At 39.4% G+C, this 115,343-nt stretch carries 104 protein-coding genes and 1 riboswitch (2 of these 105 cut by a window edge); of the genes, 21 read left to right on the top strand and 83 right to left on the bottom strand.

Annotated elements, in window-relative coordinates:
- The 4 genes from CBM15_RS02710 to CBM15_RS02725 all read right to left on the bottom strand — a co-directional run.
- Positions 1 to 103 carry the 5' portion of an S-layer homology domain-containing protein gene (locus tag CBM15_RS02710; protein ID WP_087615639.1) on the bottom strand. The gene continues 2,669 nt to the left of window position 1, outside the view, so only the first 103 of its 2,772 coding nucleotides appear in the window; the start codon lies at positions 101 to 103; the stop codon falls past the left edge of the window.
- Positions 104 to 135: 32 nt separating this feature from the next.
- Positions 136 to 384, bottom strand: coding sequence for a hypothetical protein (locus CBM15_RS02715; protein ID WP_087615640.1), 249 nt, complete (start codon positions 382 to 384; stop codon positions 136 to 138).
- A gap of 451 nt (positions 385 to 835) precedes the next feature.
- Positions 836 to 3,607, bottom strand: a complete 2,772-nt coding sequence (locus CBM15_RS02720; protein ID WP_087615641.1) for an S-layer homology domain-containing protein — start codon at positions 3,605 to 3,607, stop codon at positions 836 to 838.
- A 449-nt stretch (positions 3,608 to 4,056) separates the two neighbouring features.
- Positions 4,057 to 5,241: a chromate transporter gene (locus CBM15_RS02725; RefSeq protein WP_087615642.1), complete on the bottom strand. Its 1,185-nt coding sequence runs from the start codon at positions 5,239 to 5,241 to the stop codon at positions 4,057 to 4,059.
- A gap of 245 nt (positions 5,242 to 5,486) precedes the next feature.
- Here CBM15_RS02725 and CBM15_RS02730 point away from each other — a divergent pair, with 245 nt between their 5' ends.
- The 3 genes from CBM15_RS02730 to CBM15_RS02740 all read left to right on the top strand — a co-directional run bounded on the left by CBM15_RS02730 (position 5,487) and on the right by CBM15_RS02740 (position 9,212).
- The gene (locus CBM15_RS02730; protein ID WP_087615643.1) at positions 5,487 to 6,167 is read left to right on the top strand and encodes an amino acid transporter; all 681 of its coding nucleotides are present in this window, start codon (positions 5,487 to 5,489) and stop codon (positions 6,165 to 6,167) included.
- Entirely contained in the window at positions 6,167 to 7,597 is a 1,431-nt protein-coding gene (locus CBM15_RS02735) for an HlyD family secretion protein (RefSeq protein ID WP_087615644.1), read from the top strand. The genes CBM15_RS02730 and CBM15_RS02735 overlap by 1 nt, the downstream gene beginning before the upstream one ends.
- A 139-nt stretch (positions 7,598 to 7,736) precedes the next feature.
- Positions 7,737 to 9,212 (top strand): S-layer homology domain-containing protein, encoded by a 1,476-nt coding sequence (locus CBM15_RS02740; RefSeq protein ID WP_087615645.1) that lies wholly within the window; start codon positions 7,737 to 7,739, stop codon positions 9,210 to 9,212.
- Between the two features lie 49 nt (positions 9,213 to 9,261).
- Here CBM15_RS02740 and CBM15_RS02745 read toward each other — a convergent pair whose 3' ends face one another.
- From CBM15_RS02745 to CBM15_RS02770, 6 genes are all read right to left on the bottom strand, one after another.
- Entirely contained in the window at positions 9,262 to 10,827 is a 1,566-nt protein-coding gene (locus tag CBM15_RS02745; RefSeq protein WP_087615646.1) for a sensor domain-containing diguanylate cyclase, read from the bottom strand.
- 194 nt (positions 10,828 to 11,021) lie between these two features.
- A complete protein-coding gene (locus CBM15_RS02750; protein WP_087615647.1) occupies positions 11,022 to 14,558 on the bottom strand; it encodes a chitobiase/beta-hexosaminidase C-terminal domain-containing protein in 3,537 nt (1,178 codons plus the stop codon).
- A 761-nt stretch (positions 14,559 to 15,319) separates the two neighbouring features.
- Positions 15,320 to 18,991, bottom strand: a complete 3,672-nt coding sequence (locus tag CBM15_RS02755) for an S-layer homology domain-containing protein (protein WP_087615648.1) — start codon at positions 18,989 to 18,991, stop codon at positions 15,320 to 15,322.
- A gap of 693 nt (positions 18,992 to 19,684) precedes the next feature.
- A complete protein-coding gene (locus CBM15_RS02760) occupies positions 19,685 to 20,407 on the bottom strand; it encodes a WecB/TagA/CpsF family glycosyltransferase (protein ID WP_087615649.1) in 723 nt (240 codons plus the stop codon).
- A gap of 211 nt (positions 20,408 to 20,618) precedes the next feature.
- Positions 20,619 to 21,887 (bottom strand): nucleotide sugar dehydrogenase, encoded by a 1,269-nt coding sequence (locus CBM15_RS02765; RefSeq protein ID WP_087615650.1) that lies wholly within the window; start codon positions 21,885 to 21,887, stop codon positions 20,619 to 20,621.
- A gap of 384 nt (positions 21,888 to 22,271) precedes the next feature.
- Positions 22,272 to 22,751 (bottom strand): IDEAL domain-containing protein, encoded by a 480-nt coding sequence (locus CBM15_RS02770; protein ID WP_008404409.1) that lies wholly within the window; start codon positions 22,749 to 22,751, stop codon positions 22,272 to 22,274.
- 317 nt (positions 22,752 to 23,068) lie between these two features.
- On the opposite strand from CBM15_RS02770, the gene CBM15_RS02775 reads away from it, so the two are divergent.
- On the top strand, positions 23,069 to 24,643 hold the full coding sequence (locus CBM15_RS02775) for an SWIM zinc finger family protein (protein ID WP_087615651.1): 1,575 nt from the start codon (positions 23,069 to 23,071) through the stop codon (positions 24,641 to 24,643).
- Between the two features lie 29 nt (positions 24,644 to 24,672).
- Positions 24,673 to 27,450: a DEAD/DEAH box helicase gene (locus CBM15_RS02780; protein WP_087615652.1), complete on the top strand. Its 2,778-nt coding sequence runs from the start codon at positions 24,673 to 24,675 to the stop codon at positions 27,448 to 27,450.
- 172 nt (positions 27,451 to 27,622) lie between these two features.
- On the opposite strand, the gene CBM15_RS02785 is transcribed toward CBM15_RS02780, so the two are convergent.
- Complete coding sequence (locus CBM15_RS02785) at positions 27,623 to 28,033, bottom strand: single-stranded DNA-binding protein (protein WP_087615653.1); 411 nt, start codon at positions 28,031 to 28,033, stop codon at positions 27,623 to 27,625.
- A gap of 256 nt (positions 28,034 to 28,289) precedes the next feature.
- Between CBM15_RS02785 and CBM15_RS02790 the strand changes: the two genes are divergently transcribed.
- On the top strand, positions 28,290 to 28,721 hold the full coding sequence (locus tag CBM15_RS02790; RefSeq protein WP_087615654.1) for a YwpF family protein: 432 nt from the start codon (positions 28,290 to 28,292) through the stop codon (positions 28,719 to 28,721).
- Positions 28,722 to 28,857: 136 nt separating this feature from the next.
- Positions 28,858 to 29,811, top strand: a complete 954-nt coding sequence (locus tag CBM15_RS02795; protein WP_087615655.1) for a nuclease-related domain-containing protein — start codon at positions 28,858 to 28,860, stop codon at positions 29,809 to 29,811.
- A 273-nt stretch (positions 29,812 to 30,084) separates the two neighbouring features.
- Here the strand turns inward: CBM15_RS02795 and CBM15_RS02800 are convergent, their stop codons facing one another.
- The 42 genes from CBM15_RS02800 to CBM15_RS03010 all read right to left on the bottom strand — a co-directional run bounded on the left by CBM15_RS02800 (position 30,085) and on the right by CBM15_RS03010 (position 66,998).
- Positions 30,085 to 30,477 (bottom strand): hypothetical protein, encoded by a 393-nt coding sequence (locus CBM15_RS02800; RefSeq protein WP_087615656.1) that lies wholly within the window; start codon positions 30,475 to 30,477, stop codon positions 30,085 to 30,087.
- Positions 30,478 to 30,581: 104 nt separating this feature from the next.
- Entirely contained in the window at positions 30,582 to 30,965 is a 384-nt protein-coding gene (locus CBM15_RS02805; RefSeq protein WP_087615657.1) for a hypothetical protein, read from the bottom strand.
- 193 nt (positions 30,966 to 31,158) lie between these two features.
- Positions 31,159 to 31,596, bottom strand: coding sequence for a 3-hydroxyacyl-ACP dehydratase FabZ (gene fabZ / locus CBM15_RS02810; RefSeq protein WP_008404426.1), 438 nt, complete (start codon positions 31,594 to 31,596; stop codon positions 31,159 to 31,161).
- A 198-nt stretch (positions 31,597 to 31,794) separates the two neighbouring features.
- Positions 31,795 to 32,085 carry a DNA-directed RNA polymerase subunit beta gene (locus CBM15_RS02815; RefSeq protein WP_065216606.1) on the bottom strand — a complete coding sequence of 97 codons (291 nt, stop codon included), beginning with the start codon at positions 32,083 to 32,085 and terminating at the stop codon, positions 31,795 to 31,797.
- Between the two features lie 29 nt (positions 32,086 to 32,114).
- Positions 32,115 to 32,954, bottom strand: a complete 840-nt coding sequence (locus tag CBM15_RS02820) for a flagellar hook-basal body protein (RefSeq protein WP_087615658.1) — start codon at positions 32,952 to 32,954, stop codon at positions 32,115 to 32,117.
- Positions 32,955 to 33,111: 157 nt separating this feature from the next.
- The gene (locus tag CBM15_RS02825) at positions 33,112 to 33,954 is read right to left on the bottom strand and encodes a flagellar hook-basal body protein (protein ID WP_087615659.1); all 843 of its coding nucleotides are present in this window, start codon (positions 33,952 to 33,954) and stop codon (positions 33,112 to 33,114) included.
- A 70-nt stretch (positions 33,955 to 34,024) separates the two neighbouring features.
- A complete protein-coding gene (mreB, locus tag CBM15_RS02830; protein WP_008404433.1) occupies positions 34,025 to 35,017 on the bottom strand; it encodes a rod shape-determining protein in 993 nt (330 codons plus the stop codon).
- Between the two features lie 191 nt (positions 35,018 to 35,208).
- Positions 35,209 to 35,475, bottom strand: a complete 267-nt coding sequence (locus tag CBM15_RS02835) for a sporulation transcriptional regulator SpoIIID (RefSeq protein WP_008404436.1) — start codon at positions 35,473 to 35,475, stop codon at positions 35,209 to 35,211.
- Between the two features lie 159 nt (positions 35,476 to 35,634).
- Positions 35,635 to 36,288, bottom strand: coding sequence for a M23 family metallopeptidase (locus CBM15_RS02840; protein ID WP_087615660.1), 654 nt, complete (start codon positions 36,286 to 36,288; stop codon positions 35,635 to 35,637).
- A 49-nt stretch (positions 36,289 to 36,337) separates the two neighbouring features.
- A complete protein-coding gene (gene spoIID, locus CBM15_RS02845; protein WP_158100188.1) occupies positions 36,338 to 37,240 on the bottom strand; it encodes a stage II sporulation protein D in 903 nt (300 codons plus the stop codon).
- Between the two features lie 576 nt (positions 37,241 to 37,816).
- Entirely contained in the window at positions 37,817 to 39,118 is a 1,302-nt protein-coding gene (gene murA / locus CBM15_RS02850; RefSeq protein WP_008404441.1) for a UDP-N-acetylglucosamine 1-carboxyvinyltransferase, read from the bottom strand.
- A gap of 369 nt (positions 39,119 to 39,487) precedes the next feature.
- Complete coding sequence (locus CBM15_RS02855) at positions 39,488 to 39,730, bottom strand: DUF1146 family protein (RefSeq protein ID WP_087615662.1); 243 nt, start codon at positions 39,728 to 39,730, stop codon at positions 39,488 to 39,490.
- Positions 39,731 to 39,851: 121 nt separating this feature from the next.
- Positions 39,852 to 40,259: a F0F1 ATP synthase subunit epsilon gene (locus tag CBM15_RS02860; protein WP_008404445.1), complete on the bottom strand. Its 408-nt coding sequence runs from the start codon at positions 40,257 to 40,259 to the stop codon at positions 39,852 to 39,854.
- Positions 40,260 to 40,282: 23 nt separating this feature from the next.
- Positions 40,283 to 41,698, bottom strand: a complete 1,416-nt coding sequence (atpD, locus tag CBM15_RS02865; protein ID WP_008404446.1) for a F0F1 ATP synthase subunit beta — start codon at positions 41,696 to 41,698, stop codon at positions 40,283 to 40,285.
- A 49-nt stretch (positions 41,699 to 41,747) separates the two neighbouring features.
- Positions 41,748 to 42,605, bottom strand: a complete 858-nt coding sequence (gene atpG, locus CBM15_RS02870; protein WP_008404447.1) for an ATP synthase F1 subunit gamma — start codon at positions 42,603 to 42,605, stop codon at positions 41,748 to 41,750.
- 99 nt (positions 42,606 to 42,704) lie between these two features.
- Positions 42,705 to 44,213: a F0F1 ATP synthase subunit alpha gene (gene atpA / locus CBM15_RS02875; protein ID WP_008404448.1), complete on the bottom strand. Its 1,509-nt coding sequence runs from the start codon at positions 44,211 to 44,213 to the stop codon at positions 42,705 to 42,707.
- A gap of 29 nt (positions 44,214 to 44,242) precedes the next feature.
- Positions 44,243 to 44,779: a F0F1 ATP synthase subunit delta gene (locus CBM15_RS02880; RefSeq protein ID WP_008404449.1), complete on the bottom strand. Its 537-nt coding sequence runs from the start codon at positions 44,777 to 44,779 to the stop codon at positions 44,243 to 44,245.
- A complete protein-coding gene (atpF, locus tag CBM15_RS02885; RefSeq protein ID WP_008404450.1) occupies positions 44,776 to 45,297 on the bottom strand; it encodes a F0F1 ATP synthase subunit B in 522 nt (173 codons plus the stop codon). The genes CBM15_RS02880 and atpF overlap by 4 nt, the downstream gene beginning before the upstream one ends.
- A gap of 169 nt (positions 45,298 to 45,466) precedes the next feature.
- Positions 45,467 to 45,691, bottom strand: a complete 225-nt coding sequence (gene atpE, locus CBM15_RS02890; protein ID WP_008404451.1) for a F0F1 ATP synthase subunit C — start codon at positions 45,689 to 45,691, stop codon at positions 45,467 to 45,469.
- Between the two features lie 77 nt (positions 45,692 to 45,768).
- A complete protein-coding gene (gene atpB, locus CBM15_RS02895) occupies positions 45,769 to 46,494 on the bottom strand; it encodes a F0F1 ATP synthase subunit A (RefSeq protein WP_087615663.1) in 726 nt (241 codons plus the stop codon).
- Between the two features lie 30 nt (positions 46,495 to 46,524).
- A complete protein-coding gene (locus CBM15_RS02900) occupies positions 46,525 to 46,896 on the bottom strand; it encodes an ATP synthase subunit I (protein ID WP_008404453.1) in 372 nt (123 codons plus the stop codon).
- 613 nt (positions 46,897 to 47,509) lie between these two features.
- Positions 47,510 to 48,670 (bottom strand): non-hydrolyzing UDP-N-acetylglucosamine 2-epimerase, encoded by a 1,161-nt coding sequence (gene wecB / locus CBM15_RS02910; protein ID WP_087615664.1) that lies wholly within the window; start codon positions 48,668 to 48,670, stop codon positions 47,510 to 47,512.
- Between the two features lie 93 nt (positions 48,671 to 48,763).
- Positions 48,764 to 49,393, bottom strand: a complete 630-nt coding sequence (gene upp, locus CBM15_RS02915; RefSeq protein ID WP_087615665.1) for a uracil phosphoribosyltransferase — start codon at positions 49,391 to 49,393, stop codon at positions 48,764 to 48,766.
- 224 nt (positions 49,394 to 49,617) lie between these two features.
- Positions 49,618 to 50,862, bottom strand: coding sequence for a serine hydroxymethyltransferase (gene glyA, locus CBM15_RS02920; protein ID WP_008404457.1), 1,245 nt, complete (start codon positions 50,860 to 50,862; stop codon positions 49,618 to 49,620).
- 67 nt (positions 50,863 to 50,929) lie between these two features.
- On the bottom strand, positions 50,930 to 51,484 hold the full coding sequence (locus tag CBM15_RS02925; protein WP_008404459.1) for a TIGR01440 family protein: 555 nt from the start codon (positions 51,482 to 51,484) through the stop codon (positions 50,930 to 50,932).
- A 14-nt stretch (positions 51,485 to 51,498) separates the two neighbouring features.
- A complete protein-coding gene (gene rpiB / locus CBM15_RS02930) occupies positions 51,499 to 51,939 on the bottom strand; it encodes a ribose 5-phosphate isomerase B (RefSeq protein WP_087615666.1) in 441 nt (146 codons plus the stop codon).
- Positions 51,940 to 52,232: 293 nt separating this feature from the next.
- Complete coding sequence (locus CBM15_RS02935) at positions 52,233 to 52,592, bottom strand: c-type cytochrome (RefSeq protein ID WP_239534748.1); 360 nt, start codon at positions 52,590 to 52,592, stop codon at positions 52,233 to 52,235.
- A gap of 362 nt (positions 52,593 to 52,954) precedes the next feature.
- Positions 52,955 to 54,247, bottom strand: a complete 1,293-nt coding sequence (locus tag CBM15_RS02940; RefSeq protein ID WP_087615668.1) for a methyl-accepting chemotaxis protein — start codon at positions 54,245 to 54,247, stop codon at positions 52,955 to 52,957.
- Position 54,248: 1 nt separating this feature from the next.
- Positions 54,249 to 54,707 carry a low molecular weight protein arginine phosphatase gene (locus CBM15_RS02945; protein ID WP_420820138.1) on the bottom strand — a complete coding sequence of 153 codons (459 nt, stop codon included), beginning with the start codon at positions 54,705 to 54,707 and terminating at the stop codon, positions 54,249 to 54,251.
- 10 nt (positions 54,708 to 54,717) lie between these two features.
- On the bottom strand, positions 54,718 to 55,215 hold the full coding sequence (locus tag CBM15_RS02950; protein WP_008404468.1) for a manganese efflux pump: 498 nt from the start codon (positions 55,213 to 55,215) through the stop codon (positions 54,718 to 54,720).
- Positions 55,216 to 55,328: 113 nt separating this feature from the next.
- Positions 55,329 to 56,360 carry an L-threonylcarbamoyladenylate synthase gene (locus tag CBM15_RS02955; RefSeq protein ID WP_087615669.1) on the bottom strand — a complete coding sequence of 344 codons (1,032 nt, stop codon included), beginning with the start codon at positions 56,358 to 56,360 and terminating at the stop codon, positions 55,329 to 55,331.
- 31 nt (positions 56,361 to 56,391) lie between these two features.
- On the bottom strand, positions 56,392 to 57,006 hold the full coding sequence (locus CBM15_RS02960) for a stage II sporulation protein R (protein ID WP_008404472.1): 615 nt from the start codon (positions 57,004 to 57,006) through the stop codon (positions 56,392 to 56,394).
- 43 nt (positions 57,007 to 57,049) lie between these two features.
- Positions 57,050 to 57,913, bottom strand: coding sequence for a peptide chain release factor N(5)-glutamine methyltransferase (gene prmC / locus CBM15_RS02965; protein ID WP_087615670.1), 864 nt, complete (start codon positions 57,911 to 57,913; stop codon positions 57,050 to 57,052).
- Positions 57,900 to 58,976 carry a peptide chain release factor 1 gene (gene prfA / locus CBM15_RS02970; protein ID WP_087615671.1) on the bottom strand — a complete coding sequence of 359 codons (1,077 nt, stop codon included), beginning with the start codon at positions 58,974 to 58,976 and terminating at the stop codon, positions 57,900 to 57,902. Before prfA ends, prmC begins: the two co-directional genes overlap by 14 nt.
- Before the next feature lie 207 nt (positions 58,977 to 59,183).
- A complete protein-coding gene (locus CBM15_RS02975) occupies positions 59,184 to 59,756 on the bottom strand; it encodes a thymidine kinase (protein WP_008404479.1) in 573 nt (190 codons plus the stop codon).
- Between the two features lie 407 nt (positions 59,757 to 60,163).
- A complete protein-coding gene (rpmE, locus tag CBM15_RS02980) occupies positions 60,164 to 60,364 on the bottom strand; it encodes a 50S ribosomal protein L31 (RefSeq protein WP_008404481.1) in 201 nt (66 codons plus the stop codon).
- Positions 60,365 to 60,616: 252 nt separating this feature from the next.
- Positions 60,617 to 61,900 carry a transcription termination factor Rho gene (gene rho, locus CBM15_RS02985; protein WP_087615672.1) on the bottom strand — a complete coding sequence of 428 codons (1,284 nt, stop codon included), beginning with the start codon at positions 61,898 to 61,900 and terminating at the stop codon, positions 60,617 to 60,619.
- A 191-nt stretch (positions 61,901 to 62,091) separates the two neighbouring features.
- Positions 62,092 to 63,057, bottom strand: a complete 966-nt coding sequence (gene glpX, locus CBM15_RS02990; protein WP_008404484.1) for a class II fructose-bisphosphatase — start codon at positions 63,055 to 63,057, stop codon at positions 62,092 to 62,094.
- 156 nt (positions 63,058 to 63,213) lie between these two features.
- A complete protein-coding gene (locus tag CBM15_RS02995) occupies positions 63,214 to 64,491 on the bottom strand; it encodes a UDP-N-acetylglucosamine 1-carboxyvinyltransferase (protein ID WP_008404487.1) in 1,278 nt (425 codons plus the stop codon).
- A 258-nt stretch (positions 64,492 to 64,749) separates the two neighbouring features.
- Entirely contained in the window at positions 64,750 to 65,400 is a 651-nt protein-coding gene (gene fsa, locus CBM15_RS03000; RefSeq protein ID WP_087615673.1) for a fructose-6-phosphate aldolase, read from the bottom strand.
- Between the two features lie 185 nt (positions 65,401 to 65,585).
- The gene (locus CBM15_RS03005) at positions 65,586 to 66,440 is read right to left on the bottom strand and encodes a class II fructose-bisphosphate aldolase (RefSeq protein ID WP_087615674.1); all 855 of its coding nucleotides are present in this window, start codon (positions 66,438 to 66,440) and stop codon (positions 65,586 to 65,588) included.
- Positions 66,441 to 66,626: 186 nt separating this feature from the next.
- The gene (locus CBM15_RS03010) at positions 66,627 to 66,998 is read right to left on the bottom strand and encodes a response regulator (RefSeq protein WP_087615675.1); all 372 of its coding nucleotides are present in this window, start codon (positions 66,996 to 66,998) and stop codon (positions 66,627 to 66,629) included.
- Between the two features lie 282 nt (positions 66,999 to 67,280).
- Here CBM15_RS03010 and CBM15_RS03015 point away from each other — a divergent pair, with 282 nt between their 5' ends.
- Entirely contained in the window at positions 67,281 to 67,853 is a 573-nt protein-coding gene (locus CBM15_RS03015) for a DUF2529 domain-containing protein (protein ID WP_087615676.1), read from the top strand.
- A 161-nt stretch (positions 67,854 to 68,014) separates the two neighbouring features.
- On the opposite strand, the gene CBM15_RS03020 is transcribed toward CBM15_RS03015, so the two are convergent.
- The 16 genes from CBM15_RS03020 to CBM15_RS03095 all read right to left on the bottom strand — a co-directional run bounded on the left by CBM15_RS03020 (position 68,015) and on the right by CBM15_RS03095 (position 90,286).
- A complete protein-coding gene (locus CBM15_RS03020; RefSeq protein WP_087615677.1) occupies positions 68,015 to 69,619 on the bottom strand; it encodes a CTP synthase in 1,605 nt (534 codons plus the stop codon).
- A gap of 355 nt (positions 69,620 to 69,974) precedes the next feature.
- On the bottom strand, positions 69,975 to 70,559 hold the full coding sequence (gene rpoE, locus CBM15_RS03025) for a DNA-directed RNA polymerase subunit delta (RefSeq protein WP_008404501.1): 585 nt from the start codon (positions 70,557 to 70,559) through the stop codon (positions 69,975 to 69,977).
- Positions 70,560 to 71,070: 511 nt separating this feature from the next.
- The gene (icmF, locus tag CBM15_RS03030) at positions 71,071 to 74,313 is read right to left on the bottom strand and encodes a fused isobutyryl-CoA mutase/GTPase IcmF (protein WP_087615678.1); all 3,243 of its coding nucleotides are present in this window, start codon (positions 74,311 to 74,313) and stop codon (positions 71,071 to 71,073) included.
- 92 nt (positions 74,314 to 74,405) lie between these two features.
- On the bottom strand, positions 74,406 to 75,041 hold the full coding sequence (locus CBM15_RS03035; protein WP_087615679.1) for a TetR/AcrR family transcriptional regulator: 636 nt from the start codon (positions 75,039 to 75,041) through the stop codon (positions 74,406 to 74,408).
- A gap of 3 nt (positions 75,042 to 75,044) precedes the next feature.
- Positions 75,045 to 76,181 (bottom strand): acyl-CoA dehydrogenase, encoded by a 1,137-nt coding sequence (locus CBM15_RS03040; RefSeq protein ID WP_087615680.1) that lies wholly within the window; start codon positions 76,179 to 76,181, stop codon positions 75,045 to 75,047.
- Between the two features lie 41 nt (positions 76,182 to 76,222).
- Complete coding sequence (locus CBM15_RS03045) at positions 76,223 to 77,359, bottom strand: acyl-CoA dehydrogenase (protein ID WP_087615681.1); 1,137 nt, start codon at positions 77,357 to 77,359, stop codon at positions 76,223 to 76,225.
- 9 nt (positions 77,360 to 77,368) lie between these two features.
- Positions 77,369 to 78,223 (bottom strand): 3-hydroxybutyryl-CoA dehydrogenase, encoded by an 855-nt coding sequence (locus tag CBM15_RS03050; RefSeq protein WP_087615682.1) that lies wholly within the window; start codon positions 78,221 to 78,223, stop codon positions 77,369 to 77,371.
- A 13-nt stretch (positions 78,224 to 78,236) separates the two neighbouring features.
- Entirely contained in the window at positions 78,237 to 79,427 is a 1,191-nt protein-coding gene (locus CBM15_RS03055; RefSeq protein WP_087615683.1) for an acetyl-CoA C-acetyltransferase, read from the bottom strand.
- A 298-nt stretch (positions 79,428 to 79,725) separates the two neighbouring features.
- The gene (locus CBM15_RS03060; RefSeq protein WP_087615684.1) at positions 79,726 to 82,014 is read right to left on the bottom strand and encodes a (Fe-S)-binding protein; all 2,289 of its coding nucleotides are present in this window, start codon (positions 82,012 to 82,014) and stop codon (positions 79,726 to 79,728) included.
- A gap of 206 nt (positions 82,015 to 82,220) precedes the next feature.
- A complete protein-coding gene (locus CBM15_RS03065) occupies positions 82,221 to 82,781 on the bottom strand; it encodes a cob(I)yrinic acid a,c-diamide adenosyltransferase (protein ID WP_087615685.1) in 561 nt (186 codons plus the stop codon).
- 102 nt (positions 82,782 to 82,883) lie between these two features.
- Entirely contained in the window at positions 82,884 to 84,350 is a 1,467-nt protein-coding gene (locus tag CBM15_RS03070) for an adenosylcobinamide amidohydrolase (RefSeq protein ID WP_087615686.1), read from the bottom strand.
- A complete protein-coding gene (locus CBM15_RS03075) occupies positions 84,350 to 85,348 on the bottom strand; it encodes a FecCD family ABC transporter permease (protein ID WP_087615687.1) in 999 nt (332 codons plus the stop codon). Before CBM15_RS03075 ends, CBM15_RS03070 begins: the two co-directional genes overlap by 1 nt.
- Positions 85,341 to 86,288 (bottom strand): ABC transporter substrate-binding protein, encoded by a 948-nt coding sequence (locus tag CBM15_RS03080; protein WP_087615688.1) that lies wholly within the window; start codon positions 86,286 to 86,288, stop codon positions 85,341 to 85,343. The genes CBM15_RS03075 and CBM15_RS03080 overlap by 8 nt, the downstream gene beginning before the upstream one ends.
- A gap of 143 nt (positions 86,289 to 86,431) precedes the next feature.
- A riboswitch (cobalamin riboswitch) is annotated at positions 86,432 to 86,620 on the bottom strand.
- 103 nt (positions 86,621 to 86,723) lie between these two features.
- Complete coding sequence (locus CBM15_RS03085; RefSeq protein WP_087615689.1) at positions 86,724 to 87,893, bottom strand: acyl-CoA dehydrogenase family protein; 1,170 nt, start codon at positions 87,891 to 87,893, stop codon at positions 86,724 to 86,726.
- A gap of 285 nt (positions 87,894 to 88,178) precedes the next feature.
- Entirely contained in the window at positions 88,179 to 89,846 is a 1,668-nt protein-coding gene (gene argS / locus CBM15_RS03090; protein ID WP_087615690.1) for an arginine--tRNA ligase, read from the bottom strand.
- Between the two features lie 2 nt (positions 89,847 to 89,848).
- Entirely contained in the window at positions 89,849 to 90,286 is a 438-nt protein-coding gene (locus CBM15_RS03095) for a YwiB family protein (RefSeq protein WP_087615691.1), read from the bottom strand.
- A gap of 194 nt (positions 90,287 to 90,480) precedes the next feature.
- Here CBM15_RS03095 and CBM15_RS03100 point away from each other — a divergent pair, with 194 nt between their 5' ends.
- The 3 genes from CBM15_RS03100 to CBM15_RS03110 all read left to right on the top strand — a co-directional run bounded on the left by CBM15_RS03100 (position 90,481) and on the right by CBM15_RS03110 (position 93,966).
- On the top strand, positions 90,481 to 91,560 hold the full coding sequence (locus CBM15_RS03100; RefSeq protein WP_087615692.1) for a GGDEF domain-containing protein: 1,080 nt from the start codon (positions 90,481 to 90,483) through the stop codon (positions 91,558 to 91,560).
- A gap of 32 nt (positions 91,561 to 91,592) precedes the next feature.
- Positions 91,593 to 92,672 carry a GGDEF domain-containing protein gene (locus tag CBM15_RS03105; protein WP_087615693.1) on the top strand — a complete coding sequence of 360 codons (1,080 nt, stop codon included), beginning with the start codon at positions 91,593 to 91,595 and terminating at the stop codon, positions 92,670 to 92,672.
- 238 nt (positions 92,673 to 92,910) lie between these two features.
- Positions 92,911 to 93,966, top strand: a complete 1,056-nt coding sequence (locus CBM15_RS03110; RefSeq protein WP_087615694.1) for an acyltransferase family protein — start codon at positions 92,911 to 92,913, stop codon at positions 93,964 to 93,966.
- A gap of 47 nt (positions 93,967 to 94,013) precedes the next feature.
- On the opposite strand, the gene CBM15_RS03115 is transcribed toward CBM15_RS03110, so the two are convergent.
- Entirely contained in the window at positions 94,014 to 94,724 is a 711-nt protein-coding gene (locus CBM15_RS03115; RefSeq protein WP_087615695.1) for a GDSL-type esterase/lipase family protein, read from the bottom strand.
- A gap of 585 nt (positions 94,725 to 95,309) precedes the next feature.
- Positions 95,310 to 96,182: an agmatinase gene (gene speB, locus CBM15_RS03125; RefSeq protein ID WP_087615696.1), complete on the bottom strand. Its 873-nt coding sequence runs from the start codon at positions 96,180 to 96,182 to the stop codon at positions 95,310 to 95,312.
- Between the two features lie 327 nt (positions 96,183 to 96,509).
- Between speB and CBM15_RS03130 the strand changes: the two genes are divergently transcribed.
- A complete protein-coding gene (locus tag CBM15_RS03130) occupies positions 96,510 to 98,567 on the top strand; it encodes a transglycosylase domain-containing protein (RefSeq protein WP_087615697.1) in 2,058 nt (685 codons plus the stop codon).
- Positions 98,568 to 98,876: 309 nt separating this feature from the next.
- On the opposite strand, the gene CBM15_RS03135 is transcribed toward CBM15_RS03130, so the two are convergent.
- A complete protein-coding gene (locus tag CBM15_RS03135) occupies positions 98,877 to 99,389 on the bottom strand; it encodes a YwhD family protein (protein ID WP_008404546.1) in 513 nt (170 codons plus the stop codon).
- Positions 99,390 to 99,454: 65 nt separating this feature from the next.
- Here CBM15_RS03135 and CBM15_RS03140 point away from each other — a divergent pair, with 65 nt between their 5' ends.
- Entirely contained in the window at positions 99,455 to 99,640 is a 186-nt protein-coding gene (locus CBM15_RS03140; RefSeq protein ID WP_008404547.1) for a 2-hydroxymuconate tautomerase, read from the top strand.
- Between the two features lie 154 nt (positions 99,641 to 99,794).
- Here CBM15_RS03140 and CBM15_RS03145 read toward each other — a convergent pair whose 3' ends face one another.
- Together CBM15_RS03145 and CBM15_RS03150 are read right to left on the bottom strand one after the other, a co-directional pair.
- Positions 99,795 to 101,096 (bottom strand): HD domain-containing protein, encoded by a 1,302-nt coding sequence (locus tag CBM15_RS03145; protein WP_087615698.1) that lies wholly within the window; start codon positions 101,094 to 101,096, stop codon positions 99,795 to 99,797.
- A 128-nt stretch (positions 101,097 to 101,224) separates the two neighbouring features.
- The gene (locus CBM15_RS03150; protein ID WP_008404549.1) at positions 101,225 to 101,449 is read right to left on the bottom strand and encodes a YuzB family protein; all 225 of its coding nucleotides are present in this window, start codon (positions 101,447 to 101,449) and stop codon (positions 101,225 to 101,227) included.
- 231 nt (positions 101,450 to 101,680) lie between these two features.
- On the opposite strand from CBM15_RS03150, the gene CBM15_RS03155 reads away from it, so the two are divergent.
- Positions 101,681 to 102,322 carry an RsfA family transcriptional regulator gene (locus CBM15_RS03155; protein ID WP_014824752.1) on the top strand — a complete coding sequence of 214 codons (642 nt, stop codon included), beginning with the start codon at positions 101,681 to 101,683 and terminating at the stop codon, positions 102,320 to 102,322.
- Positions 102,323 to 102,344: 22 nt separating this feature from the next.
- On the opposite strand, the gene lipL is transcribed toward CBM15_RS03155, so the two are convergent.
- Entirely contained in the window at positions 102,345 to 103,172 is an 828-nt protein-coding gene (gene lipL / locus CBM15_RS03160; protein WP_087615699.1) for an octanoyl-[GcvH]:protein N-octanoyltransferase, read from the bottom strand.
- A gap of 165 nt (positions 103,173 to 103,337) precedes the next feature.
- Between lipL and hemQ the strand changes: the two genes are divergently transcribed.
- Positions 103,338 to 104,075 carry a hydrogen peroxide-dependent heme synthase gene (gene hemQ / locus CBM15_RS03165; protein WP_079524598.1) on the top strand — a complete coding sequence of 246 codons (738 nt, stop codon included), beginning with the start codon at positions 103,338 to 103,340 and terminating at the stop codon, positions 104,073 to 104,075.
- A gap of 95 nt (positions 104,076 to 104,170) precedes the next feature.
- Here hemQ and CBM15_RS03170 read toward each other — a convergent pair whose 3' ends face one another.
- Positions 104,171 to 104,359, bottom strand: coding sequence for a hypothetical protein (locus tag CBM15_RS03170; RefSeq protein WP_008404557.1), 189 nt, complete (start codon positions 104,357 to 104,359; stop codon positions 104,171 to 104,173).
- Between the two features lie 409 nt (positions 104,360 to 104,768).
- On the opposite strand from CBM15_RS03170, the gene gerQ reads away from it, so the two are divergent.
- Positions 104,769 to 105,089: a spore coat protein GerQ gene (gerQ, locus tag CBM15_RS03175; protein ID WP_008404558.1), complete on the top strand. Its 321-nt coding sequence runs from the start codon at positions 104,769 to 104,771 to the stop codon at positions 105,087 to 105,089.
- A gap of 188 nt (positions 105,090 to 105,277) precedes the next feature.
- On the opposite strand, the gene CBM15_RS03180 is transcribed toward gerQ, so the two are convergent.
- From CBM15_RS03180 to CBM15_RS03205, 6 genes are all read right to left on the bottom strand, one after another.
- Positions 105,278 to 106,963, bottom strand: a complete 1,686-nt coding sequence (locus tag CBM15_RS03180) for a methyl-accepting chemotaxis protein (RefSeq protein ID WP_087615700.1) — start codon at positions 106,961 to 106,963, stop codon at positions 105,278 to 105,280.
- 2 nt (positions 106,964 to 106,965) lie between these two features.
- A complete protein-coding gene (locus CBM15_RS03185; RefSeq protein WP_087615701.1) occupies positions 106,966 to 108,156 on the bottom strand; it encodes a M20 family metallopeptidase in 1,191 nt (396 codons plus the stop codon).
- Between the two features lie 134 nt (positions 108,157 to 108,290).
- Positions 108,291 to 108,671, bottom strand: a complete 381-nt coding sequence (locus CBM15_RS03190; protein ID WP_008404562.1) for a DUF423 domain-containing protein — start codon at positions 108,669 to 108,671, stop codon at positions 108,291 to 108,293.
- Between the two features lie 294 nt (positions 108,672 to 108,965).
- Positions 108,966 to 109,244, bottom strand: a complete 279-nt coding sequence (locus tag CBM15_RS03195) for a YwdI family protein (RefSeq protein WP_008404563.1) — start codon at positions 109,242 to 109,244, stop codon at positions 108,966 to 108,968.
- A complete protein-coding gene (locus CBM15_RS03200) occupies positions 109,241 to 109,423 on the bottom strand; it encodes a hypothetical protein (protein WP_008404564.1) in 183 nt (60 codons plus the stop codon). The genes CBM15_RS03195 and CBM15_RS03200 overlap by 4 nt, the downstream gene beginning before the upstream one ends.
- A gap of 52 nt (positions 109,424 to 109,475) precedes the next feature.
- Positions 109,476 to 110,171, bottom strand: a complete 696-nt coding sequence (locus CBM15_RS03205) for a uracil-DNA glycosylase (RefSeq protein ID WP_087615702.1) — start codon at positions 110,169 to 110,171, stop codon at positions 109,476 to 109,478.
- A 162-nt stretch (positions 110,172 to 110,333) separates the two neighbouring features.
- Between CBM15_RS03205 and thiD the strand changes: the two genes are divergently transcribed.
- From thiD to CBM15_RS03225, 4 genes are all read left to right on the top strand, one after another.
- Entirely contained in the window at positions 110,334 to 111,182 is an 849-nt protein-coding gene (gene thiD / locus CBM15_RS03210) for a bifunctional hydroxymethylpyrimidine kinase/phosphomethylpyrimidine kinase (RefSeq protein WP_087615703.1), read from the top strand.
- A gap of 225 nt (positions 111,183 to 111,407) precedes the next feature.
- Positions 111,408 to 111,758, top strand: a complete 351-nt coding sequence (locus CBM15_RS03215; RefSeq protein WP_008404569.1) for a YojF family protein — start codon at positions 111,408 to 111,410, stop codon at positions 111,756 to 111,758.
- A gap of 13 nt (positions 111,759 to 111,771) precedes the next feature.
- A complete protein-coding gene (bshB2, locus tag CBM15_RS03220) occupies positions 111,772 to 112,449 on the top strand; it encodes a bacillithiol biosynthesis deacetylase BshB2 (RefSeq protein WP_087615704.1) in 678 nt (225 codons plus the stop codon).
- 281 nt (positions 112,450 to 112,730) lie between these two features.
- Entirely contained in the window at positions 112,731 to 114,083 is a 1,353-nt protein-coding gene (locus CBM15_RS03225) for a YjiH family protein (RefSeq protein ID WP_087615705.1), read from the top strand.
- 67 nt (positions 114,084 to 114,150) lie between these two features.
- On the opposite strand, the gene CBM15_RS03230 is transcribed toward CBM15_RS03225, so the two are convergent.
- Entirely contained in the window at positions 114,151 to 114,900 is a 750-nt protein-coding gene (locus CBM15_RS03230) for an SDR family NAD(P)-dependent oxidoreductase (RefSeq protein ID WP_087615706.1), read from the bottom strand.
- 347 nt (positions 114,901 to 115,247) lie between these two features.
- Between CBM15_RS03230 and ilvA the strand changes: the two genes are divergently transcribed.
- Positions 115,248 to 115,343, top strand: partial view of a threonine ammonia-lyase IlvA gene (gene ilvA / locus CBM15_RS03235; RefSeq protein WP_193433743.1) — the beginning only. It continues 1,173 nt past the right edge of the window; the window shows 96 of its 1,269 coding nt (coding positions 1-96); the start codon lies at positions 115,248 to 115,250; its stop codon lies beyond the right edge, outside the window.

A 115,343-nucleotide genomic window follows, 5' to 3' on the forward strand; every position in this document is an offset into this window, starting at 1 on the left:
CTTTAATGTCCGAAAACGATGCCGCACTAGCTGCAGGAACAACAGCCGTTGCTGCTAGAACAGCTGCTGTTGCAGATGCTAGAAATTTAGTATGAACTTTCATATGTAACTCCCCCAATAGTTAAGTTGATAGTTTTATATATGTAATAACTTTATTTGATTATTGCAAACTTCTGCTATAACCAAAGGAGAGCTATCTGAATATATCGTCTGATCATTATCAATTAAAGCAAACTCTTCAACAAGCACTTCTTCATACTTCCAATTTCTAAATAACGGCAGTACTTCTTTACACTGAATTACCAGGACATTCATTTTTGACTGAAAATAACCTTGTACTTCTAGCAAACACCCATTCACTTTTAATTGGCTAAAAAAATGCATGTACATCCCTCCATAGGGGATATTGTATAATTTTTCCTTGTTTATTACAAATTATCTTGTATTAAAAAAGTGATTGCATACACCTTTAGAGGTTTCAATCACTAATCTGAGCGCTCAAATATGATTGCTCTTATAGTTTCTAGTTGAACTTTTTGAGTGACCCCGGAAATCAAAATCTGGTTAGTATAAGTCCTATAAAACACAGAACATATTACTACCCCTAAATAGACAATAGCCCTAATTCCACGAATGGTATAATAGGGCTTCTGTTAATCTTATACATTATTATAATATAAGCAAAATTTAATTTGATTCGGTTATCTACTAAAAAAAGCACTGTAGAGATTATTCTCTACAGTGCTTTTTAATAATCGAGTTATAACGGAAAACTAATAGTTTTCTATTTTATAACAATCGACATACCTCGTTTCATTACTATGAAGCAACCCAATTATTGAGCTACAGTAATAGTATCTGCAAACTTAGCCGTATTTGTAACATCATCAGCGATATTTGCATTTGAAGTTGCTTTAATTGTAACCCCTTTAGATAACTCATCAGCAGTTAAAGGAGTACCTACAGTTACAGCAAGAACTGATTTTTCAGAACCAGCATCAACTACCTCAACAGCTAAAGTTTTAGCAGATTTAACACCGCCAATATATAATTCAAAGTCAGCACCAGCAGTATCATTAATATTAGATACAGCTTCACTAAATGTTAAATTAATATTAGTAGTTGTTGTAAGTTCCGCTTTAGTTACAGTTGGAGCAATGTTCTCATTAAGTGAAACTTCGTTAGTTGAATATGGAAGCATAGTTTTAGAAGAACCTAATGCTTTAACATTTTCAACACTAATATTACGAATACCTGTGAATGTGTTTGAATCTGCTTTTAAGTTAAGAACTGCAATTTGAGTTCCGTCTTTAAATGGTTGTAATGTTACTGATTCAATAACAGCACCATCAACTTTGTAGTTAGCAACATTAGTAGCTGAAGCACCATCAACAGCACCAGTAAATGTAACATTTACTTTGTTGTTATCAGCATTAGCAGTTACAGTAGGAGCACCTAAAACTGTTGAGTTTGTTGCCGTACCATCTTCACCACGAGTGAATGTTGTTTTAGCTGTATCAGCTACAACACCAGCGCCATTAGTAACACCAGCGAATGCTAGGTCTAATGAATATGTTGCACCTTTAACATCTTTAGTATCTAATAAAGTAGCTAATGCTACACGTACAACCTTTTTATTCTTTGCATCTTTATAAGCAACAGTTTTCGGAGTAATATCTCCATCAACTAAAGTAGTTGTAACATAATCTTTTGAAGAAGTACCCGCTGTAACATCAACAGTTGCAGAAGCTAATTCTACATCTTTATCAAATGTAATTTCAAGATATTCTTTGTTATCAGTAGTATCCTTTACAACAGCAGAAGAAGCAACTTTTGGAGCAGCAGCATCTTTAACGAAAGTAACTACTTTAGTAGTAGCAGCTGAAGTTTCACCACTTAAATCTGTAACAGAAGCAATTGAAACAGTTGTAGCACCATCAAGTGCATTTGTAGTTTCTACATTGTATACAGTTGGATCTGTAGTATCTTTAACAACTGAAACTGTAGCATTATCTACGATTGTAAATAATCCAGTTGCTGCAGCAGTACTAAGTTCTTCAGAGAATTTTACTGAGAATTTTTTAGCTCCAGTTTGAGTGATTGAACTTACAGTTGGAGCAACTCCATCTTTATCACCCTTTACAAATGATACTGTAGATGGGTTTGGAGATAGTAGGTTACCAGCTTGGTCTTGAGCACCGATAAATGAAGCAATAACTTCTTTACCAGCTGCAACTTCTGAACCAACTGTGAAAGTAACTTCTTGAGCTCCAGCAACAAAGTCATTTTGTACACCAGTTGCAGTTGCAGTAACTTGTGTACCATTAGCTAGTTTGTAACTTACTGTACCTAAAGTTTTAATAGGTTCAGAGAATTTAACTGTGAATGAACCAGCAGATTTTTTTGTAGTTGAAACAACTGTAGGAGCTGTTTTATCAGCAGTAATTGTAATCATTTCAGCATATTTAGTAATATTTTTGCCATCCGTAGCTTTCAAACCGTCAACAACAACATCATAACGTTTCGAAAGTGCATTTGCTGCTGTTACTGTAAGTGTTTTACCGTCCTCACTTAAAGTACCAGTTAATTCACCAGGTGCTACAGCTGGAGTTTCAATTGAAGTAAATGTTACAGTTGCACCTACTTTAAATGCCCCACTTTTACCATCAGCAAATAGAGTTGCTTTATCAACAGCTTTGCTGAATTTAACTTCAACTTGTGTAGCATTAATCGCTTTTACTTCTTCTACTAGTAATTCTTCTACAACATAAGTTACTTCAGCAGTATATTCTTTTTCATCGATAGTGAATTTAATTTCAGTAGCTTTGTTAGATTCTAAAGCTTCGTCTAATTTTACAGTGTGTTTAGTATCATCAGATAAAGTTACTTCTACAGTTTTAGCATCTACAGCTACTGCTTCTTTAACTGTTAATTCAACAACTGCATCAGTGTTGATTGTTTTGTTTAAGAATGTAGCGAATTGTGCACGAGTTACTGAATCTTTAGGCATGAAGTTTTCAACGCCAGAGATACCTAAGTTACGTAATGCTTGGATCGCTTCACGAGCTTCAGCTTTAGCAGTTGCTAAGTCAGCAACTTTAACGTCTTCGATTTCAGCAGCAACTTCTACTAATGTAGTGTCGTTGATTGCTTTGAAAGCGCGGTCTAAAACTAGAGCCATGTTTTCACGAGTGATTTTGCCACCAGCGTTTAATGCGCCGTTAGAACCAGCGAAAACGCCAGTGTCGAATACTAATGCAGCATATTTTACTAATTCTTGGTCTTTAGCGTCTGCAGCTAAGTCAGTGAAACGAGCTTTAGTTGCATAGTCAGCTGGGATTTCGAAACCTTGAGCTTCTACCCATTTACCTAACATTTTAACAACTTGACCACGAGTTAATTCTTGGTTTGGTTTGAAAGTGCCATCTGGATATCCTCCGATGATGCCAGCTTCTGCTAATGCGTTAATGTTTACAGCGTGTGAGTTTGTGTCAGCAACGTCTGAGAATCCAGCAGCAGAAGCTACAGGAACGATTGCAGATGCTACAAGAGTAGCTGTAGCAGCAGCTGCTACGAATTTAGTATATTTCTTAGGTTGGTTAGCCATAGAATGATTTCCTCCAATAAAAACAATTTTTTATCATTTTAACAAATGTTGTCTCGTATATTACGATAACAATTATAAGTATATTAGTAAGATATTTTAATGTCAATGCTAATTTAGGAAATATAAAGCAACCCCTCCAATACTAGCTACACCAATACTTTAGTTGTCAGAACTTTAAGTAATATTAATTGGTAATAATTAATTCACTTGGTAATAATTAGTTTGTAAATATAATTTAATTGTTTTTTTGAATTATAGTAATTGGCATTAAAATGGTACTTTTATGACTCCCTTAACAGTATATTAATTACATATATAGAATACAAATTCCAGATAAAGCGAACCTTTAACCTAGGGAATTAGAACCTTATTCTATTTAAAGGAGCAACTTCACATACTACACAAAATCAAAAAGCCATCTCTAACATTAGAGACAGCTTTTCCATTTTCTATAATAGTACCAACCCAGCTACAGCCCCAGTAACAACGACAATCCAAGGCGGCATTTTCCAGTAAGCAAGCATGCTGAATAACACTACGGCTAACGCAAAATCTTTCACTTCCAAAATTGAACTCGTCCAGATTGGAGAATACAATGCGGCAATTAAAATACCGATGACCGCCGCATTCATACCCATGATGGCACCTGTAATTTTTGGATGGTTGCGTAGTTGATCCCAAAACGGCAACGCCCCGATCACCAAAAGAAACGCTGGTAAAAAAATTGCAACCGTTGCAATGATCCCACCTTGCCAGCCATTCATGACCGTCCCTAAATAAGCGGCAAATGTGAAAAGTGGACCTGGTACGGCTTGTGTAACACCATACCCCGTTAGAAACGCTTCTTCGCTCATCCAACCTGTTGGAACGAACTCATTTTCCAATAACGGGAGCACGACATGTCCCCCGCCAAACACAAAAGAACCGGAGCGGTAAAAACTATCAAACATTGCCACCCAATAAGAACCTGTTGCTTCTTTCAACAGAGGTAAAGCTACCAGTAAGCCAACAAACAACAGAAGGCAAATCGCTCCGACCTGTTTAGAAACAGGGAAGCGCGACTGTACCACTCCACCGTCATTCTCCTGTTTCAGCAAAAGAAACCCTATAAATGCGGCAATCAAAATAACCCCTACTTGGCTAAAAGCGGTTTGCCATAGAATCGTCACAAGTAATGCCAATATCGCAATGGCCTTTCTTTTCAGATCAGGTGTCAGACTTTTAGCCATTCCTATAATGGCATGGGCAACGATCGCCACTGCCACAATCTTCAATCCGTGAATCCATCCGGCATTTCCTACACCAAACCCCGTCATAAGTAATGCAAATGCAATAAGCGCCACTACTGATGGAAATGTAAACCCGATAAAAGATGTGATACCCCCTATAATACCAGCCCGCATAATTCCAATGCCGATTCCGACTTGGCTGCTTGAAGGTCCAGGAAGAAACTGACAAAGCGCTACTAAATCTGCATAACTTTTTTCATCCATCCACTTTCTTCTCCGTACATATTCCTCATGAAAATAACCTAGATGAGCAGTCGGTCCACCAAAGGATGTCAGCCCTAAACGTGTAGAAACTAAAAATATTTCGATAAGTGATCTGAGTTGATTTTGCTTAGTTGTATTCATCGCCAGTTAACTCCTTAAGACTATTTTAGAAATGCAACCTTCTATATTTACTTTCTGCCTTACTTAAAAGTAGCACTTCTCTCTTGCTACACATAGATTATTCCTTATAATTTACATACTTTTTACACTTACTTTGCAATAAGGATTATAATGAAACTATATTTCTATTACACTGTTAATATATGTGTTATTTTCTTCAAGTTAGGGTATTAATCATATGTTAATAAAATTATTGAGGTGAATTTATGTTCGAGTACAAGTTTTGGCATCATCTTTCGCACCCATCGCAACTCATACATAATATTGAACGTAGCGAAGATCAGAGACTTTTAGGGTATCGGAGAGTTTTGCTGGCTATTTTTGGTTTTACATTACTGTTCTTTATCATTCGTAATTTCTGGGGGATGAATACAACCGATTTAACCGCACTACTTGTAAATGGTGAAGGAGATTTGTATAGTTTCGCCAGACTGATGTCTTTAATCGGTGCGATTCTAGCAGGTATACTATTTTTTATCATTCATTATTATGTCATTACATATTTGATTCATTTACTGACAAATATTGATTATGGCTGGATTCGAAAAATACAGCTTTACGTCATCTTCTTCGTTGTTCTTGAGAAATTGCTGACGGTGATGATTTTTGCAATTGCAGGATATTCTACACAGTTCACAATGTTTTCACTGGCACCTATGATGGCATACGTATATTATCATGACTACTTATTGTTCTTCCTGAATCAATTAACAGTTGCATCGATAATTGCGGTATGGATTCAATACATATTTTTATCGAATTGGACAGATCGACCGAAAGCGTTGCTGTTTAAGTTAATACTTATTCAAATTGTATTGGCATCGCTTGTTGCGCTATATAGCATTCTTCCTGTTTTAACTTGGATTGAAGGGTGGCTTGGTCTGTAATGCGTATGACGAAAAAAGTGAAGATTTTTAGTGCAGTTGCCTTATTGTTTGTTTTGGTGAACGGTTATTTATTACTAAAAGACAACGATATTATTATGAAAAACTACTATATAAATAATGTGCAGTTTGCAGTAGCCGATTATCATGAAAAAGTTTTGGAAACCGATGCTGTTGTTGCAGCGAAGCAGGAGCATTTCATCGCAGCGCCTGTACAATCAATTAGTGAAGTGCTCGTTACACAAGGGCAAAGTGTCAGCCTATTAACAGAGCTCGCCATCTATAAACCGGAAGAGGCTGAACGTGAAATTACACGCCTTGAGACAGATCGTGATGCGTATGAAAACGAGCTATCAGAATTGGAAAGAATCGTTTCGGATTTACAAAATGAAAGCAACAATTCCTCACCGAGTACTGCAACTGATTCAACAACACTTGGTGACAACGAAATTTGGAATATAAATTTAACACTGGAGCTTGGTATTGAACAAAGCACGCCAACAGCAGAAGGTATTGCGATTATCCAACGTTCGATTGCGGAAACAGAGCGCCAAATTACTATTTTGGACAGTATGATTTCCCAGTTAAGTAACAATAATTCCTTAACAACACCAGTTGACGGGATTGTTAAAGAGATTGTGCTTGAAGGCGATTCGATTATTTTCCAAATTCAATCGCTTGAGAAGAAGTTTGTTGCATATGTGAAACATGAAGACTGGAAGGAAATCGAAATCGGTCAAAAGGCTTCTGTTATATTGAATGAAGGTAAAGAAGACGAGCTGATCATTGACGGAGATGTACTGGAGAAGCAGCAAATCCCAGCTCGTGATTCCATTGCATTTAATGAAATGAAAAAGAACGATAAAGTAAAGCCGGATGATACAGTCTATGAAGTTAGCATTGAACCAACTGACTTATTAACGGAAACACCGATTGGTACTCTTGCCGATGCTACAATTACAACATTTGAAGCAAATGACAGTTTCCAAGTAGATGAGAATTGGCTTGTGAAATATGAACAAGACAATACAGAAAACCTCATTTATGCAGTCGGAGAAGATGGGAAAACTAGATTAGAACCGGTTGACCTACTATTCAAGCATAAAGCGGAAATTGAGCAAGATGAATTCATGTATGGCGAGCCAGTTGAGGAAACTGTTGATGAGGAAGCCATTGAAGAGGAAGCTGTAGTTACTGAACCACGCATCCGAACTGTTGAACTCGAAGATTCCAAAAATGAGGATACAGCGAAGGACGAGGATTTAGAAGACACAGCGGTATTTACAGCACCAATCGCACCAAAGCAAATTTTCATTGACGGCGACGAAAAAAACCTGTTCGCCCCTACCTTCAGACCGTATCCATTACGTACGTTTGAATGGGCATATGTTGATGCAACATGGAAAGACGCTCTTTGGTATTTAATTAAATAAAACAGATAATAGACGGTGGGACATGCTCTTCTTTCCCACCGTTTTAATATGTATACAGAACACTGTGTTTTACTGTCTTTCTGTACGGGTAAAGACATAAAAATAAAAGTGACGGAAAATAGAAAAGGAGTCGAAACGAATGAAAAAAGGAATAACAAAAAGTTTCATAGCTACTACTTTGTTCGCTTCCGCATTATTTGTAGCGAGTGATGACGTCTATGCGAAAAAGACTTTTTATGATGTAGAAAACAGCCGGAATTCACATACAGAAGCCATCCAATATTTAAATAATTTAAATGTGTATGATTATAAAAGCGGCAATCAATTGAATTTCAGCAAACCTGTTTCACGAGCAGAAGCATCGAAAATTCTCCAAACGATTCTTTCAAGCGATTCGGCCCTGGCCATTCCAAAAGTACGTTCTTACAACGGAAAGTTCAAAGATGTGACGAATTCGACTCCTTTTGCACAGGAAATTATTTGGGCATATGAATCAGGCATTTTTGACGGGGATGAATACGGCAATTTCAATCCGGATCAGCCAGTAAAGCGTTCCCATCTATCTAAAATTTTAGTAGAAAGCCTGAAATTAAACGGCGGTACGAAGGTCAGCTTTAAAGACGTTTCAAAATCCAGCTGGTACTATGACTATGTAAATATTTTGGCGAGCCACGGTATTACGACCGGCAATGGAAAAAATCAGTTTTTACCGAACAATAATGTCACAAGTGCGCAAATGGCAACATTTTTATATCGGGCACTGAGTTATAAAACGACTGGTGAAGTAATCAGCGAACCAGCGCCTCCTACTGCCGAAAAACCTGAAACTGCTACAGCAACGTACAATAGCGAATATGACTTTGCGTGGAAGCAAACAGGCAAAAATTTGGACTTTGAATTAGAAGGTGTCGATAACAATAAGATTGTTGCACGCTATATGACAAAACAAGGGAAAAGCTTCTTCGGTGCACAGGACCTGCAAATCGGCATAAATAATGCAACCGATGTAAAAGCGAAGTACGGAACGAAAAATGCAAATGTACAACGCGGAAATATCGTTTACAATACGCAAGCTTCCAATGAATATAATTTCTATTTAATAGACGACTATTATGTAACCTTTTTCTATGATATTCATAAAAAGAATGTCATTCGCTCCATCCTTTATGTCCATAAAGACTATGAAGTGAAGAAAGATGGCTATTACGGCGATATATCGGATACACAAAAACATTCCGAACAGCTGATGGTCGAGCTGATGAACCAGGCACGTGCCGCTGAAGGGGTTCATCCACTAACACACTCACCGCAATGGGCATCGATTGCACGCAAGCATAGTAAAGATATGATCGATAACAACTATTTCTCTCATACAAGTCTTTCAGGTAAAATACCATATGACCGTATGATCAGCGGAGGTATGAGCGAGTCCGAGCTGAGAACATGGGGCGAAAATATTTCGTATGGTCACTACAATGTTATTTACGCCCACGAAGGCTTTATGAATAGTAAAGGGCATCGAGACAACCTACTGCAGCCTGCCTATAACAACGCGATCGTAGGCCTGGAGTACAGCAGCAAAAAGGCCCCTTACTTTACGATCAATTTCTATTAAACTAATAAATCCAGTCCCTCAGATTATAAAGAGAGACTGGATTTTTAAATTATACATTCGTTACTTCCACACGGTTCCGTCCGTTTTCTTTTGCTTTATATAAAGCTTCATCCGCTTTTCCGATGATGTTCTTCATCTGGATGCCGTGCAGTGGATAGTTTGCAATACCCGCTGAGAATGTAAGAGGTTTTCCTGCAGGACTGATAATTTGCTGAACATTTCCCCGTAATAATTCAACGCGTTCATATGCTTCTTCAACCGTTGTTTCTGTAAAAACAAGAATAAACTCTTCTCCTCCGTAACGGCAAGCTAATTCATTTTCTTTTAAAGATTCTTTTAATTTAATTGCTAATGCTTGCAGTACTTTATCCCCTACGATATGTCCATGTGTATCATTAATCGATTTAAACCAATCCACATCCAGCATGACGAGCGTATAGTCTTTTCGTTGTTCAGTAAGCAATTGTATTTTCTTTTCGAAAGCAGCACGATTCAATAGATTTGTTAGTGAGTCAATTGACGTTTCTTCTTCCAGTGTATTCACTTTTCCATGTAAAAACGAAAAACTGTGGATGAGTGCTTCTTGTATTTTATACACTTCGTAATACCATGCCCGTATTTCCTTCAGCTTTTTCATCTCTTGCTCTTTCACACTGCTTTCCGATATTTCTGCTATTCTTTCAAGAGGACGAACAATCTGACTGGCCAATAAAAAGACGACAATCGTTGATAATATAATGAATGGTAACCCAATTTTCAACACACTTACCACCTGTTGCCCAACCATACTAAGCGCTGCATCATATGGTGTTTGCACGATAATTCCCCACCGTGTCCGTTCACTCTGGCTGAATCCCGACAGCATCGGCTGATCAAGTGTATTAACAAATGTTAATGCACCGTGTTTTTCATTTAATAAACGGGCGACGACTTCATTTTCCGAAGCATCTGCCCCTAACCTCGCTTTATTGGGATGATAAATAATTCTCCCCCGCGTATCGACCACGTAAACATAAGAGCCATTTTCATAAGGATGCTGGCCGAGAATCGACTCAAAAATATTGGATTCATATAAGTAGATATTCCCGCTTAAAACCCCTTTAAAGGCTCCTTGCTCATCATAAATCGGCATTGAAATGACAATCAATTTACGTCCGGTTGGCGAAATAAATGGATCTGAAATGAAGGGCTTATATTTGTCATAGTTTTTCAGTTCTTTTAAGAACGGAATGTTTTTTCCAGCTTCACCGAGAGTTTGAGGTGCATTCACCAAAACATTTTCTTCCGCATCAACAATAAGAACAGAACTAAATGTATCTCCATGTAAATAAAGACGATTCACTTCTTCTTGTAATTTATTTATATTATTTAAGTTATTTGCAATCTCTGCTGCACTATAACTTAATGTGTTAGTTGTACTAGCAATAAATTTATCGACTGTTTCCGCTAATTTCAGCGCGTATACCCGGTTATTCTCCAGTGTCTGTTCCTGCATTAATTTCATATTGCCTTTGTAGGTACTGTACACACCGACTAGCGTAGAAAGTACAAAGGCAAGTACAATGACTGAAATAAATAAATATTTTAATTTAACGATATTTCGTAACGCAAACATTACAATCTCCTAGTCCAAATATAGGCACGTATATTTGATTTAATATAATTGCTAGTATTATAACATAGCATGACTAACACTATTTCAGCTTGTACACCATATTTATGACAATCTTGTTAGGGATTTATGTATTTAGTCAGTAAAAAAGCATCACCAAGTCATTTTACTGATTTGGCGATGCTGCTCGTTATCAATTAATTAAACTCAATTGTCTCTGCTGATGCCCCTTTTGTATACGTAATATCCGCATCGGATGGCAAATTGCGTATTTCTTTTACATGATTACCTTCAATGATTATTTTACCGATTTTCGTTCCTTTAAAATCAATAATCGCATTACCTTTTTTAGGGCTGATTGTTACCGTTTTATCTGCAAATCCAACTCCGTGGAATTCCGCATATTCACTAAATACTGCAATGCCATTTTTAATATCTGTATTTTCACCTAGTGTAAGTGAAATACTTGGGCGGTTCATAATTAACTTGCCTGTTTTATAGTTTTTATAATCGTACACATTTTCCGGTACGATTGGCTCTGGCGTTTCTTCTTTACCAGACTCCAAATCAATTTGAACTAATACCGGATCATGGTCAGATGCACGGCCCTGCGCTTCCGTAAAGTTCGCATTAATATGAATCATATCAATCTCCGTTACTTCTGCAAGATTATTTGATACTAAAATATGATCCAGCACTTGGTTGTTACCTTGGAAGTAGTAGCTGAAACGGTCTTCCACAGGTGCCTTGTCCACCATATTCGTCAAAACGCCGCCTTTTAATGTTTCAAGAGCCGGTGTAAATTCAAAGTCATTCATATCTCCCGCTACAACAATGTTAACGTCCGGATCTTTTGCAAGACCTTCATCGATAAAGTCATTGATTACCTGTGCAAGCTCCATACGCTCCGGTTCAGAGCCTAAAACCGGTGGCTGTGTTTGGCCCCATAATGAATCGTCTCCGCCTTTAGAATTTAAATGTGCACCAATAACAACAATGCGCTCTTCCTGGAATTCAAACTCTGCCGCAATCGGTTTACGTGTATCTTCAAATTTTGAAGGATTCACAAAACCTGGATTCAATGCAAGGCTGCCCTCTTCTGTCCATGCATTCGCCTGCTCTCCAGTACCATTCGGCCCTTCAACAAGTGATACACGTTCAGGGTTGTACAAGTATCCTACACGGATATTTCCGCCTGGTGCACCACCGCTTGTATTATTGATCGGCATAACATCAATCCAGTCATACTGAGGACCACCCGCTACTTTAATTGCGTTAATTAAACGCAAGTAACTTTCTGATGCATCGGCATTATCTGAATCTGTTTGACCGTCATTATCCTGTACTTCCACTAATGTAATAATATCCGGCGACTTCATATTGTTTACAAATGTTGAAGCAATTTTTGCTGCTTTTTCATCGGATGTATTATCCTTGTTATTCGAAAAGTTTTCGATATTGTAAGATGCCAAATTCAGCTTGTCCGCTACTGGTTCAAGATGTGTTACTTCCTGCTGAATGTTCGCCTTTGTTATGTCCGGGAATACTTTATTCGTATTCAGCCGGTAACCATCAGAGAAGTTTTCTACAAAACCGATCAGCGCATCATTAAAACGATCGCCTGATTCATAGTTTTTCGCTGATACCCCTTCAAGCATAATCTTTTCCGGGTTGTAATCATCGGCAGCAATATTTAGACCGCCATTGTCGTTAAACGTATTATTTGTTGTATTGGGAACGACGATTGGTGAATCATTGTTATACATCGGTCCTACTACCCTTGCCTCAGGGAATGAGACAAGCATGTACTCGATTGACTCCCAGAAATCGATTCCATCTTCCTTCGGGTCAAAAATGGTAAAACTGTCATTATCGATAATTCTGTTTGGCGGGAATAAATCTTCACCGATAACAAGTGTTTCAGGAACAGCTGCCGTTCCTGTTTTTTCAATCTCATTAGCAGCAATTTGCGTATCCTTTAAACGCGTATTTCCGCCCACTTCAGTTACATTACCCGTTACTTTCACTGCATCTCCAACCACTACACCATGCGATGATTTGTTCACTTTAATTGCAGTTGATTTCACACCATCGAACGGTGTATTTTCTTGCATAATGAAATTTGAAGCGTCAATTACAAACGTTACGGTTCCATCTACATCGTTTACTTGTAATCCTGCATATGGAGAAGTATGGTTTGCCCCTTGAATTTCACTAATTGTCGCATTATCCGTATCAATAATCTCGTAAACGAATGTCGCAACTGCACTGTTCGTTAAACCGGCTTTCACGGCAATAGCTTTAATTGTCATCGGTTTGTAGACAGTAACTGCACCTGTATACACTGTACTTGCTGTTGTCGGTGTGGAGCCATCCACTGTGTAATAAATCGTTGCACCTTCTGTAAGTGTAGATAGTGTTACATCTGTGCCAGCTGTTACGCCGCCCGAGTGAGAAGCTTGGACATCCTGCACTTTTGTCGTATCTTCAATAATACGGATTGGCAGAAGCTGGTGGTTTGTAAACTGACCAACAATCCCTGTAATTTCCCCGTACGTTTTTCCATTTACTAAACCAGAATCTCTTGTTTTATCATAAATTGCAAACGAGCCGGCTGCGTCTGTTCCTGTAAAGTTTTGGCCAGACCCGGTAATTGCTACATCTTTCAACGTTACTAATCGTGATTCATTGTCTTCTGCAATGCCTTCACTCGTAATAACTTGCGGATCTGGTAAAGTCGCCGCTGTTGGTGTACCAACAAGAGAAATATTCGTCAACTGCTTCAGCCCGCTGTACTCAGCAACTTTACCTTGAACGGTAACAAGGTCTCCAACATTTGCTGCAAGACTGTCTGCTGGGTAGATTGCAATTGCCGCACCCGTTTCGTCCTGAATATGCGCTGTTGCTGTTTCCAATTTTGCTGTGACAATACCCGAAACAATTACTTCCTCGCCGATTGTTTTATTGCGAGCCTCTTCAATTGAAATGGCTGTTGGTGCTGTTTTGATCGTGAAGGCAAATGTTGCAACTTCGCTATTATCCAAATCTGCTGCTGTCGCGAATGCTTTAACCGTCGTTGCTTCATTGATAACAATACCTGTTGATCCGTTATAAACCGTACTTTCTATTGTCGGTTCAGAACCATCTGTTGTGTAATAAATCGTTGCATTTGGCGTATCTGTTGATAGTGTTACTTTTGTTCCTGCATAAACTTCGCCGGCTGCTGGGGAAGCTTTTACAGTTGCTGCTTGTGTTGGTTCTTCTGGGTCGGGTGTATCATTACCAACAAACTTTATAGAAGTTGGTGTCTTTAAACCCGCATGAATCCCAAAGTATTTTTCCAGTGAACCAGTTATGACTACTTTTTTGCCCAAATTGCCAGGATTCGTTTTTAATCCAAATTCAGCTCTAATTGAAGCAGGTGAATTTGGCAATTGAATATAGAGCATTTTCTTCACATCGGTTTCACCCGGAGTGTCCGCGATGGCAATATTCGTATCAGTTTCAGCTTCTACTACATAGGAAGTTTCACTTTTCGCAAACCCCACTATATAACCTTCTACTGTTACATCCGGCTTAACTGAAGCTGGATCAAACTGACTGATTGCTTCATCAATTCCGATAGCCCCTGTAGCCTCTGCTTTTACAACTGCAAAATGAGGTAAAATCATAGATAGTACCAGTAAAAATGAGAAAGCAATTTTGGAAATGTAATAGAGTACACTATTCTTCATTTGTTTAGCTCCTTATAATTTTTTATATCTCAAAAAAAGCAAACCCTTCTGTATTTAATTAAGGGATTTGCTTTGGGAGATTAAATGAATGCGGTGTTACTTTTAAAAATGTCTCTTATAATAAGAACACTTACATACTTCATTACATCATTTGAATATTAAAGTTATATTTATCCAATGTTTAAATTTTATTAAATTTCAGAAATATCTAGTAGAGGCAATTCTCCTATTATATTAATTCGGGTCTTACTTCTCATTAATAGTATCTCTTTAGCGTATATTTAATTCTACTTATCCCTTAAATTTTCTAACTATTATGAATGTAGCCCTACTTTTATAGCTGACTCATCTCAAATCAATTAAATTTGCACTACTAATAAAATTAGCAAATAGAACAAGCATGCATTTTTACGTATCTCTGTCAAATCCGGAAACACGTTTACTGTACGATGACGTTACATTACGCGCTACCTTTGAAAATTAAGTGCGCTCGATCCAAACAAAAAAGTAATTACTTATTGTGGTGGTGGAAGTTGGAAGTTTAAGCTTTTAATATTTAATATAATATTTTTAATATTAATATCAAAAGGCTTTTTATTATTTAATAAGTGGATTAAGTTTTACAGGGGTATATCAATACAACAATAAATATAAGCATAGACTAAACAAAAAGAGAAAAGCTCTACACAGCAATAGCTATGTGAGCTTTTCAATAAATTCTGAAATTCTAAAGAACTAGAAAATTATATTTATATTAGAAATTATTTAATAGTTCCTGAAGAAGCAGTACCTACACCGCCGACTTTTTCAGTTAAAGTAACTACCGCGCCAGAAATTGTTATATCATAGTGACCAGTAACTGTATTGTCAGCAATTAATGCAGCAAATACTTTACTAGCAACCGTTGATGTAGAATCACCAGCAGCAACAGAAACATTTAAAGTTTTAGTAAATGTACCATCTACTAATGAAACTGCAACAGTACCAGCATTTGTTGCACCACTAGTAATAGTTAGTGTAGCCACTTCTTTACCAGGAGCAACACCAGCTGTTGTGTCTACAGATGTAGCAGTTGTTACATTATTCGCTAATGTTACTACCATTGTAGAATCATCAGCAGCTGCAGTTTTTGCAGTTAAAACTACCTCTTCAGTAGTTGAACCTTGAGTTACATCGAAGAAGCCAGTAACCGCTGTGTTAGCTTTTAATGCATTATAAACTTTTGTTCCAACAGTAGTATCTGTATCAGAACCAATTACAGGTACAGTAATATTTAATGGAGTATTTCCGTTAAATCCTTTAGCAACAATTGTAACAATTGCATCTCCTGTTCCAGTTGCAGCAGTTGCAGTTAACGTTTCAACTTGTGCAGTACCTGCAGTACCTGCAGTACCTACAGCAACAGTACCAGCTACACCAGTGCCAGCAATTGCACTAGCTAAAGTAAATGTCGATGAAGCTAATGCTGCTCCATCTACAGCTACTGCAGCTTTTGGACTAACAGTTAAAGTACCAAGATTTAAACCAGTAGCGCCTGTAATAGCTAAGCTAATTTTGTTATCATCAGCAGTTCCATCAGTAATTGATGCTACTGTACCATTCGTTACAGCAAAATCAGTAGCGTTTAATTTAGTTGCGTCTACATTCTTACTGAATACAAGATCGATTGTATCTGCATTACCGTCACCATTCACATCTAATACTTTTGTTGAAGTAACAGTAACAGGTACATTAGCTGAACCAGTAATCGATTCAATTTCTAATGTGTAAGTGCCATCTGAATTTTTAACAGAAGTAACTTTTACAACAGAATTAGTAGCTAAAGCTTCAGATACTAATGTTTCGAAGCGCGATTCAGAAATTACAACTCCTGCTTCATTTTTAAATGAAGAAGTTGAATATGTGATAGCATCAAAACCAGCAAATGTCAATTTATTATTAACAGTATCGATTAATGATACATTACCAGTGTATACATCTGGTACTTGTGTACCTTTTGTGAATGCTAAAGTAGCAGTTTGATTAGGTAAGCTTACTAATGAAGCAGAAGCTTGAACAGATACATTTGATGCAACATTTGTAGATGTTACAGGAAGGACTGCTTTACCGTTTACTGCGTTAACTTTAATTGTTTCAGTTGTACCAGCTTTAACAGTTTTACCATTCGCAACAATATCAGCAAATTGAGCTGTTACTTGGTAAGAAACCTCATAGCTTCCTGTGCCCGCGAAATAGTCGAAACCATTTTGATCAACTGATTGGTACTCGAAGTAAGCAGTTTGAGTACTTGGTAATGTAGTTACTTCTTTACCATCTGCATTTAAAACTGTTAATGCAGCGTTAGCAATTACAGCATCTACGAAGTAAGTACCTTCTCCTACTGTTTGTAAGTCATTTTTGTCTAATCCAGCTTCTGAACCGTTTTCTAAGTAAACAGTTGGTGTTGCATAAGCATCATGGTTACCTACTAAAGTGAATTTCGCTTCACCTTTTGAACCAGTTACTGTGATTTCATGACGAGTTGATTTGTTAGCAACTACACGAGTAGTACCACTCTTGATGTAAACAGCTTTATCTGTGCTATAGCTTCCATCAGCAAATGTTACATAAGCTTTTGTTCCAGCTGGAGCAACTTTACCATCTTTATCAGTAACAGTTACAGTGTATTCACGTCCACCTTCACCAGTACCTTTGTTGTTAGCATTACCAGTGTTAATTGCAGCAGCATTTTGAACGCCTTCTGCTTTAACTGATAAACCTAACGTATGGTTTAATTCAAACTTAACTGCTGGAGCAGCTGCCTGTAATGCTGTAGCAGTGTATTTACCAACTTTATTTGTTGAATCGTCAACGAATACAACTGGTGTTACTGATCCGTTAGAACCAGTTAATGTGAAAGTACCTTCACCATTAGCATTCACTTTAACACGTACAACTTGTACGCCGCCAGTCGTTACTTGTGATGGGTAAGATGCATTTGTAGTAAGACCAGTATCAATTACGCTTACACCACGAACTAATTTATCTGGAGCAACGTCAACGTTTTCTAAGAATGCTACGTTTACATAGTTGTAATCATCAGAAGTTGAAGTTGTACCGAAAGTTTCTGTTACAGATGTATCTGTTTTGATTTTATAAACTTTTTTAGAACCGTTAGCTAATACGTTACCAGAAGTAACTTCTGTTACTGTTAATCCTTGAGCCCAGTAAACTTTACCAGAAGCAAATACTGAAGATTTATCAGTAGCATAAGCTGTTACTGAATCATTGTTTTTGTAATAACGAGTGTAAGTATAAGTAGCTACACCCTCTTCGTTAGTATATGCAACAACTTCTTTTTTCTCATTTAAGTTTGCATTATCATTCACAATGTTGAAAGTTACAGGGATACCAGCTTTTGATTGACCAGTCGGAACTGTTACTTCTGCTTTAACTGTAACTTCTTTACCAATTGTACCTTGTACAGAAGGAGTAGTTAATTTAATAGCAGTAGGTACTACAGCTGAGATACCTTTGAATGTACCAGCTTTAGCAGCATTTACATTTAAAGTGTATACTTTATCGCCAGTTTGAGCAGCAGTAGTTAATACAAATGTTTTAGCGTCTGTTTGTTTAACAACAGCATTTTTAACTTCAAGACCATCAATTGTGAAGTCTAATGCTTCTTTATTGTCAATTGCATCTTTGAAAGTTACTTCAACAGTTGTGTTGTTGATTGCTTTGATTTCAGATACAGCACTGTTTGCAACACCAGTTACAGCTGAGAAGTCAGTGTTGATTGTTTTGTATAAGAATGTAGCAAATTGGCCACGAGTAGTTGAACCTTTTGGATTGAAGTTTGCTACTGATGGGTTTGTGATATCGAAGAAGTCAAGAACTTCGATTGCAGCACGAGCTTCTGCTTTAGCTGTGAAAAGATCTTTAACATCTTTTTTGTACTCTTGACCTTGTACATAAGAAACTAGGTCGATGTTGTTTAAAGTATCGAATGCACGAACTAATACAACTGCCATGTTTTCGCGAGTGATGTTGTCACCAGCTAATAAGTTACCATTTGAACCGCTGAATACGCCTGCATCATATACTACAGCAGCATATTTTAATAACTCATCGTTTGAAGCAGAAGTTAAGTCGTTGAAGCGTACGTTTGTTTTGTAGTCAGCAGGTACTTCTAAACCTTTTGATACTAAGTATTTACCTAATAATTTAACAACGTCAGAACGAGTTAAAGTTTTGTTAGGTTGGAACGTTCCATCTGGGTAGCCGTTGATAACGCCAGCATCTACTAATGATGTGATCGCTTCTTCGTGTGTGTTACCTTTGATGTCCGATAATGATGCAGCAGATGCAACTGGTACGATTGCAGATGCTACTAAAGTAGCTGTCGCAGCTGTTGCTACGAATTTTTTGTATTTCTTTGGTTGGTTAGCCATTGAAAAATTTCCTCCTCATAAGTGAAAATAATAATTTTAGTTACCCACACGAAATATGTGCAGAAAAACTAACTACACATAAATTCTAGTAGTATACATTTACTATGTCAATCTTTTTTTGCCAATAAACCCAAAAATATACTATTTTATTAGACTGCAAGATATGAATCCGTAAATATATTCAGATAACTTCAAATTTCTTTAATTATGACATACATCTACTAATAAAAACAACATTTTCTTTGACAATTAATTTCCAATACTATTCAAATATAACTAAAATTCTTGGGAATTATTGGTTTACATAACATTAAAAAGTAATAAAATTGGATATATAATGCAGTTATACCAAGGATTTAACTGGAATTTATACATTACAATTATTACCGATATATTACTTTTGTAATATAGTTATTATTTATGTGACCATATTTTTTCCTACCTGGTTAGTGTATGAATGGTACGAATTAATAGAACCAGTTCGCTAAAATTCGACAAAAAGACAAAAAGAAAAAGGCTTTAGCATCTAAATGCTAAAGCCTTTTTCTCGGGCTACCAACCGAGTTTTTCCTTGCAGGGAAAAGTTAAAATTTAAAATATATCGTAGAGGAAATCTCACTACTGAATTTAGTGTATCATTAACATTACAAATAAACAATCAAATATTACAAAGATTACACTATTTTTTTTCGGTTACTTGTTGTTCTTCGATCCGCGTGCTACTTCCAATAAAAATAAAGGCAAGGCAATTTGGCGTTTAATCCGGTGTGGTTCCTTCATTAAACGGTAAAACCACTCCATTCCTATTTTTTGGAAAGCTTCTGGTGCTCTTTTCACATTGCCTGCCAATACGTCAAACGACCCACCCACACCTTGATAAATCGTCGGATGAAGCTGATTACGGTTTGCATTAATCCAGTTTTCCTGTTTTGGAGAACCCATTGCTACAAAAAGTAAATCCGGTTTCGCTTCATTAATTTTATCAATAACTTTTTGATTATCCTTTTCATAGCCGTCCTGTGTACCGGCGATTTCAATAGATGGATAGAGCTCTTGTAATTTCTTCGCCGCCTGATCTGCAATTCCTGGTTTTCCACCATAAAGGAAAATAGGCTTTTTACGCTGTGCTGCTTCTTCACATAGACGCAGCATCATATCAACACCTGTCACACGTGATGTGATTTGCCCTTTTTGAATTTTCGAAGCCAAAATTACACCGATTCCATCCGGAATTTGAAACTCTGCGTTATTAAGAAGTGTCTTTAATGCCGGATCTTCTTTTGCTTTAATAATTTTTTCAGGATTAATGGCAACGATTAACGATTTTTGCTGCTTTTCGATTTGATCAAATACTTTTGGAAGCAGTTCATCATAGCTTTCGGTATTTACCTGAATGCCGAGTATGGTTTCTTTCATATATAGTCTTCCCTTCTTATATTCCATCAATCAATTACGCCTTGGCGTAATTGCGTCCAGATTTTTTTGAGTTTACTCAAAAATTCCCTTTAAAAAATCTGTGACATCCGCCTGGGGCTTATCTTCATTCAGCAGGCGTTTTGAACGCCTGCTGAATGAAGATAAAAAACAGTAGGCAGTACGTTTTAGACGCACTGCCAAGTTTTCAATATTAGTTCTTCGCATCTCCAAGTAAGTGGAACTGGAAGCCTGCTTTTTCCCATGCTTCACGGTTCAGGCAGTTTTTCGTATCGAATACGATTTTGCTTTTTGCGTTCAATGTTGACGGATCCAGCTCTTTAAACTCTTTGTGATCTGTCAGGAACACTAAAATATCAGCCTGCTCCAACGCTTCCTTCATGCTTTGTGTTTGTGTTTTATGTTTGTTTTGCTTAATGTGCGGGTCATGTGAAACGACTGTTAAGCCTAGTTTCTCTAACTCATCGATGACGATTGTCGATGGGCTTTCACGCATATCATCTACATTTCCTTTGAACGCTAAACCTAATGCAGCAACTGTTGCGCCTGCAATACCGTTTTTATTTAAAATCGCCTGTGTTTTTTGTGCTGTGAAGCTTGGCATTGAGTCATTTGTATTACGTGATAAGTGAATGATTTGGGCTTGTTCCCCGCCTAGCTCAACTAAAAACCAAGGATCGACCGCGATACAGTGGCCGCCTACACCTGGTCCCGGGAAATGAACGTTTACACGTGGGTGATAGTTCGCAAATTTAATTGCTTCCCAAATGTTCACATCTAATTTCTCAGCCATTTTTGCTAATTCGTTCGCAAATGCAATGTTCACGTCACGATAAGTGTTTTCCATTACTTTTACTAATTCAGCTGTTGTTGCATCTGTTAAATGGATTGTGCCTTGAACAAATATTTCATAAAGTTCTTTCGTAAGCTCTGCTGATTTTTGTGAAATCCCGCCAACAATACGGTCATTGTTTACAAGCTCCTCAAAAATACGGCCCGGAATAACGCGCTCTGGAGAATGGGCTACAAATAGTTCTGTCCCTATTTCCAGACCAGACTTCACTAATTCAGGCAGCATCACATTTTCCACTGTTTTTGGTGGTACTGTTGATTCTAAAATAACTAAATCGCCTTTTTTCACAAAAGGCACGATTGAAGCTGTTGCTTGACGAACATATTCTAAATTCGCTGTATTGTCCGGATTGATAGGTGATGGTACCGCGACAATATACACATCTGAAGCGACTGGTGTCGTCGATGCCGTTAAAAAGCCTTCATCCACCGCTTTGTTCAGGCGCTCCTGTAAGCCGTTCTCCTCAATATGTAGTTGTTTATCCTGAATACTTTTCACAGCTGCCGGGTTCACATCAACACCATGTACCTTTACGCCGTGATTTGCGAACATTACCGCCGTTGGTAAACCGATGTATCCTAAGCCAACGACACAGATTGATTTTGTCATGATCGTTTCTCCTTCACTTTCAAAAAAGCTATATCTCATTGTTTGATTGTTGTATAATTTATTTCACGCATTTTGCCTGCATTCGTTACCAATAAATTGAATAACTTCATTTAATACAGTTCCAAAATTCCGTTCATTTATAGGACGGAATGGTTATTCAAATGGTTGCCTGTAAATGCTTGAAAATTAGTCCTGCATTACAGTATACAACTTTCTGCTCGCTGTGTGAAATAGTTTTTATTATTCAAGCTGTTTAATGAACGCTTTCCTATTATTTTGCCTTTGAAAGGGATAGTTATACTAATTGAAAAGAATCATCGGTAATATACATACAAAAACCCCATTAGCTAATATTAGCTAACAGGGTTTAGTTAAAATGGGCAATCACGATGCATAGCCTCCAGTTAATCGTTCCTTTTCCGCAATTAAATTGTGGAATAATACTTCGTCACGTGATTCGAGTGCTTCATCGATTAAACGGGATAAATTACTTTCTTCCAATACCCGCACAATCCCTTCAACTTCTTCATCAAATTCCGGTGACGTTTCATTTTTTAACGGTGTTACATTATTTGAGACATTTTCAATAATCGGCATTAAATATTCGTGTACGTTTGATACGAGTAAAAGCTGATACAGCGGGAGACGTACGAAACGATTGCCGCGCTGGAATACAAACACTTCCGATAAATTTTCGACTTGCATTGAGTTTAAATCAATAATCATTTCTTTCCCTTCAATCGGAATGAAATGAAAAACTTCCTCGTCTTTTGTAATGGAAAAGTATTGATAAGCAAAGACTAAGCGTAATTTCGTGCCCGTCATTTTTGTATAGAACGGCTTCATAAATTGTACTTGAATCATGGGAATTCCTCCTTCACTTATTTTCGTTGGGATTTATCCGAGTCATAAGACCTAATTTCATTTATCATATGGATGCATTCATTTAAGTGTGCTTGAAACTCAATCAATTTCTCTGTTGCTTATAGTTTCCCCATACTTTCTACATTTCAAACCTTCAAAAATGGCCTATTCGCTTAAAAAATTTATTCAATGTCTCTTCACATTACCGATTTGTCTGGATTCGTATTATAATGGAAGGAACGACTTTTTTTCTTCCTTCACCTTGAATGAAGTTAAAATTTCCAATGCAATTAATTATTAGGGAGGGGAAACCCGTTTTGAGTTTATCTTTTTCCGAGATTGCCCATGCACATAAAGATTTTATTCAACATACATTACAATCCTTTGAAGAACAGCTTCTCCCTTCAGCAAATGAAGATGCAGAATTGGTGACACGCGCCATGTTCTCTGTCCGTAATCAGGCAATTAAGCCACCGCACTATTCAAGATTCAGCCAAATACTGGTATGCCAAGTTCAGGACGTCAATACAGCGGAAGTGACGATTAATTTTCCGGAACAAACGATCAGCTGCAGCTGTCCTAAAAAAGATCTATGCCGCCACCAGCTTGCAATTATTTTAAAGCTGTCGCAATATTTTATTTCACTGCAGCAATGGCTTTCTATTTGGCGTTCTAAAAGATCTGTTCCGCTCCAGTCATTGGCGTCTGAGCGCAGTCCTGAAAACTGGCAGATGATGGCTGACGAAGTGCTCAATTATGCTATTAAAGGTCCGCAACCATTGGAGCCGTATACATTATCAGGTTTAATCGAAAATATTCGTACTAAGCTGCAGCGCCACCGCCCTTATGAGCAGGAATGGCAGGAGCTGTTTAACTTGTTTATGGATATCGCCGTTTCGAAACATTTTCTGTTACATGCAGTCAAAACGAAAGCAGATCTGAGTCACCATTATGTTCAGTTCTTTTTGGAAAATACGTTAAGCCTCATTCAGCGGTCGATTGATACATTAAGTAAAACAACACGGCTGTTTGCAACCGAGCCATTTTTTGATGCCATTCAGAAAAATGTCCACGAGATTCTTTTTATCGAAAAAGGTGCAACAGCATTCCGGCTATCATTGTATTTGCAGTTTTGGACAAAGCTATTTAATGAACGAAAGCGCTTAAATAATGAACTGGCACTTTTGGAACAAAGTGATGATAGCAATACAGATATCGATTTAAATGTAGTAAAATCCATTTTTTATATTTTATTAAGTTCACCGTCACAACTGGAACAAGCAGTTGAAACAATGAGCGAAAATAATGTGGAAGGGTTTATCGACATAGCCCAATATGCATTACAGAAAGACTTTGTCGATGAGGCGACCGTTATTTTAAAAAAGGCACTTCCTTTTTTACAAACGTTTGTGCAGGACAACTTATTGCCGATACGTCGCCAGAAATTTACGCGTAAGCTCGATCACCTATACGGTCAAGTTCAACTGAGTGACAGTGAGGAGCTCGCATTGTACTCTTCGTTCGGTCGTTACGGTATTGAGTCGTTTTCAAACTATTTACTGCGTCACAATCGTTTGGATGAGTGGGTTGCACTTCATCAGCTCTATCCTTCATCAATTCCTTATTTAGATCAATGCGGTTTAAAGGATGTTGTCGCACAGTCACCCGAAACTGCACTCCCTCTTTACCATTTTTATGCGATGGAAGAAATTCAGCAGAAATCGCGGCAAAATTATAAGCAGGCAGTCCGCATTTGGCGTGCGATGAAATCGGCTTCCAAAAAAGCCGGAAAGCTCGACTATTTTACAGCATATATTGAAGCCGTGCAGCAGCAGTACAAACGTTTGCGTGCACTGCAAGAAGAGATAAATAAAAGCAATTTACTTATTTAGATTATGTATTTTGCTAATAGGAGGTGACATTGCGTTTATTGCGCAACGATACAATGCAATATTTATTTAATACGAAGCTACCCTTTCTACAAGTCTTTCGCATAAAGCTTTCAGAGCTGCGTCCCGGTTACTTCCGCGCTACTGCGTACAATAAAAATGATTTAATTTTACCGACAGCCAATTGGATTCCGTCTCTCTTTTTCAAATTTGAGCAAAGTTTTTACGGGCTGCATACTTCATTGGAAGAGCGTGATTTAATCATTTCGGCATCTCATTTGCTGGACGTTCTGTCACCTGCATACCGTCACCCGTTTTTGGATTTTGCTGCATATGATGATGCAACCGTTAATCACTTTCAAACAATCCAGACGACATTGCCGCTCTGGAATGACCCAAAGCTTTGGCAGCAGGCAACTGTAACAGAAGAAGGCTTTACATTTTCCAATGACCTATTGCAACATGCAGTTGAACAAAAACTGATGGATGCCGGACTTTCTAAAGAAGATACGCTTGCACTGATTCCATTTTTCCAAAATGGCGGCTGGCCGATGCAAACTTCTCATGTATTTGATGGTGTAAAGGTGGCACTGCGTTTAAGCGAGCCAGAAGAAAATGAAGAAAACTGGCTGTTGGAAACGGTGCTTATTAGTCCAAATGCCGCAAAACATTGGACACCTGCTTCGTCAAAACTGAAACTGCCGATCTTGGATGCACTGCCGAAAAAGTGGAGTGCAATTGCTAATGACATTGAAGAGCTGCAAAATCAAATAGTTGATTTAATTCAATTAAATGCTGAAAGTGCTCAGTTTATTCATACACAATTCAATGATCAGGAAGTACGTGAATTTTTACGTCTCGAACTTACTAAATTACAGGCTTTAGGCTTTGATGTGATTTTACCGGCTTGGCTTAAGGAACTCCGTCAATCGAAAATGCGTGTACGTGTCAGTGCCAATAACCAATCGGCCCGCAGTGTAGCAGGGCTAGACGATATTTTGACATTCAAATGGCAGTTCTCGATGAATGGCGAAGAAATTTCCGCAGAAGCCTTCCAGAAACTCGTTGCTGAAAAACGTGAATTTGTCCGTATTGGCACGGAATGGTTCCGTATTGATGCAGAGTGGCTCAATGAAATGCGTGAACTGATGGATCAGGCAAAAGAAGAAAATTGGACAGTACGCGATTTACTGTTCCGTGAGCTGCCTGAAACATTAACTGCACCTATTGAAGATGATACAGAAGATGATGCTGAGCGCGACGACCCGTTATTTGCATTTGAGATGCAGCAATCACTGCAGGATTATATTGATCAACTGCAAAATAAAAAAGGTCTGCCAAAAGTAGCTGTCCCAGCCAAGCTTCATGCTGAGCTGCGTCCATACCAGCAGGAAGGCTTTGAATGGCTTGTTTTCATGCGTGACCAAAAATTCGGTGCCTGTCTGGCAGATGATATGGGACTTGGTAAAACCGTTCAGCTTATTACGTATATGCTCCATACCGTTTCCGTTCTGCAAATTGATAAACCGACATTGATTGTGTGCCCGACATCTGTTGTCGGCAACTGGCAAAAAGAGCTTACTCGTTTCGCTCCTGACTTGGAAGTATATACACATTACGGGCCACGACGTTTAAAAGGTGAGGACCTGACAAGCTATATCGCAACACAGCGTCCGCATGTCATCCTTTCCACATATGGTACGGTCACTCAGGATGCAGATGACTTACAGCTTATAGACTGGGCAACGGTCGCTTTGGATGAGGCACAAAATATAAAAAATATGCAAACATTGCAATCCCGTGCAATCCGGAAATTAAAAGGCGAGCATCATATTGCGTTAACAGGTACACCTGTTGAAAACCGTCTTTCCGAGCTGTGGGCCATTTTTGATTTTATTCATAAAGGCTATTTAGGAAGCTTCACAAGATTTACCGAAAACTTTATTTCACCAATTGAACGGGAAGAGTCGGAATCCCATAAACGTGTTTTACGTATGAAAATCCGTCCGTTCCTGCTGCGCCGTTCAAAACGTGATCCCGAGCTTCAGCTGAATTTGCCTGACAAGCAGGAATCCCTTGAATTTTGTGCACTTACCCCTGAGCAGGCAGCACATTATGAAGGCTATATTCAAGATACTTTAGCGACACTTGAAGAGCTCACTGGGTTCGAGAAAAAGGGACGTATTTTAAAAATGCTTAATAAATTAAAACAGCTGTGCAACCACCCTGCCCTGTTTTTAAAAGAGCCTTTTGAAGATGCCAATACGATGGTTTCTCGTTCTGTAAAGCTCAAACGCATTATTGAGATGACGAGGGAAATTATCGATAATGGCGAACAATGCTTAATCTTTACACAGTACATCGGAATGGGTAATTTAATTCAGCATTGTTTAACAGAGCTTTATAATGTTGAAGTTCCGTTTTTAACAGGTAGTATGCCGAAAAATCAACGCGACAATTTAGTCGATCAGTTCCAGGCTGGCGAGTTCCCTGTGTTTTTACTGTCGCTTAAAGCTGGCGGAACAGGTCTTAACTTAACAGCTGCTACACATGTACTCCATGCCGATCGCTGGTGGAATCCGGCAGTCGAAAATCAGGCGACAGACCGGGCATACCGTATCGGACAAACACAATTTGTGCAGGTGCATAAGTTTGTGACAATTGGAACGATTGAAGAAAAAATCGATAAAATGATTGCAATGAAATCAGCACTGTCCGAAGAATTAATTCAATCAAGTAAATGGTTGACTGAACTTGATGATTCGGAACTGATGGATTTACTCATTTTGGATACGGGCAATATAAAATAATGTGAAAAGAGTCTACTTTTACGCCATGAAGTAGACTCTTTTTATGCTTACTTCACTACTTTATTCAGTTGGTATAGGATTGTGAGAAAGAATGGTTACTACTGCGCGGTCAAACAGCAGATTTGGGTGCTTCACCTCCTGAGAAATATTATTTTATCGGAGAGGAAAAAGATTACGGCTGGTGTACGAGTTTGGTTTCTTGTTCTGGAAGCACGAAATCTTCGGGAATCGGGGGCGGTGTTTGGAGCTTATCTGCTTCACCAGGGGCTTTTAATGAATAAAACTGTACATCCTCTGTTTGCACTTCCATCGTGTATACTTTCTGATTTTCACGATTGACATATGACCTTGATTGCAAGCGTCCTTTAATACCGATGAGTGAGCCTTTTCCGCAGTATTTTGCCAATAATTCAGCGGTCCTCCCCCATGCCACACATTGCACAAAGTCCGCATCTACCTTTCCTTCACTATTTTTGAAAGGACGGTTAGCAGCAATGATAAAGTATGCCCGAACCCTTCCTTCAGATAAGTGCCTGAGCTCCATATCTTTTGTCGTTCGCCCTACAAGCCCAACATGATTCATTCATTGACCTCCTTTCTTTCGGAAATTAAATAAAGCATAGCCGAACCCTGCTATTTCTGGCAAAACGTGAATTTGAATTTTTTGGCTAAAATATTGTTTCAAAATTACTTTTTCGCCTATATGGTATTTCATTCGAGTTAATGAGAATGCTGTTGTAAATAGACTTGTAGGTGAAATTACAAATTGCTGAAATTGGCAGTTTCACATTTTTTGTATGTTATACTTTTACATAAGAAAACTGAGGAGGGATTTATAAGTGAAAACCTTTAAAATGCTTGCTTTTGATTTATTAGTAAATGATGAAATAAAAGAAATTCCTTTAACAGACGGCATTATTATTAATCAGGAAAATAGCCATAAAATGTGGATTTTAGAATTGTTTACAGCAGATACATATTACGATTTTTTTCAAAACTTTGTTACATCTGGTGAAGCGCTAGATGCGCGCGCGATTATTTCGCTGCCGGACAATGAACCTGCCCCATTTGCCGTTGTTGTACATTCGATTACAAAAGTGGGCGATAAAATATCAGTGCTTATAAAAGGCCGTTTGAAAGCTCAGCGTAAAAAATATGCCGAGCTATTATTGGCACAGCTACTTGAAGAAGGATTACGGAATGATGAACTGCTTGAGGCATTTGATCAGGGGATGCGTAATCGACCTTCATTGAAGAAAAATGGTGAATAGGGCGGAAAGTGTAGTTTTGGGATGTAGGTTGATTTAAAAAGAGTAATTTGGTTCAGCATTCTTTGTAAAATCATCTTTTTGAAGGTATTTGTCAAGCCTCACCACGCATCGTATATTCAAGGTGGAGGTGAAGTTTGTGCAGAAATCAAAGCATCATTTTTACATGGAAGTTTTAGCTAAGAGGATTATGTTTGGTGATACGGAAGCAAGTGCAATCCAGCATGAGTTACAACGCTTGGAGGCTGGATTCGCAGGAGAAATGAAGTTGAAGCAAACCCTTTCCGATTATTCCTTTAAAACGGACCATCATGTTTTATATAATTTTGAATGCATGAATGATAAGGGCTTTTCCCATCAGATGGACGCTATTTTAGTAACGCCATTTTTTATAATAATTTTTGAAGTAAAACTGTTGTCAGGCGTTTTATTTTACAAACCCGCGCAGCATGAATTTTACCGCATCCACAACGAAAAACGCGAAAACTTCCGAAACCCCCTTGATCAAGTTTACCGGCATCAGCTATTTTTGGAACAATATCTGCGAAAATGGCAGATCACTATCCCCGTGTATTTTGCAGTGGTGATCGCAAACCAGCAAGCTGTTTTAGACGAGTCATTGGAGAATTTTCCGATTTTTCATATTAGCGGCGTTCCAAATTTCATTGAAAACCTCTATCGCAATACTGCGAAAACCAATGCAAATATGAATGTGATCATCGCTAAACTGAAACAACTTTATCATGCCCTTCCCCCTCGCCGCACCATCAGTTCCATTAGATTAAGGAAAGGCGTTCTTTGTAGATGGTGTGATTATAAAAATACGATGCACTATTATTACGGAGCATTTATATGCAATGTTTGTAAGGCTAAAAGTCGTGATGTCGTCTTTGAAACCCTCTATCATTACCGAATCTTACTTGGTGAAAAAATTTCTAACCGACAATTTCGCGAGTTTTTCGGAATGACAAATATAAAAGTCTGTTCGAATATTTTATCAAGGTTAGGTCTCGAACAGCGTGGCGCTAAGAAAGGAACGTATTACATTATTCCGGAGAACATTTTATCCTGGTCTAAAAAGAAAACAGATTAAAGTCGACTCTACTTTTATTTATGAAGTGAGGATTATATTTTGATTTGAGGATTAATAAACCTGAAATGAGGATTATCACTTACTAAGTGGGGATTATCTACACTGTTTTGAGGATTAAACACAACTAAGTGAGGATTATCCTGGCTCAAGTGAGGATAAATTCTTCTTCCCATCTATCTCCATTAAATTTGAGGATTATTTCATTTCCTTCTTACTTATACCAATTAAAAAAACCAGTGCCCACCGTAAGTGAACACTGATTCCTTTTTTAGACTAGTGGTTATCCACTTCGTCTTTATCCTTACGATCTGCACGGTCTTCAATGATATCTTCTTGGTTAACGGATGGAGCTCCTGGTGCAGTTGCGCCATTATCACCATTTGGTCCGCTTGAACCGTTCGGGACATTTGAGTTTTGATTGTTGTCAATCGTGCTCTCATTTGTTTGTCCGTTCATGTCGTTTTGACCGCTACGCCCATCTGTGTCCGGATCGACTGTATCTACCGTTTCGTCGATAGCGTCACGTGTGTCATCCATTACATCGTTAACACCGTTTTCGACATCGTTTCCTAGATTGTCATCTCCAGCATTGTCATTTGTATTACACGCTGAGAGAAATAACAGTGAACCAAGCGAAAGTGCGACAAGTAGTGCTGATTTTCGCATAAAAAATTCCCTCCTTTCCCATATGCAATCATGAGTCAATCACTTCGTGTGATCGTACATATAGTGCCCGGGAAAAGAAGGATCTATCCTACAAAAAAATGCGGTTATTTTAATTTATCTTTTAAGAGCTGTTCAACATAAGCGGCTTCTGCTTTACAGTCGAATTTGTAATTTGTACCTAATTGTTTCTGTAATTCCGCAATTTCCTTCTTTTGCTTTTCTGTTGGCTCTTCACTTAAAATTTTAGCAATGACCTCATCCATTTTCTTAGCAATTTCTTCATGAAATTCAGGGCTCAGTAAAATGTCTGCCGGTATTTTATCGATCCAAGCGGCATTCTCTTTAAAATAAGTTTGCCAGCTTGCCATATAGTCTTCCATCGAAAATTTTTCTTCATCCCAACCAATGCTTGCTAAATAAGCTTCAAACGACGTCGATATTGATCGTGTAATACTAATTTTTACGCCTGAAGACAGTTGTTTATACATCTATTTTAAAACCTCCTACGTTTAAAGCCAAACTTCGCTCATTGTTTACAGGCAAATGAAAACCTATAAAAGGTGAACACTGGCAATCGTCCCACACCTATCCTATCTCATTGGGAGACTTCTGCTTAAAGAAGTTAAAGAATTTCTTCAACCTTTATATTTTATAATCTTTGAGTTCCAATTGCAAATCGCCTTATTTTGGCTGTTCAGGTCCAATTGCAAATAGAATCTCGCACTCACAAACTAGTTCGCCATCTACTGTCGCAGTAGCACGGCCTTTCCCCATTTGTCCGCGCAATTTCAAGAATTCCACTTCAAGTTTCAGCTGATCGCCCGGTACGACTTGACGCTTGAAACGGCAATTATCAATCCCTGTTAAAAATACAAGACGTCCTTTATATTCAGGTGCGTTTAGTAATGCCACACCACCTACTTGCGCAAGTGCCTCGACAATTAGAACACCTGGCATTACTGGATAGCCAGGAAAATGCCCATTAAAAAATTCTTCGTTAATCGATACATTTTTCAATCCAAGTGCGCGCTTTCCTTCTTCGATTTCAAGAATGCGATCAACTAATAAAAATGGATAGCGATGTGGTAAAATATTTTGAATTTGCTCTGCGTTTAACATGAAAAAATCCCCCTTGTTTCCTCTATAATATTATGTAGATAATCGTTTATTTTTATGTATGTTCTGGTAAAGCAATGCAAATATTGGAGAAAGAGGCTGGAATTTCAGCCGACTTTTTGCTCCAATTCAACAAAAAAGTAAATTTTTGCTTATTCGCTGTAAAGGGACTGTTCGGAAATGGCTTTCCCGACAATCCCTCTACTCTTTACCATTTATAATATCGAGAAGATGCTGCCATGTTTCCCATTTTAAAACATCGAATGCTGCACCGTCCCCTATAACGCTGTAGCCAATAACCAGTCCTACAATTACGGCTACTAAAAATAATAAAATTACGATTATAATACGTAGCCAGATCGGAATCAGTCGAAGCCGAACCTTACCAACAGGCTGTTCCGTTGGCGGCTCCGAAACGTTCTTTATACGACGTCTCGTTTTTTTGGCTGCAGGCTCTTTTTGCTCGATCTGTCTATCTAACTCATTCGTCATAAAACTTCTCCCTTAACAATGTCGCACGTCTAGCGAATACCGTTAATTAACCCAAGCATTTGGTCTGCAATTGTAATTGCACGTGTATTAAATTGATATGAACGCTGTGCTTGAATTAAATTTGTCATCTCTTTTGAAACGTCTACATTCGACATTTCAAGTGCACCTTTTTGAATGCCCACTTGACGATTGGCACCTTGCAGATCTGTCAGTACTTGCGCTTGCGTGAAGCCTAGTGCATCAAGATTTTCCGGTAACCCAATATATGTCCCGCCCTGCAGTTTTTCCATTACATTTGGTTTTTGCAGTTCAGAAATTCCAAGCTGGAACTTTAACGGTGTGCCATTTTCATAGCTTGCCACTAACGAACCGTCTGAATCCATCGTAAAACCTGTCACATTATCCGGGAATGTAATTGGCTGTCCATTTGCATCTGCTACTTGGTATCCATCGCTATTTACAAGTGAAAGAATACCCGGTTCGGTCTGTGTTACATAAAAGCTACCGTTACGAGTGTATGCAGTTCGCACATCGCCTTCCGGATTTTGCATTAACACATTAAAATATTGGTTCTTTGTTGTTAAGGCAAAGTCTAAATCGCGGTCTGTTACTTGCAGTGAACCTTGTGTCTGATTGGATTGGATTAACCCGATCTGTGCACCGACACCATAACGAATGCCTACAGGTGTATCACGGACAGTGCGGTCTAATTCATCGTTATTAAACTGTTGATACAGCATTTCCGTAAAATTTGCCTGCTGTGCTTTATAGCCTGTTGTATTACTGTTTGCGATATTTGTACTAATTGTGTCTAACTGATGCTGTAGTTGAGATAATGTATTTGTCGCACTCACCATTGTACGTAACATTTCCCGCACCTCCTTAATTATACGAAAATTCGACAGCTAATGAAAATAATCGCTATATGAATGAGTTGATTTCCATTCCGATCTGGGCGCTTTCCACGGTGGAGTCGCCTTCTCATCATTTCAGTCAACTCGTTTATAATCATTCAAATGCAATTATTTAATTAACTCGTCCAATTTCATTAACCGCTTTTTCCATACTCTTATCGTATGCCTGCAGCACTTTTTGGTTTGCTTCAAATGCTCGGTATGCGGTTAATAGATCTGTCATTGCTTTAGAGGCATCAACATTGGATCCTTCTAAATATTGCTGCTGCATCGAAAATTGTACATTAGCCTGTCCATAGGCAGATGGTAGATCGACGCCATCCAATGTATTAAACAACCCATTATCACGCTTCACAAGTACATCCGGGTTTTCTGAAAATGCGACACCTAACGTGCCAACCTGTACATCATTTTCGTCAAAAATCGCCCCATCCGAACTGATGCGAATATTGTCGTTATTAAACTGCATACGTTCCCCATTTGCATCCAATACGAATAGTCCTTGGGGGTTTACTAGATTGCCCTGCCCGTCCAGCGTAAAATTCCCGTTACGTGTATAGCTCTCGGTTCCGGATTCATTTTCCAAACGGAAGAAAATTTGTCCCGAATTCCCTGAAGCTTCGTCAGTAGGCATCGAGCTATTGATCAGAGCGATATCTGTATTTAAACCAGTTGAATAAATCTGGCCTTGCGCTTGGTTTGGCATTGTTTCCTGTAAATAAACACCCGCATTTACCGCACCAACCGGATTAAGATTTTTTATTGCAAACCCGTTCTCCGTTGGAATGTTTGTCGAATTTACTGCCGACATCAACATATCCGGAAAAGAACGAATGGTCGTTTGATCTGATTTAAAGCCAGGTGTATTGGCATTGGCCATATTATTCGTTAAAATTTCAGTTTTACGTTGTTGTGCAACCATTCCTGTAGCTACTGTATAAAAACCTTTAAACACTCAATTCACCTCTAATTATGCCGTATTTATCATTTATCGGCAAAAAAATGATAATTATAAGTAATATAATTTATTTATTTACCGCGCGATCAATATTATCCAGCATAATTCCAGTTCCAACTGCCACACAGTCCATTGGGTTTTCCGCTACAAATACAGGTACTTTCAGCTCTTCGATTAAAAGCTGATCAATGCCATGCAGTAACGCACCTCCACCAGTTAAAATAACGCCTCGATCGATGATGTCGGCCGATAATTCAGGTGGTGTTTTTTCCAGTACGTCTTTTGCTGCCTGTACAATCATGCTAACCGATTCACGCAATGCGTGCTCAATCTCTTCTGAATTGATTTCGATTGTTCTTGGTAAGCCCGTTACCATATCGCGTCCGCGAATATCCATAGTATCATCGCGTCCGCCAGGGAATACTGTACCAATTGTTGTTTTAATATTTTCTGCTGTACGTTCACCGATCAACAGCTTGTATTCTTTCTTTATGTATTGCAATATGTCATTATCGAATACATCCCCGGCAACTTTAATCGATTCGCTCGTTACGATATCGCCCATTGATAATACTGCTACATCCGTTGTACCTCCACCGATATCAACGACCATATTACCGCTTGGCTGGAAAATATCCATACCTGCGCCGATTGCTGCCACTTTAGGCTCTTCTTCCAAATAAACCTTTTTGCCGCCCGATTTTTCAGCTGCTTCACGAATTGCTTTTTGTTCTACCGATGTAATATTTGTCGGACAGCAAATTAAAATGCGTGGCTTCGATAAGAAACCTTTAACGTCCAATTTATTGATAAAATGTTTTAACATCGCTTCTGTTACATCAAAATCCGCAATTACGCCATCCTTTAATGGACGAATCGCAATAATATTTCCCGGTGTACGTCCCACCATTTGACGTGCCTCTTCACCGACTGCCAATACTTTATTTGTCTTTTTATCTATTGCTACTACAGATGGTTCATTCAAAACAATCCCTTTGCCTTTTAAATGAATCAGCACGTTAGCAGTACCTAAATCAATCCCAATATCTTTAGAAAACATGTTTCATTATTCTCCTTCCGCCCATTTGAACATGTATACGATTCTATATATGTCTATCTTAGTTATTTTATCATATACAGTGTTGAATTACATCAATATTGTGGGAAGGATTTTCCTTTATAATGGTTTAAAATGGTAAAAATCTAAAGTGATAATCACGAAAAAAAGCATTTAGTTGTTATAATAACAGACTAAATGCTTTTTTCTTGTTGCTTTGTAATCCACTTTTTACGTGTTGCTTCACCACCGCGTAAATGGCGAATCGATTTGTTATAGGTTAAAACTTGTTGTACTTGTAGCGCAAGTGGTTCATTCACTTGTTTTAGCCGCTCTGTCAAATCTTTGTGTACAGTACTTTTAGAGAATCCCGTCATTTTCGCGAGTGCACGCACGGTTTCACCTGTCTCTACCAACAGTTCACCCAAACGAACGCAGCGTTGCCGAATATGTTCGTGCACGTCCTCTCCCTCTCTACTTCTAATATAAAGAGCCTTGCATTGCCTTGCTTCTTAATATTTCACCTTATGTGAGCAGGCTCTTAATTATTCGGAGTAGATTGCAGGATTCGTCGTTAACTTACTAAAAATGTATCCGAATTCATCCATTTTCCTAAATAATCAAAAGGATAAATATTTGTTCGGATCCACCAGTACACCATCTTCCATTACTTCAAAGTGTAAATGAACGCCAATGTTTGGATTCCATTCATTTTCTTGTGAAGTAGCAAGCTGATCGCCTTGTGAAACTTGATCGCCTTGTTTTACAAGGATATCTGCCACGGAGTTATAGCGTGTTTGCATACCATTTGGATGTGTAACTGTAATGCTGTTGCCTGTAAATGCATCCATTTTCACTTCAGTCACTTCACCGCTCATTGCAGCAACAACTTCAAAAGGCTCGCTGTTAATTGCGATAGAGACCCCTGTAGATGTTGTGAATACTTGATTAAATACAAGCAATGAGTTTTCGCGTGTTGCTTCATCTTTGGATACGTCATAAAAGTCCTGCAAAATTGTTACTTCATTTAAGTATTCTTCTTTGAATGGATACTTCAAAGTTTCCGAAACAGTCGCATTTGTTGGAACGATCGACTGGTCGGCTGGTGCAGAAACTTCTTCCATCAATTCCTGCTCATTCTGACTTTCATACAATGCATTAAAACTAAAAATAACGGCCACAATCATTACTGCCATACCACCGTATACAGCCGGCCAAAACCACCGTCTTTGCATAACTGGTTTCTGAGAAGGCTTTTGTTTAACTTCTCTCATATTCATCACCTCAAATGGAAGTGTGTACAAGAAATTGGAAAGTTAAACATTATTTTTTACAATAATTTATCGATTTTAATGTTGTCGATGGATAGTAATGAGAAAGGATACCTTCCGCCGTTAAACCGCCCTGTGCCATCGCGTCTGCCCCATACTGGCTCATCCCTACCCCATGCCCGTATCCATACGTTTTAATCGTTATACCGGCCGCTGTCGGTTCCCAGGTAAAATTCGTGGAGCGTAAGTTTAAAAGTGTGCGCATTTCTCTGCCCGTCCATGTTTTTTTATGGATGGTAATTTGCTCAATGCGGTTCGTGTTGTTTCGCTTCAGTTTTGCGTTTTGAAGCTGGGCTCTCGAAAAGTTCTGTTTAAGATTTTTATTTAACTCTTCAAATGTATACGTTGTCTGTTCCTGATTTAACTGTTCCGGTGAAGTGGTTGCTGTTAAGTAGGGAATGGGATTTCCGCTATAGTTTTCCGCGGATTCGGTATATTGAAAGGATGATGCATGAAACATGGCTGTAATCAATTCATCATTATAGGTAAGAATTTGGTTGGCGGTTTGATTGACGGCTTCTGTAATTTTTTCTTCATTTTCCGCAAAAGTGGTTTTCCATTTTTCTTCTCGCAATTCCTGATCGTTGTAAACTTGATGTGCTGTTGTTGTGAGAATCGGCTTTTTTCCATAATTGGTCTGCTTCAATACATAGGTGCGGGAGGCAATCGCCTGGGCTTTTAATGCTTCCATATGAAAACTTGCCGGCATTTCCCCTGCAATTACACCAATTAAGTAGTCTTCAATTGGAACTGTAGTATTATTTACTTTAATAAATAAAGGACAAGAAGTAGATTCCGCTTGTTCAGGAATGGAGGTTTGTTTCTTAGACTTTAAAGTGAACGGGACTAAAAACAATAGGACACCAATGATAAAATAAATGATAATTTTTTTCATGAGACAGTATATGAGCCTGCAAGAAGAATATGAGTTCATTTTGGAGAGAGAATTTCTAGTTTTTGTAGAATGGGAGTTATGGAGAGATTTTAGGGTGAGAGAGGTGCGTTGGTTCAACTTTAATAGCGGCGGGGTTTACTTTTGAGCACAGTTGTTCTACTTTCTCCATGAACTGTTCTACTTTCTCCCTGGGACTTTCTAATACCCCTCTTACTTTCTACTTTTGAGCGGGATCGTTCTACTTTTGCTGTAATTGTTCTACTTTAATAGCAACAGTTTCTACTTTTGAGCCGAGTTGTTCTACTTTCCCCATGAACTGTTCTACTTTTTCACCAAAAGTTTCTAATACACTGCATGCTTTCTATATTCAACCGACTTCATTCTACTTTTCCCTGTAATCATTCTACATTCAAAGCGGTCTTTCTACTTCCTTCAAAAATCATTCTACTTTCTCACAGAAACTTTCTAATTTCCAAACTCTCCAACCCCCACATTTCCCTTACAAAACCAAAAAAGCATCCCGAAAGCCCACATCTCGCTTCCTGAATGCTTTATATGTTTATATGAATCTAGCTATTAAACTGTTACAACGATTTCTTGTAACACTTCTTCTTCTGAATCGATGCGCTCGATCATTGCACCTAGAGAAGCTAGTTTTTTGTGGAAATCCACATAGCCGCGATCTAAATGGTGTAACTTAGTAACACGTGTTACGCCTTCTGATACGAGGCCGGTTAAAATTAGTGCTGCTGCTGCACGTAAATCTGTTGCTGATACTTCCGCACCTTGAAGTTTTTTGCCACCTTCAATAAATACAGAACGCCCTTCAATCTTTGCGTCTGCATTCATGCGACGGAATTCTTCAACATGCATAAAACGATTTTCGAAAACTGTTTCTGTAATGATACTCGTTCCGTTTGCCGTTAACATTAATGCCATCATTTGTGATTGCATATCTGTAGGGAAACCTGGGTGTGGCATCGTTTTAATATCAACCGCTTTTAATGGGTCGTTTGCGCGCACACGGATGCCTTCATCTTCTTCGATAACTTCTACGCCCATTTCACGCATTTTTGCAGTTAGTGCTGTCATATGCTCTGGTACAGCGTTTTCAATCAATACATCTCCGCGGGTAATTGCCGCCGCTACCATAAATGTGCCTGCTTCAATGCGGTCTGGAATAATGTAATGTTCGCAACCTTTTAATTCTTTAACGCCTTCGATACGAATTGTATCAGTACCGGCACCAATGACACGGCCACCCATTGCGTTAATAAAGTTTGCCAAATCTACTATTTCAGGCTCTTTCGCTGCATTTTCAATAATTGTCGTCCCTTTTGCAAGAGATGCTGCTGTCATAATATTTTCAGTAGCCCCAACACTCGGGAAGTCTAAATAGATTTCTGCGCCTTTTAGTTCACCTTTTACTTTTGCTTCGACATAACCATGTCCAAAGGAAATCTCTGCACCCATAGCTTCGAAGCCTTTTAAATGAAGTTCGATTGGACGAGATCCAATTGCACAGCCGCCTGGTAATGCTACACGTGCATAGCCATTACGTGCCAATAGTGAACCCATTACTAAAATGGATGCGCGCATTTTACTTACAAATTCAAATTGCGCTTCACTTGATAGCTTCATAGAGGCATCAATCATCATTTCATTTTTCTCGACATCATATTCGACAATCGCATTTAAACTTTTTAACACTTCACCAATCGTACCGACATCTGCTAAGTTTGGTACATCTTTAATCATATTTTTATCTTTAGAAGCTAATAGAGAAGCAGCTAAAATCGGTAATACAGCATTTTTTGCGCCTTCAACGCGTACTGTGCCTTTTAGCGTCTGACCCCCAGTAACAATAATTCTCTCCACAATTCGTCCCTCCGAATTCAATTCTCATATAATAAAGGAATAAGTTCAATTAAACTTAAATTATTTTAAACTTCATTTGACTCAATTTACACACAAAAATATACTACATTTATTGGGGCTGTAATTCAAGCACCCAAATTACTATTTTAATCTAATTTGTTTGAAAAGGCTATTAAATTATAATACGCAGCGCAACTATTTAGTGTGAATAGACAAATTTTCACATTAAAGTATCTTCCTTAAAAATAACTACCCAAATCATGTAACCTTACAAACCTCAAATATTTCCTAGGAAATTTTTATTTCTTGTAGTGGAAAACAAACATTTATTCCCCTTTACAAGAAATAAAACTGCAGCTATTTCCTGTTTTAACTAAAAATATAGGGAATCGTTTGCGACCAGCTTAAAAAGTTTAAAAAGAAATCCGCTACAACTGAACCAATTACAATACTCGTCAAAATATAAAAGAGCTGAATTTGAAAAGTTTTTCCTTTTTTAAATAATTGTTCGACTCTTAATCCTTGTAATGCATAAAGAGCAATTCCTATAAATATAATATATGCTAACACATTAACGATTGCTTGTTGGCCAGCCTCGACATAAAAATCCATTTTCCTCACTCCTTTAAACACCTTGCCCAAGATGATAACGAAACGTGTTTCAGACTGTTTATACCCTTATTGTCCGTCTACAAAAAAAGCAGGCAGAAAGAATCTGCCCGCTTGTAAAACATTAGATATTACCCTCATGAACATTGATACGATTCATCGCACGTTTTAAAGATAATTCCGCGCGTGTGAAATCGATGTCATCTTGTTTCTTTTGAAGGCGACCTTCAGCACGAGCTAAAGCTTCTTTAGCACGGGCAATATCGATTGAAGAAGCAACTTCTGCAGAAGGAGCTAAAATCGAGATTTTTTCAGGGCGAACTTCAATGAAACCACCGCTAACCGCTGCGACATCTGTAGTGCCGTCTGCTTTTTTAAGCTTCACAGAACCAATTGTTAGTGGAGCAACCATAGGAATATGGCCAGCTAAGACACCAATTTCACCTGAAGTCGTTTTAGCGATTACCATCGTTACTTCTGAATCGTATACTGAGCCGTCGGGAGTGACAATATTGACTGTAACTGTCTTCATATTTTTTCCTCCTCGTCAGCTAATTAGACTTGTACGCCCATTTCTTTAGCTTTCGCTACTACTTCATCAATAGAACCAACTAGACGGAAAGCATCTTCTGGTAAGTGATCCCATTTGCCATCAAGGATTTCCTTGAATGAACGAACAGTTTCTTTTACAGGTACATAAGAACCTTTTTGACCAGTGAATTGCTCTGCTACGTGGAAGTTTTGAGATAAGAAGAACTGGATACGACGAGCACGTTCAACTGTTTTCTTATCTTCGTCACCTAGCTCATCCATACCTAAGATAGCAATGATATCTTGCAGTTCACGGTAACGTTGGATTGTACGTTGAACACCAGTAGCGATTGCGTAATGTTCTGGTCCAACGATTTCTGGTGATAATGCACGAGAAGTTGAAGCTAGTGGGTCTACCGCTGGATAGATACCCATTTCAGATAATTTACGCTCAAGGTTAGTTGTAGCATCTAAGTGGGCGAAAGTTGTAGCCGGAGCCGGGTCAGTATAGTCATCGGCTGGTACGTAAATCGCTTGGATCGAAGTTACAGAACCTTTAGTAGTAGATGTGATACGCTCTTGTAATTTACCCATTTCTGTAGCAAGTGTTGGTTGGTAACCTACCGCTGAAGGCATACGACCTAATAGGGCAGAAACCTCAGAACCTGCTTGTGTGAAACGGAAAATGTTGTCGATGAATAAAAGTACGTCTGCACCTTGCTCATCACGGAAGAACTCAGCCATTGTTAAACCAGTTAAAGCTACGCGCATACGTGCTCCTGGTGGCTCATTCATTTGACCGAATACCATCGCTGTTTGTTTGATTACGCCTGAATCTGTCATTTCGAAGAATAAGTCGTTACCCTCACGAGTACGCTCACCTACACCTGCGAATACAGAAATACCTGCGTGCTCTTGTGCGATGTTGTTGATTAATTCTTGGATTAATACTGTTTTACCTACGCCGGCACCACCGAATAGACCGATTTTACCACCTTTGATGTATGGTGCTAATAAGTCTACTACTTTGATACCTGTTTCTAGGATTTCTACAGTAGTTGATAATTCATCGAATGTTGGAGCTTCGCGGTGAATTGAATCACGACGAACTTCAGCAGGAATTTCTTCACCTAAGTCGATAACTTCACCAAGTACGTTAAATACGCGACCTAATGTAGCTTCACCAACTGGTACTGAGATTGGTGCTCCTGAGTTTGTTACTTCTGCTCCACGTTGTAAACCGTCAGTAGATGACATGGCAATCGTACGAACAGAATCGTCACCTAAGTGAAGCGCTACTTCTAATGCAAGAGTAGTTGGAGCTTCGTTAGGACGTTCAATTGTAACTGTTAATGCGTTATAAATTGCTGGTAATTGACCATTAGCAAACTTTACGTCTACTACTGGACCCATTACTTGAAGAACGTGTCCTTTGTTCATTACTTTGTACCCTCCTATCGTATTCTTATACGACATTGGTGAGTGCGCCCTATTCTAAGGCAGCAGCTCCACCAACGATTTCTGTAATTTCTTGTGTAATCGCCGCTTGACGTGCACGGTTATATTGTAGAGAAAGGTCTGCAATAAGATCGTTTGCATTGTCTGTAGCGTTTTTCATTGCTGTCATACGCGCTGAATGTTCACTCGCTTTTCCGTCTAAAATCGCGCCGTAAATTAAGCTTTCCGCATATTGTGGAAGTAATACTTCTAAAATGGCTTCGCCTGATGGCTCAAATTCATAAGAAGCATTGCTTGTTGAAGGTGCAATGTCAGTTAGAGGAAGAACTTTTTTCATAGTCACTTCGTTTTGAATTGCAGATACGAAGTGATTGTAGTACATATAAAGTTCATCATACGTACCATCAATGAACATACCAACAGCATTACGAGCGATTTCTTTAATATCAGCAAATGACGGTTGGTCCGGTAGAGCAACGACATCTGCGATAACATTGTGTCCACGCTTTACAAAGTAATCACGAACAACACGACCTACTACTAAAACTACGTACTCATCTTTAGACTTGTGACGTTTATCAATAGTGCTTTGAACTTGACGTAAGATGCTTGAGTTGTAAGCACCTGCCAGACCACGGTCAGAACCGATGACTAAGTAAGCTGTTTTCTTAACAGGACGAGAAGTTAACATTGGATGTCCGCTGTCTTTTGTACCTGTTGCGATTGCGCCTACTACGTCCTGGATTTTTTCCATGTATGGAACGTAAGACTTAGCGTTTTGCTCTGCACGACGTAACTTTGAAGAAGAAACCATCTGCATCGCTTTCGTAATTTGTTTCGTTGACTTTGTAGAGTTAATACGACCTTTAATTTCGCGTAAGTTTACCACTGGTATTTCACCACCTTTAGATTTTTATCAAGCTCTTATTAAAAAAGAGTTGTCCAGTTTTTCACGCTACAGTATTGTGCGTGAAAAACCGTTCAATTCTTACTCAGATTTAGCGAAAGTCTTTTTGAACGCATTGATAGCTTCAACATACTCTGCGTCTGGAGCAAGTTCTTTAGTTGTACGAACATGATCTAAAACATTTGTGTGGTTTGTATCTAACCAGCTTAAGAATTCGTTTTCGAAACGAACGATGTCTTGTACTGGAATATCATCTAAGTGACCTTTAGTTAATGCATAAAGGATCGCAACTTGTTTTTCAACTTTAAGTGGTTTGTTTAAGTCTTGTTTTAAAACTTCAACTGTACGTTTACCACGCTCTAATTTAGCAAGTGTGATTGCGTCTAAGTCAGATCCGAACTGAGCGAATGACTCTAACTCACGGAATGCTGCCAAGTCAAGACGTAATGTACCCGCTACTTTTTTCATCGCTTTGATTTGAGCAGAACCACCTACACGTGATACTGATAAACCAGCGTTGATCGCAGGACGTACACCAGAGTTGAATAAGTCAGATTGTAAGAAGATTTGACCATCTGTGATTGAGATTACGTTTGTTGGGATATATGCAGAGATATCGCCCGCTTGCGTTTCTACGAATGGAAGCGCTGTAATCGAACCGTTTTTGTATGTTTCGTTTAATTTCGCAGCACGCTCAAGTAGACGGCTGTGTAAGTAGAACACGTCACCAGGGTATGCTTCACGACCTGGAGGACGGCGTAGAAGAAGTGAAAGTTCACGGTATGCTGATGCTTGTTTAGTTAAGTCATCATACACGATTAATACGTGCTTACCATCTAACATGAATTCTTCTGCCATAGATACACCTGCGAAAGGAGCAAGGTATAGTAATGGAGCTGGTTGTGATGCAGATGCAGTTACAACGATTGTGTAATCTAATGCACCGTGCTTACGGAAAGTTTCAACTACGTTACGTACAGTTGATTCTTTTTGACCAATTGCAACGTAGATACAGATCATATCTTCGCCTTGTTGGTTTAAGATTGTATCAATCGCTACAGATGTTTTACCAACTTGACGGTCACCGATGATTAACTCACGTTGACCACGACCGATTGGTACTAAAGCGTCAATCGCTTTGATACCTGTTTGTAATGGCTCATGTACTGATTTACGTGCCATTACACCGAAAGCTGGACTTTCGATTGGACGAGATTTTGTTGTGTTGATTGGACCTAATCCATCCACTGGCATTCCAAGTGGGTTTACAACACGGCCAATTAGTGCTTCACCAACTGGTACTTCCATAATACGACCTGTACGACGAACCTCATCGCCTTCTTTGATGCCTAGGTAGTCTCCTAAAATTACGATACCAACGTTACCTTCTTCTAGGTTTTGTGCCATACCCATAACACCGTTTGAGAACTCTAAAAGCTCTCCAGCCATGGCGTTGTCGAGGCCATGAGCACGAGCGATACCGTCACCAACAGTGATAACTGTACCTACTTCGCTTACTTTTAATTCCGATTGATAACCTTCAATCTGCTGTTTAATCAGACTGCTGATTTCTTCAGCTTTGATGCCCATGTATGTTCACCTCTCACATTTCTTAAGATTTAGCCAACTAATGTTCGTTTTAAGTCCTCTAGCTTAGACGCTACAGTGCTGTCGAAAATATAGTTGCCGATTTGAACGCGTACGCCACCAATTAATGACGCATCGATAATGTTTGTAATGTTAAGTTGCCCTTTGCCGACTAACTTGCCGAAAGCAGCAGAAATTTCTGCACGTTCGCCATCCGTTAATTCACGCGTTGAGTAAACTTTTGCATCTGCAGTACCTTGTGCGGCAGCTGATAATGCTTGATATTGGTCTGCTACAGCAGTTAATTCGTTTAAACGTTTCTTTTCGATTAAGAATTGAACCATGTTTACAACGATTGGCTGTGCACCCGTTAGAATTTGAGCGATAAGCTCTTTCTTACGATCAGTAGAAATTTTCGGAGCAGTAAGTAAAGCCATAAACTCTTCGTTCGTAGCCAATACTGTTTTGATCTCACGTAAATCTGCACCTACTTCAGCAAGAAGGTTGTTGCTTAATGCTAATTCATAAATTGCTTGAGCATAGCGATTTGCTACAGTCGATTGACTCATTTCGCTTCGCCTGCCTTCGCAATCGTTTCTTTAATTAATGCGCTATTGTCTGCTTCAGAAATTTCTTTCCCAAGAACTTTAGACGCAGCAAGTACTGATAATGAAACTACTTCTTCACGTACAGCAGCGATTGCTTTTTCTCTTTCTGCTTCGATATCACGAACAGCAGATTCTTTTAGACGGTTCGCTTCAGCGCGTGCAGTTACCACGATTTCTTCGCGAGTTGCTTCGCCTTGCTTTTTAGCGTTCTCAATGATTGATTGCGCTTCTGTGCGAGCTTCTTTAAGAAGGCTCTTTTGTTCTTCTAATAGTGCTTGTGTTTCTTTTTTAGCTTTTTCAGCTGCATCGATTCCGCTTGCAACCAGCTCTTCACGCTCGCGCATGATACCCATTAAAGGACCCCAAGCGAACTTTTTAAGAAGTGCCATTAAACCTAAGAAAATCACTAACGTCGCAATTGCATCACCTAAGTTGAGTCCAGTTGCGCCTGCACCTAGTGCAAGATAGTCTAAAAACACGATTGTTTCACTCCCTTCAAGAGCTTGAATTAAATCTATATTTTGTCATACTTTTTGTTCGTAATTAATATTAAATAAAAAAGGGTATATCTTATTTACACAAAACGAATGGCGAAGGGTTTCAAAAGAAGTCTACTTCGCCACTGGATTTTAATAATCTTAATGAAGACTATTGGTTCATTACGATGAATGCGATTACTACTGCGATGATCGGTAATGCTTCTACTAACGCTACCCCGATGAACATTGTAGTTTGAAGTGCGCCACGTGCTTCTGGTTGACGAGCGATACCTTCTACTGTTTTTGAAACGATTAAACCGTTACCAATACCTGCACCTAGTGCTGCTAAACCGATTGCGATTGCTGCTGCTAATAAACCTACTGAACCTACCATTTGATAATATCCTCCTTGGATGTTGTAATTTTTTTTGGTTCAAATCACCGCACTACATTGAATGCGGAAACTTATAATTAATGGTCTGTACTCACTTTGTGAGCCATGTATACCATCGTTAACATTGTGAAAATGAAAGCTTGGATAAACCCGATGAAGATCGAGAATCCCATCCACGCCATCATTGGTACGATTGCACCGAAGAAACCAAACGCACTTGAAACTGCTAAACCAGTTAGTAACGTTAGTAAAATCTCGCCGGCATAAATGTTACCGTAAAGACGTAGACCTAGAGTTAGAGTATTTGCAAACTCTTCAATAACTTTTAACGGGAACATAAATGACATTGGTTGGAAGAACGTTTTAGCATAACCGCCTGTACCTTGCATTTTCACACCGTAATACTGTGTTAATACTAGAATCATCGACGCTAATGTCATTGTTACGACTGGATCGGCTGTTGGTGATTTCCACCATAAATCACTGCCGTAAGCAATACCACCCATTGGTAAACCAAGTAAGTTGGACACTGCAATGAACATGATTAATGTAATCCCAAGAATGTGGAAACGTCCACCAGTTTTCCAGTCCATGTTGCTCTTAATAATATTTTTCACGAAATCCATAATCCATTCCATGAAGTTCTGCATACCAGTCGGTTTTAACGCAAGTGTACGTGTTGAAACAAAAGCGATAATAAATACGATGATTGCAGCTACTAAGAGAGTTAGTACTGTAGATAAGTTGAAAGTAAGCGTCATAAAGCCTAAATCCAAATGTAGCTCTGGAGCTGTATGATCCATTTTTGCATTCACCTCTCTTTCAAATGCACCTTAGTGGCTTTTTATATGATGTACTACTCTTTCTACTACTAAAAAGATGTACGGAATCATCAGCCCAATGACCGTGCTTATTAAGTGAAAATATTGTGGCAACGATATTGCGATTGCGACTGCGGCAACACCTGATCCAAAGCGAAGCGCTGTACCGATAGATGCTACTTTTGTCCCTTCACTAATGGAACGGTCAAATTTTTCCATACGTCGAAGTAAAATCCAAAAATTATACGTACCAAAGAAAGCACCTAGGGCTAGACCAGCAAATATAGAATCATATGGCGAAAATCCCCAGCCTAACGTACAAATAGCAAGCAAAAAAAAGAACGCTTTCTTCTGCATTGCAAAAACGTGATGCAAATTTAGCATTGGCAGTTAATCTCCTGAAACTTTTTTCGAGTAAAGAAAGTGTTCATCGACCATTAAATGAATTTAAAACGTAGTCAATGCACTACAAAATTAGAGGCCATTACAAGTAGTAAATAATTTCCACAACAGAGCAATTCTAAAGTGGGCATTCATTTCATACTTCTAATTGTCTCTTAATCTTAACGGACTTCATCCAGACGCATAGAACGTTGCAAATTGACGAGTTTCGTTTCAACTGTCAATCTAGTAGAAACTTGATATAACAAGCGTTTCAACGTCTTTTGACTAGGCGAAACTCTTATCATTCTTACCCTTTGTAAGCATACAATAGGGGGTTTTTGATGTCAATTAGTAATGGTGAAAAACTTCACATAGATACATTCCTTGTCAAATTGTTGACAAATTTGTGTATAGTTATGCATAAATATTTTTTGCATTTTTTCACTAACGCTAAAATTCGCTATTTCATGCGTTTTTTCCATCACGTTACACTTTTCATATCCAAGAAAAAATTTTTTAGCAATAATAACGAATTTAATACTTGACAACAGGAGTTAAATGCTATCCCCTGTTATCAATTACATTTTTAAGTCAATTTCAGTAATATTTTGGATTACCGAGTTTCTACTTTTTCGGCAGTTTCATTTTCTTTTACTAACTGTTTTTGAGCAAATTGCAGTAATGCTTCCACAATACGCTCCGAAGCATATCCATCTCCATATGGATTCGATGCATGTGCCATCGCCTCATATGCTTCGTCATTTATTAACAATTCTTTTGCCATTTTGTAAATAACTTCTTCGTCTGTTCCCGCAAGCTTCAAAGTACCTGCAGCAATTCCTTCAGGACGCTCTGTCGTATCACGTAATACGAGCACCGGCTTCCCTAAAGATGGCGCTTCTTCCTGCACACCGCCAGAATCCGTTAAAATCATGTAAGAGCGGGCAGCAAAATTGTGGAAATCAAATACTTCCAACGGTTCAATTAAATGAACACGCGGGTTATCCCCTAAAATTTCATTGGCTACTTCACGAACAGCCGGATTCATATGCACTGGATAAACAACTTGAACATCCTCATGCTCGCTTAACAGACGCATTATTGCACGGAACATATTACGCATTGGCTCACCTAGATTTTCACGACGGTGTGCTGTTAATAAAATCATGCGGTCTGTACCCATTTTTTCAATTACCGGATGCGTATAGTGTTCACTTACTGTTGTTTTTAAAGCATCAATAGCCGTGTTACCCGTTACGAAAATTGCTTCTGTCGGTTTGTTTTCCTTTAGCAGGTTTGCACGTGATTGCTCAGTTGGTGAAAAATGCAGATCTGCCATTACACCTGTTAACTGACGGTTCATCTCTTCAGGATAAGGTGAATATTTTTGTCCTGTACGAAGCCCTGCTTCAACATGGCCAATTGCAATTTGATTATAGAAAGCAGCCAGACTTCCAACAAAAGTAGTCGCCGTGTCACCATGTACTAACACGATATCAGGCTTCGCTTCTTTCATTACACGGTCCAGTCCTAAAAGCGCATTTGTCGCTACATCCACTAATGTTTGACGGTCTTTCATAATATTTAAATCATAATCCGGTTTAATTTTAAATGTTTCCAGCACTTGGTCAAGCATTTGACGGTGCTGGGCCGTTACAGTAACAATCGATTCAATTTGTTCCGGATGTTTTTCCAGTTCCAACACTAGAGGTGCCATTTTAATTGCTTCCGGACGTGTTCCAAAAATCGTCATAACTTTAAACTTCTTCGTCATTATTCTTCTCCTTGTCTAATCTATAATTAATTCTCTCACTTGCCGTATTAATAGAAAACGCCCGCAACTGCTTACGGACGTCTCGTTTATTTATTATTTTGTTCCGAATAAGCGATCCCCGGCATCACCCAAGCCTGGTACGATATAGCCATGATCATCTAATTTTTCGTCAAGAGATGCAATGTAAATATCTACATCAGGGTGTAATTTCTGTATTTCTTCCACACCTTCTGGAGCAGCGATCAGACACATAAACTTAATGCTTTTAGCCCCGCGCTTTTTCAGTGAATTAATCGCTTCAACAGCTGATCCACCCGTTGCTAACATCGGGTCAACAATAATGAAGTCACGCTCTTCAACGTCTGCTGGAAGTTTTGCATAATATTCTACTGGCTTTAATGTTTCCGGATCACGGTAAAGACCAATATGCCCTACCTTTGCAGCAGGAATTAATTTTAATACGCCATCTACCATTCCGATACCTGCACGTAAAATTGGAACAATCGCCATTTTCTTCCCTGATAATACTTTTGCTTTTGCCTTCGTTACAGGTGTTTCTACCTCAATTTCTTCCAACGGTAAATCACGAGTAATTTCAAAAGCCATTAATGTTGCTACTTCATCAACTAACTCCCGAAATTCTTTTGTTCCCGTATCTTTATCTCGAATATAAGTTAACTTATGTTGGATTAATGGGTGGTCAAATACGTATACTTTACTCACGTTGACATCTCCTAACTGTTGTTTATCTAAATTAGTATAACAGAAAATAAAGTCAACGAAAACTATGACGGTAATGTTTTAAAAATCGCCCTTTTTCTAAAATAATTAAAGAACAAATGTATTCTACACTAGCATTCGCTGGTAGTTGTCTGTCTATGCGTTATTTCTTTCATTAAAAAAACCTTTCTATCTACAAATCTGTAAATAGAAAGGCATATACTCAATTATGCGTATAAAGGATATTTTGCTGTAAGAGCTTCAACACGTTTGCGTGCCTCTTCTTTTACTGCTGCATCTTCATGATTTTTAAGAACTGAAGCGATGATTTTACCAACTTCAATTACATCTTCTTCTTTGAAACCACGAGAAGTTACAGCTGCTGTACCTACACGGATACCTGATGTTACGAATGGTGATTCTGTATCAAATGGAATTGTGTTTTTATTTGTTGTAATAGCCACTTCATCCAATACATGCTCAGCTACTTTACCTGTTAACCCTAAAGATTTTACATTTAATAGAAGTAAGTGGTTATCTGTACCGCCTGATACGATTTCAACACCTTCATCCATTAAAGATTTTGCAAGTGCAGCTGCATTTGCTTTAATTTGTTTTGCGTAATCTTTAAATTCCGGTTGTAATGCTTCGCCGAAAGATACTGCTTTTGCAGCGATGACATGCATTAATGGACCGCCTTGAATACCTGGGAATACTGATTTATTTAATTCTTTTTCCCATTTTTCATCTTTCGTTAAAATCATACCGCCACGTGGACCACGTAACGTTTTATGAGTTGTTGTCGTTACGAAATCTGCATATGGTACTGGATTTTGGTGCTCGCCTGCTGCTACTAAGCCGGCAATATGTGCCATGTCAACCATGAAATATGCACCGACTTCATCCGCGATCTCACGGAACTTTGCAAAGTCAATTGCACGAGGATAAGCTGATGCACCAGCAACGATTAATTTTGGCTTTGATTCCAATGCTTTTTGGCGAACATCTTCATAATCTATTAAGTTTGTATCTTCAGTTACACCGTATTCTACGAAATTATAAAGAATACCAGAGAAGTTTACTGGTGAACCATGTGTTAAGTGACCGCCGTGTGATAAGTTCATACCAAGTACTGTATCACCAGGTTTTAAAACTGTATGGTAAACTGCCATGTTCGCTTGTGCACCTGAGTGTGGCTGAACGTTAACATATGCTGCACCGAATAATTCTTTTGCACGGTCACGCGCAATGTTTTCAACTACGTCTACATGTTCACAACCGCCATAATAGCGTTTGCCAGGGTAACCTTCTGCATATTTATTTGTTAAATATGAACCTTGTGCTTCCATTACAGCTTCCGATACGAAGTTTTCTGATGCGATCAGTTCGATGTTTGTGTTTTGACGTTTTTTCTCTAATAAAATTGCGTCTAAAATTGCCTTGTCTTGTCCTGCTAATTTTTCAAATGCCATTTTCAAATCCCCCTAAATGTACTTCCGATTCGATCGGAGTTTCCAATTCAAAATGATATATGTAACGTTAAGGTGTTACAGTATATTGCGCACGTTCTCCACCGATAAGTTTCGGACGTGTTGTCGCTAACGTAATGACTGCATCGCCTAATTGCTTAACAGATGTTCGTAAAGGCACAGCAACCGCTTTTAAGTGCATGCCGATTAATGTTTGACCGATATCAATCCCGTAATGTGCTTGGATGGTTTCCACAATTACAGGCTCATCCATTTGTGTAAAAGCGTATGCAGACATAGAGCCGCCTGCTGTACGGACCGGAATGACCGAAACAGGTTCTAAATGGTACATTTTAGCAGCTGCAGCCTCGAGTGTCAGCGCTCGGTTAATATGCTCGCAGCCTTGGAAAACTAAGTGAATTTTATGTCTTTGCGCGAATATTGAAAATTCTTTGTATAGAACTTGCGCTACATCGAATGCACCAGCTGTTCCAATCTTCTCACCCATCACTTCCGATGTGGAACAGCCGATGACAAATAGCTGACCTTCAGAAAACTTCACTTGTTGCTCAAATTCGGATAATGCTTGCGCTAAATCTTTTTGCAAATCGTGTAAGTTTGTCATTGAATCACCATCTGTTACCCTTCTTCGATTTCAGTAATCTTTTCAACACGGCGAATATGACGACCGCCTTCAAACTGTGTATCCAACCAAGTTGCAACAATCTCACGTGCCAGCCCTGGACCGATTACACGCTCACCCATTGCTAAAACGTTTGAGTCATTGTGACAACGTGTCGCTTTTGCCGAGAACACGTCATGTACAAGTGCACAACGAATCCCTTTAAATTTGTTTGCAGCAATCGAAATCCCAATTCCAGTCCCGCAAATTAAAATTCCTCTGTCAAATTCCCCTGCAGCTACTCTCTCAGCTACTGGACGTGCATAGTCCGGGTAATCTACTGACTCGTCCGTTTGTGGACCAAAGTCTTCATAACTGATTGACAATTCATCAAGTAGTGACATAATCTCTTTACGTAAATTATTTCCGCCGTGATCTGAAGAAATTGCAATTTTCATGAAGATCCCTCCTGCCTCGATTTTATTTACTTATTATATTCACCATCAGTGTACCATTTATTCCGGAAGAATAACACGTCTTTTCCGAATAACTTTCAAAATACATGCATAAAGACGAATATTACATCGAGAAATATAGTTTATTGTTAACTTTTAGGTAATATTTTTATATTTATTCATTATTAATTACGGTAATGTTCAGCTTTACGCAAGTTTGTTATGTTAAAAAGCTTTTGCACAATTAGTTTTACTAAAAAAAGACCGCTCATGTACTATGAGCAGGCCTTTAACAATTATTGTAATGATAAAATATATTCTGCTACCGCTTCTTCTTCGCCATCTGCAGTACCCGGCGGCATTGCACCTTTACCATTGACTAGTACATTCACGATTTCCTCTTTTGATAAAGAAGTGTTAGTTAAGTCCGGTCCCATTGATCCCGTTAAGTCACCACCATGACATCCTACACAGCTGGCATTTGCCACTTTTTCACCTGCCGAGACATCTGAAGTTTCAGCTGCGTCCTTTTCTCCGGATGATTCAGTCGATTCGGTTGGTGTAGAATCAACAGAATCTGTCGTATCCGCGTCCTCCGCATCACCACATGCAGCGAGACCTGCTACGACTACACCCATTAGTAACCAGTACTTCATCTTGTTCAATATAAATCCCCCCAGGACTAATTATTGTAAACAATAGTGTACCATACCCAGTCTTTTTGTTTTTGAAACGGGATTCAGAATTTTAAAAGCTTGGTAGAATTTATTAGAACATTCACTTTGGATATTAGAAAATCGCCAACGTTTATTTGAACATCGATAACCTTTATTAGCAAATTTGAGAAGAAATTTAGAACAAGCAGCCAATATATTAGAAGATAGACATTTTATTAGAACTTTACCGCCGTTATTCGAAAATCTCACCCCGATATTAGAAAACATCCTTCAAATAAAAAATACCCAACAGATAAACCATGCCTGTTTATCCATCCGGTATTTTAAAACGATCTTCCCATCTACTGTGTGCGGTCGAATTGTTGTATCATTCGATAAAGCTCTGCAGACTGTTGCTTTAAATTACTTGCCAGTTCTTCTACTTGCTTGATCGCATCAGCCTGTTCCAATGAAGCAGACGTTACTTCCTGAGCGCTTGCAGAAGTTTGTTCGGCAATTGCCGCCACTTCCTGTGACTGGTGTGATGTATGTTCGATATTTTTCATTTGCTGTGCGACTAAATCCGAAATTTGGACGACATCATCTGCCATTTCATAAACGGATTTTGTCATACCTTCTACTGCCGACGTTGTTTCAGAAACACGTGACGATTCATTTACCGCAAATGATACTTGTTCATTCATCTGTTTAACTACAACCGATACATTTTGCTGCATTGTGTGGATCAATGTTGTAATCCCCTGAACAGCACTTGCACTCTCATCGGCCAGACCACGCACTTCCTCTGCCACAACCGCAAAGCCTTTCCCATGCTCACCTGCTCGTGCAGCTTCAATCGATGCGTTTAATGCAAGCAGATTCGTCTGTCCTGCGATATCGCCTACTAAACCTATAATCCGTTCAATCTGCTCGGCATTTTTTTCTAGCTCACGAATATTTACTAATGAATTTTCATTATCTGTTGCGATTTTTTTAATACTGTTCACAACGCCATGGATGGCATCTGTTGTAGACGTTAAGTTTGTTAAAAGGTTTTTTGAGCGACTTGCGGTATGTAACGCTTTATTGTTCACTTCCGCGGCTAATGTACGAACTTCTTCAATGGCTTCCACTGTTTCTTGAATGGCAACCGCCGAAGATTCAGCCCCCAATGAAATCTGGCTAATATTGCTTGTAATTTGCTCAGCGTTGTTCGTTACAGAAATACTTTCTTCCGACAGCTTTAAAATCGTTTCATCGGTTGATTTATAATTGTCTTCAATCCCGTTTACCATCTTGCGCAAATTGATCACCATTGTTTGGAATGCCTCTGCTACTGAGCGAATTTCATCATTGGTTTTCGGCATTTCGACATCTTGTCCGATTTTACCTTCCGCTACATGGTTTGCACTGCGCTCCAATTGCTGTAATGGGCGAACAATGACTAAACCAAATACCGCAGCCAATGCACAAGACCAAAAGATCCCTAATAAATAGGTAATAATCTGAAATACGCTTGTGCTTGTCGATTCAAAAAACATTGGGCGTAAGTATTCGATAAATACAAAACTGCAAGTGTAGGTAATCAGCGCTAATATCCCGACAAATAATACGAGTTTCCGGCGCAGACTAAAGATCCTTTTCTGAGAGTTCATGTTAAATTTTATCCTCCAATTTCAATTTCGTTTCCAGCTTGTTGATTGCTTCGTTCAATTGCTCGTACGTTTGTTCATATACTTGCAGGTTTCCACCGAATGGATCTTGAATATCCAGACCAGTTTCCATCGCTACATACTCATTTAGCGTAAACGTTTTATGTGCCGCATCTTCTACTAAACGGAGGACCATTTCTTTATGAGCGGTCGTCATCGTTAAAATCAGGTCCGCCCATTGTGCATCTTCTACCGTAAATCGGGATGAACGGTGCGATTGCGAAATATTTTTTCTATGCAATATTTCCTTTGCGTTCAGGGACATGTCACTGCCTTCGTGCGCATAAATACCTGCTGAACGCACAGTAATATTCTCATAGTTTTTTGCTTGTAAAATTGCTGCTGCCATAGGACTTCTACATGTGTTGCCTGTACAAATAAAATAAATATTAATGTTCCTCACACCCTCTAATTTACCATTTTAGTAGCATCACACTCATAATAATCAAGAGGAGTCCTGCTACTTTCTTTAATGCATTATTCTTAAATATTGGTGATTTTTGCGCTATTACCAATGCCGCATATGACAATATGAATGTCGAGAGGCCGGCACTAATAACAAAAACATATTTTTGTAAATTTAGCATACCAAAAGATAGGCTAACTGAAAAGGTGTCAATACTTGCAAAAATCGCAATTATCGGTAAAGACATCGCAGGAAAACTTTCATCTTTCTTCGAGAGCAGTAATTGCAGTCCAACAAAAAACAATAATAATGTAGAAAGACCTGATGCCCAGTTTGTTAAATAGACGGCAAGCCATTCCCCAAAGCGGTAACCGAGTAACGGAAAAAGCATATGTAAAAATGCCGTCCATAAAGCTAATAACCATTTCGCCTTAACATTTGTAGCAATTAAATACAATGCAACGACATCGAACGACATTAAGATCCCGGCAACTACTTCTTGCATCTATTCCCCTCTTCCACTAAGCGCTGTTGTAATTTATGCTTTTGGGCGGGGAAATATCCTTTTGTTTATACACAAAAACCACATCCCATTGTTATAAGATGTGGTTTGATTTTTTAAAGTGAATACCATTTGCCGCCTGCCGCTTTTTCCAGACGGTTCATAATCGCTGTACCAACACCGGTTTTTGATGTTGCCGTCGCTAAAATAATCGTAGCATCCGTTTTATCGCATGAACGCAATGCATCATATAGTGAAGCGCTCATTTGTTCGAGATCATGTGCATTCCCGAATGAAAAATAATAATCGGCCTCGATCTCTTCAAAGTTTTGCGGTGCCAATAAGGCCACTTTATGTACCGGTTTTAATTCGGCAATAGCCGTTTCAATCGCTATTTTATTTGCTTCTATTAAATAGACAGGTGCATCCGGAGCATAATGGGTATATTTCATACCAGGCGCTTTCGGTGTCGATTCAATTTTCTGCTGTTCCAGACTTGGCTCAACAACTGGTCCAATTACTGCTTCGAGCATTTCTTTCGTCACTCCGCCCGGACGCAAAATAACGGGTGTTTCCAGTGTGACATCCAAAACGGTCGATTCAAGTCCGATTCCCGTCATTCCTCCATCCAAAATACAAGGAATAATGTTTTGCAAATCCTCAAATACATGTTCAGCTTTCGTCGGGCTAGGCTTGCCGCTGCGATTCGCACTTGGCGCGGCTAACGGTTTCTTTAATGTTTGAAGAAGTTCCAGTGCTACTGGATGATCGGGCATACGAATTCCAACCGTATCTAATCCTGCCGTAACACTCGGCGCTAAAACATTCGGCTTAACATCCATAACAAGCGTTAATGGACCTGGCCAAAAAGCCTCCATACATTTTTGGGCAACTTCCGAAATATTTGTTGTATACAGCGATACTTCTTCCACCGTTCCGATATGAACAATCAATGGATTATCCGAAGGTCGTCCTTTTGCAGCGAATATTTTCTTCACTGCCTGCTCATTTGTCGCAACGGCACCCAAGCCATATACGGTTTCTGTCGGAAAAGCGACTATTTCGCCGTTATTTAATAAATCCACAGCCTGTGTATAATTTTCTGAATTATCCACAAATTCATCCACAATTAATTGAAAAGTGTGCATTACTTTCTCCTCCTTTCTGTAAATGTTTGATTTAACTATCCACAAATTGTGAGTAAGTTGGATCATTTTCTACAAGTTCTTCTGTGTTTTGTGGATCACTTTTTTCCATATGTTTCTCCCACCATTCAGCAATAAAAAATGGCGGCCGTTCATTTTCCACCGGCTCATTAACTATACAAAGCGTTGGGAATACTGCACAGAACCAGTTTTCGCCACGACCTTGTCCAATAATGAAGTTAACAGAATAATATTCTTTTTGCGGATAAAACTGACCAGCCACCCATTTCGGAGGGATTAAGTTATCCCCAAACTTATAGGTAATTTTTAATTGTGGGTAAGTTTTCTGAATTTCCTGATACATGTTTTCCACACTGTGGATATCTTCTGAAAATTCAGGTGTATTTTGCAAATAGGTTTGAATTGTTTCCACTACCTCATACTTGATGAGCTGGTCGGCATTTGTCGAACTGTTGGCAATAACGCGGAATTTTAACTGGTCATTGCTTTCTCCTTGATCAATGCGGATATCATCTACGAAAGTAGGTATAAATGTAGCAGCACAATATAGAAATAAAACACTTATTAGTAATTTAGCAATCGCTAAAAATAGATTGGATTCATTTTGAATATCGTAATCATGTAACATAATCATTCCCCCTTGCAAACATTGTTTACAAGGAATCTATTTTTTATTCACTAATCTCACAAAAAACAATACGATCTTTTTTATTTATATCTTGAACGACTGATACATAGGCATTTGGAAAGCTTTTTTTGAAAAAATTCGCTACGGCTTCTCCTTGTGTATATCCTATTTCCAGACCAATTAATGCCGGCTTTTTCATAAGGGCCGGTAAGTTTTCTGCTAGTTTACAATAAAGCAAGAGTCCATCTTCATCTGCAAACAATGCCTGATGAGGTTCGTGAGCTACGACAACATCGGACATCTCCTCCATTTCCTCATAGGCGATATAAGGTGGATTCGAAAGTACAACATCCCATTTTTCATTCGCAATCGGTTCTGTTAAGTCGCCGAGCTTAAATTCAATTTCTGCCTGCAGCTTCTCAGCATTTTTTTGTGCTGTTGCAAGTGCTGCAGGTGAAAGATCTGTTGCTGTTACATCAAGCTGCGGACATTCTTTTTTCATCGTAATAGCAATCGCACCACTGCCTGTCCCAATATCGGCAAACTTCAGCTTTTGATTATCCCCAAATAACTTGCGAATACGTTCAATCGTTCCGACAACCAGTTCTTCCGTTTCCGGACGAGGAATCAGTACCGATTCATCAACTACAAATGAACGGCCGTAAAATTCCTCTACACCTGTTATATATTGTACAGGAAGTCCTTTCACATGTTCTTGAATAAAATCATCGAACTGCTGTTGCTGCTCTTCAGGTAGAACATCGTGCATCTTCATCATTAAACCCGAATAGCTTGTCTGTAAAATATGCTGCAATAAAATTCTTGCGGCATTTCCTTCGCGACCGTTCTCCTCTAAAAAAGAAGAAGCCCGATTCAGGGCCTCAAAAATGGTTTTATGCATCTTCATTTAAATTTGATAAGCGTGTTGCCTGCTCATCTAAAATAAGTGCATCGATGATTTCATCCAATTTACCTTCAACGATTTGGTCAAGTTTTTGAATCGTCAAACCAATTCGGTGATCTGTTACACGGTTTTGTGGATAGTTGTAAGTACGGATACGTTCAGAACGGTCGCCTGTTCCTACTGCTGTCTTACGTGTTGCATCGATTTCAGCCTGTGCTTCTTGACGGTGTTTATCCGCTACACGCGCTACTAAAATTTTCATCGCTTTTTCACGGTTCTTAATTTGTGAACGCTCATCTTGCATCGAAACGACAACACCTGTCGGTAAGTGGGTCATACGAACAGCTGACATCGTTGTATTTACCGACTGACCACCCGCACCAGATGAAGCGAATGTATCAACGCGAATATCTTTTTCATGAATTTCTACATCTTCTACATGAACTTCCGGTAAACATGCAACCGTAGCAGTTGATGTATGGATTCGGCCTTGAGATTCTGTCGCCGGTACACGTTGAACACGGTGTGCGCCGTTTTCATATTTGAATTTCGAATAAGCACCTTGACCATTAATCATTAAGATTACTTCTTTATAACCGCCTGCCTGGTTTGGTGTTGCTTCCATTACATCCACTTTCCAACCTTGCGTTTCCGCATAGCGAGTATACATACGGAATAAGTCACCTGCAAAAATGTTAGCCTCATCACCGCCAGCAGCTCCGCGGATCTCCATAATTACGTTTTTCGAATCATTCGGGTCTTTAGGAATTAATAAAATTCGCAGACGCTCTTCTAATTCCGGAACTTGTTTATTTAAATCATTAAACTCTTCCTTCATCATCTCCAGCATTTCTGCATCTTTTTCAATTTCCATTAATTCGCGTGTATCTGCCAGTTGCTCTTTCACCGATTTGTATACACGGTATACATCTACCATTTCCTGAATATCGGATTGCTCTTTCGAATATTCGCGAAGCTTATTAGAATCGCTGACGATATCCGGGTCGCTTAGCAATTCATTTAATCTTTCGTAACGGTCTTCAACCGCCTGTAAACGATCAAACATCTATATTTCACCTCTAAAAGTTATTTTGTTATTAATTGTATTTCACTCGTCTTCTCACGAGTCACGTTAAAATGCACCTTTACTAGTATAAAGAAATTTTGCGGTTGTTGCTACATCTATGTTGAACTTTCTTCATATCATTTACACATTGGCACTCATATATTTAAATTTTGTTGTGTCGTTTCAATATCTATTCTTCACCTAAAATTATAGTGGCGGATTGGAATGACATTTGCGGCAAACAGGGTAATAACTATCATTACCTCCAATTTGAATTTGATCACCTGTACGGACTGGTTTTTTATTTTCATCTACTCGTAAATTCATCGTCGCTTTCTTATGGCAGAACCAGCAAATTGTTTTCATTTCCTCAATTTTATCCGCGTAAATCGTCATATAACGGCTGCCTTCAAACAGTTCGTTCTGGAAGTCATTTTTTAAACCAAAGCCCATAACCGGAATGTTCAGCTCATCAACAATTTGAGTCAGCTGCAAAACATGTTCCTTTGTTAAAAATTGCACTTCATCAACTAGTACACAATATAATTTCCCTTCGTGTTTTTCCACGATTTCATATATATTTGTATCTTCAAAAACCGCAACTGCCGGACGTCTTAAACCAATTCGGCTTGAAACCGTACCGACTTCATCGCGCGTATCAATTCCTGAAGTAAAAATCATTACCGCTTTATTCTGTTCTTCATAATTGTGGGCAACTTTTAAAATTTCAATCGATTTACCGCTATTCATCGCCCCATGTTTATAAAATAATTGCGCCATTTATTTATCCCCGTTTCTAAATAAAATTACCAGTTCGTTTTTCACCAACAAAAAACCTTGAGCATGAAACTCAAGGTCAACTTTTCACTTCTTTTATCTTAGCTAGTTTTTTGCCATTCGTCTATTGCAAAAGGTCCTCTATTTATTAGAATATTTCTCTTTAGAAAAACATGTGCGAAAGTTTTCTAATATCTTCTAAATTCTTCTAATATATTTTTATTTCTTCTAATAAAAGTCTGAAGTTCTAATATAATATGTACATTTTCTACTATCGGTTTGAGATTTTCAAATAAACCATTCAGATTTTCTAATAACCTGTAAAAGTTTTCTAATAACTTCATAATATCTTCAAATAAATCCCAAAAATTAAAAACCCATTTCCAGCAATGTGGAAATGGGCAGAGGTATTATTTCATACCATATTTTTTGTTGAAGCGATCTACACGTCCGTCAGCAGAAGCGAACTTTTGACGACCTGTATAGAATGGGTGACATTCGTTACAGAACTCGATTGAGATCTTTTCTTTAACTGAACCTGTTTCAAAAGAATTACCACAAGAGCAAGTTACTGTTGCTACTTTGTAATCTGGGTGGATACCTTGTTTCATATTCGTTTTCTCCTCTCGCCCTGAACCATCCGGAACAGAGTATTTTCGAACTGCACCTTACATAGCCCGAATATGTCACTACATACGTAATGTGTTGAGGTCAGCTATATATGTGCACGTTTCATACTTAAAGAAGTATAGCAAGTTTTAAAAAAGGTTGCAACTATTTTATATTATTTTAGGAAATTGAATGTATGTAGTTCCTCACTATATCAAGAACTTAATTTCCATTCTGGCTCAATCCCCTAAATTCTATAACAACCCTTTACCGTTTGTAGCTTTCTTCATATCCGTATCAAGCTTTTCGAAAAATTCTTCATTTGTTTTTGTTGTACGTAGTTTGCGTAAGAACTTTTCACCGAAGTCATGAGAATCGCTGAATGTTTTACGGATTGCCCATAATTTATCAAGCTGGTCTTTCGGAATAAGAAGCTCTTCTTTACGCGTACCTGAACGGCGGATATCGATTGCAGGGAAAATACGGCGTTCTGCCAAGCTGCGGTCCAAGTGCAGTTCCAGGTTACCCGTTCCTTTAAATTCTTCATAAATTACTTCGTCCATACGGCTGCCTGTATCAACAAGAGCAGTCGCTAAAATTGTTAAACTGCCGCCCTCTTCAATATTGCGGGCAGAACCGAAGAAACGTTTCGGACGGTGGAATGCAGCAGGGTCAATACCACCTGAAAGTGTACGGCCGCTTGGCGGAATCACTAAGTTATAGGCACGTGCCAAACGTGTGATCGAGTCCATTAAAATAATAACATCGCGTTTTTGTTCTACTAGACGTCGTGCACGTTCTAATACGATTTCTGCTACTTTTACATGATTTTCAGGCACTTCATCAAACGTTGAAGAAACAACGTCCGCATTTACTGAGCGCTCGATATCCGTTACTTCTTCCGGACGCTCATCGATTAGCAGGACGATTAGTTCCGCTTCCGGATGGTTTGTCGTAATAGCGTTGGCAATTTCTTTTAATAAAGATGTTTTACCGGCTTTTGGCGGTGCCACAATTAATCCACGTTGACCAAAACCAACAGGCGCTACTAAATCCATAATACGTGTTGAAAGTTTTATAGGAACTGTTTCCAACTTAATATGGCGATCTGGATAAAGCGGCGTTAACGCCGGGAAATGCACACGCTCTTTTGCAACTTCAGGATCTTCGCCATTTACAGCATCAACTTGCAATAGGCCATAGTAACGTTCATTTTCTTTTGGCGGACGAACTTTACCTGAAACTTTATCACCATTTCGTAAATCGAAGCGACGAATTTGGGAAGCAGAAATGTAAATATCCTCTTTTGAAGGAGAATAGTTAATCGGGCGCAGGAATCCGAAGCCGTCTGTAGGAATAATTTCTAAAACACCTTCCATGAAGAAGAAACCTTCTTGTTCAGAGCGGGTTTTTAAGATTGCAAAAATTAGTTCCTTTTTATTTAGTTTACTAGCATTTGATAATTTGTATTGCTTCGCCAAAGCATATAATTCTTTTAATGTCATGCTTTCTAATTGAGCAATTGTTAATGCTGTCATACGTTTTCTCCAGTCTATTAAAATTTAATTTTTTAAGTTATTGAAAGATGTTTAGGAATTTGTGTAAGAGAAGTATACTACACTTTATTTGAAAGATGCCCAGTTTTTACACTGGGCATTTATTATATTATAGTGTAAGTAATTTGAAAATGGGCATTTTCTATCTGAGGCTACTTACATTATACGGGAAGTTAAATTTGGTCATACTTTGGTTTTTTATCAATGCTGTGGCGTCCTTCGATAAAGCGTACTGTTCCTGTTTTTGCACGCATAACAACTGAATGTGTAAGTGCATAGGAACCTTTATATTGAACACCGCGTAAAAGCTCCGAATCTGTTACAGCTGTTGCTGCAAAAATAGCATCATCGCCTTTAACTAGGTCTTCCATCATTAATACTTTATCTACGTCGACTCCCATTTTTACGCAACGAGCAAGCTGTTCTTCATCTTCAGGTACTAGTTTCGCTTGGAAATCGCCACCTAAACATTTTAACGCAACTGCCGCAATAACGCCTTCTGGTGCACCACCCATACCGAACATAATATCGATACCAGTTTCATCGAATGCTGTGTTAATCGCTGCACCTACATCACCGTCTTGAATGAATTTAATACGTGCACCGGCTTCACGGATTTCATCGACAATATGCTGATGACGTGGACGGTCTAAAAGTGTTGCTACAACATCGGAAATATCTTTGTTTTTTGCTTTTGCCACTTGCAATAAGTTGTACGTAACAGAAGCGTTAATATCAACTTTACCTGCCGCTTCCGGCCCTACAGCTATTTTATCCATATACATATCAGGCGCATTTAATAGATTGCCTCGGTCTGCAATTGCCAGTACTGTCATCGCGCCATTTGTACCTTTTGCTACGATATTTGTACCTTCTAATGGATCTACTGCGATATCAACTTCAGGTCCGCCATTTCGAAGCCCTAATTCTTCACCGATATAAAGCATCGGTGCCTCATCCATTTCTCCTTCACCAATTACAACTGTCGCATGCATTGGGATTGTATCAAACATAACACGCATCGCTGTTGTTGCTGCGTCGTCCGCTTCGTTTTTAAGTCCGCGTCCCATCCATTTCGCTGATGCAATCGCTGCTGCTTCTGTTACACGTACTACTTCCATTGATAAACTACGTTCCATTTTGTGTTTGCCTCCTGTAATCGGTTAAAACCGATTTTAACAGCCTAAATTAACTGCTTTTTTGAATTGTATTATGAACTAACATATTTTTATTACCCAAATATATATTATCATACTCTCATCGTTGCGCGATTCGGATCACGAATTATAGCAAATTTATGCATTATTCTTTGTTTTAATGACAATGGACTCTTTACGAATATTTGCACCAATTGCACAAAGCTTTTCAATTAATGAACTATAGCCGCGTTCAATATGGTAGATATCGTGAATTTCCGTTTCACCTTTTGCGATAAGTCCAGCCAATACTAATGCAGCACCAGCGCGTAAATCTGTTGCCGTTACCGTGGATCCTTCCAAAGATGCAGGTCCTTGAATGATGGCCGTATTGCCTTCAACACGGGCTTTTGCACTCATACGTCGCAGTTCGTCTATATGCTTGAATCGGGCAGAATAAATTGTATCTGTAATCATCGATGTCCCTTCCGCCTGTGTCATTAATACAGATAAAGGCTGTTGAACATCAGTCGGGAATCCTGGATAGACCAGTGTTTTTACATCAACTGCCTGCAGGTTCTTTTGCTTGGAGATGTAGATGCTTTCCTCATTCTCTTCCACAGTTACACCCATTTCGCGAAGTTTAGCTGTTACGGCTTCCATGTGAAGCGGGATGACATTATCCACAAGTACACCATCACCAATCGCTGCAGCCATAATCATAAATGTAGCTGCCTCAATTCGATCCGGTATAATTGTATGTTTCGTACCTTTTAGCTCATCGACACCTTCAATACGGATAACGCTCGTTCCTGCCCCTTTAATATTGGCACCCATATTTGTTAGAAGTGTCGCAACATCAATAATCTCAGGCTCTTTCGCTGCATTCTCGATTGTAGTTTTCCCTTTTGCCCGCACTGCTGCCAGCATAATATTAATTGTTGCGCCTACACTTGCAACATCCAGATAAATTTTCGCACCAATTAATTCATCTGCGCGTAAGTAAATCGCACCGTGCTCATTTGTTACTTTTGCTCCTAAAGCTTCAAAACCTTTAATATGCTGATCGATTGGACGCGGCCCTAAAAAACACCCGCCTGGCATGCCGATTACCGCTTGTTTAAAACGTCCCAGCATGGCACCCATCATATAATAGGAAGCACGCAATTTTTTTACGTTGCCGTTTGGCAGCGGCATCGCAACCATTTTTGATGGATCAATCGTCATCTTGCCATTTTCGAATGTTACTTCTCCGCCAATTTCTTCTAGAAGTGCTTTTAACGTCCATGCATCTGAAATTTCTGGAATTCCCCCAATGGTAACGGAAGAATCTGCCAAAATTGATGCAGGAATTAAAGCAACTGCGCTATTTTTTGCACCGCTAACGGTTATTTTACCTTTTAGACGATTTCCGCCCTGAATTTTATAAACATCCATTTTGTGTTCTCCCTTACGATTGGACAAATTTCATCTTCATTCAGCAGAAGTCTACGGACATCCGCTGAATGAAGATGAGCTTCTGGCAGATGTCACAGATTTTTTAAAGGATGTTTTAATGAGGAAGTCAGCCTAAAAACGTCGCCGTGCGACAACGGCTGACTGACCCACGTCCTGTGGGCCTAAACTCAAAAAAATCTGGACACAATTACGCCGAGGCGTAATTGATAATAAGTCGACTGCTGTGAGTTATTCTTATTATTTCCCTTCTCGCTTTGCCCAATCCGCTAAAAATCCTTCAATTCCTTTGTCTGTTAATGGATGATTAAACAGTTGCTGTAAAACTTTGTATGGAGTTGTTGCAATATGTGCGCCAGCTAATGCAGCTTGCGTAATATGTTGCGGGTGACGAATAGATGCGGCAATAATTTCCGTTTCAATTTCGTGGATAGCAAACATTTCAGCAATTTCACGGATTAATTCTACGCCATCTTGACCAATATCATCTAAACGTCCTAAGAAAGGAGATACATAAGATGCGCCTGCACGTGCTGCCATCAATGCTTGGTTTGCAGAGAAAATTAATGTCACGTTCGTTTTAATGCCTTTTTCATAGAAGTGTTTACATGCTTTTAATCCTTCTGGTGTCATTGGAAGTTTTACTGTAATATTCGGGTGAATCGCAGCCAATTCTTCCCCTTCACGAATCATTCCTTCAGCGTCTAAAGAAATAACTTCACCAGAAACCGAGCCGTTTACTAACTCAGCAATTTCACGTAAGCGGTCGTGGAAATTCACGCCTGATTCTTTTGCAACTAATGATGGGTTCGTCGTTACACCTGAAAGAATCCCCCAAGAGTATGCTTCTTTAATTTCGTCAAAGTTTGCTGTATCGATAAAAAATTTCATTATAATAGCCTCCGATTTACATTTGATTATAAAAACACATCTCGCTCATTTGTGAACGAGATGTCTTATGTTGAAAAACACGTGTTCACAAAGAAAAGTACGCATAGTTTGTGCACTTTTCTTTTGTGGATTCATTTATCCCGCTTTAACGGGTAGTAAAACTCTGCCTCTAAACTTAAGCAGGCTTAGGCTTTTCCAGAGCTGCCGAATTCGCGCATTTTACCGATTACTGTCGCTTTAATTGCTTCACGAGCTGGACCTAAATATTTACGTGGATCATATGTTTTCTTATCATTTTCTAAAAACTCACGGATTACTTTCGTTGCCGAGATTTGGTTTTCTGTGTTTACATTAATTTTTGCTGTCCCTAAAGAAATTGAACGTTGAATATCTTTTGTCGGAATACCTGTTCCACCATGTAATACTAACGGAACATCTGTTAATGTTGAGATTTCTTCCATTTCAGCAAATCCTAAGTTTGGTTCGCCTTTGTAAGGACCGTGAACTGAACCTAATGCTGGAGCTAAACAGTCGATACCTGTAGCTTCAACTAATGATTTACATTCTTGCGGGTTTGCGTACATAATGCCACCAATGACACCGTCTTCCTCGCCGCCTACAGTACCAAGTTCTGCTTCAACAGATACGTCTTTTGCATGCGCATAGTCGACAACTTCTTTAGTCGTTTGGATATTTTCTTCGAATGGGTGATGTGAAGCGTCAATCATTACAGAAGTAAAACCAGCATCGATCGCTTCTTTACATTTATCGAAGCTTGAACCATGATCTAAATGAATTGCTACTGGAACAGTTGTTTTGTAGCTTTCCATTAAGCCTTCAACCATTTTTACAACAGCAATGAAACCGCCCATATATTTTCCGGCACCTTCGGAAACACCTAGAATTACTGGTGACTTTTCTTCTTCTGCTGCTTGTAAAATGGCTTGCGTCCATTCTAAATTGTTAATATTGAATTGACCTACTGCATAACCTTCCGCTTTTGCTTTAATTAACATTTCTTTCATTGAAACTAATGCCATTATTAAAATCCTCCTCGAAGATACATAAATAGTTTGCTGCTAGAAAACATAGTTTGTGCAAAATGCTTTTTTTAAGTATTTTTTTCATCGTCTATTCTATGCAAAATCACATGAATTGACAAAAACATTTAGATTAATCATAACAAAAACAGACAGTATGCGCTACTGCCTGCTCGCCTGTTTCATTTATATTTTTTCAGCCTTTTCTACTAGTTTATTAACTTCATCACGTACTTCAAAAATATTAAAAGGTTTTGTAAAGTATTTCAACACACCTAATTCGTTCGCAGTGTCCATCATATGCTGTTCAACATAAGCAGTCATCATCATTACAGGCAGCTCCGGGTGTTCTTCTTTCAAACGTGCTAAAATTTCCAGACCGTCCATTCCGGGTATTTTCATATCCAACAGAACACAACCGAGCTCATTTTCCTGTGCAATTTTTATTGCATCAAAACCGTTTGCCGCTAAATAAGTCGTGAATCCTTCTTTTTTAAACACTTCATTTAGAAGCATCCTTATCCCCTGCTGATCATCTACTATTAGTATCCCCTTCAATGTTATCCCCCATTACAATAATAATTTATCCCGCATTAACGGGTAGTAAGACTCCCGCCTCTAGACTTATCAAGGGCGAAAAGGATAGGCGGGAGATCAACTACCCATAAATGCCCGATTGGTTCAACTAACAATCAGTGGGCAAGAAAACCCCCACTGATTGAAGTTTCACTTTATATAAGTTACATTCTATTACTAAATTGATTTCCCCTCTTTTATAGAGAGAGTTTGTGCTTTTGCTTTTTTATGTGCACAATTTTATAATAACTTTGAGGTGTAAATATGTCTAAAATTTTAACTACGCAATTAACAGGTCTTCTACAGCGCATACAGCAAACTGAGGAAGAATCAATTGAGGAAACTGCACGATTATTGGCACAGGCAGCAATCGGACAAGGCACAATTTACTTTGCGGCATTTGGTGAAATGGAAGCTGTTGCGGTAAATGCAGAGCTTGGTGCAGGTACATTCGCTAAATTTGCACGTTATACAGAAAGTGTCGAACTAATGCCTGCTGACCGTGTGATTATTTTTACGCGTCATGCTACAGATGAACAAGCATTAAAGCTCGCACAGCAACTGCATGCAGAGTTCATTCCATTTGCGGCTGTCGCAAGTGAAGTGGCCAGTGACGACAATCCGTTAAGCGACCTTGCTTATACGTATATTTCACTAAAAGTGCGTGGCGGCATTTTACCGCATCCGACGAAGCTCGGCGAACGCATCGTTTTTCCGTATCTTATAGCAGCTTTATATATTTATGAAGCGATTAAGATGGAATTCGATGAAATGCTCGTCGACGATGATGATGAAGATGACGAATTACTGGACGGCCATCCGTCACCATTCGCATAATTTATTGGCGACTCTTAATCCATACTGGTATGGGGGTCGTCTTTTGTATTTTTGAATTTATATGCGCCTCTCTAAAGTAGGTATACAAATTAAGCAGCTCAAACTTTACTATCGTAAAATTGAGCTGCTTTTAATTTTGGAGCTACTTTTGCCCCAACTCTTTATTTTTTATTATTAAATGCTGCGCCAACAAACTCACGGAATAATGGTTGTGGACGTTGTGGTCGTGAAATTAATTCCGGGTGGAACTGACCCGCAACAAAGAATTTCTTCTCTGGTAGTTCAACAATTTCTACTAATTTATTGTTAGGAGATAATCCTGAGAATACCATACCTTCCGCTTCCATTGCTTCACGGAATTCATTATTGAACTCGTAACGGTGACGGTGACGTTCGTATACTAACTCTTCACCATTGTAAGCCGCGCGTGCACGAGATCCTTCTTTTAATTTACATGGATATAAACCAAGACGTAATGTTCCGCCGATATCTGTATCTTCTGTTTGATCTGGCAAGAAATCGATAATCGGATACTTCGTATTTTTGTCCAGTTCTGTTGAATGTGCGCCTTCCAAGCCCATAACATTACGCGCAAATTCTACTGTCGCCATTTGCATACCTAGGCAAATACCGAAGAACGGTACATCGTTTTCACGTGCATAACGGATAGATTGGATTTTCCCTTCAACACCACGGTCGCCGAAACCACCTGGTACTAAAATACCGTCTGCTTGTCCTAGCAACTCATCAACATTTTCCGCTGTAACATGCTCAGCATTGATCCAGTCGATCTCGATATCCGAATTGTATACATAACCTGCATGTTTTAATGCTTCAACAACTGAAATATAAGCATCTTGCAATTCTACATATTTCCCTACTAAAGCGATACGTGTTTTGTGCTCCAAGTTTTTCACTAAATGTACAAGCTCTTTCCAATCTGTCATATCCGCTTTCGGCGCTGTAATACCGAAATGATCAAGAACGATTTGGTCAAAACCTTGTGCATGAAGATTTAATGGAACTTCGTATAAATGTTCTGCATCACGTGATTCGATAATATCAGAAGGTTTTACGTCACAGAATAACGCGATTTTTTCTTTCATGTCCTGCGGCACTGGTTGTTCTGTACGTAATACGATAATATTTGGCTGAATACCTAATGAACGCAATTCTTTTACAGAGTGCTGTGTCGGTTTTGTTTTCATTTCACCAGCAGCTGCAATATAAGGCATTAATGTACAGTGGATGTACATTACATTTTCATGGCCTAAATCACGGCGCATTTGACGAATCGCTTCAAGGAATGAAAGTGATTCAAAGTCACCTACTGTACCACCGATTTCCGTAATAACAACATCAGCAGAAGTTTCACGGCCAGCACGTTGTACACGGTCTTTAATTTCATTTGTTACGTGAGGAATTACTTGAACTGTACCACCATTGTAGTCACCGCGGCGCTCTTTATTTAGTACCGATTGATATACTTTACCTGAAGTAACAGTTGAGTGTTTACCAAGATTAATATCGATGAAACGCTCATAGTGACCTAAGTCTAAGTCCGCTTCTGCACCATCATCTGTAACGAATACTTCACCATGCTGGTATGGGCTCATTGTACCTGGATCAATATTTAAATATGGATCAAATTTTTGAATTGTTACTTCCAATCCACGATTTTTTAATAAACGACCTAATGATGCTGCTACAATCCCTTTACCAAGTGATGAAACTACCCCACCTGTTACGAAAATATACTTTGTCATACAAATTCCTCCTTCTTTTAAAACAAATTAGAAAAACACTCTATTGCTTCCTAAATGCAAGGGAATGTTTTTCTAATAAAGTGAAACTACCAATCATCGGGAATTTTCTCCATCCCCTCGGATTATTAGTTGAACCAATCTGGATTTTACGGGGAGTTGATCTCCCGCGGAGTCTTACCACCCGTTAATGAGGGATTAAAAACGCCTGAAAAAATAAAAAACGCTCCTCCTGCACTATTTTGCAGGGGGAGCGTATAACTTATACGGTCAATCTCCTTTTTAAAGGAGCCCAAGTAAAAGATTATACGGAACTGAAATAGAAGTCAAGCACTTTCAATTTCCAATGTGAAAATACTTATTTTAACTCTTCGTCTTCTTCGTCTAGCTCTTCATCTATTTCTTCTTCATCATCATCCTCGATAATAAATGTATCATCTTCATCGATTAGTTCTTCATCGATGTCAGGATCGATTTCTTCAATGTCTTCTTCAACGAAGTCGATGTCCTCATCCACTTCTTCCTCTTCTTCTTCGTCGTCAACGAATTCATCGTAATCTTCCTCGAATAAAACATCCTCTTCTTCAAGGTCGATAACTTCATCTTCATCTTCGTCGTCAACAGCTTTTGCTTTCTTCTTACGTGTCTTAATTGTTGGCGCTGTTTCTTCTTCGATTGTTTCTACTTTATACCACTCACGTAAACCCCAGCCATTTTCTTGGTTTAATAAAAAACGGCCTTCTACGTTTAAGTCAGTATAAAATTGCACTAAACGTGATTTTAAATCTTCATCCGAAATCCCATTTAATGCTTGAATACCTTTTAATAATTCATTTAATGGCATTGCTTGTTTTTTATCTTCTAATAGTGCGTATGCTAAGTCGATTAATGACTCTTCTGCTAATTGTTCATCTGTCATACCACGAAAGTTCAAATCGTGCACGTCCTTTCCATCCTTACATGTCTATTTATCAATTACGACTCGGCGTAATTGCGTCTGGATTCGTCTTCCAAATCCTTACCATCTGCCGAAGATCTTATACCCGTTCTGCTGTTGCTTGTACAACAACTGGATGGATATAAGCATAATACCCATTATATACAAACATGCTATCACTATGCTAGTTTCATTTCTTGTTTTTTAAATTTGTTACTTTTTTATAGGCAACATAAAATAAAATAAAGGATAAAAGCAGCAAAGGGATTGCTGCTAATTGTCGGTTATATAAAAAGAAGGTTGCAATTAGGCATGCTAAAATTAAAATATAATGTACATACTGTTGCACTATTGCGCACCTTCCTTCATCAGATCGTCCATGTATTTACTAGTATAACGAAAATTTCCGCACTCGTGGTATTCTAAGTTCATTTTTTTGCTTTTTTTTCAAATAACTAAGTAAAAAAGGCTTGTTATTAAGTTGTTTTCTGCAAGTTGCAAACAACAAATCTATCCCTTACATATTACGGCGGTATTGGCCGCCTACTTCATAGAGGGCCTGAGTAATTTGGCCAAGGCTCGCTACTTTAACTGTTTCCATTAGTTCTTCAAAAATATTGCCGCCTGTTTTTGCGACTTCTTTTAATTGATCTAGCGCTTTTTGATTATTTTCCGCATTCGCTTCTTTAAAGCCTTCCAAGTTTGCAATTTGTAGATCTTTTTCTTCTTTAGATGCACGCGCAATCTCCATGTTATTGATCGCTTCTTCAGATGGCGGATTCGGGTTTAAATACGTGTTCACGCCAATAATCGGCAGTTGTCCTGAATGTTTTAAATGCTCATAGTGCATCGATTCTTCTTGGATTTTTCCGCGTTGATACTGTGTTTCCATCGCACCAAGTACCCCGCCGCGATCATTCATGCGGTCAAACTCTTCCAGCACCGCCTGCTCTACTAGTTGTGTAAGCTCTTCGATAATGAATGCCCCTTGTAACGGATTTTCGTTTTTTGATAAGCCGTGTTCCTTTGTAATAATCATTTGAATCGCCATCGCGCGTCGTACCGATTCTTCTGTAGGCGTAGTAATTGCCTCATCGTATGCATTTGTATGCAGTGAGTTACAGTTGTCCTGCAATGCCATCAATGCCTGCAGTGTTGTACGAATATCATTGAAATCGATTTCCTGTGCATGCAGACTGCGGCCCGAAGTTTGAATATGGTATTTAAGCTTTTGCGAGCGGTCATTTGCGCCGTACTTTTCACGCATGACAACAGCCCAGATACGACGTGCTACACGACCGATGACTGTATATTCAGGGTCAAGACCGTTCGAGAAGAAGAAGCTTAAGTTCGGTGCAAAATCATCGATATTCATCCCGCGGCTTAAATAATATTCAACATACGTAAAACCGTTTGCCAATGTAAATGCAAGCTGCGAAATCGGATTCGCTCCTGCTTCGGCGATATGGTAGCCTGAAATGGATACCGAGTAATAATTTCTTACTTTATGATCGATGAAATATTGTTGGATATCGCCCATCATACGCAGCGCAAATTCTGTTGAGAAGATACATGTATTTTGCCCCTGATCCTCTTTTAAAATATCCGCCTGTACGGTACCGCGCACTACTTGCAATGTCTGTTCACGCGTTTCTGTAAATTCTTCCACCGTTAAAGTACGGCCCAACTCCTGTTCACGCTTTTGTACTTGCTGGTCGATTGCTGTATTCATAAACATTGCCAAAATAATTGGCGCAGGTCCGTTAATCGTCATCGATACAGATGTAGAAGGTGCACATAGATCGAAGCCTGCATAAAGTTTTTTCATATCATCCAATGTACAGATGCTTACACCAGACTCCCCTACTTTTCCGTATATGTCAGGACGTGTATGAGGATCTTCCCCGTATAACGTTACTGAATCAAATGCCGTCGATAAACGCTTTGCATCATCGTCTTTAGATAAATAGTGGAACCGTTTATTTGTACGCTCAGGAGTCCCTTCACCCGCAAATTGACGTTTCGGGTCTTCCCCTTCTCGTTTGAACGGGAAAACACCTGCTGTATAAGGGAATTCACCTGGTACATTTTCTTTATACACCCAGCGTAAAATTTCACCGTAATCTTTAAAGTTCGGCAACGCGACTTTCGGAATCTTCAAGCCTGACAGAGACTCGGTACGTAAAATGGTTTTAATCTCCTTATCACGCACTTTCGTAATGAGTTCGTCGCCAGCGTATGCTTCTTTTAATTCATTCCAATTTTTCAGTATACGCTTCGACTCCGCAGTTAATTCATTTTGAACGCCTTCCAGTAAAGAATCAATTGATGCAGTTAATGCTGTTTCACTTTCCGGAAGCAGTGCTTTCGTTCCTTCAAGCTGATACCACTTCGTTGCCAGTAATGCCTGCTGTTCCGCATGCTTATGATAATTTCTGATCGTTTCCGAGATTTCGCGCAAGTAATAGCGACGGTCATTCGGAATAACAATGTTTTGCTTTTGTGTTTTCACAAATTGCTCATACGAAGTTTCCCAATCTAAACCGAACTTCTCATTAATTTTCGCTACAAGAGCCGCAAATAATGAGTTCGTCCCTAAGTCGTTGAACTGTGAAGCGATCGTCCCGAATACAGGCATATGATCAAGCGGTTCTTCCCATAGTTCACGTGAACGCTGGAATTGTTTCTGAACTTGACGCAATGCATCCTCAGAACCTTTTCGTTCAAATTTGTTGATCGCAATCAAATCTGCAAAATCGATCATGTCGATTTTTTCAAGCTGTGTCGGGGCACCGAATTCGCTCGTCATTACATACATCGAAAGGTCTGTATGTTTCGTAATTTCAGCATCCCCTTGCCCGATACCACTTGTTTCAACAAGGATTAAATCAAATCCTGCTGTGCGTACAACATCGAGTACATCACCAATCGAACTTGATAATTCCGTATGCGAGCCGCGTGTTGCCAAACTGCGCATATAAACACGGTTATTAAAGATGGCATTCATACGGATACGGTCACCTAATAAAGCCCCGCCTGTTTTTTGTTTTGTCGGGTCAACCGATATAATGGCAAGTTTTTTATCCGGGAATTCTTGCAGGAATCGGCGGATAAGTTCGTCTGTCAGCGAAGATTTCCCTGCGCCGCCTGTACCGGTAATCCCAATAACCGGTGTGTTTAAGCTTTTAGTTCGTGCAAGCTGCAGCATTTCTTCAATTTCTGCATCCTCGCCAACTTCGGCAGCTGTAATTAAATTCGCCAAAATTTCCGGCGTACCGGTCGAGAGTTTTTCCAAAAGTTCTTTGTAATTCCCTTTTAGTGTAGAAAAATCTGCACCTTCAAGCTTTTTGTTTATCATCCCTTGTAAACCTAATTGGCGCCCATCTTCCGGTGAAAAAATGCCGGCAATGCCGTAATCATGCAGTTCCTTAATTTCGCGCGGCAATATTACACCACCGCCGCCACCGTAAATTTTAATATGTGGTGCCCCTTTTTCGCGAAGCAGATCGTACATATATTTGAAATATTCAATATGACCGCCCTGATATGAAGATAGTGCCACCCCTTGCGCATCTTCCTGTATTGCAGCATTAACCACTTCCTCTACAGAACGGTTGTGACCTAAATGAATGACTTCAGCCCCACTTGACTGTAAAATTCGGCGCATAATATTTATTGAAGCATCATGCCCATCAAAAAGGCTCGATGCTGTGACAAAGCGAATATGATTTTTTGGTTTGTATACTTCAGTTTTCCCCATTTTAATTACCCCTTTGTTATGTTGGAATAATGAAAAATCGCCATGCGAAGCAAACTGTTTAACTAGTTGCTCTACATGGCGATTCTCCTTTCCTAATTTTCAAACTGCATAATGCCTTGTAAAAACATTGTTGTTTGCAATTTTATATATTGATCGATCGTGTATCGTTTTTGCAGTGCCCATTTGCGGAATGCCCAACTTTGCCCCTGTACGACGATGTGGTTTGCTGCTAAATAGATTGCATCTTCAGAAAGCGATAAATTACCGGCCTCCACACAGTCCTTTAATATACGTTCAAAAATAGCGACCATTTCAAGTTCTTTATCGAGAATGTAATGCATCGCAGCTTTTTGCAATGACTTCGTTTCTTGATACATAATCGTAAACTCCTCAGGCATTTGATCAATTAGTAAATAATAATGACGGATCGCCTGTTTCAAACCTTCGATTGTACCTGAATCGGACGGGAAATCGGTTAAGCATTTCGTTACTTCATTGAAGATATTGTCACAAACTAAAAATAAAACATCTTCTTTTGTACGAATATATTCATATAAAGTCCCGATAGAAAAACCGGCTGCTTTTGCAAGTTCCCTTGTAGTTGCACGGTGGAAGCCTTTTTCTTTGAAAAGCTTCACACCAGCATCGATAATTTGCTGACGGCGGGCAATAATTTTATTTTCATCTTTTATTGACGATTGGACGTGCAGCTTATCATTTTTCGCCATAGGCTATTTCGTGATCATACGCGAAATTACAAGGCGTTGGATTTCTTGTGTACCTTCATAAATTTGCGTAATCTTCGCATCGCGCATATAACGCTCTACCGGGTAATCTTTCGTATAGCCATAGCCACCGAAAACTTGAACAGCTTCTGTCGTTACTTTCATCGCTGTATCACCCGCAAGCAGTTTTGCCATTGCCGATGCTTTTCCGTATGGTAAGTCATTTGATTCCAACCATGCCGCCTGGTACGTCAATAAACGTGAAGCTTCAATTTCTGTTGCCATATCCGCTAACTTGAATGAAATCCCTTGGTTTGCAGTAATCGGCTTGCCGAATTGAACACGCTCTTTTGCATAATCAACCGCTGCATCCAATGCACCCTGTGCAATCCCAACCGCTTGTGCTGCAATTCCGTTACGGCCGCCATCAAGCGTTTTCATCGCGATAATGAAACCTTGACCTTCTACACCTAGTACGTTTTCTTTCGGTACACGGCAGTTGTCAAAAATAATCTCTGTCGTTGGAGATGAACGAATTCCTAGTTTCTTCTCTTTTTTCCCTACGGAGAAGCCTGGGAAGTCCGCTTCAACGATAAAAGCAGTCGTACCATTTTTCGCTTCCGGATCTGTCACCGCAAATACGACATAAATATCTGCCACTCCACCATTTGTAATGAAGATTTTCGAACCGTTTAAAATATAGTCGTCGCCGTCTTTTACTGCATATGTTTTCATTCCGCCTGCATCACTGCCTGAACCTGGCTCTGTTAAACCGTAAGCACCGATTTTCTTACCTTCTGCCATTGGACGAAGATACTTTTGCTTTTGCTCTTCGTTTCCGAATTTGAAAATCGGCCAGCCTGCAAGTGATGTATGTGCTGACAATGTTACCCCTGTCGATGCACAAACACGTGATAATTCTTCAACTGCGATACAGTATGCCAAGTAGTCAAACCCTGCTCCGCCGTATTCTTCCGGCCAAGGAATACCTGTTAAGCCTAGCTCGGCCATTTTATCGAAAATGCCGCGGTCAAATTCTTCATGCTCATCGCGGTGCTCTGCTGTTGGTGCTACTTCATTGATTGCAAAATCGCGAATCATTTCGCGTAATTGTTGGTGTTCTTCTGATAATTGAAAGTTCATTTCCCCATGTCCCCTTTTTTAAATATAGTAGAAGGTTTACGTCACCCCATCACATGCTTACTAATGACGATGCGCTGGATTTCGCTTGTACCTTCGTAAATTTGTGTAACTTTTGCGTCGCGGAAATAGCGTTCTACCGGATAGTCTTCGGTATAGCCGTAGCCGCCTAATATTTGTACGGCTTCTATCGCTGTATCCATCGCTGTTTGGGAAGCAAACAGTTTTGCCATCGATGCTTCTTTTCCGCATGACAGCCCTTCACTGCGCATGTTGGCAGCTCGGTAGACGAGCAGTTTCGAAGCTTCCACTGCTGTTGCCATATCGGCAAGCTTGAAGCCGACCCCTTGCTGCTGGGCAATTGGCTTTCCGAACTGGATCCGCTCTTTTGCATAGTCAGTTGCCGATTCCAATGCTGCTTCGGCAATTCCTAAACTTTGAGCTGCAATGCCGATTCGTCCTACATCCAAGTTGGCTAATGCAATTTTAAAGCCATCCCCTTCTTGCCCGAGCAGGTTTTCTGCAGGAACGCGCATGTTTTCAAATGTAAGCTGAACTGTACGAGAACCGTGAAGACCCATTTTTCGTTCGTCTTTTCCGATTATCAGACCTGGTGTATTTTTCTCTACGATAAATGCGGAAATCCCCCGAGAACCTGCTTCCGGATTGGTAGAAGCAAAGACGATATACACATCGGCTTCCCCGCCATTTGTAATAAACACTTTTGCGCCGTCCAGCACATAATGTTCGCTGTCACGAACTGCCCGAGTTTTCAGTGAACCTGCATCACTACCGGCACTTGGCTCTGTTAAACAAAATGCTCCGATCGATTCTCCACTTGCCAGCTTCGGTACATACTTTTTCTTTTGTTCTTCATTGCCGAAATATAATATCGGATTTGTGCCGACAGAAGTATGCACTGATAAAATAACACCCATTACCGCACTTACTTTCGACAGCTCATGGATCGCTATAATGTAGGAAGTAAAATCCATTTCAGCCCCGCCATATTCAGCAGGTGCTGTAATTCCCATCAGACCAAGCTCACCCATTTTCGTAAGCAAATGCCTCGGAAACTCTCCCGCTTCCATCTGCTCGATAAACGGTTCAATTTCGGTTTTAGCAAAATCACGAACCATGTTACGCATCATCAACTGCTCATCAGTAAATTGTAAATTCATAGAAGTCCCTCAGCTTTCGTATATGTAGAACCCTCGACCGCTCTTTTTGCCTAACCAGCCGGCTGCCACATATTTGCGTAATAACGGACATGGACGATACTTACTGTCACCTAGTCCTTCGTGTAAAATTTCCATAATCGACAAGCATGTATCCAACCCGATAAAATCAGCTAATGTTAATGGACCCATCGGATGGTTCATCCCCATTTTCATCACATCGTCAATTGCTTCTTTCGACGCTACGCCTTCATACAATGCATAAATTGCTTCATTGATCATTGGCAGTAAAATACGATTTGAAATAAAGCCCGGGAAATCATTTACTTCCACACCTGTTTTTCCTAGCTGTTTTGTCATTTCAGCAACCGTTTCGTACACTTTATCCGCTGTTGCCAATCCGCGAATAATTTCAACAAGCTTCATGACTGGAACCGGATTCATGAAGTGCATACCAATTACTTGCTCAGGACGTTTTGTCACTGCCGCAATTTCGGTAATCGGTAAACTCGATGTATTCGTCGCTAAAATGGCATGCTTAGGTGCAATTTCATCAAGCTGCTTAAAAATCGATTGTTTAATATCCATGTTTTCGACTGCCGCTTCAATAATAATGTCCGCGTCTTTTGCATCTTCAATCGTCAATGATTTAGTAATTCGAGCTAACACAGCCGATTTTTCTTCTTCTGTTTTACGGCCCTTTTCAACATCGCGTGCCAAATTTTTCGTTATGGTATTTAAACCGCGTTCGAAAAACTCATCCTTCATATCATTCAAAATGACTTCATAGCCTGCCTGTGCACAAACTTGTGCGATCCCGGAACCCATTTGCCCTGCGCCGATGACCATTACTTTTTGAATTGCCATTTATTTCATCCCCTTAGTTTGTTACTTCGATTAATACCGCGTCCCCTTGACCGCCGCCAGAACAAATAGCCGCAATTCCTAGACCGCCCCCACGACGCTTCAGTTCGTAAGCGAGTGTTAAAATAATACGGGCACCACTTGCTCCAATCGGATGTCCTAAAGCTACGGCACCCCCGTTAACATTTACTTTGCTCTCATCCAGTCCGCTAATTTGATTGCTTACAAGAGCAACCGCTGCGAATGCTTCATTAATTTCGATTAAATCAATGTCTGCCAATGTTTTGCCAGATTTTTTTAGCAACTCATTTATTACAAGTCCCGGTGTTTGCGGGAAATCTTCCGGTGCTACCCCTACTTCTGCATGCGCGAGAATTGTTGCAAGTGGCTGACGGTTTTCCTGATGTGCTTTTTCTTCACTCATTAGTACTAGTGCACATGCTCCGTCATTCACACCTGGAGCATTACCAGCTGTAATTGTACCGTCACTGCTGAACGCCGACTTTAATTTTGTTAGCGTTTCCAATGTTGTCCCTGCTCGCGGTGCCTCGTCCGTCTCAATACGAAGTGGTTCGCCTTTACGCTGTGGAATTTCCACTGCTACGATTTCCTCTGCGAATTTCCCTGAGTCCATTGCCGCCAATGCTTTTTCATGGCTACGTACTGCCCATGCATCCTGCTGTTCACGAGAAATCTCATACTTGTTCGCTGTGCTATTGCCGTAAATGCCCATATGCACTTGTTTCGGATGGAAGGCACAAGACAAACCATCATAAATCATGCCGTCTACTAAACTAGCATCTCCCATACGCAAACCAAATCTACCTTTTGGCATATAGTACGGTGCGTTTGACATCGATTCCATTCCACCTGCCACGATCACTTCTTCGTCCCCTAATCGAATAAGCTGATCGGCAAGAGTAACACTGCGCATACCTGAAGCACATACTTTGTTAATTGTTTCGGTTTTCACATTCCAAGGAATTCCCGCTTTTGTTGCAGCTTGCCGTGAAGGGATTTGCCCCTGCCCCGCCTGCAATACGGTTCCAATAATGACTTCATTTACCTCATCTGCTGATACATTGGCCTTCACCAATGCTTCTTTAATTGCAATTCCGCCTAAATCACTTGCTGTTAATGAACTTAATGCACCACCAAATTTACCGAATGGTGTTCGTGCGCCGTCTAAAATGACTGTTCTCGACAATCCATACACCCCTTTGTTTGAATTAATCCGAATTTTGTACATCGCCATCCGTATTGTGAAGTTCCTGCAGGCTATTAATCTATTAGTAACGATCCCCATCATTTACTAATAGAAACACTGTTTGCAGTCTGTAATTAGTAATTCGACTGAACGCTCGCTCAATCAATATTTAGAAAAAAATGAGAGTATTTACTACTCTCATTTCTTCGCTTACTTTCATTGTATTAAAACCAATTTGAATTCGCAACAAATTATTCAAATATACTGACTATAAATTTTATTCTCGTTAATTCTATTTTTACTTGTTTTGGTCGTTATTTTCATTTTCAATAGGTGCCATTTCTGTTGCCACTTGCTGCTCTTCTGTAAGTGATGAAGTTTCAACTGGTGATGCTTGTTTCTCAACTTCAATCGGTTCTACAGGTGCAGCAACTGTTTCTTCTACTACTTCTTCTTGCACTTGTTGAACTTGCACTTTTTCCGGTGTTCCGAATACTGCACGCTCTAAAATTTCAGCAATATCGTAAGTGCCGACTGTATCTTCCACTTCTTTTGCTTTCGTTCCATCCGAAAGCATTGTTAAACAGTAAGGACAGCCTGAAGAAATAACCGATGCCTGTGTTGCAATTGCCTGTTCTGTTCGTGCAACGTTAATACGGTTTCCGACATGCTCTTCCATCCACATTAAGCCACCGCCGGCACCACAGCACATACCGTCTTCACGATTACGCTCCATTTCAACTAGCTTCACGCCTGCAATACCTTTTAAAATTTCACGTGGCGGGTCGAATACATCATTATAGCGTCCTAAGTAACATGAATCGTGGAATACAATCGTTTCATCCACACGGTAATCCATTGTTAAACGGCCTTCCTGAATCAGATCGTATAGTAATTCTGTATGGTGAAGTACTTCACCTTTCCAGCCGAAATCCTGATACTCATTTTTGAAAATGTTGTATGCGTGCGGGTCAATCGTTACAATTTTCGTCACGCCATTTTTCTCAAATTCGTCAATGTTGGCTGTTGCAAGCTCCTGGAACAGGAATTCGTTACCTAAGCGGCGTGGTGTATCTCCTGAGTTCTTTTCTTTGTTACCTAAAATGGCAAACTTAACGCCTGCTTTATTCATTAATTTAGCGAATGCCAATGCAATTTTTTGTGAGCGGTTATCAAATGAACCCATTGAACCGACCCAGAATAAATATTCCATTTCTTCGCCTGATTTTTTCAATTCTTTTACTGTTGGAACGTGTACTGTTTCGTCCAGTTCTCTCCAGTTTTCTTTTTCTTTACGGTTTAAGCCCCATGGATTTCCTTGGCGCTCAATGTTTGTCATTGCACGTTGAGCATCCGGATTCACTTTACCTTCTGTCATTGTTAAATAACGTCGTAAATCAATAATTTTATCAACATGCTCATTCATTACCGGACATTGATCTTCACAGTTACGGCATGTTGTACAAGCCCAGATTTCTTCCTCTGTAATAACATCGCCGATTAATGACGGGCTGTAAATGTCTTCGATTACTGCACCTTCAGCACCAGCAGCCATTGCCAATTGGTTACCTTGTGTATTATTAAAGAATGAGAATGGTACCCAAGGCTTTTTCTTTAGCTCAACTGCACCGGTAAATGTTAGATGGTCTCGTAATTTTACGATCAGGTCCATCGGTGACAGCATTTTTCCTGTACCTGTTGCCGGACACATATTCGTACAACGTCCACATTCTACACATGCATACAGATCAAGCATTTGCTTTTGCGTGAAATCGTGAATTTTTCCGACTCCAAGCGGCGGCATACTTTCTTCATCTTCCGCTTCCTCCAATGCAGCAAAATCGATTGGACGTAATGTGCCAATACGGTCTTGACGGTTGTAATAAACGTTGAAAATTGATGTAATTAAGTGGAAGTGCTTACCTTGCGGGATATAAACAAGGAATGCTAATAACGCCAACAAGTGTGCCCACCACATAACGAAGAACAAGACAGCAGCAATCGTCGGATTCATCCACTGGAATACCCAGGCAATTGCAGATGCTACTGGTTCAGAACCTGTTAAACTATGTTCCTGCCATATTAAATAAAAGCCGTTGCCAAATAATGTGGCAAACATCAGGATTGCTAAAAACATATACACTAAGCCATTTTTAAAACCTTGCTTTAAACGCGCAAGCTTTTCCATATAACGACGGTAAAATGCAACCGCAACTGCGATTAAAATTGTTAGTACAACTAACTCCTGTGTAAATGTAAATACCGGATACAGGCCGCCGAGCGGTAAATGTGAACCTGGCGCCAGACCTTTCCAGATTAAATCGATTGCTCCGAATTGAACCATTAAAAATCCATAGAAAAACAGAACGTGTACAAGACCCATCTTCTTATCTTTTAATAGTTTTGACTGGCCGAATACTTTCTCGACAATATCCGACATACGTTCAGAAAATTTGTGATTGAACTCTTCTTTGCGACCAAGCTGAATGTAGTCATAACGTGTTTTCAGCAAATATGCGAATAACCCCAGCGCATAAAGTAACACGGCGAAAAATGCAATCCAGTTAATGATTAAAAATGTATTCATCCTTTTCCCCCCTAGAATACGAAGCTTTAAACCCCTTTGTTTATCTCATACACCCCGATAAACTATTTTTCCATATTAAACTATAAACCCATTGTAATAATGAATGAGCATTCAGTCAACAGATTTCGTCATTTATTCTGAAAATTAAATCAAAATATAAAAAATGCTAGTTAGACGATTTTACCGTCTTAACTAGCATTTTTCGTTCATTTAAATACGTCGCCACTACGAATATATTCAACATCCTGAATCGATAATCGATAGTTTACAACACGTGCTGCAGCAAATAAATAATCCGATAATCGGTTTAAATATTTTTGTACAACTGGTGAAACATCTTCAATTTCTTTCATTAAAGATACAGTTTCGCGTTCCGCACGGCGGGTAACTGTTCGAGCGATATGCAGTGTAGCTGCTGCAGGCGCTCCCCCTGGTAAAATGAAACGTTTTAATGGTGGCGCTTCTTCGGAAAGTGCATCGATACGGTTTTCCAAAACAGTGATCGGTTCTTCGGTAAGTTTGTAATGGCGTTCTTTCATAACATTTGCCAAGTCCCCGCCCCCATCAAATAATTCATGTTGAATGGCTGTTAAGTCGTCAATCAAATCCTTGAACTTTTCTTGATCCAATTCACTGACAGCTTTACCGATAAATGAATTCAGCTCATCAATTGTCCCGTATGCTTCAACACGCAGATGGTCTTTATCAACACGTCCTCCAATAATGCTCGTCTTTCCTGTATCGCCTTGCTTTGTATATAATTTCATCCATCCTCACCCTTTCGATTTAGTATTCTAGACTTTTGGAAAATTTCCTTTAAGTATTTTGACACTCTTTTTCCATGCGCACGCTTTTCACTTTAAGTTTTTTCACTTATTATAATGCTGTTTATATTTCTTAATCGCCTCGATCGTCACTTCAAAAACGACTCGGCCGATCAGTTTGCCGATTTCTGTAATAGGTCCGGCATACGGCATTTCTTCACCCTGTTGGGTAGCGGCAATCAATAGACTGTCCGTTGCGGTGCTTGTTGCTATCGTATTTGTTACTGAATCTTTTATTTGCTGATCTGCTAATGCTTTCGTTTTGGCTTCTGTTGCCGTAATCATCGCCTGAATAAATGCTTCATCTGTCAGCTTACCATTAATGATTACCCATGTATTAATCGTACCGATATGTGGCTCTTCTTCGCGCAAATATGTTTTCGTAACGTCAACACTGTTACCTACCCCTGCTGTTACCATGACAAGGATTTCTGCATTATTTTTCGAGAAATGACGAATTGCCGCGCAGCTTGTTTCCACGGCTGTCAGCATGACGACCGTATTTGTTGGAGAAAACGTGCGCTCTTTCAAAAATTGCTCCGTTTCCTCTTTCACATTATAAATATCGTATTCAGGAGCAATGGAACGGTTGAGTAATGTGTCATACCAGCCTATGCCGGCATTATGCACAGCTGATGAAATTACTTTTAGCGGTGCCTGTGCCCGATATTCGATATAGTCTTTAGTTATTTGAAACTTGTTGATATGGATTGCCGCAGCTTTTCGTTCCATTTCATTCGTTGGCAGCATCGTAATTTGCGGTTTTGGCAGCTCCGGATGGGGATATGTCGCAATTCGAGCCTGATACACATCGGCAATCTGTTCTTGCAGCACGACTTCATGCGGTTCGCCAAACGCCCGTACTTCACCATTTTCCAATAGCAGCAGCTCATCACAATAAAGCGATGCCAAGTTAATATCATGGAAAATCGAGACAACTGTCAGCCCATGCATCTCAACTTGCATCCGAATCATATCCAAAATCTGCTTTTGATGGGCGATATCCAAATGGTTTGTCGGTTCATCCAATAGAAGCAGCTCCGAATTTTGTGCAAGTGCCTGTGCGATAAATACCCTTTGCTGCTCGCCGCCGGATAAAAACTCCAAATACTGATTTTTATATTGCGAAACACCTGTGCTTTCCATCGCCCGCTGTACCGTCGTTTCATCTTCTTCCGTCCAAGATGAAAAAAAACCGCTCTGATGAGGGTAGCGTCCTAACGAAACCGCATCATATACACTGTTCGTAAATGCGCTTGCATTTAATTGGGGGAGTACGGCCATCTTTTTCGCTAATTGCTTGTTATCATAGCTTTTAAGAGGTTTCTCTTCAATGAAAATTTCGCCTGTTTCACATTTCAGCACACCACTGATCATCTTCAGTAATGTCGATTTTCCGCTGCCGTTTGGACCAAGAATCCCGAGAATTCTTCCTTTTTCCACGTGAAACGTCATATTTTTCACAACCGTTTTCCCACCGTAACCGCCGGATAGATTATTTACTTTTAACATTATGCAACAACCTTTCTACGTTGCTTGAAGAAGATATAGGCAAAGACAGGTGCGCCAATAAAGGAAGTAATAACACCAATCGGCAGTTCAATAGGGGAAATAATTGTACGTGATACTAAGTCACAAATGACGAGCAGGCTTGCACCGTTCAAAAACGACAATGTCAATAAATGTCGATGGTCTGCTCCGATTAGCAGGCGAATCATATGCGGTACTACTAATCCGACAAATCCAATTGTCCCGGATGCAGCAACAGCCGCTCCTGTTAGGATGGAACCACCCGCCAATATCATATACTTGCTGCGCTTAACATTTACCCCTAAATACTGGGCACGCTCTTCTCCATAAATCATCGCATTCAATTCACGGCGAGTCAGCCAAATAATTGCCGTACCAAGCACCATAAATGGTAGCACCATCCGGACATATGGCCACCCTCGCATCGATACACTTCCTAGAAGCCAGCCGATGATTTCTCGTAGCTGTTCACCAGTAAGTGCGACCATTAAGGAAATACAGGACCCTAAAAACGAGCTGAAAATAATTCCCGTCAAAATCAGCGTCTCCATTTTCATCGAACGGTCAACAAGTCTGGCAAATGTCAGGACGATGATCATCGTAAATGCAGCTCCAGCCATACTGAATACCGGCAATGTGAATACACCGAGCACCGGTATGGAAATGCCTAAAAAGATTGTCATTACCGCACCTACCGAGGCTCCTGATGAAATACCTAATGTGTATGGATCTGCCAAAGGGTTTTTAAGCAACCCTTGGAATGCTGCCCCCGCAATTGCTAAAGAAGCCCCGATTAATGCGGCTAAAATGACGCGGGGCATTCGGATTTTCCACAAAATACTGTATGCAACCGGATCTGTAGTTTTATCCCACAATGTCGAAAACGGAATATTAACAGACCCGAACGAAATGCCAATCCATATACTGCTTAAAAGCAATCCAATCGATAGTACATAGGCGATTGAATATTTTTTATTCATTGAATACCTCTGGATAAATTGCTTCTCCTATTGATTCAATACCTTCTACAATACGCGGACCTTGTCGACTTGTCGTATCGCTATCGACTAATTTCACATTGGCGTTTTTCACAGCATCCATTTCTGCATATGCATCATTTTCCTCGATTGCTGCCAAGTCGTTTTCATATGTTACTAAAATGATATCCGGATTGCTCTTTACAAATTGCTCCGAGCTGTACTGCGGCCACCCGAGTTCCGGAACGGCATTTTCTACATTTAATACTTCAAGCATTTCACTAATGAACGTCTCCTGTCCAGCAACATATAGTTTTGGATCTGTCCCAACAACAACAAATACGGACTTCTCTTCCAGGTCGGCTACTTTCACTTCAATTTCTTCAATCCCCTCTTTAATGGAGGCGATCATTTCTTCTGCTTCTTTTTCTTTATTCGTCAGCTTGCCAATTTGTTCGATTGTTTCATATGTTTCTTCAAATGTTTTCGCATCTTTTACAACAAATACAGGAATTCCTATTGATTCAAGCTGAGCAATCGCCTGTTCATTGAAACTGTACAATCCCGATTCATGTGCGACAACTAAGTCGGGCTGCAGACTGATTATTTGTTCTAGATTAAATTCCATGCCGCCAACTGATTCTTTAGATAATGCTGCTTCAGGATATGTATCATTGTCGTTCACAGCGATAATTTCATCGTTTAACCCTAGTCCGAATAAAATTTCCGTATTGGATGGAGCCAATGTAATAATGCGCTCTGGTGCTTTTTCAAGCGTGATTTCTTTGTCCAAGGCATCTTTTATAGTTACCGGGAATTGTGCTGCTTCAGTTACTTCTGTATTGTCTTTTGCTGATTGTTCATCTGTTGCTTTTTCCGAGTTGCATGCCGCCAATGTTAATGTAAGTAATGCTGCGGAAGATAGCAGTTGCCATTTTTTCAAAATAAATAACCTCCAAAAATTTCGTTGTATAATTTTCTACAAAAATAAAAAGCTTCCTACTAAAAATGAAGGAAGCTTTACGTATGCAAATAAAATTCAATGGAAAAAGAATTTATCCGCCACATCCTATCCTCGTAGGTTTATTTTAGGGCATTATAAAGGCAGGTCTCCTGGCTTATGCATAACGTTGATAAACGCCTTCCCGAAAGTTTTTCAGTGGCATACTGCTCTCAACTAGCATTTACAGTGGCGGGACCGCATCGGAATTGCACCGATTTCCCTTTTACTCCTTACTCTATCAGTGAGCAAGAACCTTTATCGTCCATATAAAATTAATAGCTCTATTATAGCTGATATTCAGAAAAATGTGTGCTCAATCGCCAAAGTTTCAGATAATTCTTCTTATTTCGCTGAAATTACGAATAAAAGAATTGCTTACCCCTTTGCTTTTAAGCTTTTTTCAATTGCCGTTTCAGCTAAACGTTTAATCGTAATGTCATCCATTGGCGGATTGTGCAGACCTGCACGGACATCACGGTAATAGCGTTGAAGCGGATTTGATCTTTGCAGGCTTTTTGCCCCAACAAGACGCATCGCTTTATCGACAACTTCGATTGCTGTATTTGTCACTACATGTTTCGCAATATTAATTTCATTGACTAGTGTCGCCTTTTTAATCGGGTCATTATATAGTCCCGCAACTCCGTAAATCGTAAAGCGTGCTCTCGTCAACGCCAAATCCATTTCTCCGATCAGCGTTTGTACATTTGGCAGCTGGGCAATCGTTCCTTGAATACTGTTCGGGGAATGGCTATTCGCAAAATTAACTGCGTAATCTCGTGCAGCCTGGGCAATGCCTAAATAGGTTGCCGGGATAAGCAGCAACCAGCCGTTCAGTTTAAATCCGGTTGAATAATTCGGAATTTCCACTAAGTTTGTTTTATCAACTCGTACATTATCGAGCACTAAATCATCGCTTCCCGTACCACGCATTGACGCAACATCCCATGTATTTTCGACCGATACCCCTTCTGTCGTTTTCGGAACGAGGAAAAATCCTAGCTGTCCCTCATCTTCAATCCATGCCGAAACTAAAAAATAGTCGAGGTCCGGTGCACCGCTCGTATAGTTTTTACGTCCATTAATTACATAATAATCCCCATCACGTTTTGCTGAAGTTCCCGGTCGTCCGCCACGTACTGGACTTCCCATCGCAAACTCGCTTACCGCACGATTGACTGTCGCGCCATTTGCAACCTGTTTACCAAACCAGTCGAGCTTTTGTTCATCCCAGTAACGATTTTCAAAAATCTCGCCTACATTTTGAATTGTCCACGAAACAGCCAGCCCGGTGCTTCCGCAATAGCTCGCCAATGTTTCCTGCAGTAATAGCGCATCATAGACTGTGAAGCCATCCCCGCCATATTCCTTTGGCAGCGTTATTTTTGTATAGCCGATTTCACGCAGCTTCCGGAAATTTTCAAATGGAAATGTTGCTTGTTCATCTGTTTGCTGAGCATTTTCTTTCACGCTCTCTGATATTGTTTCTAACTTTTTCAGCCATTGTTGCTGCTCGTCGGTTTGAATAAATAATTCCTTGCTCATGGAAAGCACCACCTCATATTTATTGTCCTGTATATAGAAGTCAAATTTAATAGTACGTTTCGGTAAATTACAAGTCAATAGATATCCCCAGTTCCTTTATAGGGATTACACTAGATACGTTTCCCTGTTTTGTAATCGGAAGGTTTGCTGGTGGAATTGGAACAAATTACAAAAAAGGAGAACTGATTCAACTTAATGTGGAAGATAGCACCTGCTGCCTCGAAACGTCAAAGAAAAAACACCCTATTTTCGTATACAGAAAATAGAGTGCTTTAAAAAGTTGAATTACATTTTTTCTGGTGCGCTTACGCCGATTAGTTTCAGTGCATTCGCCAATGTTGTTTTGACTGCTGTGATTAATGCTAAACGAGCTTCTGTCAGCTCTTTGTTATCCTGGTTCAATACTTTTTCTGCATTGTAGAAGCTATGGAATGCAGCTGCCAAGTCTTGAATATAGTTTGCGATACGGTGTGGTGTGCGGTGTTTTGCTGCATCTGCCACGATTTGCGGGAATGCGCCGACTTTTTTCAGAACATCTTCTTCTTTTTCTGCTACTAGCAAGTTCAGGTTTTCCAATGAAGCTTCGAAACCTTGCTCATTAGCTGCACGTAAAATCGATGAAATACGCGCATGTGCATACTGTGCATAATATACTGGGTTTTCGTTCGATTGTGATACCGCTAAGTCTAAATCAAAGTCCATATGTGAATCTCCTGCTGTTTTAACGAAGAAATAACGTACAGCATCCAAGCCTACTTCTTCTACTAACTCACGCATCGTTACAGCATTACCTGTACGCTTACTCATTTTGAACTTCTCACCGTTTTTGTACAGCTGAACCATTTGGATAATATCTACTTCCAATGTGCCGCGGTCATAGCCAAGTGCTTCGATTGCCGCTTTCATACGTGGAATATAGCCGTGGTGGTCAGCACCCCAAATATTGATCAGTTTATCAAATCCACGACGCAGTTTGTCTTCATGGTAAGCGATGTCCGGTGTTAAATATGTGTATGAACCATCGTTTTTAATTAATACACGGTCTTTATCATCACCGAATGTTGTTGAACGGAACCAAGTTGCGCCGTCTTCATCAAACACATGACCATTTGCTTTTAGTTTGTCTAACGCTACATCGATTTTACCGTTTTCATATAAAGATGTTTCTGAATACCAAACATCGAATTCAACACGGAAGTTTTTAAGGTCGTTTTGCAGTTTTGCCAATTCCAGTTTCAAGCCGTGCTCACGGAAAAATTTAAAACGTTCTTCATCAGACTTGTCCAAAATCGTCGCACCGAATTCTTCAGCCAGCTTACCAGCGATTCCGATAATATCCGGACCGTGGTATCCGTCTTCCGGCATTTCTGCATCCATTCCTAACGCTTGCTTATAACGTGCTTCCAAAGAATACGCCAAATTATTAATTTGGTTACCGGCATCATTAATATAATATTCACGTGATACATCAAAACCAGCAAAATCCAATACATTACACAATGAATCGCCTACAGATGCACCGCGCGCATGTCCTAAATGCAAGTCACCAGTCGGGTTAGCAGATACGAACTCGACTTGTACTTTTTCTCCTGCGCCTGCAGTTGAACGACCGTAGTTTTCGCCTTGTTCAAATGTAGCTGTAACTACACTTGCCAAGAAGTCTTTACGTACTGTGATATTCATGAAACCTGGTCCGGCAATTTCAATCTTCTCGATATCTGTGCCTTCAGTCGTTAAATGCGCTAAAATTGCTTCAGCAATTGCACGTGGTGGCTTCTTCGCCAATTTTGTCAATTGCATTGCGATATTTGTTGCGAAGTCTCCGTTTGCTTTATCCTTTGGTGTTTCTAAATGAATATTGATTTCCGTGCCTGCTTCTACTAGGCCTGCTTGATCGATTGCCGCTTTGAGTGCTGCTTTAATCGATTGCTGTAATTGTTCTACTGCGTTCATCGTTATACCTCCGTAAATTGAATATCTAATTTGTAATGGCCAACTGAGTTGCCACCTATGATAAGGTCATATTGCGTTTTAAATTGCCCTGACACTTTTTCGCTTTGTACTACTTCTATGGCTAACTGATGTGTATCGGTAATAAGAGGTAATGAGCCGAATGGACTTTCATAATGACCATTCTCGCGTAAGTCCGGATTTAAAGGCAAACGCATGTTCACACCGCCTTTTCGCATAATAAACGAATTCGCTTCATTCAGTTTAATCGTTGTTTGAATTTGCAGATCCTCCTGAACTTCCTCATAGCGCAGATAATGACTGTTCCCTTTTTCCACACAACTGCCTTCAAGCCACATTTCATATTGTTCAAGCTCGCCCTCGGTTGGAATGATTGAGGAAACTAGTTTGATTTTGACTGTTTTCCCGCTCTCGTTCGCCATAGCAGTCAGCTCCTATACATATATTTCTATAACCTTTTTATTATAGGATAAGTATATCTCTTTAAGCAACAACGAACTTAACTTTGCGCTTACTCCCTCAATCATCTTGATTTGGACAATTTTCCTTCAATTCCACTATTTTTATAGCAATTTTCGTTCAGAACAGTAATGATTAGTGTATAAAGGAGCTTATTATGCTAATCGAAATATTATCTTACTTCTGTATATTATTTACTTTTACACTTTTAATTTATTGGCCATTTATCAACTACTTTAGACAGACACCATTCATCAGTCGAACGAAGCCTTATGTAATTGGATTGAAGTTTGGTGTAACCGGCCTTGTGCTGACATTCTCTGCTGTTCATCTTACGAACGATCTTATGATGAACATTCAGTATATTCCGGTGTTATACAGTGGTCTTTTAGGCGGGCCATTTGCTATTCTGATCAGTGGTCTGATTATAGGAATCGGACTTTTTTTCCTTCCATATTTGGCATGGGTACCGATGTTCCTGAATATTAACTTTATTGTACTTGTTCTGATATTATTCTTTGTCACAAGTAAATATAAAATGACGCAAAAAAATATATTTTTATTTTTTTGGGGATGCTTTATTGAAACTTTTATCGCATTATTTCTCGGGCTTTGCTTCCATACTAAAAGCTATGAATACTTATTGCTTTATGGCATCTTTACGATTTTTTCATTTTATTTCATTTACTTTGTCATTCGCCAAATAAAACTTGCCAATGATACTGTACAACAGACGACTTATTTGAAAAAGATCGATTTTTTGACACAGTTGCCAAACAATAAGGAAAATGAGAAATTTATCAAAAACCTGATTAAAAAGAAAACCTCTTTCAATTTATTGCTCGTCGATATTCGGGATTTTAAAATGATAAATTTACGGCATGGTTTTTCTACAGGTGATCTTGTTATTAAACAACTTGCCCAACACTTGATGGAATATGCCAATAAAAATGGAGCATATGTTGGCCGATTGGGCGGTGAGGAGTTTCTTCTCGTATTAAAGGATGTACCTCCTGCTATTGCGGTTGTAGAGGCCAATAATATAATTAATATGATTGCCCAACAGCCGTTCGAAGTATCCCAAGATTTATCTTTACATATTTCTGTTACGGTTGGAATTAGTTCATTTCCTGATAATGGGGAAACATCTTTGGAGCTCCTGGAAAATTTAGATATGGCAAAACAGCAGGCAAAAACAAAACTATCTTCTTATTTCCATATAAATAATCTAAAATAAGGGGTAACGATACATTACCAAGGGGTGATGCCATGTTTTTGGAGCTGACAATCAACTTTTCGATTCTATTTTGCTTTACGATTTTAATTTTCTGGCCTTTTATACAATATGAAGATAATCCTTTCATCCATAAATACAAGTCCATTATCGTCGGTGTGACATTCGGATGTGCCGCCTTTATTTTGACTGCATTGGCTACTCCCTATGCTCACGGTATGCTAATAAACAATCGGATTATATTTGTACTTTTCAGTGGTTTGCTTGGGGGACCTGTTTCAATTTTCATTACAGGTTTTATGATTGTGATTAGTCGGTATGTTTTAATGTACACATCAGTATTGTCGTTCATTATCATGCTGAATACTTTAATAGTGACTGTCATTGCATGCTTTTTCGCATTCAAACGTCCGATTACCTATCAAAATTTACCGGTTTATTTTTTCGTTATAACGATCGAACACATTATCGTCCTCATTATTTATGACCGTTTTCAAATAAATAATCTGTTCTATTTAATCCTTTACTTTGCTGTTTCGACCATTACTTTTTTTGCAGTCAGAAAAATCTTAATGCAGCTTGAACATAAAAATAAACAAATCAGACAAATATACGCAATGCGGAAAACGGATTTGCTTACACAGCTGCCGAATAATATTGCGATTGAGCAGAAGTTATTAACATTTGTGAATGCAAAAATTCCATTTGAGTTGCTTCATATCGATATTCGTCAGTTTCGTGAATTGAATTATATGTATCACTATAAAGCTGGCGATGAGGTGCTTGTCCAAGTCTCAAAACTATTGAAAGACCAGCTGCCCAAAAATGCGCTGATTGGGCGAATTGATAGTGATGAGTTTTATGTCGTGCTGCCGCATTTGGTACCTGCAGAAGCGGTTACTTTAGCCAACGCAATCAATAAAGCTGTACAGCAGCTCACTTTTGAAAATTATCCATCCAGTCAGCTCGTTCTTGCAATTGGAATCTGTTCTTTTCCGCAAAATGGACAGAGCGTTAAAGAGCTTTACCGCTTTTCATACGAAGCCTTATTGAGAGCAAAGCATCAGGCAAATATTCAGGTCTGCCATTACAACCAGATGAAACAGCGATACTAAAAAGGTGTGTTAAAAGTTTTTAAGACTTTTAACACACCTTTTTTCTTATTTTACCCAGCCTAAAATTTCCACTTTGTAAGATGAAGTGAATTTCTTTTATGATTTATGACACCACAAGAATCCTTTATTTCCGTGATTTACCGTTTATTTAACAATTACATAACGATGCTGTTACATTGCGCTATTCACACGAAAAGAGGGTATATAATGGGAGCATATTTTTTTAAGAGGTGTATTAATGAAGAAAAAACGGATAACGTGGGTGGATATTACGAAAGGATTCTTAATGATCCTTGTCGTCATCGGGCATTATCCAGGAGAGCTCGACTTTCCACTCGCGAAATATATTTATTGGTTTCATATGCCTGCATTTTTCATATTAAGCGGTTTGTTCTTTAAGCCGATTTTAGATAAAAAGGAGATAAAGCCGACGATTCACAAGCGTTTTATGCAATTAATCGTCCCTTACCTATTTTTCCTTGCAAGTATTACACTAGTCCGTTATGGAATGGAGATTTTTTCAGGCAATTGGAATTTAGAATGGTATCTTAATGATTTATGGACACTTGTCATAGGGGGGCGTTTTGTTCGAGGAGCATATGGTGTTTTCTGGTTTGTGACGACATTATTCTTCACCTACCTGTTATTCATGTGGTTGACGACCTACTTCAATCGGAAGAAACAGTTTATCATTCTAGGGCTCTTTTATGTTCTCGGAAATTTTGAGAGCATCGTCGCTATGAAAGTCATCGGAGGCAAGCCCTCCGAAGCAGCACAATCGATTCCAATGATTTGGAACCTCGATGTGGCGCTGATGGCAATCATCTATTTTGCAATCGGGTATTATTTCAAACATCTATGGATGGATATTTCAAAACGATGGATGAGTACGGCCTTGTTCCTGAGTGCAACGGCGGTATTGCTTGATCGATTTAATATCATCGATTACCGATTGAGTATGAAGTTCTTACGGTATGACCATTTTATATTAGATTTAGTCATTCCCATATCATTTACAATCGTATTAGTAGGATGCTTCCAGTTGCTCGCAGCAAAACTGTCGATTAACTGGCTGCAGAAAATAGAAAATCACTCGCTTTCCATTATGTATTTGCATATATTTGCAGATATTATACTAAATGATTATTTCACGTATGGGCTTATTGGTTACACAACGATCGGGATATTCATTCCTATCATTGTTTCAATTTTAATAAAAAATTTGCTACCGAACGGAAAAATTCTGCTTGGCGGGTTTTCAAACAAGAAAGAAAAGACACCGATTCCGACGTAAAAAAAGCTGGACCTCATCTCCGAGGTTCAGCTTTTTTATAATTGATTTTATTTTGAGCGAAGCCGTTCGACCCAAACTTCATACCCTTTCCCATTTAAATGAAGCCCATCACCAGTGAACTGCTTATCCAGTTGCCCGTTTTTATCAGTAAAGCTCGAATGCAGATCGATGTACTCAATTCCCTTATCATCCGCAATCTTTTGCAAAATAATATTAAACCGCTTCACTTTGTCATTTGTCACTTCATTTCCTAATAACCCGTTATTCACAGGCAGGATTGATTGAATAGCGAGTCTTGTAGCTTTTCCTTCAAACGAATCCACGATTTTCTCGACGTTACTTTTAAATACTTCGGCTTCTGTTCCATAACGGATATCATTGACACCGATCATTAAATACGCCTCTTTCGGGTTTCGGTCCACTACTTCCTGTATACGGTTCAATAATCCTTCTGTCCAATCATTCCGGATTCCCCGATTCAGCACAACCTCACCGGGAAAGTATTCCTGGAATTCTCCGTAATCGGAAATACTGTCACCAATGAATACTTTATCAATATTACTAATTGACGAATGTTCAAAGACGCTTTTTTTCGTAAAGTAATAAGCAGAATCCTTATTGGGAGAAGGTGTTGACTGCATTTTTGTTTTAACAACTTCAAGTCCACCGATATTTCTCACCACATAGCTCCCTGTTCCTAACAACAGTACATTTACTAGTAATGAAATTATTAATACAATATGACCCTTTTCCAACATAAACACTCCTATTTCTAACTTGGCTCTGGCATGCTATACCCGTTTAGTAGCCGAACAAATATACAAAGTTCGCTACGTCCTGTTGCAATGTCTTATTTACACGCCTCCTGCAGACCCCAATCAATCGGGCTTTTACTGACAGTTGACACCTCGTATGATGCAATACTTTATGTATAATTTGGGTTTTATCGATGCGATATACGCTTCGTTATTAGCGCAATGCCCCGAAATACCCGAATCAACCGATTTCATTTGGTCATGGCAGCAGCATATCGTTCTTTACCCTTTTAAGATTGAACTGTAACCTGGCACATTTTTTCGAACATAAGCTTTTGTCTAAATGAAGCTCAATGTATTAATCTGCTCTGTATCGTCCCGAATGGGATACCATGCTTTTTAGTATACTTTGCAAGTGTACTTTTGGTTGTTTATTATTACCTATTTATTTCTTCCCAGTTAACCATGCTGTATGCATCAACACCTCCTCAAAATTCAATAAAAAAAGGTACTCCGGAGAGTACCTTCAAATAACATTAGCAGTTAACCCCGCAATACCTTACTATATCTAAGTTTTATAAACCCCTGCTATTTTACCCAGCCTAAAATCATTTCACGAATCAATTTTGCAGCTGTATTTACTGTTATTTCGGAATGATCGTAAATTGGTGCCACTTCAACTAGGTCAAAGCCGACAACATTTACTTCAGATCGTGCAATTTCATGAATTGCTGCTAAAAGTTCCTTTGGAGTAATACCGCCAGCATCAACCGTTCCTGTCCCAGGTGCATGTGCAGGGTCCAATACGTCAATGTCGATTGTTACATAAACATTGCGACCTTTTAATGTAGGCAATACTTGTTTTAATGGCTCGAAAACTTCAAATAATGAAATGTGCATGCCGTTTTCTTTTGCCCACTGCAACTCTTCTTTTAAGCCTGAACGAATTCCAAATGAATAAACATTGTCCGGTCCGATTGTATCGGCAATTTTACGAATGGGTGTTGCGTGTGAGTATTGCTCCCCTTCGTAATCTGTACGTAAATCTGTATGTGCATCAAAATGAATAATCGCTAAATCTTCGTACTTTTCATAGACAGCTTCCATTACCGGCAGTGATACTAAATGCTCCCCGCCCATCCCTACTGGAATTTTATCGTCTGCCAGTACTTTACGGACAAACGTTTTAATTTCCGCTAATGATTTTTCCGGATTTCCAAACGGCAGTGGAATATCCCCTGCATCAAAAAACGGTACATCTGCCAGCTCACGATCCAAGTAAAAACTGTATTCTTCTAAACCAACCGATACTTCACGAATTCGGGTCGGACCAAAACGTTGACCGGGACGGTAGCTAACTGTCCAGTCCATTGGCATGCCGTATAAAACAGCTTTACTTTCTTCATAGTTTTGGTGGCTTTTAATAAACATATTCCCTGCGTAAGTTTCATCAAATCTCATTTACAGTCACCTATACCTTTCTCTATTTTTAATTACGTATTTTAAACCGATTTCTTAATTTAGAATGCATAGCGATAGAAGAAGTTGCTCATACTAAATCTAACATATGAAACTTTTGTTTCGCTATTTTCGTATAATTAAGAGCAACTGACATAATTCGACATTATGGATTGCTTTTGTAATAGCTGCGTATACGACTAAATTCGTAAGGTGCGCTACGAAAAAGTATAGTTGTTTTCATTAAAAGTGCAATAGAATTTTCATTACTTTTTGTAATTGACTAAATTTAGTTTGCTCTCTATTAAAAAAGAAATGAGGTGGAAAAACTTGAAAAGACAGCAATTTAAAAAACGAAAAAAGCGAAAAAATTTCGTGAAAAAAATCGGACTCTTTATGATTGCCCTTTTATGTTTTTTCGCTGTTATGTTCCTTTCATTACGTATATATGCGCAAGTTGCCGGAGCACCGCCGCTTACCGTTCCGAAAGCTTCAATTTTTTTAGATAGCAACCATAATCAGATTGGTGACTATTTTACAAAGGAACGTCGCTACTGGACAGACCTGGATGAAATATCGCCTTACCTTATTGATGCTACTGTTGCTGTTGAAGATAAAGATTTCTTCGAGCATAGCGGTTTTGACTTTTCCCGGATCGCAGGGGCCGTTTTAGCGGATATTAAAGCCGGGGGGAAAGTGCAAGGTGCCAGTACGCTGACACAGCAATATGCACGAAACCTTTATCTAACTCATGAAAAAACATGGAACCGGAAATTAAATGAAGCCCTTTTTGCTTATCGGTTGGAGTTATTTTACTCTAAAGAAGAAATTTTAGAAGGCTATTTAAATACGGTTTATTATGGGCACGGAATGTATGGTGCTGAAGCTGCAAGCCGTTACTTCTACGGCAAATCCGTAAAGGATCTGACATTGGCCGAGGCTTCAATGCTTGCGGGTGTGCCAAAAGGACCGACATATTATTCGCCGATTAATAACTTGGAAAAGGCGACAAATCGTCAGCAAGTAATTTTGCGGTTGATGAATGAACAAGGGAAAATTACAGACGAAGAAAAAACTCATGCCACTTCAGAACATGTTGCTCTAAAAAGTGATGATTGGATTGCAAATAAATCAATCGCTCCTTACTTTTTGGATGTCGTATGGGAAGAAGCAAGCGATATTTTAGAAAAGAAAAACTTGAGTATTAGTGAAGGTGGATGGACAATTCAAACAACGCTTAACCAGGCACATCAACGAGCAGCGGAAAATGCGATCAAAACGAATATGCCCAACAGTGAATTGCAGGTTGGATTTGTGAGCATGGAAGCAGATACAGGGTTTGTTACAGCTCTTGTCGGCGGACGTGATTACAGTATAAGTTCGTTTAACCGAGTTGCGTTAGGTAACCGACAGCCTGGTTCTGCCATTAAGCCGATTTTGTATGCAGCCGCACTGGAAAAGGATTTCACACCTATGTCCTTCTTGGATGTGAGCGAAACGACCTTTACGTATGATAGTGGACGAGCAACTTATACACCGCAAAACGTCAATAAGAAGTATGCTGACCATGAACTTTCCATGGCACAGGCATTGGCAATTTCCGACAATATTTATGCGGTGAAAGCACTGGAAAACATCGGCTACCGATCTTTCCGAGATGTCCAGAAACGTTTCGGGCTCAACTATTCCGAAAAGGATATACCTTCCATTGCACTTGGAACTGCCGAAAACTCGCTGTATGATTTAACAAACGCCTATAATATCATTGCTGCAGGCGGAGAAAAACGACAACCGATTACTGTATTGTCGATTACCGATGCAAAAGGAAAAGTCGTTTACAAATATAAGAAACCTGAAAAAGAACAAGTAATTTCTAAACAGGATGCATTTATTTTAACGCAAATGATGACAGGTATGTTCGATCCTGTGTTCAGTGATTATTCTCCGGCAACTGGTTTATCATTGCGTTCACGTATGAGCCACACATATGCAGCCAAATCAGGAACGACAAATAGTGACCAATGGATGATTGGGTTTACACCAAGCTTAACGGCAGGTGTATGGAATGGCTATGACCAAGGCAAAACATTATCTGTCCAGACAGATATGGCCGCATCGAAGCAAGTGTGGATAGATTTTATGGAAACAGCGCTTGATGGAAAAGCAAACGAAACATTTACAATGCCAAGTGGTGTAGAGCCTGTAACGGTCGATATTCGTACGGGTAAACTGGCGCACGAGTCATGCTCAAGCCAGCGTATTGTTTACATGAAAACCGAAGATGTACCAACAGAATCATGTGCATCATTCGATCTCTTCAATCAGGATTCATGGGGTAATTTCTTTGAATCATTGCCTTTTGAAGCATTGCGCAACTTTTGGGAATAAATAAAAAAGTTAAAAAAGCTCTTTCGTATCCGGTTCTAGTCCGTGACACGAAAGAGCTTTTCTATTGTGGTGAATGAATGGTTGAGAACCATGGGGCATTCGGCTTGGGAAGGTTCAAATGCCGCATACTGCTCAACCTGTTTCATTTCCCACATGTCCTAGCCTACTATTTCGCAAGCTTTAAATTCAGTTTACTTTCTTTTAGAACCAGTTTCAACTACGGATTTTGGTAGATTTTGAAATGTCACATATTGTTCACTGAATTTTGTAATATTATTGTAAGATGTTTATTTCATTCAAGGTGCAGCTTTATGCTAAATCCTGTCTCAATTTCTCATCACTGTTGTTCCACATTTCTTCGTTGTGGCTTTTCAGGAAGTCGGCCAGTATTTTCTTTGACGGCTCATCCATATGGTCGACAATAATGTGACGCTTCATTGATTTGTCCATTCTGTTCACATGGTCTGCCAAAATTTTATAGCCACGGCGTTTTTCACGGTTTACGACCATTTCACATGCTGTCACACCGGCAAAATAAGCACCTGATTCTTTATGGTCAATTGTTACCCATACAAGCCAGTAATCTTTTCCGCCAGCTGAATCTTCACGGTTCATTGTAAACTTAATGCCGCGCTCTACTTCACTTTTCGCATGCATTGCTCCGATATCAACAATTGCTGTTCCTTCTGCGACATCGACAATGACCGGCGATACATTTTCCAAAGAAAGTGAACCAATACCGAATCCTTTATGCCCATCGGTAGGATCATTTTTTATTATCGTAAAACCCATTTTCGGTTTTGGTTTTTCTTCATTTGCCATTGTAAATCCCTCCAAATACGCTAATATAAATACTATACACTATATTTTAACTAGGAGGCGACTTTATGCCAATCGTTACAATCAAAATGATTGAGGGCCGCACTGATGAACAAAAACGCGCGCTCGTAGAAGAAGTTACACAAGCTGTTTCAAAAACAGTTGACGCACCAGTAGAAAATGTATCAATCATTATTGAAGAAATGTCTAAAAACCACTATGCTAAAGGTGGCGTACGCTATAGCGACCAATAATGGTTAAGCTGGCGTTGAATTTCAGTTAATTAATAATCGAAACACCTCAATCTTCTTTAGGGAAAATTGAGGTGTTTTTTTGAGGTATTGACTTCTGTATCTGTGCGAAGGTTTTACATCTATTCACTCAAACCATGGACCTTTCCTACGCCAGTTACGCTTCCTCAATGAGCTGTTTTATTTCATTTCGCAATGCAGCTGGAATCCGCTCGTCTGTAAATAACTCTTTCGGGTAATACACTTTATGGTCTACTTTGATGCGACCGGCAATTGCTTCGACGATTTGGCTTTCCTCTGATAGTTCACGCTGCATTCCGTCCTGCATTAGCAAGTAAATTGGCTTCTTCGTCCCTTCAATACCAGGGCGGTAAAAGTCATAAGGTAAATCCGATGTGGAATCGTGCACTAAATAATATTCCGGATCAATGCCGGCCTGCAAAAATAGACGTTGCAGCTGTGCATATACTTCAGGCTGCTTGTAAGGATTCAGATTCGTATATTGGAACAGTTTCCGATTGACGAATCTGCGGCATAAATCCCGTAATATTTCATCGTCTTCTCCCATCCAAAATTGGAAGTACGCCAGCATAATGCTTTCATCGAGCGCAATATAGTCTTCCAATGTGACATTCCCTCTGAAAAAGGATATAAAAGGCGTCGGTTCATATTTAAATGGATAATCATTTTTACACAGCACTTTCACTCGTTTTAAAATATGATTCAGCACGACTTCCGCACTTCTTGACACCGGGTGGAAATAAATTTGCAAATACATTTGGTAGCGGCTCATGATGTAATGCTCGACCGCATGCATTCCGCTTTCTTTTATAACAACACCATTTGCACGTGGACGCATAACACGCATGATACGCTCCATATCAAAATGTCCGTAGCTGACACCAGTATAATACGCATCGCGCTGCAGGTAATCCATACGGTCTGCATCGATCTGACTGGAAATTAGGCTGACAACCAATTCATTTGGATACGTTTTTTCAATTACTTGCGCGACCTTTTCCGGAAAGTCATCGGCCACTCGACGAAGCACGGCATTTACCTCTGTGTCCCCCAGCAGAATTTGACGCGTAAAATATTCATGGTCTGTTTCAAATACATTCTCAAATGCATGGGAGAACGGCCCGTGCCCCAAATCATGCAGTAATGCGGCACATAATACGAGTAGACGCTCAGAATCATCCCATTCTTTTCTTCCTTTAAATACATCATCCACGATTCGACGGACAATTTCATATACTCCCAATGAGTGATTAAATCGGCTATGTTCAGCTCCGTGGAACACTAAATACGTCGTACCAAGCTGCTTGATACGGCGCAATCTCTGAAATTCTCTTGTTTTGACCAAATCCCAGATGACTTGATCCCGAACGTGAATATAGCGATGGACAGGGTCTTTAAAAACTTTTTCCTCTTGCAGTTTTGTTTTTGCATATGTCATCAACTAGCCCACCTCCTTATCTCTTAACAACATTATAAGTGAGATGTCCGTGAAATAGAAATGAATCTGCCGAAAACGCAAAAAGGACGTGTTCTGAAAATCTTTCAGAACGCGTCCATGTTACGCTGTTACTTTTTCAATTTGTCGAGTACCTTTACCATTAACTCCTCTTCAGTTAATGCGGCAACTGGACGGTTATTTACAAATGTAAATGTTTTTTTGCGGCCTGGACCACAGTATGAATGACAGCCAATTTCAATCGTTGCTTCTGGATCAATTTCTTTTAATTTTGGAATTAACGTCTTTAAATTAACGGCCTGACATTCATCGCAAACGTGGAATAAGTTTGCCATAGTGTCAACACCTCTCTATGAGCTATTTTCGCTGTTTTAACCTATTTGCTATTGTATCTTATTTTGCTTATTTCATTCAAGCTTTATCCTAGCAATTCCGTTCAAAGTTCTGCTAGGAACATATTTCTCATCATTCTAGCAACAATTTACGATATATTGAATAAATGTTTTCCTCTTTGGACATGATAGATTTACAACAACAAAACTATTATAATTCAGGGGGAGTTTTTTATGACAAAAACAAGACAAGACGCATGGGTGAAAGAGAATGATGAGCTGTTAGCAGAGGCTGTTTTACGCCATGTAAAAGAAGGTAGTACACAATTAAATGCATTTGAGGAAGCTGGGGATTTACTAAACAGAACAGCTGCAGCTTGCGGTTTCCGCTGGAATGCTGTAGTCCGACGCATTTATGAAGAAGATTTGGCACAGGCGAAAAAGGAACGCAAAGAACGTATGCGCATGATGAATACGGCTACAAAACGCAGAACAACTCCAGTATACTTACTGCCGTCAAACGAAAATCAGCCAACATCGATTCCATTATCGGCATTATCACTCGATATCGTCATTGCATACTTAGTACAACTGCAGCATACGAATTCAAATGAACAGGATTTATTGAAATGGCGCAAATTGACATCACTATTAACAGAACAGAAAAGCCAGCTAGAGCAACAGCTGACAGCACTGCAAAAAGAGAATAAAGCGATTAAAGAAGATTACGAGCAGTTTGTTTCTATTATGAACCGCGCAAGACGACTTGTAGCACTAGAAACAGATACTGAGGCCACGCCAACATTCAAAATGGAGCGTAACGGCAACTTGATTTCCCAAACATCGTTAAATGATTCAGGCGAAGCGCTATATTAGCACCTCGCCTCTTTTTATTTTCTTATTTACTTAGCATCGACTCATTGCGTTTGAACACGCGCTCTAAATAGTAATCGTACAATTCCATTTCCTCTTGCTGCAATGGCAGTTCGAACAGCTGTCCATTCCACTGCCTCAATAGGTTACGAAGCCTTTCATTCACTTCGAATACTGTCACGTTTTGTCCTGTCAGTTGTTGAAGTGAAGCCATGACTTCCGGCTTTATATCCGGATACTCGAATTTCGTTTTCTCGCCTTGCAGACCATTTTCATAAAAACGTTTAATCAGTTCCGCACGCTCACTGCCACTGCCTTCCACACATAAATATATTTGAACAGCAATTCCGTTTTTCATACGACGCTGTGAGATACCGGCAAACTTTTGACCATTAATACTTAAATCATATGAACCTGGACAATAAGAACCAACAATTTCATATGCTTCTATTTTCGTTGCAATTTTAGGGAATAACTGACGAATTAATGCAACCATCATTTCAAACGCATTATTAATACTTAACGGCTTGTCCTCATTTAACACAATCGAAATGTTTAAAACTCCTGCATCCAATACGACCGCCAGTCCTCCAGAATTGCGGACAATCGGATCATATCCACTGTTCTTCAATGTCTCCATTCCTTGCTCAATATAAGGCAAGCGGTGATCTTGAATGCCAAGAACCACTGCGTCATGATGAACCCACGTACGTATTGTCGAATTGGTCATTTTCTGACCGACAAGATGACAAAGTGTATCATCCATTGCAAAGGACTCTAATGGCGAGCGTTTATTCGCGCTGATCGACTGATCGATAAAACGCCACATTGTTTGCTGCAAAAAATCATTCATATTTTATACTCCTAGCCTAATTTTTCCTCACTTTAGCATACCGCATTTTAAAGTCATGTCAAATTGGTGAATTGACGGATTTTGCAATGTTGAAATGATATTTTTCCCTGAAACTATGCTACACTAATTGTGAATCATTTTCATTTACAAGGAGTGTTTGAACAGATGAATGAAGCAGCAATTACATTAGACGGCTGGTACGCATTACATGATTTCCGCTCAATGGACTGGGCATCATGGAAATTAGTTTCAGCTGAAGAACGCGAAGCCGCTACAAAAGAATTTATCGCATTTTTGGAAGACTTAAATAAAGATACGGGTTCGAATGCTTTTTACTCAATTATTGGGCAAAAAGCAGATTTCATGATTATGACTTTACGTGAAACACCTGAAGAACTAAATGAAATCGAAACAAAATTCGCGAAATTGGCGATTGCTGATTTTACAATTCCAACGTATTCATACGTTTCCGTTGTCGAATTATCGAACTATTTAGCAGGTAAATCAGATGAAGATCCATATCAAAACCCGCATGTTCGTGCGCGTTTATATCCTGAACTGCCAAAATCAAAATACGTATGCTTCTACCCAATGGATAAAAAACGTGAAGGCAATGACAACTGGTACATGCTTTCTATGGAAGATCGCAAAAAATTGATGTATGACCACGGTCTAATTGGCCGCAGCTATGCAGGTAAAATCAAGCAAATTATAACTGGTTCTGTCGGCTTAGATGATCATGAGTGGGGCGTTACATTATTCTCTGATGATATGCTTCAATTCAAGAAAATCGTTTATGAAATGCGCTTTGATGAAGTTTCAGCTCGTTACGGCGAATTCGGTGAGTTCCTGGTAGGAAACTTGCTGGACAATGAAAAACTAGAAAAACTGTTAGCAATTTAATGTCTTAACCCGTTCCCCCACTTGATGTTGGCTTAACCAACTTCAAAAGTGTGGAACGGGTTTACTTTTTCCTGAAACATAAAAGATGAGCCGATTTATTTCGGCTCATCTTTTACGTTTGATTCATCCTGCAATTTTAAAATTATAATGATTGTATTAATGAAGAAACCGATGATGATTAGAAGAACTAATAAATACCAATGAATCGGCTGTTCATAAAATATTGCAACCGCAAAAGACAATAATGCGCTAATTATTATGCCTAACCAAACTCCTATTTTCATGATGTTCCACTCCTGCGCTTTTCGTCAACACCGGCAACAATCTCTTATTTATTTACTTTATCTTTCCCAATACATTGAAATTTATTACATATATCCGAACTAATTAACCTATAGTATGTCACCTGTTCAAAAAACAACACTGTTTTTGGTGTTCAACTTTTTTATTTATGCATATACTAAGTCGAAAAAGGAGGTCACATCGAACGCCTAAACTTCAAATAAAAGGTTTACATGCCGCCCTTCTTTCTTCGGTTACAGTGCGGCAGAAGGTGAAGCAAGTGTCCTGCTTATTGTGAACACAGAGAAACAGCAGCCATTTCTTCGTTTACTGTTTCTTGCGCCGATGACTGCAGTATATTAAATTTCTTTATGAAAGGATGCAAAATTGACTTATTATTGGACGTCTCCAATGCAACAAATGAATCCTGCGACGGTTCCGATGTCTTCGGGTATACCAGGTATGCAAGGAGTAGGCTTTCCACGTGAGGAATCCTATATCGAGAATATTTTACGATTAAACAGAGGTAAACCAGGTACGTTTTATTTTTCATTTGATAATGCGGTAGCTGGCAGTAATACACGGGCGGTCCGTGGGGTTGTGGAAGCAGCCGGCCGTGACCATGTAATTTTACGTGATTTAAAAAATAACCACCGATTCCTGTTCCCGATGATTTACTTTGACTATGCGGAATTCGATGAAGAATTAAGTTATTTCACACAACAACCTTAAAAAAGTAAGGCGCATTTTTTAAGCGCCTTTTTTTTGTTGCAGAAAAGCAGCAGACATAACTCAAAAACGTCATTTTTCTCAGGAGAAAAATGACGTTTTTTGCTGTAAATAAAAATATTAGCTTCTTACTACGAGTACTTAACTCTTTTTCAAGCAGGTTTCCACTCATTTCACCCTTATGGAATGGATTATACTTTAAACTGCAAAATTTCCTGTTGGAGTGTTTGTGCATTATCGCTTAATGTCACGGCAACTGCATTTACTTGCTGCATTGTAGCGGTCTGTTCCTCTACTGCTGCCGCGATCATCTCTAAGTTGCCGCTTGATTCAGTTGAACTTTGAGCTATTTCATTAACCGATGCCGTCACCTGCTCTGCACTTGCAGAAAGCTCTTCAGAAGTAGATGAAATTTCCTGGATTTGCATCGACATTTGTGTCACTGCATCTACAATCGTTGTAAATGAATCGCCGGCATTTGAAATAATCTTTACACCATCTTCCACAGAAACTAACGACTCCGATACGGCACGTTCTACGTTTTCCGTATCTGCTTTAATTTCAAGTGTTAAGTTGACAATTGAATTGGCAGATGACTTCGATTGCTCAGCCAGCTTCCGTACTTCATCTGCCACGACAGCAAACCCTTTTCCATGTTCTCCTGCGCGCGCTGCTTCAATCGCTGCATTTAATGCCAATAAATTCGTTTGATCCGTAATCGATGTGATTAATTGGGAAATATTATTAATTTCTTCTGTTTGTTGTGCCAGTTTTTGTACTAAAGCATTTACAGAGTTTGTTGATGAACTAATAATGCTCATTTGTTGTTGCGCATCATAGATAATTTGACCACCATTTTTTGCTGTTTGTGTCGCATCAACCGAATTTCCAAGCAATTTCTGAGTTGATTCTGCAATTCGTTGTACCCCTGCAGCTGTTTCTTCCATTGCACGGGCACTTTCATTTGATGCATGTGCAGAAATTTGCGCTCTTTCAGTCGTATCATTTACCCGCATCGTGACATCTTCCGTCGTTGCCGTTATTTCTTCGGTACTTGCTGAAAGCTCCTGTGCCGCCGCATTTACTTGCTCTGAGTTGACTTGAATATTTTTTATCAGGTTCGACAAATTATTTTTCATCGAATTGAATGCGTTGCCCAGCTGCCCTATTTCATCCTTTGTTTTCACATGAATATCTTGCTGCGATAAATCACCTGCGGCAATAAGATTCGCTTCATTCACAATTCCATTTAAAGGGGAAATAATTGTTTTACGAATATAAATCATAACAAGTATGCCGATAAGAACACTGATTGCTAAAGCAATACCGGCAACTAAAACGGAGAAGCCAATCGCATCGTCGGCTTTCGTTTTAATTGCATCAAGCTCCTTTTCCTGATGCTCAACCATTTGAGCTGTTGCATCGAACATTCCGTCATTTGCTGCGCGCAGTTTTGTATTAATAAAACCGTTTGCGAGTATTTGATCGCCCCGTTCGAAAGCATCCATCATATCAAGGTAACCGTAATTAAAGTCATCTCGGTACTTAATGATTTGTTCCATCAGTTCTTTCATCGTATCGCTTGAGACTAATTTTCCTAAATATTCAATCTCCTGATCCAGTAACTCGTTATACTGCTTAAAGCTTTCGGCAGATTCCTCTTTTCCATCAAAAACAAGTGCGCGTACATACATTCCTTGCATCGCGACATTAAACCGGATTTTGTCTACGGAACGAATTTGTTCAACCCGGTAGTCGAGTGCTTCATTCATATTTCCCTGTATATTTTTCAGACTAATATAGTTCAGTATTACTGTAATCATAATTAACACTATCATTATAATTAGTGCAGCATTTAATCTTTTCCCTACGCTCATGTTTATTCCTCTTCTCGTTGTTCAGTTAAAAGAAACTCCAATGTTGCCTGTCCTAAAACTTTTGCTGCGATGAGCATTGCACGTTCATCGAAATCAAATCGGGCATGGTGATGCGGATATACCGTTTCCCAGTCCGGGTCTTTGGCTCCTGTAAAGAAGAAAGTTCCTGGAACATGCTGCATATAGTAGCCGTAATCTTCCCCTATCATAAACGGAGAACAAACTGTTACCTTTTCAACACCTGGTGTTTCGTTCGCTATTTGTGCAACAAGTTGTGTCTGTTCTACATGATTTATTACAGGCGGATAACCATCCAAATAGTCAAATCGATAGTCAGCATGCATTCCTAAGCAAGTCGCTTTCAATAATAATTCAATTTCCTCTTTCATTTGTCTTCGTACTTGTTCGTCAAAGGCACGTACAGTCCCTTGCATTTTCACTGTATCCGCTATGACATTAAACGGATTGATCGCCTCAAATTGCCCGAGTGTCACTACAGCCGATTCAAGTGGGGCGATACGGCGAGAAACAATCGTCTGCAATTGTGTAACAAAATGTGCACCAACAACGATTGCATCAACTGAATGCTGTGGTTCTGCACCGTGTCCACCCTTTCCTTGGATTGCAATTTCAAACCGATCTGCTGCCGCCATAATAGCCCCTTCGCGTACAAGGACTTCGCCTAAAGGGGTCGGTGCCCATAAATGTGTTCCGAATATTACGTCTACTCCGTCTAAACAGCCATCTTCAATCATTGCCTTTGCCCCGCCTGGAGCAAGCTCTTCTGCATGCTGGTGGATAAATACAATAGTGCCGGACAGTTGATCCCGCATTTCTGTTAATGCTTTTGCCAGAACGAGTAATGTTGCCGTATGCCCATCATGACCGCAAGCATGCATCACTCCTTCATTTTTCGATTTATAAAGGAAATCATTTAATTCCTGAATTGCCAATGCATCAAAATCAGCACGTAAAGCCACTGTCTTTCCTGGTTTTGCCCCTTTTAATGTGGCTACAACCCCACGCCCTCCTACAAATTCTCGAACTTCCAAGCCTAGCTCCCGATGGTAATTTGCAATGTATGCAGGTGTATGTATTTCCTGATGGGATAGTTCCGGGTGCTCATGTAAATAGCGTCGAATACTTACCATCTCTTCAAAATTATCTTCTAACTTTAATAATAATTGGTCCATTTTCCTTACCCCTTTACTCTCTTACTTTATAACTATACAATAAATTCAAATAATTTAGATAAAAGATTTGATTTTCCAATTAAAATAATAAAAAAAGCATATACTTCCAATTAATGAAGTATATGCTACCGATTTTATTGTGTCTTTTTTACTACTGTTATTATAACCATAATCCAGCCCACTAAAAAGAATACCCCGCCAATAGGAGTAATGGCACCTAGTATGCCGATTCCTGTTAGTGCTAACACCATTAAGCTTCCAGCGAAGAATACAATGCCTGCATTAAAGCAGAACATCGCAATTTTTAACTGCTTCACTTCACCGAAAATAGCTTTTGACATTAAAATACCGACCAAAATAAGTGCTGCTGCATGGAACATTTGATATTGGATTGCTGTATCCCAAATTCCTGCACTGTAATCATCCAGCAAATCTTCCAGTGCATGTGCTGCAAATGCGCCTAATGCAACTGCTAAAAATCCGTGAATTGCACCAGATATAATTGAACCTTTCATTTCTTTTACCTCTTTCTTTTTCTAATACCGAATTCCCCTAACAAGGGGTTGATTTCCATTCCGGGTCGGACGCTTTCCGCGGGCACGGCGTGGGGACAACACGAAGTTGGTCACAAAAGCGTTGCCACAGGACGTGGCGTTCTTAGCTTTTGTTCCTAAGTCTCCGGCTCGGTGCTCCTGTCGCTTCGCTTTCGTCGCAAAATAAATTTTGCTGTTCCCGCTGGAGTCGCCTCCCCTCCATTCTAGTCAACTTGCTTTATAAAAGGTCTTTACGATTCTTAATTTTAATATCAGTTAAAAATCAAACAATGAGTCGCCGTTTGCATCGTCTTCTTCAAGCTTTTGTGCTGGAATTGCGACTGGTTGCGTGTATACGGGGGTCGAGATTGTTGTACTCATACTCATGCTATTTATGGAAGCAGGTTTTGGCGAACTGACTTTTTCGTCTAAAACGACATCACATAGTGCACGAATTGCCGTAAGCTTTTCACGGGCTTGTTGTTCTGTTGCCGCATGTGCTGCTTCTGCTGTCAATTTTTCAATTTGCTTAACAATCGTTTCATACGTAATCATCGCGTTTGCCCACCTTCTCTATTTTTCGGTACGAATTTTAAGCAGTCCATTCCCGAAGACTGTTTTACAACGAGAGATGGCAGCTGCTTCGTTTTAAAGCCATATGCTGTACAACCGCGCGGATTAGACTGATCCCACGTCACACGAAAATACTGGCATTTAAAGCAATCTACTTTCATTTGCCTGTCCCTCTCTTTCTATCAATACTTTACCATGCTTTTAGCCAAAAGTTTAGCTGTTTCCCCATTTCTTCGTTAAGCACCAGTCGATTGGCTGTTGTCCCAATGATAAAAGCGCTTCATTTGCTTTTGAATACGGTCTGCTTCCGAAAAAGCCTCGGTGTGCGCTTAGTGGACTCGGATGTGGTGATTGCAGAATAATATGGTTACTTGAAATTCGTTCAATTAAAATTCGTTTACTTTGCGCCGGTTTTCCCCATAATAAAAATACAATAGGCTGCTCACGTTTCGCGAGAAGTTCAATAACAGCATTCGTAAATTGTTCCCAACCTTGCCCTTTATGAGAATTGGCTTTGCCTGCTTGTACAGTTAAAACGGTGTTCAATAATAATACACCCTGCTTTGCCCACGATGTTAAGTCCCCATGCTCAGGTATTTCGCAGCCAATGTCCTGTTGCAGTTCCTTCATCATATTTTTAAGACTCGGTGGTAATTTTTGCCCTTTTTCAACCGAAAAGCTTAATCCATGTGCCTGATTCGGACCATGATACGGATCTTGGCCTAAAATGACTACCTTTACATTATCGTAATCCGTTAACTGGAGGGCATTGAAAATATTCTCCTTCTTTGGATACACTGTTTGTTCCATGTATTGTCTTTCTAAAAATGTTTCAAGAAATTTATAATACGGCTGCTCTTCTTCTCGAGACAATAAATCTTTCCAACTATTCGTTAACTGTTCCATCATAATTTCCACCTCATTTTAAACGCTATTGAATTTGCTGCAGAAGTTCAAGTAATTTTTCTGACATTATAGTTTTTTCGTTTTCTGACTATTTTTATATAGTCAGACAGGAGTTATACTTAACCTAATTATAATTCGAATATTCACCTTAAGGAGATATGCTATATGACACTTAAAAAAACTTTAACAATTGCTGGTTCTGATACTTCTGCAGGCGCAGGAATGCAGGCCGATTTAAAAGCCTTCCAGGAACATGGCACATACGGAATGGTCGCATTGACTGTAGTCGTAACAATGGACCCGAAAACTTGGAGCCACACAGTGACACCGCTACCGACAGAATTATTGCAAAAGCAAATCGATACAGCCCTTTCAACAGGTGTCGATGCCATTAAAACAGGCATGCTTTCAACTGAAGAAATTATTCAAATGGCCTCAAAAGCGATCCAGGCTTCCGGTACAGATAAAATTGTTATCGATCCTGTTATGGTCTGCAAAGGCGAAGATGAAGTATTGAACCCTGGCAATACAACAGCAATGATTAAATATTTATTACCCCACGCAACAGTTGTCACACCTAATCTTTTCGAAGCAGGACAACTTGCAGGGACAACAACGCCGAAAACAATCGAGCAAATGCAAGCTACCGCTGTGAAAATCCATGAGCTTGGCGCGAAAAATGTTGTAATTAAAGGTGGAAAAGCCTTAGTACATGATAAAGCCGTTGATTTGTTCTATAATGGAGTAGAATTTAAATTATTAGAAACAGAAAAAGTTTCTTCTACTTATAATCATGGGGCAGGCTGTACTTTTGCAGCAAGTATTTGTGCAAACTTAGCAAATGGTCTTACTGTTGAAGAATCGGTTATTGAAGCGAAAGAATTCGTTTCAGCGGCGATTAAACACGGTTGGGCTTTAAATGAACATGTTGGACCAGTAATGCATGGGGCAAAACCACGTTTCGGTGCACCTGAAGTTACGGTTACAACAATTCCAAACTATGTTAAAGCATAATGCATAAAACTTCTACAAGTAGAAGTTTTGCCTCCGGCGGATGTCACAAATTCGGTAAGGAGGTCTTTGCGTCAGCGCAAAGCCGAATCCGGACGCAATTATGTTGAGGCGTAATTGATATGGCGTCACACAAGAACTCGTTTCTTGTGTGACTTTTTCGTTTCACAGTCGAATATATTTGACTATACTATTAATAGAAAGATTCGAAAGGAGTTAATAAGAGTGATGAAGGAAGTAAATACTAACGAGCTCCAGGAGTTAATTAATTCTTTTGCGAACAAAGACGTTTTTATTCATCTAGAAACTACAAACGGCTCTTATGCAACACATTACAATGAAGGCTTTTTCAATGCAGGCGCATTTATCCGCAATGTACAAATACGCTATGAATTAGGAAAAGTTGTAGGAGACGCACCGCACCGTGTCGGACTTAAAATGCCGCATGGCTGGGTGTACGCGCAAGGAATTACACATTTTGAACTGGACGATCAGGGCCGATTACTAATGGCCGGTTTAGATAATACTGGAAAGCTGGCGGTTGCATTAGAAATCAGCGAAACGCCATTTGCTTATTAAGGAGGTTGCTTATATGACATTACAAGAAGAACGTCACGTTTTAGTCGTTTATCCGCACCCGGATGATGAAGCCTTTTCAGTTGCAGGTACATTACGCTTATTCCACAACATGGGAGTTCCTGTTACATATGCTTGTTTAACATTAGGCGAAATGGGACGAAACTTAGGAAATCCTCCATTTGCAACGCGCGAATCATTGCCGGAAATCCGCCGCAAAGAACTGATGGAAGCATGTGAGGCAATGGGTATCGGTGATTTGCGTATGATGGGTTTACGTGATAAAACAGTTGAATTTGAAGATGACGAAAAAATGATCAAGCTCGTAAATGATTTAATTGTCGAGCTGAATCCATCATTAATCTTCACATTTTTACCTGGCTTCGCTGTCCATCCCGATCATGAAGCAACTGGACGCGCTGTCGTCGAAGCGGTACGTCGCATCGATAAACAGTACCGCCCTCGTATTTTAGCTTGTGCGTTTGCGAATGACACAGTTGAGAAAAATGGTGAGCCGGATGTGACAATCGAAATCCAATCCGTCAAAGCAGATAAGTTAAAAGCATTGAAAGCACATGCTTCTCAAACTGCCTGGATGATGCAGGACGCAGAAAAACGAGTAGATTCCGGCGATGTCTCATTAGATAACTGGTTAAATTACGAAAAGTTTTATACTGTTACATTTAATGATTAATGTATATTTATAATTAAAAGGACGTTTGCATATTTTTTTGATTTGCAGGCGTCTTTTTTCTATTATTCATTTTTTGTATTTTTATTCGGTTCCATTTTAGCTTATTTCTTCAAAATTATGATGTTTAGTACGTCTAAACCTTTCGTTCGCCTAATTATATTCATTTTTTAATCAATATAGTTTTCAGAAATATTAATCTTTATGTAAAACAGTAGACAAATGAATATTCACGTTTTATAGTGTATAAATATTCAAACTAACAATCAAAGAGGTTATCATATATGAAAACAAAATTTTCTTCTTATACTTGGTTTCTGTTTATTGCACTTTCTGCACTTGGTGTATTCCTATTTATTACACCTATTGGTACAGATGACGGCATAAAAGTACCGATTGCGATCCTTGCGAACTTTTTGGCAGGTAAAGTAGAGCCGTTCATTCATTGGTTCGCACTCATCGTGTTTATTGTTGCGGCGGTAGGCTCTGTCGTAATGCAATTTATTCCGCAAAAAGGTGAACGTACGCTAGTTGATTCACTATTCCGTGTGAATTGGTTCTGGACAATTATGCGTGTGCTCGCAGTAATTTTTGCAAGTATGTTTATTTTCCAAGTTGGTCCTGAAAGCTTAACGAGTGAAGTAACGACAGGTGTGTTAATCGACCCGGCAACTGGTCTTGTAACATTCATGTTCGTATTGTTCTTATTCGCAGGGTTATTGCTGCCGTTATTAACAGACTTCGGTTTACTGGAATTCTTCGGTTCAATGATGGTGAAAATTATGCGTCCCCTATTCAAGATTCCAGGACGTTCTGCCATTGACTGTCTAGCTTCTTGGGTTGGTGATGGCACAATCGGCGTATTGCTTACAAGCAAGCAGTATGAAGAAAAAAATTATACAGGCCGTGAAGCTGCAACAATCGCAACAACTTTCTCGGTCGTATCGATCACATTCTGTTTAGTCGTAGTTGAAACAATTGGCATTGGCGACTACTTTATCGAGTTTTATGCTTCTGTCATTATTTGCGGATTAATTTTAGCATTCATTATGCCACGTATTTACCCGTTAAAACAAAAGGCGGATACTTTAATTGATGGTTCACAAGTTCCTGCAAACCGTGAAGATGTACAAGATGGATATAATGTATTCTCTTATGGGTTGCATAATGCTTTATCGAAAGCTGATTCTAACCGTAATTTAGGTAAAATGATCAAAAATGGTTTTATTAATGTATTGGAAATGTGGTTTGCGGTAACTCCTATTATTATGTCGTTCGCCACAATCGCATTAGTGTTAGCCGAGTTTACAAGCTTCTTCCGTATTCTAGGGATGCCATTCGAGCCGATTTTGGCGCTTCTGCAAATTCCTGAAGCCGGTGAAGCTGCACAAACGATGATTGTTGGTTTTGCGGACATGCTGTTACCTTCTATTTTAGGTGCTGGTATTGAATCAGAAATGACACGTTTCTTCATCGCAACAGTATCGGTTACACAGTTAATCTACATGTCGGAAGTCGGCGGACTGATTTTAGGTACAAAACTTCCATTAAAGCTTTGGGATCTATTCATGATTTTCTTAATCCGTACAATTATTTCGATTCCAATTATTGCAGCAATTGCACATCTTTTATTTTAATTAAAAAAGAAAGGGCTGCCGGAAAGTCAGATTTTCTACTGACGTTCCGGGCAGCCCTTTTTACTATTTACTTCGTGCTTGTGAAGCCGCCATCGATTCGAATGACTTCCCCATTAATATACTCTGCTTTTGAAGTTAGCAGAAAGGTTACAAGCTCAGCTACTTCCTCAGGTGTACCTAAGCGTTTTTGAGGGATTCCACCAGTAGCATTTTCCTTCATTTGCGGATTTGCTTCATAAAAGGCTTTTACCATTGGTGTTTCAGTCGGCCCTGGTGCGATGGCATTAACGCGTAGCCCTTCTTTTGCGTATTCCGCTACCATACTTCTTGTTAAGCCGACAATTCCGTGTTTCGTTGCTGAATATGTAACAACGGAATCCTGTCCAATTACACCAGCACTTGATGCTGTGTTCACAATAGAACCGCCACCTTTTTGAAGCATTACTTCTGCTACATAGCGTACACCATAAAGTGCCCCAAGCAAGTTGATGCCGACAATTTGTTCAATTTCCTCAATCGTAGTATCTAAATAGAATTTACCGCTACCGGAAATCCCTGCATTGTTAAAGAAGTAATCAATCGAACCAAAATGCTTCAGTGTTTGATCCACATAGTTTTTTACTTCTTCTGCTTTTGAAACATCCGCTTTAATGAAAATAGCGTCTACGCCATGTGTTTTTACTTGTTCAACTGTTTCGTTTCCGCCTTTTTCACTGACATCCACTACTGCAATATTAATACCTTCCTGAGCCATACGGATTGCTGTTGCCTGCCCTAACCCGCTGCCTCCACCTGTAATGATCGCTGTTTTAGTCATCGCTATTCCTCCTGAAAGATGATTTTGGACGTTTCCAATATGCTTTTTTCTATTTGCAAAACTGTCCTGCCACAATACTTTATTTTTCCCTGTTACTTTTCAAATAAACATGGGGGGGTGATTTAAACATAAGCTTTTCCTGTTCCGTTCTACGATATGCCCTTCCGAGGAATTTAGTTGGCGTTTCAATTTGAAGGGGTTTTCGTCTGAATCCCTTCCTAATTCTCTATTAAACCGCTTTCATTATGGCGTATTGGTGAATTTTCATAATTTACAGAATTTTTACGCCATTACGTCATAAATTTATGATAGAATAATATAATCTTTAATCAGATGACGGAGGTTACATGGAAATGGGAGTTACTCAACCAAATACGATTGCAGTCGAAAACGTATTAATCGCACATCATTTTTTAAAAGATGTTGTTGTACATACACCCCTG

The organism is Solibacillus kalamii (assembly GCF_002174535.1).
Lineage (GTDB): Bacteria > Bacillota > Bacilli > Bacillales_A > Planococcaceae > Solibacillus > Solibacillus silvestris.

What these genes read in the sequence shown, in the direction of transcription:
- CBM15_RS02725 (WP_087615642.1), bottom strand. Translation starts at nt 5,241, where the DNA reads ATGAATACAACTAAGCAAAATCAACTCAGATCACTTATCGAAATATTT.
- CBM15_RS03150 (WP_008404549.1), bottom strand. Translation starts at nt 101,449, where the DNA reads ATGGCAAACTTATTCCACGTTTGCGATGAATGTCAGGCCGTTAATTTA.
- CBM15_RS03140 (WP_008404547.1), top strand. Translation starts at nt 99,455, where the DNA reads ATGCCAATCGTTACAATCAAAATGATTGAGGGCCGCACTGATGAACAA.
- CBM15_RS03040 (WP_087615680.1), bottom strand. Translation starts at nt 76,181, where the DNA reads ATGAACTTTCAATTATCAGAAGAACACCAACAATTACGCGAAATGATT.
- CBM15_RS02770 (WP_008404409.1), bottom strand. Translation starts at nt 22,751, where the DNA reads ATGATTCAAGTACAATTTATGAAGCCGTTCTATACAAAAATGACGGGC.
- CBM15_RS02765 (WP_087615650.1), bottom strand. Translation starts at nt 21,887, where the DNA reads ATGACAAAATCAATCTGTGTCGTTGGCTTAGGATACATCGGTTTACCA.
- CBM15_RS02740 (WP_087615645.1), top strand. Translation starts at nt 7,737, where the DNA reads ATGAAAAAAGGAATAACAAAAAGTTTCATAGCTACTACTTTGTTCGCT.
- CBM15_RS03215 (WP_008404569.1), top strand. Translation starts at nt 111,408, where the DNA reads ATGAAGGAAGTAAATACTAACGAGCTCCAGGAGTTAATTAATTCTTTT.
- CBM15_RS02800 (WP_087615656.1), bottom strand. Translation starts at nt 30,477, where the DNA reads ATGCGAAAATCAGCACTACTTGTCGCACTTTCGCTTGGTTCACTGTTA.
- CBM15_RS02935 (WP_239534748.1), bottom strand. Translation starts at nt 52,592, where the DNA reads ATGAAGTACTGGTTACTAATGGGTGTAGTCGTAGCAGGTCTCGCTGCA.
- rpiB (WP_087615666.1), bottom strand. Translation starts at nt 51,939, where the DNA reads ATGAAAATTGCAATTTCTTCAGATCACGGCGGAAATAATTTACGTAAA.
- CBM15_RS03190 (WP_008404562.1), bottom strand. Translation starts at nt 108,671, where the DNA reads ATGAAAGGTTCAATTATATCTGGTGCAATTCACGGATTTTTAGCAGTT.
- thiD (WP_087615703.1), top strand. Translation starts at nt 110,334, where the DNA reads ATGACACTTAAAAAAACTTTAACAATTGCTGGTTCTGATACTTCTGCA.
- CBM15_RS03155 (WP_014824752.1), top strand. Translation starts at nt 101,681, where the DNA reads ATGACAAAAACAAGACAAGACGCATGGGTGAAAGAGAATGATGAGCTG.
- atpA (WP_008404448.1), bottom strand. Translation starts at nt 44,213, where the DNA reads ATGGGCATCAAAGCTGAAGAAATCAGCAGTCTGATTAAACAGCAGATT.
- CBM15_RS02860 (WP_008404445.1), bottom strand. Translation starts at nt 40,259, where the DNA reads ATGAAGACAGTTACAGTCAATATTGTCACTCCCGACGGCTCAGTATAC.
- CBM15_RS02855 (WP_087615662.1), bottom strand. Translation starts at nt 39,730, where the DNA reads ATGGATTTTTATGTCGAGGCTGGCCAACAAGCAATCGTTAATGTGTTA.
- CBM15_RS03170 (WP_008404557.1), bottom strand. Translation starts at nt 104,359, where the DNA reads ATGAAAATAGGAGTTTGGTTAGGCATAATAATTAGCGCATTATTGTCT.
- icmF (WP_087615678.1), bottom strand. Translation starts at nt 74,313, where the DNA reads ATGGGGAAAACTGAAGTATACAAACCAAAAAATCATATTCGCTTTGTC.
- CBM15_RS02950 (WP_008404468.1), bottom strand. Translation starts at nt 55,215, where the DNA reads ATGCAAGAAGTAGTTGCCGGGATCTTAATGTCGTTCGATGTCGTTGCA.
- CBM15_RS02715 (WP_087615640.1), bottom strand. Translation starts at nt 384, where the DNA reads ATGCATTTTTTTAGCCAATTAAAAGTGAATGGGTGTTTGCTAGAAGTA.
- CBM15_RS03070 (WP_087615686.1), bottom strand. Translation starts at nt 84,350, where the DNA reads ATGTTAAAAGTAAATAATCTATCCGGCGGTTACGGTGGGAAAACGGTT.
- CBM15_RS02880 (WP_008404449.1), bottom strand. Translation starts at nt 44,779, where the DNA reads ATGAGTCAATCGACTGTAGCAAATCGCTATGCTCAAGCAATTTATGAA.
- CBM15_RS03230 (WP_087615706.1), bottom strand. Translation starts at nt 114,900, where the DNA reads ATGACTAAAACAGCGATCATTACAGGTGGAGGCAGCGGGTTAGGGCAG.
- CBM15_RS03075 (WP_087615687.1), bottom strand. Translation starts at nt 85,348, where the DNA reads ATGAATAAAAAATATTCAATCGCCTATGTACTATCGATTGGATTGCTT.
- hemQ (WP_079524598.1), top strand. Translation starts at nt 103,338, where the DNA reads ATGAATGAAGCAGCAATTACATTAGACGGCTGGTACGCATTACATGAT.
- glpX (WP_008404484.1), bottom strand. Translation starts at nt 63,057, where the DNA reads ATGGAACGTAGTTTATCAATGGAAGTAGTACGTGTAACAGAAGCAGCA.
- CBM15_RS02995 (WP_008404487.1), bottom strand. Translation starts at nt 64,491, where the DNA reads ATGGATGTTTATAAAATTCAGGGCGGAAATCGTCTAAAAGGTAAAATA.
- CBM15_RS02760 (WP_087615649.1), bottom strand. Translation starts at nt 20,407, where the DNA reads ATGAAAGAAACCATACTCGGCATTCAGGTAAATACCGAAAGCTATGAT.
- CBM15_RS02750 (WP_087615647.1), bottom strand. Translation starts at nt 14,558, where the DNA reads ATGAAGAATAGTGTACTCTATTACATTTCCAAAATTGCTTTCTCATTT.
- argS (WP_087615690.1), bottom strand. Translation starts at nt 89,846, where the DNA reads ATGAACGCAGTAGAACAATTACAGCAATCGATTAAAGCAGCACTCAAA.
- gerQ (WP_008404558.1), top strand. Translation starts at nt 104,769, where the DNA reads ATGCAACAAATGAATCCTGCGACGGTTCCGATGTCTTCGGGTATACCA.
- CBM15_RS02755 (WP_087615648.1), bottom strand. Translation starts at nt 18,991, where the DNA reads ATGGCTAACCAACCAAAGAAATACAAAAAATTCGTAGCAACAGCTGCG.
- bshB2 (WP_087615704.1), top strand. Translation starts at nt 111,772, where the DNA reads ATGACATTACAAGAAGAACGTCACGTTTTAGTCGTTTATCCGCACCCG.
- CBM15_RS03105 (WP_087615693.1), top strand. Translation starts at nt 91,593, where the DNA reads ATGTTTTTGGAGCTGACAATCAACTTTTCGATTCTATTTTGCTTTACG.
- lipL (WP_087615699.1), bottom strand. Translation starts at nt 103,172, where the DNA reads ATGAATGATTTTTTGCAGCAAACAATGTGGCGTTTTATCGATCAGTCG.
- CBM15_RS03195 (WP_008404563.1), bottom strand. Translation starts at nt 109,244, where the DNA reads ATGATTACGTATGAAACGATTGTTAAGCAAATTGAAAAATTGACAGCA.
- prmC (WP_087615670.1), bottom strand. Translation starts at nt 57,913, where the DNA reads ATGAAGATGCATAAAACCATTTTTGAGGCCCTGAATCGGGCTTCTTCT.
- CBM15_RS03015 (WP_087615676.1), top strand. Translation starts at nt 67,281, where the DNA reads ATGTCTAAAATTTTAACTACGCAATTAACAGGTCTTCTACAGCGCATA.
- CBM15_RS03050 (WP_087615682.1), bottom strand. Translation starts at nt 78,223, where the DNA reads ATGGCAATTCAAAAAGTAATGGTCATCGGCGCAGGGCAAATGGGTTCC.
- CBM15_RS03035 (WP_087615679.1), bottom strand. Translation starts at nt 75,041, where the DNA reads ATGGCGAAAAATGATAAGCTGCACGTCCAATCGTCAATAAAAGATGAA.
- glyA (WP_008404457.1), bottom strand. Translation starts at nt 50,862, where the DNA reads ATGGCATTTGAAAAATTAGCAGGACAAGACAAGGCAATTTTAGACGCA.
- rho (WP_087615672.1), bottom strand. Translation starts at nt 61,900, where the DNA reads ATGACAGCATTAACAATTGCTCAATTAGAAAGCATGACATTAAAAGAA.
- CBM15_RS03135 (WP_008404546.1), bottom strand. Translation starts at nt 99,389, where the DNA reads ATGGCAAATGAAGAAAAACCAAAACCGAAAATGGGTTTTACGATAATA.
- CBM15_RS02900 (WP_008404453.1), bottom strand. Translation starts at nt 46,896, where the DNA reads ATGCTAAATTTGCATCACGTTTTTGCAATGCAGAAGAAAGCGTTCTTT.
- CBM15_RS02820 (WP_087615658.1), bottom strand. Translation starts at nt 32,954, where the DNA reads ATGTTACGTACAATGGTGAGTGCGACAAATACATTATCTCAACTACAG.
- CBM15_RS03005 (WP_087615674.1), bottom strand. Translation starts at nt 66,440, where the DNA reads ATGGCATTAGTTTCAATGAAAGAAATGTTAATTAAAGCAAAAGCGGAA.
- mreB (WP_008404433.1), bottom strand. Translation starts at nt 35,017, where the DNA reads ATGTTTTCTAAAGATATTGGGATTGATTTAGGTACTGCTAACGTGCTG.
- CBM15_RS03020 (WP_087615677.1), bottom strand. Translation starts at nt 69,619, where the DNA reads ATGACAAAGTATATTTTCGTAACAGGTGGGGTAGTTTCATCACTTGGT.
- CBM15_RS03185 (WP_087615701.1), bottom strand. Translation starts at nt 108,156, where the DNA reads ATGGACCAATTATTATTAAAGTTAGAAGATAATTTTGAAGAGATGGTA.
- CBM15_RS02975 (WP_008404479.1), bottom strand. Translation starts at nt 59,756, where the DNA reads ATGGCGCAATTATTTTATAAACATGGGGCGATGAATAGCGGTAAATCG.
- CBM15_RS02730 (WP_087615643.1), top strand. Translation starts at nt 5,487, where the DNA reads ATGTTCGAGTACAAGTTTTGGCATCATCTTTCGCACCCATCGCAACTC.
- fsa (WP_087615673.1), bottom strand. Translation starts at nt 65,400, where the DNA reads ATGAAATTTTTTATCGATACAGCAAACTTTGACGAAATTAAAGAAGCA.
- CBM15_RS03145 (WP_087615698.1), bottom strand. Translation starts at nt 101,096, where the DNA reads ATGACATATGCAAAAACAAAACTGCAAGAGGAAAAAGTTTTTAAAGAC.
- CBM15_RS02840 (WP_087615660.1), bottom strand. Translation starts at nt 36,288, where the DNA reads ATGAGAGAAGTTAAACAAAAGCCTTCTCAGAAACCAGTTATGCAAAGA.
- CBM15_RS02745 (WP_087615646.1), bottom strand. Translation starts at nt 10,827, where the DNA reads ATGTTTGCGTTACGAAATATCGTTAAATTAAAATATTTATTTATTTCA.
- CBM15_RS02735 (WP_087615644.1), top strand. Translation starts at nt 6,167, where the DNA reads ATGCGTATGACGAAAAAAGTGAAGATTTTTAGTGCAGTTGCCTTATTG.
- CBM15_RS03205 (WP_087615702.1), bottom strand. Translation starts at nt 110,171, where the DNA reads ATGATGGAACAGTTAACGAATAGTTGGAAAGATTTATTGTCTCGAGAA.
- fabZ (WP_008404426.1), bottom strand. Translation starts at nt 31,596, where the DNA reads ATGTTAAACGCAGAGCAAATTCAAAATATTTTACCACATCGCTATCCA.
- prfA (WP_087615671.1), bottom strand. Translation starts at nt 58,976, where the DNA reads ATGTTTGATCGTTTACAGGCGGTTGAAGACCGTTACGAAAGATTAAAT.
- rpmE (WP_008404481.1), bottom strand. Translation starts at nt 60,364, where the DNA reads ATGAAACAAGGTATCCACCCAGATTACAAAGTAGCAACAGTAACTTGC.
- CBM15_RS03060 (WP_087615684.1), bottom strand. Translation starts at nt 82,014, where the DNA reads ATGAATACATTTTTAATCATTAACTGGATTGCATTTTTCGCCGTGTTA.
- CBM15_RS03110 (WP_087615694.1), top strand. Translation starts at nt 92,911, where the DNA reads ATGAAGAAAAAACGGATAACGTGGGTGGATATTACGAAAGGATTCTTA.
- CBM15_RS02925 (WP_008404459.1), bottom strand. Translation starts at nt 51,484, where the DNA reads ATGACAAACTTACACGATTTGCAAAAAGATTTAGCGCAAGCATTATCC.
- wecB (WP_087615664.1), bottom strand. Translation starts at nt 48,670, where the DNA reads ATGACGAAGAAGTTTAAAGTTATGACGATTTTTGGAACACGTCCGGAA.
- CBM15_RS02720 (WP_087615641.1), bottom strand. Translation starts at nt 3,607, where the DNA reads ATGGCTAACCAACCTAAGAAATATACTAAATTCGTAGCAGCTGCTGCT.
- CBM15_RS03180 (WP_087615700.1), bottom strand. Translation starts at nt 106,963, where the DNA reads ATGAGCGTAGGGAAAAGATTAAATGCTGCACTAATTATAATGATAGTG.
- CBM15_RS03200 (WP_008404564.1), bottom strand. Translation starts at nt 109,423, where the DNA reads ATGAAAGTAGATTGCTTTAAATGCCAGTATTTTCGTGTGACGTGGGAT.
- CBM15_RS02960 (WP_008404472.1), bottom strand. Translation starts at nt 57,006, where the DNA reads ATGTTACATGATTACGATATTCAAAATGAATCCAATCTATTTTTAGCG.
- CBM15_RS03100 (WP_087615692.1), top strand. Translation starts at nt 90,481, where the DNA reads ATGCTAATCGAAATATTATCTTACTTCTGTATATTATTTACTTTTACA.
- CBM15_RS03065 (WP_087615685.1), bottom strand. Translation starts at nt 82,781, where the DNA reads ATGAAATTATATACAAAGCAAGGCGATACAGGAAAGACGAGCATTATT.
- CBM15_RS02805 (WP_087615657.1), bottom strand. Translation starts at nt 30,965, where the DNA reads ATGTATAAACAACTGTCTTCAGGCGTAAAAATTAGTATTACACGATCA.
- spoIID (WP_158100188.1), bottom strand. Translation starts at nt 37,240, where the DNA reads ATGAAAAAAATTATCATTTATTTTATCATTGGTGTCCTATTGTTTTTA.
- atpD (WP_008404446.1), bottom strand. Translation starts at nt 41,698, where the DNA reads ATGAACAAAGGACACGTTCTTCAAGTAATGGGTCCAGTAGTAGACGTA.
- CBM15_RS02785 (WP_087615653.1), bottom strand. Translation starts at nt 28,033, where the DNA reads ATGAATCATGTTGGGCTTGTAGGGCGAACGACAAAAGATATGGAGCTC.
- atpB (WP_087615663.1), bottom strand. Translation starts at nt 46,494, where the DNA reads ATGGATCATACAGCTCCAGAGCTACATTTGGATTTAGGCTTTATGACG.
- CBM15_RS03085 (WP_087615689.1), bottom strand. Translation starts at nt 87,893, where the DNA reads ATGAGCAAGGAATTATTTATTCAAACCGACGAGCAGCAACAATGGCTG.
- CBM15_RS03115 (WP_087615695.1), bottom strand. Translation starts at nt 94,724, where the DNA reads ATGTTGGAAAAGGGTCATATTGTATTAATAATTTCATTACTAGTAAAT.
- CBM15_RS03045 (WP_087615681.1), bottom strand. Translation starts at nt 77,359, where the DNA reads ATGAATTTACAATTTACTGATGAGCAGTTGATGATGCGTAACATGGTT.
- CBM15_RS02955 (WP_087615669.1), bottom strand. Translation starts at nt 56,360, where the DNA reads ATGCACACTTTTCAATTAATTGTGGATGAATTTGTGGATAATTCAGAA.
- CBM15_RS03225 (WP_087615705.1), top strand. Translation starts at nt 112,731, where the DNA reads ATGAAAACAAAATTTTCTTCTTATACTTGGTTTCTGTTTATTGCACTT.
- CBM15_RS03095 (WP_087615691.1), bottom strand. Translation starts at nt 90,286, where the DNA reads ATGGCGAACGAGAGCGGGAAAACAGTCAAAATCAAACTAGTTTCCTCA.
- CBM15_RS02815 (WP_065216606.1), bottom strand. Translation starts at nt 32,085, where the DNA reads ATGACGAATGAGTTAGATAGACAGATCGAGCAAAAAGAGCCTGCAGCC.
- atpE (WP_008404451.1), bottom strand. Translation starts at nt 45,691, where the DNA reads ATGGTAGGTTCAGTAGGTTTATTAGCAGCAGCAATCGCAATCGGTTTA.
- CBM15_RS02940 (WP_087615668.1), bottom strand. Translation starts at nt 54,247, where the DNA reads ATGAACTCTCAGAAAAGGATCTTTAGTCTGCGCCGGAAACTCGTATTA.
- speB (WP_087615696.1), bottom strand. Translation starts at nt 96,182, where the DNA reads ATGAGATTTGATGAAACTTACGCAGGGAATATGTTTATTAAAAGCCAC.